A 112,442-nucleotide genomic window follows, 5' to 3' on the forward strand; every position below is an offset into this window, starting at 1 on the left:
CCTCGGCGAGCGCCCGACGCTTGCGCATGGCATCGCGCTCGCGTGCGTCGTCGCCGGCATCGTGCTCGCGAGCCTGCGCGTGAAACGCGTGCCGGCCGCCGCTTCCTGATCCGTCCCCGGCAGTGCCGGCGCGTCGCTGCAACCGCGCCGGCCGACGCGTTACAATAGCGCGCCTTTTCAAGATCATCCCCGATACCTGCGCACCGCGCCCGTACCCCGACATGTCCGCCCCGCATTCGCCCGGCCATCCTGGCCGTCGCCCGCTTCGCCCCCTTCCCGCGCTGATTTTCATGAGCCGCTGGCTCCAGGTGCCGCTTTACCTCGGCCTGATCGTCGCGCAGGCCGTCTATGTGTTCCTGTTCCTGAAGGAAGTCTGGCACCTGCTGTCGCATGCGGCGGGCCTCGACGAAATCAGCGTGATGCTCGCCGTGCTCGGCCTGATCGACGTGGTGATGATCTCGAACCTGCTGATCATGGTGATCGTCGGCGGGTATGAAACGTTCGTGTCGCGGCTCGGCATCGAGGGCCACCCCGACGAGCCCGAATGGCTCGACCACGTGAACGCGGGCGTGCTGAAGGTCAAGCTGTCGATGGCGCTGATCAGCATTTCGTCGATCCACCTGCTGAAGACCTTCATCAACCCCGACCAGCACACGACGCACGCGATCATGTGGCAGGTGCTCATCCACGTGTCGTTCCTCGTGTCGGCGCTCGTGATGGCGTGGGTCGACCGCCTGACGACGCATACGCACCCGGCCCATTTCCACGAGGCGCATGCGCCCGCGGCGTCCCGACCGGCGGCCTGAACCGTCGGCAAACCATTCCCACTGTCCCCACAGAGTCTCAGCCATGACCGTCATCAAACAGGAAGACCTGATCCAGAGCATCGCGGATTCGCTGCAGTACATCAGCTACTACCACCCGCTCGACTACATCCAGGCCCTCGGCCGCGCGTACGAGCTGGAAGAGAGCCCGGCGGCGAAGGACGCGATTGCGCAGATCCTCACGAACAGCCGCATGTGCGCGGAAGGTAAGCGCCCGATCTGCCAGGACACCGGCATCGTGACGATCTTCGTGAAGGTCGGCATGGACGTGCGCTGGGACGGCGCGACGATGGGCCTCACCGACATGATCAACGAAGGCGTGCGCCGCGGTTACACGCACCCGGACAACGTGCTGCGCGCGTCGATCGTCAATCCGCCGGAAGGTGCCCGCAAGAACACGAAGGACAACACGCCGGCCGTGATCCACTACGAGATCGTGCCGGGCGACAAGGTCGACGTGCAGGTCGCGGCCAAGGGCGGCGGCTCGGAAAACAAGTCGAAGTTCGTGATGCTGAACCCGTCCGACTCGATCGTCGACTGGGTGCTGAAGACGGTCCCGACGATGGGTGCCGGCTGGTGCCCGCCGGGCATGCTCGGGATCGGCATCGGCGGCACCGCCGAGAAGGCGATGCTGATGGCGAAGGAATCGCTGATGGAGCCGATCGACATCCAGGAAATCATCGCGCGCGGCCCGAAGGACTGGGTCGAGGAACTGCGCGTGGAACTGCACGAGAAGGTCAACGCGCTCGGCATCGGCGCGCAGGGCCTCGGCGGCCTCGCGACCGTGCTCGACGTGAAGATCATGGCGGCGCCGACGCACGCGGCCTCGAAGCCGGTCGCGCTGATCCCGAACTGCGCGGCCACGCGCCACGCGCACTTCGTGCTCGACGGTTCGGGCCCGGCCAAGCTTGAAGCGCCGTCGCTCGATGCCTGGCCGAAGGTGCAGTGGGAGCCGAACACGGAAACCAGCAAGCGCGTCGACCTGAACACGCTGACGCCGGAAGAAGTCGCGAGCTGGACGCCGGGCCAGACGCTGCTGCTGTCCGGCAAGATGCTCACCGGCCGCGACGCCGCGCACAAGCGCATCGCCGACATGCTCGCGAAGGGCGAGCAGCTGCCGGTCGATTTCACGAACCGCGTGATCTACTACGTCGGCCCGGTCGATCCGGTGCGCGACGAAGTGGTCGGTCCGGCCGGCCCGACGACGGCCACGCGCATGGACAAGTTCACCGAGACGATGCTCGCTCAGACGGGTCTGATCTCGATGGTCGGCAAGGCCGAGCGCGGCCCGGTCGCGATCGACGCGATCAAGAAGCACAAGGCAGCCTACCTGATGGCGGTCGGCGGGGCGGCCTACCTCGTGTCGAAGGCGATCCGCGGCGCGAAGGTGCTCGCATTCGAAGACCTCGGCATGGAAGCGATCTACGAGTTCGACGTGCAGGACATGCCTGTAACAGTTGCTGTCGATTCGTCGGGCACGTCGGTGCACCAGACCGGTCCGAAGGAGTGGCAAGCGAAGATCGGCAAGATCCCGGTCGCCACCGCTTAAGCGCGATCGAACGAAAGGCCGGACGGACGTCCGGCCTTTTTACTTCTCATTCTCATTATTGTGTTCGGCCGGTCGTTCGAGGCTGATTCTCATTACACGCGAAAGGCAGGCCCGACAAGGCTTCGAGGCTTGGCTTTTCTCGTTCGAGCGATTATCGTTCGGTTTCTGAAGCCCCACTGAACAAGGAATAGCCATGCAAGGCGACAAGAAAGTCATCGAATATCTGAACGCCCAACTGAAGAACGAACTCACGGCGATCAACCAGTACTTCCTGCATGCGCGCATGTACAAGCACTGGGGCCTCGAGAAGCTCGGCAAGCACGAATACGATGAGTCGATCGGCGAAATGAAACACGCCGACTGGCTGATCGAGCGCGTGTTCATGCTCGACGGCCTGCCGAACCTGCAGGACCTGCACAAGCTGCTCGTCGGCGAGGAAACCGAAGAGATCCTGAAGTGCGACCTGAAGCTCGAGCAGATCTCGCAGTCCACCTGCAAGGAAGCGATCGCCTACTGCGAATCGGTTCGCGACTACGTGTCGCGCGAGATCTTCGAAAAGATCCTCGACGACACCGAAGAGCACATCGACTGGCTCGAAACGCAGATCGACCTGATCGGCAAGGTCGGCCTGCAGAACTATCAGCAAACGATGATGGGTTCGGCCGAGTAATCGCACCGCCCGCCAGCCTGCCGCCCGCCCGACGATGACGAACCCGTCCGCCGCACCCGCGCCGCGCGCCACCGCCCCTGTCGGCATCTTCGACTCGGGGCTCGGCGGTCTGTCGGTGCTGCGCGCCGCGCGCGCGCACCTGCCCGGCGAATCGTTCGTCTACGTCGCCGACTCGCACCACGCGCCGTATGGCCCGCGCGACGAAGCATTCATCACGGAACGCACGCTGGCGATCGGCGAGTGGCTCGCCCGCGAAGGCGCGAAAGCGCTCGTCATCGCGTGCAACACGGCCACGGCACGGGCGATCGCGGCCATCCGCGAACGCCTGTCGATCCCGCTCGTCGGCGTCGAGCCGGGCATCAAGCCGGCCGCCGCGCTGTCCACGACCGGCGTCGCGGGCGTCCTCGCCACGCAATCGACGCTGAACAGCCCGCGCTTCCAGGCACTGCTCGACCGCTACGGCGCCGGCCGCCGCTTCATCTGCCAGCCCGGCCACGGGCTCGTCGAAGCGATCGAACGCGGCGACACGAACTCGCCCGCATTGCGCGCGCTGCTCGAGCGTTACATCCAGCCGATGCTCGACGACGGCGCCGATACGCTGGTCCTCGGCTGCACGCACTACCCGTTCTTCACAGACACGATTCGTAACCTTGTTGGCGAGCGCCTGACGATCGTCGATACGAGCGATGCCATCGCGCGCCAGCTCGCGCGGGTGCTCGACGAGCGCGGTCTGCGCGCGCCGGCCGGCACGCATGCCGCGCCGCCGCGCTTCTGCTCGACGAGCGACGGCCTGCAACTGCGCGCGCTCGCGTCGACGCTGCTCGGCCTCGATGCGCCGGTCGAATCCGTCACCATTTCGTCGCCGAACGCGCGCGCCTGCGCGACCGCCTGACGCGGGCCGGTGCGCCCGCTCCCGCGACGACTTCGCCTTCCCCCGCCGTTTCAAGGGTCCGATGACCTTAAAAAAAGCCGGACCCAGGCTTGTCAACCTCCGCAAAATTAATGATAATAATTCGCATTAACGTTAGCTATCGCAACTCATCATGATCGTCTGCGTGTGCAAGTCTGTTTCGGATCGCAAGATTCGCGCGTCCCTCGCCGAGGGCGTGAACTCTTTCGATGAACTCCAGTTCGAGCTCGGCGTGGCCACGTGCTGCGGCAAGTGCGAGGAGTCCGTACGCGACCTCATGGCCGAGCAAGGCGTCTGCGCGAGCCGTTGCGGTGTCGAGCATCATGCGCATCCGATTCCGGTCACGTTCTACGACCGCAAGGCCGCCTGAGCGGCGCCGGGCGTGCGCATGCGGCCCAGGCCGCATTTTTTGTCTTGACCGTCAGCAAGCCACCGTCTGCGCGAGCCAACGGCTTACCTGCCAAGGAGCCTGTGATGGAATTGCTGATCGGATTCGTAACCACCGTTTGCATCTCGCTGCTGATCTTCCGCAAGTGATGCCGATTCACCCGCCGCGCCCCGGGTGCGACGTCGTTCTTTCAAGCTAACATGCAGGCTTCGCATCTCGCTCCTGCCGGCGCCATGCCGGCTGCACCACGTATGAATCCCCGAGTGATCGTCGTCGCGGTCGGTGTGCTTGCCGCACACGCGATCATGCTGACGGCCGCGTGGCTCCATCGCAACGCACCGCCGCCGAAATCGGTCGAGGTCCAGACGATCACCGCGCAGCTCATCACGCCCGCGCCGATCGCGCAGCAGGTCGCGGCCGAGTCGATCCCGCAGCCGGCACCGCCGAAGCCCGTGCCGCGCGTAAAGCCGAAGGTCGAGCCGAAGCCGGTGCAAAAGGCGGCGAAGCCGACCCCGCAGCCGCTTGCGCCGTCGCCGGCCCCATCGCCCACACCCGCTCCCGCAGCCGATCCAACGCCGGCGCCGGCCGCGCCCGCTCCCGCGGCACCGGCCGCCACGCCGGGCCCGGCGCGCGAAACGATGCAGGTCAGCGCACCGAAGAACGTGCCGACGCTCCAATGCAACTTCGTGAAGCCCGACTATCCGTCGATGTCGCGCCGCCGCGGCGAATCGGGCACCGCCTATGTTCACTTCGTCGTCGGCGTGACCGGCAAGATCGAAAGCATCGATCTGCAGAAGAGCAGCGGCTATCCGCGCCTCGACGATGCCGCACTCGACGCGATGCGCTCGACCACCTGCCGCCCGTACGTCGAGAACGGCCAGGCGATCCGCGCCGCCCGCACACAGCCCTACAGCTTCGGGCTCACCGACTAACCTGCCTCATCCGGAAGATTCAAAGGAAACAAAAAATGCAAAGCTACGGTATCGCGCACGTCTGGGCGCAAGGTGATTTCGTCACGCGCGCCATCGCGATCACGCTGCTCGTGATGTCGGTCCTGTCGTGGATCGTGATCGTCATCAAGGGCTGGAACGTGATCCGCCTGAACCGCCTCACGAAGAATGCCGAACAGGCATTCTGGCATTCCGACAATTTCGACGACGGCATCAAGAAGCTCGGCCTCGCCGCATCGACGCCGAACGACAACCCGTTCCTCGCGCTCGCGCTGTCGGGCAAGGAAGCCGCCGACCACCACCATCAGACGCAACCGCACCTGCACGACCGCATGGACGTATCGGACTGGGTCACGCGCTGCCTGAAGGACACGATGGACGAAGGCATTTCGCGCATGCAGAGCGGCCTCGCGATCCTCGCATCGGTCGGCAGCACGGCGCCGTTCGTCGGCCTGTTCGGCACGGTCTGGGGCATCTATCACGCGCTGCTCGCGATCGGCGCCACCGGCCAGACGTCGATCGACCAGGTCGCGGGCCCGGTCGGCGAATCGCTGATCATGACGGCCTTCGGCCTGTTCGTCGCGATTCCCGCGGTGCTCGGCTACAACGCGCTGACCCGCGCGAACAAGGGCGTCGTCAGCAAGCTGCGCCGCTTCGCGCACGGCCTGCATGCGTACTTCGTGACGGGCGCAAGCCTCGCGTCGTCGTCGACGCGCGACGGCCTGCGTCTCGCATCGCGCGCCGCCAGCTGAGACGAGGTGAACCATGGCCATGAACACCGGTTTCAGCGACGATGACGACGATGCCGTGATGAGCGAGATCAACATGACGCCGCTCGTCGACGTCATGCTCGTCCTCCTGATCATTTTCCTCGTGACGATCCCGGCGATGCAGCACGCGGTGAAGATCGACCTGCCGCACGCCAGCAGCCAGCCCGTCGACGAAAAGCCGCAGACCGTCGACGTCGCGATCCAGGGCGACGGCACGATCCTGTGGGACGACCACACGGTCACGCGCGAACAGCTGCAGGCACGCATTGCGGAAGCTGCGAAGCGCACGCCGCAGCCGGAATTGCATCTGCGCGCGGACCGCAAGGTTGCCTACGAACACGTCGCGGAAGTGATGTCGGATGCGCAAGCTGGCGGCCTGACAAAACTCGGCTTCGTGACGGAGCCGGGCGCGAAAGCGAAGTAACGCACGCACGTTCCGCCGTCGCCAGTCGCCACTGCGCAGCTAGCCGGCCGTACCTAACCGGCCGTACCTAACCGGCCGTACCTAACCGGCCGTACCTAACCGGCCGTACCTAACCGGCCGTACCCAAAGTAAAAGGCCTTCATCGCCAGATGAAGGCCTTTTTTCATGCGCACGCGGGCGCCTTCGGGCGGCGGGCTCTTCGGCGGTATCGGTTACGCCTCGAGCAACGCAAATGCGACTCTGCCGTGGTCTGCACGGACTGCGCGTTCTGCCCTATCTGGCTCACAATATATGCGGCCACCTGATTTCGCTCAGAACTTCCTTCGCGAAATGGGATTTCAATATAGGCCCGCCCGCGCACGCATTCAAGGTTCCGGCGATTGAAACTTGCGATTGCAGCCGACGCTTCAATGACAAAACAAATTTGCGTCGTCGTGCGTGCCGTGTTCAGGTGGCCGAAACATCGGCTGCCGTTTCCTTCTTCGCACGCTCGGGGCAACCCGGCTCCTTGTATGCGCCATGGTCGAGCTTCTCGACCAGGTAATCGACGAACGCACGGACCGCGGGCGGCATCCCCTGACGCGACACGAACACCGCATACAGCTGCGGCACCGGCAGCGTCCAGCCCGGCATCACCGGCGACAGTTGCCCCGCGCGCAACGCGTTGCCGTACATCATCTCCGGCAGCGCCGCGATGCCGAGGCCGTCGAGCACGGCCTCGCGGATCGTCATCAGGTCGGCCGTCACGAGACGCGGATCATGCTCGTGCACGTGACGCGTTCCGTCCGGCGCGATCAGGTTGAATACGTGCCGGCCGTCGACGCTCGGCGTATCGAGCGTCTCGAAGCCGGTCAAGTCGTCCGGCGCCAGCGGCGGCGCGTTCTGGCTCAGCAGGCTCGGCGCGCCGACCAGCATCTGCTCGGTGCGCCACAGCGGCCGCACGACGATGTTCGCGTTCTGCGGCGGCTCCGAGCGCACGCGCAACGCGACGTCGATCGAATCCTCGAACAGGTCGATCACGCGATTCGTCACGCGCACATGCACCTTCACCTCGGGATAGCGGCGCAGGAATTCGGGCAGGATGCGCGACAGCATTGTCTGCGACAGCGTCACCGGCACGCTGACGCGCACCGAGCCGCGTGGCGACGCGCGCAACTGCTGCACCGCGTTCATCGCGGCCCGTGCTTCGGCGAGCATCGCCTGGCAATGCTGGTAGAACAGCTCCCCCGCCTCGGTCAGTGCGAGCTTGCGCGTCGAGCGCTGAAGCAGGCGCACGCCGAGCGCGGCCTCGAGCTCGGTCAGGCGCCGCGACAGACGCGATTTCGAGATGCCCAGCACGCGTTCGGCGGCCGAAAAGCCCCCATGTTCAACGACCTGCGAGAAGTACATCAGGTCGTTCAGGTTATGTGCATCGATATTCATCTCATCGTTCCAATTTCAGAACAATCCATTGCGAACCACCGCCAATCGAACGGGAAAACGCCCAATATAATAGCGCTATGTTTCAAAAATAACGCTATTCCGATGATTTCGAGGGCTTCCCATGACCACCGCTCGCTCGCTTGATCGCACCTACCCCGCGCTTCGCACCACCGAAGGCGGCGGTTTCGTGGTTCACCGCCCGTTCCCGACGCGGCTGCTGATGGATTTCGATCCGTTCCTGCTGCTCGATGAAATGGGCCCCGTCGACTACGCGCCCGGCGAAGCCGTGGGTGCGCCCGACCATCCGCATCGCGGCTTCGAGACCGTGACCTACGCGCTCGATGGACGCTTCCGCCATCGCGACTCGTCCGGCCATGCCGGCACGCTCGGCCCCGGCGACGTGCAGTGGATGACGGCCGGCGCCGGCGTCGTGCACAGCGAGATGCCCGACCCGGCGTTCGCTCGGGCAGGCGGACGCTCCCACGGCTTCCAGCTGTGGGTCAACCTGCCGCGCCGCGACAAGATGATCGCGCCGCGCTACCAGGAGATCCCGGCCGCCCGCATTCCGACCGCGACATCGCCGGACGGCCGCGCGCGCGCGCGCGTCATCGCGGGCGAAGCATTCGGCGTAAAAGCCGCGATCGAGACGCGCACGCCGATCCTCTACCAGCACTTCACGCTGGAGCCCGGTGCAACGGTCACGCAGCCCGTGCCGGCCGGTTATCGCGTGTTTGCCTATCCGATCGACGGAAGGGGCCTTTACGGGCCCGACAGGCAAGCTGTCGACGCACGGCACATGATCGTCTACGGCGACGATGGCGACACCGTCACGTTCGCTGCCGGCGACACGTCGCTCGACCTGCTGCTGATCGGCGGCGTGCCGCTCAACGAGCCGATCGTCCGTTACGGCCCGTTCGTGATGAATACCGAGGAAGAGATCCGGCAGGCTGTCGTCGACTATCAGACCGGTCGCATGGGTCGCATCGAAGCGTGAATCGGATCGGGTGGCAGGTGCCGCGAAGCCGATGGTTTTGCGTCACAATAACTTCTTGAACCATGTGGCCGCCCGCCACCAGAAGGAACCCGTCCCCTTGAACTTCGAACATCTGATCCAGATCAATTCCGACGATCCGGCCGTGCCAAGCCTCAACCGCGACCAGCTCTGGGAAGGTCTCGTCCTGCGTGCCGAACAGCCGCAACTGTTCGTGATCGGCCTCGACAGCTGCGTCATCCGCGAGCGGACAGACACGACGCTCGAACGCGAACTGCACTACGGCCACGCGACCGTGCGCGACCACGTGACGTTCACGCCGAACCAGCAGGTCCGCTACGACATCCGTGCGGCCGATGGCGAGATCGGTGGCTCGCTGACGATGACGATCGAGGAACGCGACGACCACGAGCTGTTCCTGCGTTTCGAGTACCGCACGACGCTGACGGTCACCGACGACAGCGAAGAAGCGCGACAGACGCACGGGATCGTCAAGGAGGCGTACCGCACGTCGGACATCGACACCGTTCGCCTGATCCGCGAATACGCGCAGGGTCGCAAGGACCCTGATCCGCTGCACTGAACCCGGCGGCGGCCCGCGGGCCGCCCTTTTGACTCAGGCTATCAGCCCAGACGAATCGATCGATAAAGAGTTTTTGTAAATGGGAATAGTTATCATTTAGAATTCATTCCATCGTATCGACAGTCACCGATCAAACCGAATGACCGACACCATGCGCCCGACCACGCTGACCCTGCGCCGCACCACGAGCACCGCAGCCAGCAGCCGCCAGAAGACGGCAGCGGTCACCACGCCGGCGAAACCCGCCGGCAACCGCGATGCAGGCACGCGGGTCGTCAACAGCGATGCGCTGCTGCAAGGCCAAAGCCACGTCAGCATCGCGCATAACGGAGAGACTTATCAGTTGCGGGCCACGCGGCTCGGCAAACTGATCCTGACGAAGTAACGACCGAGTATTGTGGGGACCACCTCCCTGAGAGGTGTTGGGCAGTAGCCAGCGTAACGGCTTGCACGCGAGATCTAGACCCCTTCGTGCAAACACACTCAAGCAGCCGTTGCAGCAAGCCAAGCCACTTTTTTGGTTCTCGCACAAGGAAGAAAAAAGCGACACGTCGATGGACGTGTCGCTTTTTTGTGTGGGCAGCCAATGTACGAAGCATGCCGCCCGCATGTATGTGGCTGGTCAGCCGAAGGAAGCGGCACGCGCCGCTTCAGAACCCCCAGAACATCAACCACCACGCGCTGTCGATGACGGCCAGGCCGACCGCGAACCACGCGAATGCCGCGAGCCGGCGCGGCCACGTCGCATAGCGCCCCGTCACCTGCCACGCGAGCCACGCACTCCATACGTTGGCGCCGACCAGAATCGCGATGCGCACATCGGTAGCCCAGCCGAGCGGCACATGCTCGGCGCGCAGCAACGACAGCGTCGTGGCCGACAGCCCGAGGAACACGCCCGCGCCCGCGATCGGGATCAGCGCCTGGGCGAGGTGATGCAGGCGCACGCGATCGAAACGGCCGAGCATCAATGTGGCGCCGGCCAGCAACACCAGCAGCGCCGTGCCGTACACGAGCCCCGTGCCGACGATGTAGCTGACGACCAGCCCGCCATCGAGCCAGGAGAACACGTCATTGCGATCCGGGTAGTGCGTGAGCAGGAACCACGGCGCATTGGTCTCGAGCGGCCACGTGATGTCCTGATCGATCAGCCAGCCCGCGAGCCATTGCTTGATCTGCACGAACCACGGGCTGACGGTCCAGTGGAACGCACCGATCGCCACGCCCAGCAAGCCGTACAGGATCAGCGCGGTGTCCCACGGATTGGCCCGCTCCGCACCGAGATTCACGACTTCGTCGGACGGCGAGCGCAGCGACAGCGAAATCGCGTCGCGGTGCCCGCTGCAGCGGCCGCACATATGGCAGTCCGCCGCGCCCTTCATGTTGCGCAACGGCACGAGCGGCGCGCAATTGATCGGAATCACGCGATGGCCGTGCTCGCCGTTCTTGTACGAACGGCGCCACGCATCCTCGTCGACCTTGTAGCGCATCGGCGCAAGCCGCGCGAGCAGCCCGAACACGCCGTTGACCGGGCACAGATACTTGCACCACACGCGCTTCTCGCGACCGTACAGCACGCCGATCACGATCGCGCCGACGGTCGAGCCGCCGAGCACGAACAGCACCGCGAGCGGGTACTGGTACACGCTGACCATCTGCCCGTAGATCGTCGTGATGCCGAACGCGACGAACGGCCAGCCGCCCCACCGGATCCAGCGCGGAATCGGGCTGCCGCGGCCGAACTTGCTCGCGTATTCGGTGAGCGCGCCCTCCGGGCACAGCACGCCGCACCACACGCGGCCGAGCATCACCATCGACAGCAGCACGAACGGCCACCAGATGCCCCAGAACGCGAACTGCGCGATGAGCGTGAGGTTGTTCCACAGATGCGCGGAATCGTCCGGCAGCGGCAGCACGGCCGGCACGATGATCAGGAACGCGTAGACGGCGACGACGATCCACTGGATACCCCGGATCAGCGCACCGTGGCGCTGCATCCACTGGCCGGCCTGCGCGAGCCAGCCCGGCTTGACGGCGGCGATAACGCTCATGCCGCGCGACCCGCTGCGACGGCCGGACGGCGGCTCGCACGCTTCATCAGCAGCCAGACGACCGCCCAGTAAACCGCATAGGCGACCAGGTTGGTCAGCGCCGGATGCGCGCGATAGCCGGTCAGCGTCGCGACGAGCGAACCGAACGTGCCCGAATCATCGAGGATCGCGGACGTGTCCCACACTTGCGAGATGCCGAGCGGCAGGATTTCCTTGTCGATCAGCTTGTCGACGCCGGTCTGGAACAGGCCCGCGCCGAGGAACAGCAGCATCACTTCGGTGACGCGGAAGAAATGCCGCCACGAGAAGTACTTGCCGCCGAGTTGCAGCAGATAGAACGTGAGGAACGCGAGGCCGAGACCGATCACGACCGCAAGCATCTGGCTGCCATCGACGTGGCCCGACTGGCCGAAACCGAGGCCGTACAGGAAGATCACCGTCTCGCTGCCTTCGCGCGCGATCGCGAGCGCGACCAGCACGGCGACGCCCCACCAGTTCGAATCGCGCGTGCTTTGCTGCAGCGATTGCTCCATGTCGCGCTTCAGCGTGCGGCCGTGCCGGCGCATCCACAGCACCATCTGCACGATCAGCACGCACGCGATCAGCACCATCGCCGTCTGGAAATAGTCCTGCGCGTCGCCGGACAACACTTCGGTGAACCCGACCAGCGCGGCGCCGAGGCCGACGGCCATCAGCAGGCCGACGCCGACGCCGGCCCAGAGGAAAGGCAGGCCGCGGCGCGCGTCGTCGTCGCCGTTTTTCAGCCATGCATAGAGAATGCCGACGACGAGCAGCGCTTCGACGCTCTCCCGCCAGACGATGAACAAGATCTGACCCATCGATACCTCCTGACGCGCGGGGCAAGGGACTGGCGCGCCCGCGCGCAGATAAAACGCGTTACTTCGCGACGATCACGCCCTGTGCCTGCTGGTGGAAATCGTCGAAAAACTTGTATTCGCCCGGCGACAGCGGGGCGACGACGACGAACGAGTCGGCGCCCGGCGCGAGCACCTTCTCCTTGCGCAACTGCACGCTCTCGAATTCGGCGGCACCCTTGCCGGTGTTCCTGATCTCGATTTTGAAACGCTGGCCGGCCGGCACTTCGATGCGGGCGGGGTTCAGCTTGCCGTCCGTCATCTCGAGCTTGAACGTCGGCAGATCGGCCGCATGGGCCGCGCCGGCAAGCCACAGCGCAGCGGCTGCGGCGACGATTTTCTGGGGAATTTTCATACTGGGTTCTCTACGCCGACGGCGCGCCGAAGCGCGCCGTTCGTGATGCCACCGATCAGTAACCGCCCTTCTTGCCGATACCGGCGAACGGGAAGTCGTACTCGAGCGTGATGGGCTTGAACCACGGGCCCACGCCCGTTTCCTTGTCGACGTGGCGACCGAACGCCATGTGACCGGACTGCATCGGCGGCTTGACGACCAGCGTCAGGTGGTACTTGCCTGGGCCGGCGAGCTTCACGTTGTCGCCGTAGTGCGGGCCGTCGCTCGCGACCATGCCCATCAGGTCGCCTTCGGCCTTCCACTTCGTGTCGCCCTGCTTCGTCAGCTTGTAGGTGACCTGCAGGTACGGCATCCAGTCGCCTTCCGCGAAACCGGTCGGGTTGTTCTTGACCGCATGGATGTCGGCCTCAAGGTGGATGTCGGAATCCGACGCCTTGCGCATCATGCCTTCCGGGTCCATCGTGATCGGCTGCAGATACACCGCGCCGATTTCCATGCCGCCCTGGATCTGCTGCTTGCCGATCGGATACTCGGCAGCCGAGGCCGACATCGCGGCCAGCGCCGCCGCTACCGCAACCGTCGTGCGGATGAACGAAGAACCCAACATGGACACTCCTTGTTATTTGTCTGACTATCTTGACGACATGCGGGCCGCCGCCGGGCCGCCCGCTGGAAACACTAACGCGACGAAGAACGTTAATGCGAACTATTCTCAATACATGGGGAGTTTAGCACCGAACCCGTTCCGGAACAAACGGAGAGCGCCGTAAACCCCTGATCCGACAAGGCTTACAGGCGCTTTACCAAAAGGATACGGTGACGTTTGGAAAGATTTACCGCCCGCCGCTGATGTGGTCGCCGACGTTCGCGCCGAACACGCGTTCGCGCAGCACGGCAAGCTGGTCGCGGGTCGCGGCGGCCTTCTCGAACTCGAGGTTCTTCGCGTAGTCGGCCATCTGCTTCTCGAGGCGCTTGATTTCCTTCGCGAGCTGCTTTTCCGACATGTCCTCGAATTTCGCGCGCTGCTGCGCCTCCTTCAGCTCCGCACGCGCGTCGTCGGCGTTGTAGACGCCGTCGATGATGTCCTTGATGCGCTTCACGACGCCGCGCGGCGTGATGCCCATCTTTTCGTTGTACGCGATCTGCTTCGCGCGGCGCCGCTCGGTTTCGCCGATCGCGCGCTTCATCGACTCGGTCATGTTGTCCGCGTAGAGGATCGCCTTGCCGTTCACGTTCCGCGCGGCGCGGCCGATCGTCTGGATCAGCGAGCGCTCGGCGCGCAGGAAGCCTTCCTTGTCCGCGTCGAGGATCGCGACGAGCGACACTTCGGGAATGTCGAGGCCCTCGCGCAGCAGGTTGATCCCGACCAGCACGTCGAACGTGCCGAGCCGCAGGTCGCGGATGATCTCGACGCGCTCGACCGTATCGATGTCGCTGTGCAGGTAACGCACCTTGACGCCATGGTCGGCCAGGAACTCGGTCAGCTGTTCGGCCATGCGCTTCGTCAGCGTCGTGATCAGCACGCGCTCGCCGGCCTTCACGCGCGCGTTGATCTCGGTCAGCACGTCGTCGACCTGCGAGCTCGCCGGCCGCACCTCGATTTCCGGATCGACGAGGCCCGTCGGTCGCACGACCTGCTCGGCGATCTGCCCCGTCACGCGCTTCTCGTAGTCGGCCGGCGTGGCCGACACGAACACGACCTGCCGCATCTTGCGCTCGAACTCGGGGAACTTCAGCGGCCGGTTGTCAAGCGCGGACGGCAGGCGAAACCCGTAATTGACGAGGTTTTCCTTGCGTGCGCGGTCGCCGTTGTACATGCCGTTCAGCTGGCCGATCAGCACGTGCGATTCGTCGAGCAGCATCAGCGCATCGGGCGGCAGGTAGTCGACGAGCGTCGGCGGCGGATCGCCGGGCGCCGCGCCCGAGAAATGCCGCGAATAGTTCTCGATGCCCTTGCAGAAGCCGAGCTCCTGCAGCATCTCGAGATCGAAGCGCGTGCGCTGCTCGAGGCGCTGCGCCTCGACGAGCTTGCCTTCGCGATGGAAGAACTCGAGCCGTTCGCGCAATTCGTCCTTGATCGTCTCGACCGCGCGCATCACGGTGTCGCGCGGCGTCACGTAGTGCGACGACGGATACACGGTGAAACGCGGAATCTTCTGCCGCACGCGCCCGGTCAGCGGGTCGAACAGGTGCAGCGTCTCGACCTCGTCGTCGAACAGCTCGACGCGCACGGCCATTTCCGCGTGTTCGGCGGGGAAGATGTCGATCGTGTCGCCGCGCACGCGGAACGTGCCGCGTTGGAAATCCTGCTCGTTGCGCGTGTATTGCATCGCGATCAGCCGCGCGATCACGTCGCGCTGGCCGAGCTTGTCGCCGGTTCGCAGCGTCAGGATCATCTGGTGGTATTCGGACGGATTGCCGATACCGTAGATCGCCGACACCGTCGCGACGATCACCACGTCGCGGCGCTCCATCAGGCTCTTCGTCGCCGACAGCCGCATCTGCTCGATGTGCTCGTTGATCGACGAATCCTTCTCGATGAACAGGTCGCGCTGCGGCACGTAGGCCTCAGGCTGGTAGTAGTCGTAGTACGAGACGAAATACTCGACCGCGTTGCGCGGGAAGAACTCCCGGAACTCCGCGTAAAGCTGGGCCGCGAGCGTCTTGTTCGGCGCGAACACGATCGCCGGGCGGCCGAGCCGCGCGATCGTGTTCGCCATCGTGAAGGTCTTGCCCGAACCGGTTACGCCGAGCAGCGTCTGGAAGGCAAGGCCGTCGCCGACGCCTTCGACGAGCGTGTCGATCGCGGTCGGCTGGTCGCCCGCGGGCGGATAGGGCTGGTAAAGCTGGAACGGCGACCCTTCGAAAGTGACGAATTTGGATTCGTCGAGCGCGTCGCCGACTTCGGCATGATGTTCGGACATGGAATGCGGCCGGAGCAAGGGCAAAGAAAGCATTCTAGCGCTTCGCGGCCGTGCGAACTGCTGTCGACTCCTGACGCGCGACGGCCGCCCGAAATCGCGATTCGTCGCCCTGATCGCGACGGAATGACCGCCCCCGCCAGCACGAATTCGCTACAATGTCAGGCTGCTGCGCTTCCCGGCGTCGCGCCGCAGGCGCGGTCCACTGCGCCCGCCCCGCCGGTTGAAAGCCTGACCCTCTTTTCACTACTGCCGAATCATCATGTCGCTCTTCTCCGCTGTCCAGCTTGCTCCCCGCGACCCGATCCTGGGCCTGAACGAAGCCTTCAACGCCGATGCGCGTCCGACCAAGGTCAACCTCGGCGTCGGCGTGTACACGAACGAAGACGGCAAGATTCCGCTGCTGCGCGCGGTTCGCGACGCGGAAAAGGCGCGTGTCGAGGCCGGCCTGCCGCGCGGTTACCTGCCGATCGACGGGATCGCCGCCTACGATGCAGCCGTGCAGAAGCTGCTGCTCGGCAACGACTCGCCGCTGATCGCGGCGGGCCGCGTGGTCACGGCCCAGGCACTGGGCGGCACCGGCGCGCTGAAGATCGGCGCCGATTTCCTGCGCACCCTGAACCCGAACGTGAAGGTCGCGATCAGCGATCCGAGCTGGGAAAACCATCGCGCGCTGTTCGAAGCGGCCGGCTTCGAGGTCGTCGCGTACCCGTACTACGACGCGGCCACCCACGGCGTGAACTTCGAAGGCATGCTGTCGGCGCTGAACGGCTATGCGGCCGGCACGGTCGTCGTGCTGCACGCGTGCTGCCACAACCCGACCGGCGTGGACCTGACCGAAGCGCAATGGCAACAGGTCGTCGACGTCGTGAAGGCGCGCAACCTCGTGCCGTTCCTCGACATGGCCTACCAGGGCTTCGGCGAGAACATCGAAGCCGATGCCGCTGCCGTGCGCCTGTTTGCCGCGGCCGACCTGAACGCGTTCGTGTCGTCGTCGTTCTCGAAGTCGTTCTCGCTGTACGGCGAGCGCGTCGGCGCGCTGTCGATCATCACGTCGAGCAAGGAAGAAGCCACACGCGTGCTGTCGCAACTGAAGCGCGTGATCCGCACGAACTACTCGAACCCGCCGACCCACGGCGGCGCAGTGGTCGCAGCGGTGCTCGCGTCGCCGGAACTGCACGCTTCGTGGGTGCAGGAACTCGGCGAAATGCGCGATCGCATCCGCGCGATGCGCAATGGTCTCGTCGAACGCCTGAAGGCGAGCGGCGTCGATCGTGACTTCAGCTTCATCAACGCGCAGCGCGGGATGTTCTCGTATTCGGGCCTGACCTCGGCACAAGTCGATCGCCTGCGCGACGAGTTCGGCATCTATGCGGTCGGCACGGGCCGGATTTGCGTCGCCGCGCTGAATATGCGGAACCTCGACGCGGTCGCCAATGCGGTCGCAGCGGTCCTGAAGTAAAGCCACGCCGGGAAGCGGCTGTCACCGGCCCCGCCCTGCCGACATGAAAAACGCGCTCCACGGAGCGCGTTTTTTTGTGCAGTCCAGCGTCCAGCGCGGCGGACGGCGATACCGCCCGCTCCCGCGTTACTGCATGAACCAGCCGTGGCTGACGACGAACGACTGGCCGGTGAGCGCGGCGCTCGGGAACGCCGACAGGAACAGCACCGTCTGCGCGACGTCCTGCACCGTCGTGAACACGCCGTCGACCGTGTTGCCGAGCATCACCTTCTTGATCACGTCCTCTTCGCTGATCCCGAGCTCCTTCGCCTGCTCCGGAATCTGCTTGTCGACCAGCGGCGTGCGCACGAAGCCCGGACACACGACGTGCGAGCGCACGTTGTGCTTCGCGCCTTCCTTCGCCAGCACGCGGGCCAGGCCGAGCAGGCCATGCTTGGCCGTCACGTACGCGGACTTCAGCGGCGACGCCTCGTGCGAGTGCACCGAGCCCATGTAGATCACGACGCCGCCGCGATCGTCCTTGTACATGTGCTTGAGCGCGGCCTTCGTCGTCAGGAACGCGCCGTCCACGTGGATCGCCTGCATCTTCTTCCAGTCGGCGAACGAGTAGTTCTCGATCGGGTTGACGATCTGGATGCCGGCGTTCGACACGAGGATGTCGACCGAGCCGAACGCGTCGGCCACCTTGTCGATGCCGCTGTTTACGGCGTCCTCGTTGGTCACGTCCATCGCGACGCCGATCGCCTTGCCGCCTGCCTTGACGATCTCGTCGGCGACCGCGTTCGCGCCGTCCTGGTTCAGGTCGGCGATCGCGACGGCCGCGCCTGCCTTGGCCAGTTCCAGCGCGATTTCCTTGCCGATGCCGCTCGCGGCGCCCGTGACGACTGCGGTCTTGCCGCTCAGATCTGCTGCCATGTCCGTCTCCTCCCGATATCGGATCGATAAAACACGCGCCCGTCGTATCCGCGCTCATCGCGAAATCGCATCGGCGTGCCAGCCGTCATTGTGCACGATCGGCCCCGCCGTTCGTGCGCAAAACGTCTAAGCTTAAGGTCGGTTCCGTTCAGCAGGAGAGTCTCATGCACTATCGACGGCTAGGCCGCTCCGGCCTGCAGATCAGCGCGCTTTCCCTCGGCTCGTGGGTGACGTACGGCAACCAGGTCGACCAGCGGGTCGCGCGCGAATGCCTTGCCGCGGCACGCGACGCGGGCGTCAATTTCTTCGACAACGCCGAGGTCTACGCCGGCGGCAAATCCGAGGAAATCATGGGCCACGCGCTCAAGTCGCTCGACTGGCCGCGCGTCAGCTATATCGTGTCCACGAAATTCTTCTGGGGGCTCGCGGAAGCCCCGAACCAGTATCACACGCTGAACCGGAAATATCTGCTGAACGCGATCGACGGCTCGCTGCGCCGGCTGCAGCTCGACTATGTCGACCTCGTCTATTGCCATCGCCCCGATCCGCATACGCCGATCGAGGAAACCGTCTGGGCGATGAGCGACATGATCGTGCGCGGCAAGGCGCTGTACTGGGGCACGTCGGAATGGAGCGCCGACGAGATCCGTGCAGCATGCGAGATCGCCGAGCGGCACCATCTGCACAAGCCGGTCGTCGAACAGCCGCAGTACAACCTGATCCATCGCAGCCGGGTCGAACAGGAATATGCGCGGCTCTACGACGATTACGGCCTCGGCCTGACGACCTGGAGCCCGCTGGCGTCGGGCCTGCTCACCGGCAAGTACCGCGACGGCGTGCCGCCCGGCAGCCGCGCGCAGTTGCAGGGCTACGACTGGATGCGCGAACGCCTGACCGATCGGGCAGCCAACGACATCGTCGAACGGATCGGCGAGATCGCGGCCGAGCTCGGCTGCAGCACCGGCCAATTGGCCATCGCTTGGGTACTCGCGAATCCGCGCGTGAGTTCGGTCATCACGGGCGCATCGCGGGTCGACCAGATCGGCGACAACATGCGCGCGCTCGACGTTGCCGCGAAGCTGACGCCGGATGTGAAGCAACGCATCGAGGCAGTGGTCGGCGACGCATACGAGTAAGGCGACGCGCGGCCACTCGCGTACAATACGCGGCCGCATCGGCGCCCGGCCTGACGGCCGCGCGCGATCGAGCGCTTTCATCGATTCATCTTTCGTTTCAGGCGGCCAGCCATGCTCAGTTATCGTCACGGTTTTCACGCAGGCAATCACGCGGACGTGCTCAAGCACGCCGTCGTCGTCCAGCTGCTGCGCTACCTGAACAAGAAGGACAAATCGTACTGGTATATCGATACGCACGCGGGCGCCGGCGTGTACTCGCTGCGCGACGGTTATGCAGCGAAGACGTCGGAATTCGATACCGGCATCGGCCGGCTGTGGAACGAAAAGAACCTGCCGGAGGCGTTGGGTGACTATGTGGACGAAGTCCGCGCGCTGAACGACGACGGCGAACTGCACTTCTATCCAGGCTCGCCGTACATCGCATGGCGGTCGATGCGCGAGCAGGATCGTATGCGCCTGTTCGAAATGCACACGACGGAAATCGATGTGCTGCGCCACAATTTCCGCGATGCGGGGCGACGCGCGATGATCTTCGCCGGCGACGGCTTCGAAGGTATCAAGGCGCTGCTGCCGCCGCCGCCGCGACGCGCACTCGTGCTGATCGATCCGTCCTACGAGGACAAGAAGGATTACACGCGCACGGTGGGCTGCGTGACCGAATGCCTGAAGCGTTTCGCGACCGGCTGCTATGCGATCTGGTATCCGCAGGTCACGCGGACGGAATCGCAGCGCTTTCCCGAGCAGTTGAAGCGCCTGCAGCCGAACAACTGGCTGCACCTGACGCTGACGGTGTCGAATCCGCCGAACGACGGACTTGGCCTCTACGGCAGCGGGATGTTCATCCTGAATCCCCCATATACGCTCGCCCAGAGCATGAACGAGGTCCTGCCTTACCTGGTCGAGAAGCTGGGACAGGATAGCGGCGCCCGCTGTCAAATCGAGCACCGCGGAAACTGACCGGGCGACGGGTCGTTACGGCTGCGGCCTGGGCGCGAGCCGCGGCTGGTTGGCCGGCTGCCCGCCCCACGCGGGAACACTGATATACGGCGCGACGAACAGCGGAACCGACGTGTTCGTCCCCTGTCCGGCTGGAGCCCGCATACCTGCCGGCTCGACGATCGGCTCCTGCGACAACGGCGCCGTCTGCAACACCAACCCGCCCTTGCCGTCCTGGATACCGCGCTGCGTATCGAGAACGAGCGGCCTGGACGACGTCGCGGCGCCCGCCGCGATGCCATGGACGAGCACGACTGCGCCCAGAATGAGACGCGCGCGGGCACTGCGACGCACTTCGACACGCAAACGCATGATCGTGTCCTTCAGGATGAAAAGGTCCATACCATAGCGCTGCACCGACGATTTCGCCAGATCCGGCGCACAAAAAAACAAAGCCCCGTCAATACGGGGCTTGCTTATCGTGCGGTGCTGCGCGGCACCTGACGGTGACTCCGATTACAGCGAGTAGCCGTTGGTTTCGAGCGAGCGAATGCGGCTCTCGAGCTGGACGATGTCCGACGACGTGGCGAGGTAAGCCTCACGGCGCTCACGTTCTGCGGATTCGAACCAGTTGCTCAGCTTTTCAACGATGTAGGCGATCATGACGTTCTCCAAGGAAGAGGGACCCCTGGTGAATCGAAATTCAGGGATTTCCCGTATAGGGTTATCCCGAATTATAGCGACGCCGCACCAATATGCTAGTGAAAAACTTGCATGGAAATCATTCCAAATCGGAATGAAGAAAAGCGTGGCGCATCCAACCCGTTGATTTTAAATGACATGCTGTGTGGGCGCGTTTGGGGGCTCGAGCACACGCACTAATTTGGTTCACTGACGGGGTCGGCCAAGCGCGCCAAAATCGGGCACTCCGGCCGCCCGTCACCATGGCAGTGCGCAGCCAGATCGGCCAGCGTGTCGCGCATGTCGCTCAGCTCCGCGATGCGTTTGTCGAGTTCGGCCACATGTTCAAGTGCGATCGATTTCACTTCGGCGCTGGCGCGTGAACGATCCTGCCAGAGCATCAGCAGCTTGCGAATGTCCTCGACGAGAAAGCCGAGTCGTCGTGCCTGACGGATGAACCGCAAGATATGGATTTCGTCCGCGCCGTAGATGCGGTAGCCGGCATCGGTACGCTTGCTCGGCGCAAGAAGCCCGACCTGCTCGTAGTACCGGATCATTTTTGCGCTGACTCCGGATTCGCGCGACGCGTCGCCGATATTCATTCCCCGCCCCTCTCCATCAAACCCTGGTTTCGAACACGACCGCCGACGGACGCCCTCGTCGACGACATATCGATCGTATCAAATCGAGGCGGTTCGTTCCGGGGAAGAGTTGGCAGCAGGAACGCAGATGATCCGACCTTGCACGCACGCCGTTGGGTTGCGAGGGATGGGGGCGCTTCGCCACATGCTTTTGGGGATGCCGAAATGCAAAAACCCCCGCCTTGTCGGGCGGGGGTTTTTGGCTTGAGGGAGCCTGACGATTACCTACTTTCACACGGGAATCCGCACTATCATCGGCGTAGAGTCGTTTCACGGTCCTGTTCGGGATGGGAAGGGGTGGGACCGACTCGCTATGGTCATCAGGCAAAGGGGGTTGTTGTGCTGGCTTCGCAGCACAACCAATCCTGGAAGAAGCAGTAATTGAGTTGGGTTGTGAGCTGTATCTCACACGTACGCGGTAGTTCAACCGTCGTACGTCGAGTGCCTCGCACTCGACGCTCGATGTCCGTAAGCGCTGAAGCGCTAACGGGCATCGAGACAGACTTGTTATAGGATCAAGCCTTACGGGCAATTAGTATCAGTTAGCTGAACGCATTACTGCGCTTACACACCTGACCTATCAACGTCCTGGTCTCGAACGACCCTTCAAGGGGATCTAGTCCCCAGGGATATCTCATCTTAAGGCGAGTTTCCCGCTTAGATGCTTTCAGCGGTTATCTCTTCCGAACATAGCTACCCGGCGATGCCACTGGCGTGACAACCGGTACACCAGAGGTTCGTCCACTCCGGTCCTCTCGTACTAGGAGCAGCCCCCTTCAAATATCCAACGCCCACGGCAGATAGGGACCAAACTGTCTCACGACGTTTTAAACCCAGCTCACGTACCTCTTTAAATGGCGAACAGCCATACCCTTGGGACCGGCTACAGCCCCAGGATGAGATGAGCCGACATCGAGGTGCCAAACACCGCCGTCGATATGAACTCTTGGGCGGTATCAGCCTGTTATCCCCAGAGTACCTTTTATCCGTTGAGCGATGGCCCTTCCATACAGAACCACCGGATCACTATGACCTGCTTTCGCACCTGCTCGACTTGTCGGTCTCGCAGTTAAGCACGCTTATGCCATTGCACTATCAGCACGATTTCCGACCGTACCTAGCGTACCTTCGTACTCCTCCGTTACGCTTTGGGAGGAGACCGCCCCAGTCAAACTGCCTACCATGCACTGTCCCCGACCCGGATCACGGGCCAAGGTTAGAACCTCAAACAAACCAGGGTGGTATTTCAAGGACGGCTCCACCGAAACTAGCGTTCCGGTTTCATAGCCTCCCACCTATCCTACACAGATCGGTTCAAAGTCCAATGCAAAGCTACAGTAAAGGTTCATGGGGTCTTTCCGTCTAGCCGCGGGTAGATTGCATCATCACAAACACTTCAACTTCGCTGAGTCTCGGGAGGAGACAGTGTGGCCATCGTTACGCCATTCGTGCAGGTCGGAACTTACCCGACAAGGAATTTCGCTACCTTAGGACCGTTATAGTTACGGCCGCCGTTTACCGGGACTTCAATCAAGAGCTTGCACCCCATCATTTAATCTTCCGGCACCGGGCAGGCGTCACACCCTATACGTCCACTTTCGTGTTTGCAGAGTGCTGTGTTTTTATTAAACAGTCGCAGCCACCAGTTTATTGCAACCCCTTCACCCTCCTGGCGCAGGCCAGTCAAGCTACAAGGGCGTACCTTATCCCGAAGTTACGGTACCAATTTGCCGAGTTCCTTCTCCCGAGTTCTCTCAAGCGCCTTAGAATACTCATCTCGCCCACCTGTGTCGGTTTGCGGTACGGTCATCGTTAGACTGAAGCTTAGAGGCTTTTCTTGGAACCACTTCCAATTGCTTCGCTCCCTAAGGAGCTCGCGCCACACCCTTGAATTGCGCGCCCGGATTTGCCTAAGCGCCTTCTCCAATGCAGCGACCGGGACTTCCAACACCCGGACAACCTTCCGCGATCCGTCCCCCCATCGCATCTAACAATGGTGCAGGAATATTGACCTGCTTCCCATCAGCTACGCATTTCTGCCTCGCCTTAGGGGCCGACTCACCCTACGCCGATGAACGTTGCGTAGGAAACCTTGGGCTTACGGCGAGGGGGCCTTTCACCCCCTTTATCGCTACTCATGTCAGCATTCGCACTTCCGATACCTCCAGCACCCTTTACAAGGCACCTTCGCAGGCTTACGGAACGCTCTCCTACCATGCGAGCAAGCTCGCATCCGCAGCTTCGGTATATAGCTTAGCCCCGTTACATCTTCCGCGCAGGACGACTCGATCAGTGAGCTATTACGCTTTCTTTAAAGGGTGGCTGCTTCTAAGCCAACCTCCTGACTGTTTTAGCCTTCCCACTTCGTTTCCCACTTAGCTATATTTGGGGACCTTAGCTGGCGGTCTGGGTTGTTTCCCTCTTGACACCGGACGTTAGCACCCGATGTCTGTCTCCCGTGATTGCACTCTTCGGTATTCGGAGTTTGCTATGGCGGGGTAATCTGCAATAGACCCCCCAACCATGACAGTGCTCTACCCCCGAAGGTGAGACACGAGGCACTACCTAAATAGTTTTCGGAGAGAACCAGCTATTTCCAGGTTTGTTTAGCCTTTCACCCCTATCCACAGCTCATCCCCTAACTTTTCAACGTTAGTGGGTTCGGACCTCCAGTACGTGTTACCGCACCTTCATCCTGGCCATGGATAGATCACCTGGTTTCGGGTCTACGCCCAGCAACTGAACGCCCTATTCGGACTCGCTTTCGCTACGCCTGCCCTATACGGTTAAGCTTGCTACTGAACGTAAGTCGCTGACCCATTATACAAAAGGTACGCCGTCACCCCTTGCGAGGCTCCGACTGTTTGTATGCATGCGGTTTCAGGATCTATTTCACTCCCCTCCCGGGGTTCTTTTCGCCTTTCCCTCACGGTACTGGTTCACTATCGGTCGATCACGAGTATTTAGCCTTGGAGGATGGTCCCCCCATCTTCAGACAGGATTTCACGTGTCCCGCCCTACTTGTCGCACACCTAGTTCTTTCATACTGTTTTCGCCTACAGGGCTATCACCTGCTATGGCCGCACTTTCCAGAGCGTTCGGCTAACAATACAAATAAAGAGTGCAAGGCTCATCCCATTTCGCTCGCCACTACTTTGGGAATCTCGGTTGATTTCTTTTCCTGCGGTTACTTAGATGTTTCAGTTCACCGCGTTCGCTTCACTGGACCTATGTATTCAGTCCAGGATGACCCAAAAGGGCCGGGTTTCCCCATTCGGACATCTACGGATCAAAGCTCGTTTGCCAGCTCCCCGTAGCTTTTCGCAGGCTACCGCGTCCTTCATCGCCTGTGATCGCCAAGGCATCCACCACATGCACTTGTTCGCTTGACCCTATAACGAGTCTGTCTCTCGACAGCCGCTACAGGTTGAGTTCTCGCGTTGTGCCGTATTCCAATTGAGTCGAACATAGAGTTCGAATCATCTTGAGATACATCGATACAATCACAACCCGGATAACTTCCACGTCCATCTCGAGACGCTTCCGCTATCCAAATTACTTACTTCTTCCAGATTGTTAAAGAACGACAGCCGATACATACTACGTATCACTCTGACTGGCTCAATCGCCAATGACAAAGACTCGAACAACGCTTCGTTCGAACGCTTGTCATTGAAGATTGGTGGAGGCAGACGGGATCGAACCGACGACCCCCTGCTTGCAAAGCAGGTGCTCTCCCAGCTGAGCTATGCCCCCATTGAGTACAGATGACCTCAGGTACTACAGCCTATCGGCATGGGCTGCTCGTAAGCGCTAAAGCGCTAACGATCACCGACACGTCAGACAATGGTGGGTCTGGTTGGATTCGAACCAACGACCCCCGCCTTATCAAGACGGTGCTCTAACCGACTGAGCTACAGACCCCTGAGTCTGTCTTTGATTTACAGCCGATAAGCGTGAGCGCTCAACTTCGCGAGATAGCTCTGGAAAGGAGGTGATCCAGCCGCACCTTCCGATACGGCTACCTTGTTACGACTTCACCCCAGTCATGAATCCTACCGTGGTGACCGTCCTCCTTGCGGTTAGACTAGCCACTTCTGGTAAAACCCACTCCCATGGTGTGACGGGCGGTGTGTACAAGACCCGGGAACGTATTCACCGCGGCATGCTGATCCGCGATTACTAGCGATTCCAGCTTCATGCACTCGAGTTGCAGAGTGCAATCCGGACTACGATCGGTTTTCTGGGATTAGCTCCCCCTCGCGGGTTGGCAACCCTCTGTTCCGACCATTGTATGACGTGTGAAGCCCTACCCATAAGGGCCATGAGGACTTGACGTCATCCCCACCTTCCTCCGGTTTGTCACCGGCAGTCTCCTTAGAGTGCTCTTGCGTAGCAACTAAGGACAAGGGTTGCGCTCGTTGCGGGACTTAACCCAACATCTCACGACACGAGCTGACGACAGCCATGCAGCACCTGTGCGCCGGTTCTCTTTCGAGCACTCCCGCCTCTCGGCAGGATTCCGACCATGTCAAGGGTAGGTAAGGTTTTTCGCGTTGCATCGAATTAATCCACATCATCCACCGCTTGTGCGGGTCCCCGTCAATTCCTTTGAGTTTTAATCTTGCGACCGTACTCCCCAGGCGGTCAACTTCACGCGTTAGCTACGTTACTAAGGAAATGAATCCCCAACAACTAGTTGACATCGTTTAGGGCGTGGACTACCAGGGTATCTAATCCTGTTTGCTCCCCACGCTTTCGTGCATGAGCGTCAGTATTGGCCCAGGGGGCTGCCTTCGCCATCGGTATTCCTCCACATCTCTACGCATTTCACTGCTACACGTGGAATTCTACCCCCCTCTGCCATACTCTAGCCTGCCAGTCACCAATGCAGTTCCCAGGTTGAGCCCGGGGATTTCACATCGGTCTTAGCAAACCGCCTGCGCACGCTTTACGCCCAGTAATTCCGATTAACGCTCGCACCCTACGTATTACCGCGGCTGCTGGCACGTAGTTAGCCGGTGCTTATTCTTCCGGTACCGTCATCCCCCGACTGTATTAGAGCCAAGGATTTCTTTCCGGACAAAAGTGCTTTACAACCCGAAGGCCTTCTTCACACACGCGGCATTGCTGGATCAGGCTTTCGCCCATTGTCCAAAATTCCCCACTGCTGCCTCCCGTAGGAGTCTGGGCCGTGTCTCAGTCCCAGTGTGGCTGGTCGTCCTCTCAGACCAGCTACTGATCGTCGCCTTGGTAGGCCTTTACCCCACCAACTAGCTAATCAGCCATCGGCCAACCCTATAGCGCGAGGCCCGAAGGTCCCCCGCTTTCATCCGTAGATCGTATGCGGTATTAATCCGGCTTTCGCCGGGCTATCCCCCACTACAGGACATGTTCCGATGTATTACTCACCCGTTCGCCACTCGCCACCAGGTGCAAGCACCCGTGCTGCCGTTCGACTTGCATGTGTAAGGCATGCCGCCAGCGTTCAATCTGAGCCAGGATCAAACTCTTCAGTTCAAACCTGTTACTGTTTTCGGTTCCGTAGAACCGGTCGCTCACTCAAAGCTGACAGGAATATGAATCACTTCATAAACCTGACTTACTTTAGTGTGAGACTCTTGATACTTTCGCTATCTGATCCGAGGATCAGCTCGCTTCCATCAAGCGCCCACACTTATCGGCTGTTAATTTTTAAAGAGCATTCTGCGAGGAACTTCGTGTTTCCCGGCAGCGCTGCGTTTTCAGCAGCAGAGAAGCGAGATTATGAACCGTGTTTCGCAGCTCGTCAACAACTTTCTGAACGACTTCGTTGCGACTGCGGGGCTCAACTTCCTGTACCGCCAAGGCTCGCTACGACCGAACCCCAACAGCACCGCCTCCCTTCCTTCCGCGCCGCGTTTCCGTTAGCGCGAAAGAGGCGTGATTCTATGCAGCTCAGGTCGTGAGCGCAAGGGGTTTCGCAGAAACTTTTTACACAGGCCGCAATTCGGCCGTCCGGCCATGCTTGGCCACGAGACCGCTTATGGTGCAAAGAACGGACTAGAATGTGAGGTTCTTCGCCTCTTTCTATATACGTCTTTAATATGCGCCAGCGAATCGCCAAACGCCTCCCCCCCGATGCCGACAAACTGGTCGGTCTGTCACTTGCGCTCTTCGCGTCGGGCAGCCGCATCGAGGATCGCTTCTGGGAAGCGAAGCTCGATACGCTGCTCGCCAAGATCGTCCGCAACGGCAATCAGACTACGCTCGACGCCGCGCTCGACCATCTTCAGCAGAATCATCCCGACGCCTACGGCGCGCTCGCCGACATGGCCGAGACGCACAGCGAGTCGATGGTGATCGAGCACGACGGCCAACCATACGATGCGCTGCTGGTCGCCGTCCCGGTCCTCGCCTGGACGCGCTACATGATTCCGTCGGGCCCGCTCAAGGGCGACGTTGCCGACGCGCTGCGAACGCATCTGCAAGCGCACGTGCTCGCGAACGGCACCCTCGTCGGCCTCGCACCGTTCCTCTACAGCATCGACCAGTTGCCGCGGCACCATGTCGAAACCTACCGGCTGGCCCAGCAGCTCGCCCACGCGGCAATCGGCCAGCACGCCCCGAAGCTGAGCTTCGGCGACCTGCCGGAAACTTCGCCGATCCTCGCCGATCCGCGCTTCCTGCTGGCGGTCGTCGCCGCGCCGGCCGGCGCGCCGCTGTTCCGCTGGCAAGAAGAAGAAAACGGCAGCCGGATCGAGCGCGGCCAGTGCCTCGAACAATGGACGGCCCAAGGCGGCCCGAACCTGTCGATCGCGCTGCCCGGCTGCGAGTTCGAATGCCTGCTTCCGGACGCGTACTACTCGGCTTGCCGCGATGCGGACGAACGCGTACGTCCGCATACCGTCCGAACGGCCATTCGTTATCTATTCGACACACTTGGTGCAGCGCCGCAAGAGCTGCGCGCGGTGGTCGCCGGCTTCGGCGAACGCCGTATCGACGAGTATCGCGTCGGCTTCACGCGACGTGCGAGCAACGACGTGATCTACGGTGTCGTGTGGCCGCTCTACGGCCGTGAAAACGGCGACATCTCGGTCGACAACGCGACGCTCGAAGGCGAAGCGCCGATCGAAGGACCGCTCGAGGAAATCGTGAGCCTGCTGAAGGAATGCGGCGTAACCGACGTCCGGCGGCACGCGGGCCGCTTCGAACCCGAATACTGCGACGACTGCGGCGTGCCGCTTTACGCCGATCCGCTCGGCGAAATTGTCCATGCGGAAATGCCGGAAGACGCGTCGCCCGCCCAGCCGCACTTCCACTGACCCGCACCGCAGGCCCAGACGGCCTGCCCGCCCCAAAGCCGCTTTCGGTTCCCTGCCGAAGCGGCTTTTTTCATATCCGATGCCCGGTCGCTCGAAATTTCGAACTTTTCCTAAGCCTTTCAGCCAAGCAGACATCGTGTAAGGTCTTTGTCATTATCGGGGCCAGCTTATCCCCGACGGCAGTCAATGACTCACTTCACGGAGGTTGAATATGCGGTTCTTGGTACTTAACTCAGACGCCGAACGGCGTGACGGACTGAAGACCCTGTTGCGGCAGATCGACCGGCACGCCAGCATCAACGATGCGCCTGACGGTTTCCAGGCACGCCGGCTGCTGCGCACCCAGCGTTTCGACCTCGTCGCGATCGACTGGCTGGACGTGGGCCGGATCAGCGAGCTTCAGGCACTCGGCAACGCGTGCTCGCCGACCCCGGTCGCCGTCCTGGTCGACGACATCTCGCCCGAAGCGATCCAGCGCTTCTTCAATTACGGCGTCGCAGGCGTGATCCCGCATTCCACGCGGCCGCACCTGATCGTGCGGGCGCTCGAGATCGTGCTGCTGGGCGGCCACTACATTCCGCCGATCGCCCTCAGCCTGCTGCCGTCCACGGCAACGGCGACGGCCCGCCACGACGCCCATTTCCAGACGCTCGCCGGCTCCCTGCCGCGGCGCCCGCCGAGCGGCCTCCTGTCGCCGCGGCAAGCGCAGATCATGCGGTTCGTCCACATGGGCAGCACGAACAAGATGATCGCGCGTACGCTCGGCATCAGCGAAGGCACCGTGAAGATCCACCTCGCGAGCATCTTCCAGCAGCTCGGCGCCGCAAACCGCGCCGCCGCGGTCGCGATCTACAACGGCTGGCTGTCGCCCCATCTCGAGGTGCTGCTGGCGAACCGGAACCGCGCCCGTAAACCGGTCATCGGGGAACACGGCCCGGCTCCGCTGCGTACACAACGGCATGACCGTCCGTACCCGTTACCCACCGCGAATACCGGCACGCAGGACCTGCCGCTCGCCGCCGAGCCACCGGCACGGTTCAGGCGCGGACGCTAGGCAAACAGTCTCGATATTGCGACGGTCGGGCATGTGCAGGCTCCCACCTTTGATGCTCAACGAGTAATATGGACGCATGGGTTTTCTTTTCACACCGCTTCCGCTCTGGGTTGGCATCGGTGGCTGGATCGCCGCCGTGGCCCTGCTCGCGCTCGCGATCTGGAATCGCCCCTTCGTACGCCTGCAAGACGCCACGCTTCAGCACGTGTGGCTCGCGCTCGTCACAGCGATCGCGGTCCTGTGGGCCTCGAACGCATGGCTCGAAGATGGCATCGTCATGCATCTGCTCGGCGCGACGTTGCTCGTCACGCTGTTCGACTGGACGCTCGCACTGGTCGCGATGGGCGCCGTCACGGCGATTGCCGCGGTCATCTTCGACGCGCCGTGGCAAGGCATCGGCCTGACCTATCTGATCTACGGTGCGCTGCCTGTCGGCGTGTCGGCGTTGCTGCAACGCGCCGCACTCGCGTGGCTGCCGCACAACCTCGCGTCGTTCATCACCGGGCAGGGCTTCCTGTCGCCCGCTATCGCGATCGTCGCGGTCGCCGCGGCGGCGGCCGGTGTCCAGCTCGCGCTCGCGGACGGCGTGCCCGTCGTGATTCCGGCCGGCTATCTGCTGAACACCGCGCTGCTCGCGCTCGGCGAGGCCTGGTTCACCGGCATGGCAACGGCCCTCATCGCCGTCTATCGCCCCGCGTGGGTCACGACCTTCGACGTCCGCCGCTACCGCCTCGGCGGCCCGCGCGCCTGAATTTCCTCCGCATCGGACGAGCGCACACGCGTATCGGCGGCCATTCCGCCGCGCGCGCCGAATACGTCACCTACTGCCGCACAACTTTTTTACGCTAAGATTGAACTCCTGTTCTTCATCGGGCATCTATACGTGCCCGACGTCTTCTTCGCTCCTCACCAATAACCAGATGGACAGCTCACCTGCCTCGCTCCGGATTTTCCGGGCGCTCGGCAAGCTGGCAGCCTGTATCGCGGGCCTGTCGCTTGCGCTTCCCGCACCGGTATTCGCCGACCTGCTCGACCAGCGTTCCGAACTGATCAACAAATTCGTCAACGAGATGCATGCCGATCCGCTCGCCGCCGATTGTGCGGCGCACGGCAGCTTCATCGCCAGCACGTCGACGGCGTTCGATCGCGTCGACTTCGCGCCGAACGCATTCGACGGCGGCAACGCGACGATCACCCCGTGGAACGACTCGTTCGACCAGGGCAAGCAGCGTGTGAAAGTCGACAACATCGTCACCGTCGACGGGCTCGGCATCCATAGCGACGGCAGCGACCCGACGCCGCTGAAATTCCGTTGCGGCTATGTCGGCCAGCAAATGCTCGCGTTCAGCTGGAACGATCCGGTTCCGCCGCTGAAGCCGCGCGTCGAGCGCTCGTCGTCTTCGACGAAGAAGTTCAAGGGCAAGTCGCACCGCGGCAAAGCCAAGGCGAAGGCATCGGGCCGCACCGGCAGCAAGAAGGCCGTCGCGACGAAGAAATCAGGCGGCCAGAAGAAAGCCGTGAAGAAAAAAACCGCGAAGAAGTCCTGATACGGCGGAGCGGCGACGACAGCATCAAAAAAGGCCGGTGCATCGCAAGATGCGCCGGCCTTTTTCATGCGACGACGGCTGCGCTTACGCGAACGTGTCGACGTGCACGAGGATCGCGGCCAGCATCGCCGCGCCGAGCGCCGCGCTACGCTCGCCGTTCCAGCCGACGCGCTCGTCGGGCAGGTTCGCATTGTCCTTGAACGGCATTTCGAGCGTCAGCGACAGGCAGCCGAACTGGTGGCCAATGTACTTGGACGCGAGCTTCAGCGCGTCTTCCTTGTACTTGCTCGCCGCGTAGCCATGCTCGGTCTGGAAGTCGGGGCTGGCGACCTTGAACGCGTCGATGAACGCGGTCTGCTCCTTGCGCTGCTGCTCGGTGAAGCTCGGCAGCATCTCCGAGCCGGCGACGAACACGTACGGCAAATCCTCGTCGCCGTGAATGTCGAAGAACATGTCGCAGCCGATCGCGTGGATCGCATCGCGCACGGCCAGCACTTCGGGGCTGCGCTCGGCATCGGGCGCCATCCACTCGCGGTTCAGGTTCGCACCGGCCGCATTGGTGCGCAGGTTACCGTGCACGCTGCCGTCCGGGTTCATGTTCGGGACGATGTGGAACGTCACGCGATCGTAGAGCTTGCGCGCAACCGGGTCGCCCGCCCAGTCGCCCCATCCGGCCAGCCGCTTGACCAGGCCTTCGACGAACCACTCGGCCATCGATTCGCCCGGATGCTGGCGCGCGATGATCCACACCTTCTTCTTCGGCGCGCCATCGGTTTCCGGCGTGCCGAGCGTCAGCAGCGACATCGGACGGCCTTCGACCGTGCGGCCGAGCTCGGCGACCCTCGCCTGCGGCAACTGCTGGACCGCGCCGAGAAACGCCGCGTGACGCTCTTCGGAGTACGGTTCGAAATACGCGTAGTAGATGCTATCGAATTCCGGCGTATGGTCGATGGTCATCGTCTTGCCGTCGAATGTCGTCGGCACCCGGAACCAGTCGACGCGGTCATAGCTCGCTACCGCGTGGTAGTTGCGCCAGCCCGACGGATACGCGCATTCGGCTGCGTTCTCGAACGTCATCACGCATCGCTCGCCGCGCGCCCCCGTCAAACGGTAGTAAAACCATTGCGCGAATTCCGAGCGATTGTCGCCACGCACGCGCAGCCGGATTGCGTCGGGGCTATCGCACGACACGACGTCGATTGCGCCCGCGTCGAAATTACTGGTGATCGAAACGGCCATCTGTCTATCTCCTTTGTCGACCAGCGTAAGCGCTTCAGCGCTTACGCTGGTCCCATGCAAAGCGGTCGACCGAATCGGGCAGCGTACCGCCTGTCCGGCCCCAATGCATGCGCCGGCCGTCTCGTGAACGGCCGGCTGGGTCACTCGCCGATGCGCCGGCGATATACGTAAGTCGAATCGTTCGACGCCGCCGCATCGAACGCATAGCCTTCGGTCGCGAATGCCTTCAGCGCCTTCGGGTCGGTGATACGGTTCTCGACGACAAAACGCGCCATCAGGCCACGCGCGCGTTTCGCATGGAAGCTGATGATCTTGTAGCGGCCGCCCTTCCAGTCCTCGAATACCGGCGTGATGACCGGCGCGGCCAGCAGCTTCGGCTTGACCGACTTGAAGTATTCGGTCGACGCGCAGTTGACGAGCACGCGCGCCGCGCCGCTGCGCGTCTCGAGCTGCTCGTTCAGCGCCCGCGTGATGCGGTCGCCCCAAAACGCATACAGATCCTTGCCGCGCGCGTTCGCGAAACGCGTGCCCATCTCGAGCCGGTACGGCTGCAGCAGGTCGAGCGGACGCAACAGCCCGTACAGGCCCGACAGCACGCGCACGTGCTGCTGCGCATAGTCGAGATCGGTCGGCGACAGCGATTTCGCGTCGAAACCCTCGTAGACGTCGCCGTTGAACGCCAGCACGGCCTGCTTCGCGTTGGCCGGCGTGAAGGTCGGCGACCAATCGGCGTAGCGCTGGAAGTTCAGGCGCGCGAGCGGGTCGGAGATATCCATCAGCGCCGCGATGTCCTGCGGCGACAGCTTGCGCAGGTCGGCGATCAGCTCCGACGCCTCGTCGACGAATGCAGGCTTCGTGTAAGACTGGACGTGCGCGGGCGTCTCGTAGTCGAGGGATTTGGCGGGAGAGAGAACGATTATCATAGAGGCTCGCTGGCACGCCGTGCCTTGCGGTCAGACGAAAACCACCGATTGTAACGAATGCCCCGCTCTCTCGCCCCGCATGCCGCCCACCGCGTCGTGCTCGACTCGAACGTCTGGATCGACATCCTCGTATTCGACGACCCCGCTACGCGCCCAATCCGTGCCGCGCTGGAGCGCGGCACGCTGGCCGCCGTAATCGACGGCCGCTGCCTGACCGAACTCGAATACGTGCTCGACTATCCGCAGTTCCAGTCGCGCGCGATCGACAAGGCTGCCGCGCTCGCGACGGTCACCCGGCTCGCGAGCCTCGTCGAACCGTCGCCCGTCGACGCCGACGCGCCGCCGCTGCCGAAGTGCAAGGACCGCGACGACCAGAAATTTCTCGAACTCGCCCGCGCCGCACAGGCCGACTGGCTCGTGTCGAAAGACCGCGCGCTGCTGAAGCTCGCGAAACGCACCGCACGCGACTTCGGCTTCCGGATCGCGCAACCCGCGCCGTTCGTGGAAGCCTGCGCGCTCGACGCCACGGCGACGCCGGCCTGACGCCTCACACCCGAATTCGACCGTCTCGATGAACGCTCCTTCAGATATGCCAACGACTCCCGTTTTCCCGTCGCGCCTGCCGAACGTCGGCACGACGATCTTCACGGTCATGAGCGCGCTTGCCACCGAAAAAGGCGCGGTGAACCTCGGCCAGGGCTTCCCGGATTTCGATTGCGATCCGCGCATCGTCGATGCGGTCGCCACCGCGATGCGCAACGGACACAACCAGTACCCGCCGATGGCCGGCGTCGCGCCGCTGCGCGACGCGATCGCCGACAAGATCGCGCAGGTGTACGGCCGACGCTACGATCCGGGCACCGAAATCACCGTGACGGCCGGCGCGACGCAGGCGCTGCTGACGGCGATCCTCTGCGCGGTGCATCCGGGCGACGAAGTGATCGTCGTCGAGCCGACCTACGACAGCTACCTGCCGTCGATCGAGCTTGCCGGCGGCAAACCCGTGTTCGTCACGCTGGACGCACCCGACTACACGATCCCGTTCGACCGTCTCGCGGCCGCGATCACGCCGAAAACGCGGATGATCCTGATCAACACGCCGCACAACCCGACGGGCACCGTGTGGCGCGAGGCCGACATGCGCAAGCTCGAGGACATCGTGCGCGGCACCAACGTGCTGATCCTGTCCGACGAGGTCTATGAACACATGGTCTACGACGGCGCGCGCCATGAGAGCGTCGCGCGCTACCCGGAGCTCGCCGCGCGCAGCTTCATCGTGTCGAGCTTCGGCAAGACCTATCACGTGACGGGCTGGAAGGTCGGTTACGTCGCGGCGCCGGCGGCGCTGACCGCGGAATTCCGCAAGGTCCACCAGTTCAACGTGTTCACGGTGAACACGCCGATGCAGATCGGGCTCGCCGACTACCTGCGCGACCCGGCGCCGTACCTGTCGCTCGCGGGCTTCTATCAGAAGAAGCGCGACTTCTTCCGGGCCGGCCTCGAGCGCACGCGCTTCAAGCTGCTGCCGTGCACGGGCACGTACTTCCAGTGCGTCGATTACTCGGCGATCAGCGACCTGCCCGAAGCGGAATTCTCGAAGTGGCTCACGTCGGAGATCGGCGTGGCGGCCATTCCGGTGTCGGCGTTCTATCATGAGCCGCACGAATCGGGCGTCGTGCGCTTCTGCTTCGCGAAGCAGGAAAGCACGCTCGCATCCGCGCTCGAACGGCTCGCCCGCCTGTAAGCCCGGCAGGGGCGGCCACGCGCCGCCCGTCAGACACGCTTACGAACGCACGACGTTCGCCGCTTCGACATACGCCTTGCGCTCGGCTGCCACGCGTTGCGCGGCCGGGCGTTCACCGACCGTCTTTGCGTGCGCCTTCCAGTCGATGCCTGCATCGAGCAGGAAGTCGCGCCCGAAGACGGCCTTCGTCGCCATCCCGACGACCGGCAGATGAACCCACGCGGCCATGTCCGCGAGGCCGAACGAGTCGCCGAGCACATGCGGCGAAAAGCGCGTCATCTGCTTGAATGCATCGATCGCGCGCGGCAGGCGCTTCTCGACGTGCGCTTTCATCCCGTCGCTCACCTTGCCGCCGAAAAACGCTTCCGTGTACACCTCGCGCGCCATCCATTCGAGATACAGCTCGAGCGTCTCGACAAGTTCGCGCACCTTCGCCGCAGCGAACGGGCTTGCGGGGAAAATGCCTTTCTCGGGATAGCGCGCCGCCAGGTATTCGATAATCGCCTGCGACTCGAACAGCGCGCCCTCTTCGGTCTTCAGGAACGGAATCTTGCCGAGCGGCGAATCGGCAAGCTGCGCCGGATCGCTGATCGGCAAACCGCACACCCGTTCCTCGAATGGAATGTCGTGCTCGAGCAGGACGAACTTCACCTTGTTGTAGTAGTTGGACAACGGAATACCGCACAGCTGTAGCATCGGGGTCTCCTTCCTTGCTGAAGCGCGGCCGCATCGACGCCGGCCGCATCGGGATTCATCGCGCTGAAAAGCACGTCCGTGCTAGTCTAAAGCAAGTTGTGTGTTCGTCACGACGACATTACCTCCGCTGCGGCGTCGGCTTCGCCCGTCCGCGCGACACACGCGGCGTCGCCGCCGCGCCATCCGATGGAGACACGCTCGCATGAGTGCTGAACTGCTGGCCTCGCGTCCGCCCGAGAGCGAATCGACGCTCGTCCTCACGCTGTCCAATCCCGGCGCGCGCAACGCGCTGCATCCCGACATGTACGCGGCCGGCATCGAAGCGCTCGCCACTGCCGAGCGCGATCCGGCGATTCGCGCCGTGGTGCTGACCGGCGCCGATCGCTTCTTCTGCGCAGGCGGCAACCTGAACCGGCTGCTCGAGAATCGCTCGAAGGATCCGTCCTTCCAGGCCGACAGCATCGATCAGCTCGCGGCATGGGTCACGGCGATCCGCGCGTCGACGAAGCCGGTGATCGCGGCCGTCGAAGGCGCCGCGGCCGGCGCGGGCTTCTCGCTCGCGCTCGCGTGCGACCTGATCGTCGCCGCACACGATGCGAAATTCGTGATGTCGTATGCGCGCGTGGGCCTGACGCCCGACGGCGGCGGCTCGTGGTTTCTCGCCCGCGCACTGCCGCGTGCGATCGCGGCCGAAATCCTCTTCGAAGGCAAGCCGGTTGCCGCCGAACGCCTGCATGCGCTCGGCGTCGTCAACCGGCTCACCGCGCCCGGCACGGCACTGAGCGACGCACTGGCATGGGCCGACGCGCTCGCCGGCATCTCGCCGAATGCGCTCACGCGCATCAAGTCGCTGCTCGACGACGCGACCGCGCAACCGCTGGACGCGCATCTCGGCACCGAGCGCGATCATTTCGTCGCGTCGCTGCATCATGCGGACGGGCTCGAAGGCATCACCGCCTTTCTCGAGAAGCGCCAGCCGCGCTACAAGCGCTGATCCGCCGCGTCGGCCTTCGAACCGACGCTACGCCGCGACGTCCATCCGATGCGCCGCGCGCAACACCCGCGGCGCTCTCCCGTGCGGCCGCGCATGCCCGTCGGCACGCGCGTTTCCGTCGCCAGCAGCCCGTGTCGATCCATGCTCTAATGACCGCCTGTCGCGGCGCCGCCGGCGCCGTTTTCGCGCATGCCACACAGGAGTTGACGATGATCGACGTCTACAGCTGGGCGACCCCGAACGGCCACAAGGTACACATCATGCTCGAGGAAACCGGCCTCGCGTATCGTGCGCATCCAGTCGATATCGGTGCCGGCGACCAGTTCAAGCCCGAATTCCTGAAGATCAGCCCGAACAACAAAATCCCCGCGATCGTCGATCCGGACGGCCCCGGCGGCCAGCCGATCTCGCTGTTCGAATCGGGCGCGATCCTGATCTACCTCGCGGAGAAGACCGGCAAGTTCCTGCCGACCGAGCCGGCCGCGCGCTATGCGACGCTCGAGTGGCTGATGTTCCAGATGGGCGGCGTCGGCCCGATGCTCGGGCAGGCGCACCACTTCCGGCTGTATGCGCCGGAGAAGATCGAGTATGCGGTCAACCGCTACACGAACGAAGCGAAGCGCCTGTACAACGTGATGGAAAAGCGGCTCGGCGAATCCGAGTATCTCGCAGGCGACACGTACACGATCGCGGACATTGCGACGTTCCCGTGGACGCGCTCGTGGCAAAACCAGGGCATCGTGCTCGATGAACTGCCGAACGTGAAGCGCTGGCACGAGGCGATCGCCGCGCGACCGGCCGTGCAGCGCGGCGTCGAGGTGCTCGCGTCGATGCGCAAGGCGCTGCAGGACGACAAGGCACGCGAGGTGCTGTTCGGCGCAACGCAATACGCGAAGCACTGACGAGCGTGTAACGAGCGGAGCGGCATCCGCGCATGCCGCTCCGTGCTTCAGAAGTAATGCAGCGTGACGAACTCCGCCGCGCATACCGGCAGCGGCGCGTCGGGGCGCTCGACCTGCATCGATACCGACCACGTTACCTGGATGCCGCCGCGCGCGGCGTCGGCGGTTTCCTTTACCGCGAACAGCGCACGCACGCGCGCCCCGACCGGCACCGGCTTCAGGAACCGCACGCGGTTCAGCCCATAGTTCACGCCCATCTTCTGCTCGAAGCGCATCGCGTCGGTCATCAACGCAGGAATCAGCGACAGCGTCAGGAACCCGTGCGCGATCGGCCCGCCGAACGGAGACTCGCGTCGCGCGCGTTCGGGGTCGACGTGAATCCATTGATGATCGCCGGTCGCGTCGGCAAAACCGTCGACGCGCGGCTGGTCGATCTCGATCCAGCCGCTCGCGAGCGGCTCCGCGCCGACCCGCGCCTGCAGCGCCTGCGCCGATGCGATCAGCGGCAAGGTCACGTCGGTCATGAGTTCGCGCCCCCCGGATGGCGCAGCCCGAAAATCACCTTGGTGTGCACGGAGATCACCGTCTCGCCGGCTTCGTTCACGCCGATCCATTCCGTCGACACGATGCCGCGATCGGGCTTGCTCTCCGACACGCGTTTGTCGTGCACCTTCTGGTACATCGTGATCGTGTCGCCGGCGCGCACCGGCTTCAGCCAGCGGATCGAATCGATGCCCGGCGAGCCCATGCTGGTCGAATCCGGCCCGAGCTTCTGGACCAGCAGGCTCATGAATACCGAGCACGTATGCCAGCCGCTCGCGACGAGCCCGCCGAAATGCGACGCCTTCCCCGCTTCCTCGTCGACATGGAACGGCTGCGGATCGTAGCGCTTCGCGAACGTCTTGATGTCGTCGGCCTCGAACGTGTAGCGGCCCACTTCGGTGGTACTGCCGACCACCAGGTCTTCGTAACTGATGCCCACTGATAAGTCTCCTTGTCTGGCGCGCTCGCGCGTCACCGTCATGCTACGTCGGTCTGCGCGAAATCGGGCAGCGCCGCGATGCGGGCGAGGTGATGATCGGTATCGCCGAGCGTCGTCTCGATGATCGACAGCCGCTTGAACAAATGCGCGGCGGCCACCTCGTTGGTCACGCCCATGCCGCCGTGCAGTTGGACCGCCTGCTGGCCGACGAAGCGCGCGGCCGCGCCGACGCGCGCCTTCGCGGCCGACACGGCCTTGCGCCGCGCATCGGCATCGCCGTTCGCGTAGCGGACCGCCGCGAGATAGGTCAGCGAACGCGCCTGCTCCGCATGGATCAGCATGTCGACCATCCGGTGCTGCAGCGCCTGAAAACGCGCGATCGGCACGCCGAACTGCTCGCGCGTCTTCGTGTATTCGACCGTCGCGCGATTCAGTTCGTCGAGCGCGCCGACCGCTTCCGCGCACAGCAGGAAGGTCGCGTAATCGGCGATCTGCTCGAGCGCCGCCGCGTCGCGCGCCCCACCCGTCAGCAATCGGGCCGGCGTTTCGTTGAACATGATCGTCGCGGCGCGCTGGCCGTCGATGGTCCGGTAGTCGACCACCTTCGCATTGGCCGCATCGCGTTCGACGACGAAGAGGCCGAGGCCGCCGCCGTCGACCCGCGCAGGCACGATCCACGCGTGCGCCTGGGCGCCGTGCTGAACGACCGACTTGGTACCGGTCAGCCGGTACGTGCCGCCCTGCCCGCGCGCGTGCGTGTCGAGCTCGTACAGGTCGTAGCGCGCGTGCGGTTCGTGGAACGCGACCGCCACGCGCTTGTGCCCCTGCGCGACCGCCTCCAGCAGCGCGGCATCGTCGCCCGCGCCGGAGCCGGCGATCCGCAACGCCTCGACGCCAACCGCCGTGGCCCAGTACGGCTCGATCACGAGCGCACGGCCGAGCTCCTGCATCACGACCAGCATGTCGACCGGGCCGCCGCCGAAACCGCCCTGTGCGTCCGGCACGGGCAACGCGGTCAAGCCCAGTTCGGTGAATGCGCTCCACTGCGCATCCGACACGCCGGTATCGCTACGCACGATCGCCTGGCGCGCGTCGAAGCCGTATTGCTCGCCAAGATACCGGCGCAGCGCGTCGGCGAACTGCTGCTGCTCATCGGTAAAGCTGAAATCCATGGTTGTCTCCGTTCCCTGATCACAGCCCCAGAATCATCTGCGCGATGATGTTCTTCTGGATCTCGTTCGACCCGCCGTAGATCGACGTCTTCCGGTAATTGAAGTAGTACGCGGCGAGCGGCGCCGCATCGTCGTCACCGGCGATGCTGTGTTCGCGCTCGCCATCGAGGAACGGCACGTCGAACGGTGCGGCCAGCGGACCGATCGCTTCGACCATCAGCTCGGTGAGCGCCTGCTGCACCTCGGTGCCCTTGATCTTCAGCATCGACGCCTCGGGGCCGGGCCCCTTGCCGCTCGTCTCGCGGCTGACGACGCGCAGCACCGTCACCTCCAGCGCCATCAACTCGACTTCGAGCGCCGCGACCTTCGCGGCGAACACGGGATCGGCGAGCAACGGCTTGCCGTTCTTGCGCTGGTTCGATGCGACGCGCTTCAGGAACGCGAGCTCCCGCTTCGACGCGCCGACGCGCGCGATGCCGGTGCGCTCGTGGCCCAGCAGGTATTTCGCGTAGGTCCAGCCGCGGTTCTCGTCGCCGACGAGGTTCTCGACCGGCACCTTCACGTCCTCGAAGAACACTTCGTTGACCTCGTGGTCCTCGTCGAGCATCACGATCGGGCGCACCGTGATGCCGGGCGTCTTCATGTCGATCAGCAGGAACGAGATGCCTTCCTGCTTCTTCGCGGCCGGATCGGTGCGCACGAGGCAGAACATCATGTCGGCATACTGGCCGAGCGTGGTCCAGGTCTTCTGGCCGTTGACGACGTAGTGATCGCCGTGGCGCTCGGCGCGCGTGCGCAGCGACGCGAGGTCGGACCCGGAACCCGGCTCCGAATAACCTTGGCACCACCAGTCCGAGCCGTCGAGAATACGCGGCAGATAGTGGCGCTTCTGCGCTTCGCTGCCGTATTTCATCAGGACCGGCGCGACCATCGACACCCCGAACGGCAGCACGGTGGGCGCACCGATCCGTGCGCACTCCTCGTCCCAGATGTGCCGCTGCGTCGCGTTCCAGCCCGGGCCGCCGTATTCGACCGGCCAGGCGGGCGCGGACCAGCCGCGCTGGCCCAGGATCCGGTGCCAGCGCGCGAAATCCTCGCGGTCGAGTCGTTTGTGATCGAGTACCTTGGCGCGCAGTGCGTGAGGCAGGTTGGCCTCGAGCCAGGCGCGGACGTCGGCGCGGAACGCGTCGTCGGCGGGGGAATAGTCCAGATCCATGCGCAGTGTCTCCTGTCCGCGGCCGTCCGGCCCGGCCAAGGACACACTGCGTACGTCATTGCAGCGGTTCTTTCAGCGCGGCAGGAATCGGCAGCGGCATCACGTCGATGCCTTCTTCGACCAAGGACTGCGCATCCTCCGGCGTCGTGACGCCGCGAATGCTGCGTGCGGGCGCCTCGTTGTAATGGATGCGCCGCGCTTCCTCGGCGAAGCGCTCGCCCACGTTCTCGGTCTTCTCCAGCACCTCGCGCAGCGCGCGCATCACCTGCGCCTGCAGCGCACGCGGATCGGCCGGCTGCGGCTGCGTCGCGCCCGACAGGTTCAGGCGCGGCGCGGACGGCATCCGGTTGATCTCCGTCGTTCCGCACACCGGGCATTCGACCAGCTTGCGGGACAACTGCGCTTCGAATTCATCGGCGGAAGCGAACCAGCCTTCGAACCGATGACCGTGCGGACACTGTAAATCGAGGACCTTCATGCTGAATCAGGGCGTGTGACGAGTGTAGCGCAAAAAGCGGTTTTGTGAACGGTCGTGCTAAATCCCGATCGCGCGGCACGAACGCACCGCGTCACCGGATTGTAACGCGGCGCCCCGCCCGCCGCTGACGCCGTGCTCAGGGCGTGACGACCGGCCCGAGCGGCCACGCGCCGGACAGCACCTTGTCGAGCCACATCGTGCCGATGATCGTCTTCACGTCGGAGATCTGGCCCGTGCGCACCCATTCCTGCAGGTCGGCCAGCGTCGCGGTGAAGGTTTCGAGGAATTCGCCTTCGTCGAGCTTGCGCTCGCCGGCCGTGAGCCCGCGCGCGAGGTACAGGTCGATGAATTCGGTCGAATAGGAAATGATCGGGTGAATACGGGCCAGGAACACGTATTCGCGCGCCGTGTAGCCGGTTTCCTCGCGCAGTTCGCGCGCCGCACACGCGAGCGCGCCTTCGTTCGGGTCGAGCTTGCCGGCCGGGAATTCGGCCATCACCTTGCCGATCGGATAGCGAAACTGGCTCTCCATCAGCACGCGGCCGTCGTCGAACAGCGGGATCACCATCACCGCGCCCGGGTGTTGCACGTATTCGCGCGTGGCATTCTTGCCGTCCGGCAGACGGACGGTGTCGCGCTTGAGCTTGAGGAACGCGCCTTCGAAGATCGCCTCGCTTTCGAGGCAGGTTTCGGTCAGTGCGGCGTCGTGATTGGGTAGTTCGGCCATCGGCGGCTCCTGAATGAGCACGACGGACGGCCGAAGCCGTCAGCGTCGTTTGACGAGATACTGGAACGTGAAGCCGGGAAACGCGAACACAACGAAGAGACTGAACGTGATCGCGTAAAACTGCCAGCCCTGTTCGAAGCGGTTGCCGGCGCGCGACTCGAGCCAGAAGCCGAGCGCGCCGACGACGAAGTACAGCACGATCAGCTCGCCGATCCGCACCCACGCGTTCTTCTTCGTCGCGCCGAACGGCACGACGGCGAAGAGGCGTTGATTCAGGAACGGCAGGTTGGCGCAGACGAGCGCCAACAGCACGATGAACCAGCCGGCTGCCGACATTACAGCGGCAGCGTGTGACGGATGGCCTGCAGGCAGGCGGTCAGCAGCGGGCTCGGGATCAGACCGAGCACGACGACGGCCAGGCCGTTCAGCACGAGGATCGTGCGCTTGCAGAAATCGCCCGAGATCGGCGTCGAATCCTGCGGGGCATCGAAGTACATCAGCTTCACGATGCGCAGGTAGTAGAACGCGCCGAACAGCGACGTGATCACGGCCAGCACGGCCAGCCACGTGAGGCCCGCGTTGACGGTCGCCTCGAGCACGGCGAGCTTCGCGTAGAAGCCGACGGTCGGCGGGATGCCGGCCAGCGAGAACATCATGACCATCATCACGAACGCGAACACCGGGCTGCGCTTGTTGAGGCCCTTGAAGTCGTCGATCGTTTCCGCTTCGAAATCGCGGCGCGCGAGCAGCATCACCACGCCGAACGAGCCGAGCGTCGTGATCAGGTAGACGATCGCGTAGAACATCGCCGAGCTGTACGCGTTCGCCGGTGCCGCCGCGTCGCCCTTCACGATGCCGGCGAGCAGGCCGAGCAGCACGAAGCCCATGTTCGAGATCGCCGAGTACGCGAGCATCCGCTTGATGTTGCGCTGGACGATACCGGTGATGTTGCCGACGATCAGCGACAGCGCGGCGAGGATCACGAGCGCGGTCTGCCAGTTCTGCGCGAGCGGCAGCAGGCCCATCACCAGGAAGCGCAGGCCCCATGCGAACGCGGCAACCTTCGGGCCGCCGCCGACAAACAGCGTCATCGCGGTCGGTGCGCCCTGGTAGACGTCCGGCACCCACATGTGGAACGGCACGGCGCCCAGCTTGAACGCGATACCGGCGACGATGAAGACCACGCCGAACATCAGCACGGCCGCGTCGGTGTTGCCGCCGACCGCCTTGTACACCTCGCCGAGCTCGAGCGAGCCGGTCGCGCCGTAGAGCATCGAGATGCCGTACAGCACGAAGCCCGACGCGAGCGCGCCCAGCACGTAGTACTTCATCGCGGCTTCGCTCGACTGGGCAGCATCGCGGCGCAGCGCGATGACCGCGTACAGCGACAGCGACATCAGTTCGAGGCCGAGGTACAGCGTCAGGAAGTTGTTGCCCGACACCATGACCAGCTGACCGAGCAGCGAGAACATGCCAAGCAGGAACACGTCGCCGCGGAACATGTCGCGGTCTTCGAGGTACTTGCGCGAATAGACGAGCGACACCGCGAAACCGAACGACACGACGGCCTTCATCGTGCTCGCGAACGAGTCGACGACGACCATCTTCGAGAAGAAGTAGTACTGCTGCGGGTCGAGCGCCTGGACCGAGAACCACACGCCGGCGACGACCGACGAGACGACCGCGATCAGATAGGTCAGGCGGCGGCCGGACGCACCGGTAAAGGTGTCGTTCAGCCAGGCGACGACGATGGCGGCCAGCACCAGCGCGTCAGGCAACAGGACATTCATAGGGGCGTTTTGCATGATCTTGAGTTCCTCCGCTCGCGATTACTGGGCCAGCGGCAGCTTCGACTGCGCGACGTGGGAGAGGAGGTTTTCGACGGAAACGTGCATCACGTCGGTGAAAGGCTTCGGATACAGGCCCATCAGCAGCGTGAACGCGGCAAGCACGGCCAGCATCAGGAATTCGCGACGGCCGATGTCCTTCAGCTTGGCGACGTGATCGTTCGCGACGGCCCCGAAGTACACGCGCTTGTACATCCACAGCGTGTAGGCCGCGCCGAGGATCAGCGTGAATGCCGCACCGAAGGCGATCCAGAAGTTGTACTGGACGGCCGCGAGAATCACCATGAACTCGCCGACGAAACCCGACGTACCCGGCAGGCCGCAGTTGGCCATCGAGAACAGCATCGCGAATGCCGCGAACTTCGGCATCACGTTCACGACGCCGCCGTAATCGGCGATCTGGCGCGAGTGCACGCGGTCGTACAGCACGCCGATGCACAGGAACATTGCGCCCGACACGAAGCCGTGCGAGATCATCTGGACGATCGCGCCTTCGACGCCGAGCTGGTTGAAGATGAAGAAGCCGAGCGTGACGAAGCCCATGTGCGCGATCGACGAATACGCAACCAGCTTCTTCATGTCGGCCTGCACCATCGCGACGAGGCCGATGTAGATCACCGCGATCAGCGACAGCGTGATCACGACCGGCGCCAGGAAGTGGCTCGCGTCAGGCGTGATCGGCAGCGAGAAACGCAGGAAACCGTATGCGCCGAGCTTCAGCATGATCGCGGCCAGCACGACCGAGCCGCCCGTCGGCGCTTCCACGTGCGCATCCGGCAGCCACGTGTGCACCGGCCACATCGGCACCTTCACCGCGAATGCGAGGAAGAACGCAATGAACAGCAGGATCTGCGGCGTCATCGCGATCTTCGCGTTCTGCCACGTCGCGAGGTCGAACGAATGCGTCTGCGTGTACAGGTAGATCAGCGCGACCAGCATCAGCAGCGAGCCGGCCAGCGTGTACAGGAAGAACTTGAACGCCGCGTACACGCGGTTCGGGCCGCCCCACACGCCGATGATGATGTACATCGGGATCAGGGTCGCCTCGAAGAACACGTAGAACAGCAGGCCGTCGGCCGCCGAGAACACGCCGATCATGATCCCGGACAGGATCAGGAACGCCGCGAGGTACTGCGCGACGTTCTCGGTGATCACTTCCCACGCGGCGATCACGACGATCACCGTGATCAGCGCGGTCAGCACGACGAACCACATCGAGATGCCGTCGACGCCGAGGTGATACGCAATGTCGAAGCGTTCGATCCAGGTCGACTTCTCGACGAACTGCAGCGCAGCCGTGCTCGAGTCGAAGCCCGTGATCAGCGGGATCGTGACCGCGAGGCCGAGCAGCGCGCCGATCAGCGCGACCCAGCGGGCCGTCCCCGGATTTTTGTCGTTACCCACCGCCAGCACGAGGAGGCCGAAAACGATCGGCAGCCAGATCGCGGTACTGAGAATCGGAAAAGCGTGCATTAGTGTTGTCTCCCCGCCTTATTTGCCGCCGAGCGTTACAAACAGGGTCAGGAGCCCCAGCATGCCGATGATCATGGCGAACGCGTAGTGATAGATGTAACCGGATTGGAGGAAGCGGATCACGCCGGCGAACCAGCCGATGAACCGGGCGCTGCCGTTGACGAGGCCGTCGATCACTACGACGTCGCCCTCCTTCCACAGGCCGCGGCCGATCGCCACCGAACCGCGGGCGAACACCACTTCGTTGATCTTGTCCATGTAGTACTTGTTGTCCAGCAGCGTGTAGATCGGGCCGAACGCGCGGCGGATCGACGCCGGCAGTTCCGGACGCTTCAGGTACAGGAACCACGCGACGACCACACCGGCGAGCGCCAGCCACACCGGCAGGCCCGACACCGAGTGCAGGCCCATGCCGACCCAGCCGTGGAACTCTTCGGCCATCTCGGCCAGCGCCGGATGGTTTTCGCCGATGAAGATCACCTTGTCGAATGCGACGCCGTGCTGGAAGAAATCGCCGAACAGCATCGGGCTGATCGCGATCGCGCCGATGATCACCGACGGGATCGCCAGCAGGACCAGCGGCACCCACACGACCCACGGGGTCTCGTGCGGCTCGTGCGCGTGGTCGTCATGACCGTGGTCGTGGCCATGGCCGTGATCGTCGTGGCCATGTGCGGCGGCCATGCCCATCGGCGATTCCGGATGCTTCGGATGGCGGAAGCGCTCTTCGCCGTGGAACACCAGGAAGTACATGCGGAACGAGTACAGCGCCGTGACGAACACGCTCGCGACGACCGCGAAGTATGCGAAGCCCGAACCCGGCAGGTGCGACAGCTTCACCGCGTCGATGATCGAGTCCTTCGAGTAGAAGCCCGAGAAGAACGGCGTGCCGATCAGCGCGAGCGAACCGACGAGCGACGTGATCCACGTGATCGGCATGTACTTGCGCAGGCCGCCCATGTTGCGCATGTCCTGGTCGTGGTGCATGCCCATGATGACCGAGCCGGCGCCGAGGAACAGCAGCGCCTTGAAGAACGCGTGCGTCATCAGGTGGAACACGGCGACCGGGTAGGCGGACACGCCGAGCGCGACGGTCATGTAGCCGAGCTGCGACAGCGTCGAATACGCGACCACGCGCTTGATGTCGTTCTGCACGATGCCGAGGAAGCCCATGAAGAGCGCCGTGATCGCGCCGATCACCGTGATGAACGACAGCGCGGTATCCGACAGCTCGAACAGCGGCGACATGCGCGACACCATGAAGATGCCGGCCGTGACCATCGTCGCCGCGTGAATCAGCGCCGAGATCGGGGTCGGGCCTTCCATCGAGTCCGGCAGCCACACGTGCAGCGGGAACTGCGCCGACTTACCCATCGCGCCGATGAACAGGCAGATACAGGCGACGGTCAGCAGGCCCCAGTCGGTGCCCGGGAAGTGCAGGCTCGCGAGTTCCGCGCGCTTCGCGAACACTTCGCCGTAGTTCATCGAGCCGGCGAACGCGAGCAGCAGGCCGATGCCGAGCAGGAAGCCGAAGTCGCCCACGCGGTTCACGAGGAACGCCTTCATGTTCGCGTAGATCGCGCTCTCACGCGTGAAGTAGAAGCCGATCAGCAGGTACGACACCAGACCCACCGCTTCCCAGCCGAAGAACAACTGCAGGAAGTTGTTGCTCATCACGAGCATCAGCATCGAGAACGTGAACAGCGAGATGTACGAGAAGAAGCGCTGGTAGCCGTCTTCTTCCGCCATGTAGCCGATCGTGTACACGTGCACCATCAGCGAGACGAAGGTCACGACGACCATCATCATCGCGGTCAGCGAATCGACGAGGAAGCCGACCTCGAGCTTCAGCGAGCCGACGTTCATCCATTCGTAGACGGTCGCGTTGAAGCTTGCGCCGCCCATCACGTCGAGGAAGACTTTCGCCGACAGGAGGAACGCGATCATGACGCCGAGGATCGTGATCCGGTGTGCGCCCTTGCGCCCGACTGCGTTCCCGAACAGCCCCGCAATCAGCGAGCCGGCCAGCGGAGCGAGCGGAATCGCCAGCAGCAGGTTTTCATTGAGTGTCGTTGACATAACAGCGTAGCCTGAAATTAACCTTTGAGCTGATCGAGATCCTCGACATTGATCGTGTCGAGCTTACGGAACAGGGTCACCAGAATCGCGAGGCCGATCGCGGCTTCCGCTGCGGCGACGGTCAGCACGAAGAACACGAAGATCTGGCCGTGCACGTCGCCGAGGTAATGCGAGAACGCGACGAAGTTGGTGTTCACCGCCAGCAGCATCAGTTCGATCGACATCAGGATGATGATGACGTTGCGGCGGTTCAGGAAAATCCCGACGATCGCGATCGCAAACAGGATCGCGCCGAGCACAAGGTAGTGAGCAAGAGTCAGCATGGTTTTCTTTTCCTCCGCTTAGCCGTTGGTGCCCGAGCCGGCTTCGCTCTGCGCCGTCTCCGGCTGCGGCTTGTCCGCTTCCATCTTCACGAGGCGCACGCGGTCGTTGCGGCGCACCTTGACCTGATCCGACACGCGCTGGCGCTTGCTGTCCTTGCCCTTGCGCTCAGTCAACCCGATCGCGGCGATGATCGCGACCAGCAGCACGAGGCCGGCGATTTCGAACGCGAAGATGTAGTCGGTGTAGATCACCTTGCCGATCAGGCGCGTATTCGACCAGTTGGCCATCTCGCCCGTCGCCATCGCATGCACGGTGTGCGTGTCGCCGTAGCCGCGCCACAGGATCAGCGCGGTTTCGATCACGATGATCGCGCCGACCACGGTCGCCATCGGTACGAAGCGCTTGAAGTCGCGGCGCAGGTAGTCGATGTTGATGTCCAGCATCATCACGACGAACAGGAACAGCACCATCACCGCGCCCACGTAGACCAGAACCAGCAGGATCGCGAGGAACTCCGCTTCCAGCAGCATCCAGATCGCGGCGGCGTTGAAGAACGCCAGCACAAGGAAAAGCGCAGACGCCACCGGGTTGCGCGAAGTGATCACCTTCAGCCCTGATACCACCAGGAGCAGCGCGAAGATGTAGAACAGTACGGTCGTGAATTCCATGATTACCGGTTCATCGTTAGGCCATAGTCAGGCGCGGCTTGCGGAAGGCCCGCACCCGTCGCGGCGGCTCGGCCCGTTCATCGTTCATGCCGGGCCGGCACTGCAAACACAATCAACGATACGGCGCGTCGGCAGCCTTCGCCGCTGCGATGTCCTTCTCGTAGCGGTCGCCCACCGCGAGCAGCATATCCTTCGTGAAATACAGGTCGCCGCGCTTTTCGCCGTGGTACTCGAGAATCTGCGTCTCGACGATCGAATCGACCGGGCAGCTCTCTTCGCAGAAACCGCAGAAGATGCACTTCGTCAGGTCGATGTCGTAGCGCGTGGTGCGGCGCGTGTTGTCCGCGCGCGTTTCCGATTCGATCGTGATCGCCAGCGCGGGGCACACGGCCTCGCACAGCTTGCACGCGATGCAGCGCTCTTCGCCGTTCTCGTAGCGGCGCAGTGCATGCAGTCCGCGGAAACGCGGCGAAATCGGGGTCTTCTCTTCCGGGAACTGCACGGTGAACTTGCGCTTGAACGTGTAGCGACCGGTCAGCGCGAGCCCCTTCAGCAGCTCGGTCAGGAAGAAGGTCTTAAAGAAGTGTTGGATAGCCGTCATGATTTCGTCCTTACTTCACCCAGATGTTCAGCGGCGACATCATCCAGAAGCCGACCACGACCACCCAGACCACCGTGACGGGCAGGAACACCTTCCAGCCCAGACGCATGATCTGGTCGTAACGGTAGCGCGGGAACGTCGCGCGCACCCAGATGAACACCGACAGCAACGCGAAGACCTTCAGCACCAGCCAGAAGATGCCCGGGATGAACGACAGGAATTCGAACGGTGCGTCCCAGCCGCCGAGGAACAGCGTCGCAGCCAGCGCCGAGATCACGATCATGTTGATGTACTCGGCGAGGAAGAACAGCGCGAACGCCATGCCCGAGTAATCGATCATGTGACCCGCGACGATCTCCGACTCCCCTTCCACCACGTCGAACGGGTGACGGTTCGTTTCGGCGATGCCCGAGATGAAGTAGACGACGAACGCCGGCAGCAGCGGCAGCCAGTTCCACGACAGGAAGTTCACGCCGTGGCCGGCGAAGAAGCCGTGCTGTTGCGAACCGACGATTTCCGACAGGTTCAGGCTGCCGGCCGTCATCAGCACGAGCACCAGCGCGAAGCCCATCGAGATTTCGTACGACACCATCTGCGCCGCGGCGCGCATTGCACCGAGGAACGCGTACTTCGAGTTCGACGCCCAGCCGGCGAGAATCACCGCGTACACGCCGATCGACGAGATCGCCATCGCGTACAGCAGGCCCGCGTTCACGTTCGCGAGCACGGCTTCGGCCTGGAACGGGATCACCGCCCACACCGCGAAGGCCGGCACGACGGTCATCACCGGCGCGATCAGGTACAGCCAGCGGCTAGCGGCGCTCGGCTGAATGACTTCCTTCAGCAGCAGCTTCAGCACGTCGGCGATCGGCTGCAGCAGGCCGCCGGGGCCGACGCGGTTCGGGCCGAGACGCACGTGCATCCAGCCGATCAGCTTGCGTTCCCACAGAATCAGGTACGCGACGCACAGCAGGATGACGACGGAGACGACGAGGATGCGCACGACTGCCCACACCGTCGGCCACGCGAAGCCGAGAAGCTCGGCCCCGCCCGCGTTGATCGTATCGAACAAGCTCATTTACGCCTTCTCCACCACCAGTTCACCGGACAGGCTGCCGAGCGCTGCGCCGGCAGGCGTCGCCGCCGACACGCGAACGACCGTCTCCGCAAGATTCGCGTCGCGCACGGCCGGCAACTGCACCGCACGCTCGCCCTGGCGCACGCGCACCGCGTCGCCTTCCTTCAAGCCCAGCTTGTCGAACAGCGCGGCCGGCAGGGCTGCGGCGTTCGCCGCCTTCGCGGCGGCCGTCAGGTGCAGCGCACCCGCGCGGCGCACGAGCGCGTCGGCGTGATAGATCGGCACATCGGCCAGGCGCTCGAAACCGCCGTTCGCGGCATTCGCCGCGGCACGGGCCGGCGCGACCGACGTCTGGTTCGACAGGCGGCCCGCGACGCCGGCGTCGCCGAGCGCGGCGAGACGCACTTCTTCCGCGGTCTCGTATTCGAAGTTCGGCAGGCCGAGCAGGCTGCCGAGCACGCGCAGCACCTTCCAGCCCGGACGCGTGTCGCCGAGCGGGCGCACGACGCCGTTGAAGCTCTGCACGGTGCCTTCGGCGTTGACGAACGTCCCGGCCGTTTCCGTGAACGGCGCGACCGGCAGCAGCACGTCGGCGTAGTCGAGGCCGTGCTTGAACGGCGACATCACGACGACCATTTCCGCCTGGTTCAGCGCGGCCAGCGCCTGTGCCGGATCGACGGTGTCGAATTCCGGTTCGACGTTCAGCAGCACGTACCCCTTGCGCGGCTGCGTGAACGCTTCGCGTGCGTTCAGGCCGCCTTCGCCCGGCAGTGCGCCGACGACGTGCGCGCCGACCGTGTTCGCCGCTTCCGTCAGGAAGCCGAACGTGGCGCCGGTGTTGTCGGCGATCCACTGCGCGACGGCGTGCAGTTGCGCGAATTGCGGATGACGGACCGCGACGTTGCCGAGCAGCACCGCGCGGCGTTCGCCGTTCGCGAGCGACTGCGCGACGGCTTGCGCGGCCGCCGATGCGGTGACGCCCGCGAGCGCGTCGGGCAACGCGACGCCGCGCAGTTGCGCGACGGCCGCGGCGATGCCGGCCAGCTCGTCGAGCCATGCGGACGGCGCGGCGACGATGCGTTGCGCGGTCGGGATCAGCGAATCGTCACCGGTCGCATGCAGGAAGTGCAGCTTCGCGCCGTTCTTCGCAGCCTGACGCAGGCGCGATGCGAACAGCGGGTGGTCGCGGCGCAGGAACGAACCGACGACGAACGCGGCGTCCACGTTCGACAGGTCGGCGATCGGCATGCCGAGCCACGGTGCGCCCTGGACCGGCGCCGAGAAATCCTGCTGACGCAGACGGAAGTCGACGTTCGGCGTCTTCAGTTCGTTGGCGAGCTGCTTCACGAGGAACAGCTCTTCCGCGGTGCTGTGCGCGCTCGCGAGCATCGCCAGCGCGTTCGCGCCGTGATCCGCGGCGATGCCCTTCAGGCCCTTCGCGACGTATTCGAGCGCGGTCTGCCAGTCGGTTTCGATCCACTGGCCGCCCTGCTTCAGCATCGGCTTCGTCAGGCGCGCTTCGCTGTTGAGGCCTTCATACGAGAAGCGGTCCTTGTCCGAGATCCAGCATTCGTTGATCGCTTCGTTCTCGAACGGCAGCACGCGCATCACGCGGTTGTTCTTCACTTGCACGACGAGGTTCGCGCCGACGGAATCGTGCGGGCTCACCGACTTGCGGCGCGACAGTTCCCACGTCCGGGCGCTGTAGCGGAACGGCTTGCTGGTCAGCGCGCCGACCGGGCACAGGTCGATCATGTTGCCCGACATTTCGGAGTCGACCGTCTTGCCGACGAACGTCGTGATTTCCGAATGCTCGCCGCGGCCCAGCATGCCGAACTCCATCACGCCGGCGATTTCCTGGCCGAAACGGACGCAGCGCGTGCAGTGGATGCAGCGCGACATTTCTTCCATCGAGATCAGCGGGCCCACGTTCTTGTGGAACACCACGCGCTTTTCTTCCGAGTAGCGCGACGACGACTTGCCGTAGCCGACCGCCAGATCCTGCAGCTGGCATTCGCCGCCCTGATCGCAGATCGGGCAATCGAGCGGGTGATTGATGAGGAGGAATTCCATCACCGACTGCTGCGCCTTCACAGCCTTGTCGGACTGCGTGCGGACGATCATGCCGGCCGACACGGGGGTCGCGCAGGCCGGCACGGCCTTCGGCATCTTCTCGACTTCGACGAGACACATCCGGCAGTTGGCCGCAACCGACAGTTTCTTGTGATAGCAGAAGTGAGGAATGTACGTGTCCGCCTTGTGCGCAGCCTGGATCACCATGCTGCCTTCGGGCACCTCGACCTTCTTGCCGTCTATTTCAAGTTCAACCATGATGGTGAATGGTCCTTAACCTATTTCCGCCCGTTCGCGCCTTCGCCCGACCGTGCGCTCAAATTCCGCAACCGGGTGTTTCGCTTCAGGCCGCCGCAGCCGAAGCCACATGCGGCGCGTGACCGCCGACCATGCAATGCTTGTGCTCGACGTGGTACGCGAATTCGTCCCAGTAGTGCTTGAGCATCCCGCGAACCGGCATCGCCGCCGCGTCGCCGAGCGCACAGATCGTGCGGCCCATGATGTTCTCGGCCACCGAGTTCAGCAGGTCCAGATCTTCCTGGCGCCCTTCGCCGTGCTCGATACGATTCACGACGCGATACAGCCAGCCGGTGCCTTCACGGCACGGCGTGCACTGGCCGCACGATTCCTCGTAGTAGAAGTACGACAGGCGCAGCAGCGAGCGCACCATGCAGCGCGTCTCGTCCATCACGATCACCGCGCCGGAACCGAGCATCGAGCCCGCCTTCGCGATCGAATCGTAGTCGAGATCCGTCTGCATCATGATGTCGCCCGGGATCACCGGCGCCGACGAACCGCCCGGAATCACGGCCTTGATCTTCTTGCCGCCGCGCATCCCGCCGGCGAGCTCCATCAGCGTCGCGAACGGCGTGCCGAGCGGCACTTCGTAGTTGCCCGGACGCTCGACGTCGCCCGACACCGAGAAAATCTTCGTGCCGCCGTTGTTCGGCTTGCCGATCTCGAGGTAATTCTGCGGCCCGATGGACAGCAGGAACGGCACCGCGGCGAACGTCTCGGTGTTGTTGATCGTGGTCGGCTTGCCGTACACGCCGAAGCTCGCCGGGAACGGCGGCTTGAAGCGCGGCTGGCCCTTCTTGCCTTCGAGCGACTCGAGCAGCGCCGTTTCCTCGCCGCAGATGTACGCGCCGTAACCGTGGTGCGCGTGCAGCTGGAACGAGAATTCCGAGCCCATGATGTTGTCGCCGAGGAACCCGGCCGCGCGCGCTTCATCCAGCGCGGCTTCGAAGCGTCGATACACTTCGAAGATCTCGCCGTGGATGTAGTTGTAGCCGACGGTGATGCCCATCGCGTATGCGCCGATGGCCATGCCTTCGATCAGCGCGTGCGGGTTCCAGCGCAGGATGTCGCGATCCTTGAACGTGCCCGGCTCGCCTTCGTCCGAGTTGCAGACGAGGTACTTCTGCCCCGGGAACTGACGCGGCATGAAGCTCCACTTCAGGCCGGTCGGGAAGCCCGCACCGCCGCGGCCGCGCAGGCCCGACGCCTTCACGTCGGCGATCACCTGCTCGGGCGGAATCTTTTCTTCGAGAATGCGGCGCAACTGCTTGTAGCCGCCGCGCGCAACGTAGTCTTCGAGGTGCCAGTTCTCGCCGTTCAGACCAGCGAGGATCAGCGGTTTGATGTGACGGTCGTGGAGGGACGTCATTTCGAGAGCTCCTCAAGCAGCTGGTCGATCTTCTCGCGGCTCATGAAGCTGCACATTCTGTGATTGTTCACCAGCAGCACCGGCGCATCGCCGCACGAGCCCATGCATTCGCCTTCCTTCAGCGTGAACCTGCCGTCGGGCGTGGTCTCGCCGAAGCCGATGCCCAGCTTCTGTTTCAGGTAGTCGGCAGTCGCTTCCGCGCCGCCGTGCGGGCCGAGCTGGCACGGCAGGTTCGTGCAGAGCGTGATCTTGTGCTTGCCGACCGGTTTGAGCTCGTACATCGTGTAGAACGTCGCGACTTCCTGCACGGCGACCGCCGGCATGCCGAGATAGTCCGCGACGAACTGCATCAGTTCGGGCGACAGCCAGCCATGCTCTTCTTGAGCCACGGCCAACGCCGACATCACGGCGGACTGTTTCTGATCGGCGGGATACTTCGTCAACGCTCGATCGATTTCCTTCAGGCCTTCAGCTGAGATCATTTTCAGACACGACTCTTTCAATTCCTACCGAACGAACAACCTGCCGCACACTGGGGTGCATGGACGGCAGACCTGGCGCTCACTCTGTTGACAGCTTGCGAAGCCGCGCCGGTTCGGCGCATACCGCTTGTGACTTCGCGTGCGACTGACTGCTCGCCGCCCGCGCGCGGGCGGCGCAACCATTAGCGATCGATTTCGCCGAACACGATGTCCTGCGTACCGATGATCGTGACGGCGTCGGCGATCATGTGACCGCGCGCCATTTCGTCGAGCGACGCCAGGTGCGCGAAACCCGGCGCGCGAATCTTGAGGCGATACGGCTTGTTGGCGCCATCCGACACGAGATAGATGCCGAACTCACCCTTCGGATGCTCGACCGCCGCGTACGCTTCGCCTTCCGGCACATGGAAACCTTCGGTGAAGAGCTTGAAGTGGTGAATCAAGTCTTCCATGTTGGTCTTCATGCCGACGCGCGACGGCGGGGCAACCTTGTGATTGTCCGTCATCACCGGGCCCGGATTCTTGCGGAGCCACTCAATACACTGTTTCGCGATGCGGATCGACTGGCGCATTTCTTCGACGCGCACCAGATAGCGGTCGTAGCAATCGCCGTTCACGCCGACCGGCACGTCGAAATCCATCCGGTCGTACACTTCGTAGGGCTGCTTCTTGCGCAGGTCCCACGCGATGCCCGAGCCGCGCAGCATCGGGCCCGTCAGGCCCATCTGCAGCGCACGTTCCGGGCTCACCACGCCGATCCCGACCAGACGCTGTTTCCAGATCCGGTTGTCGGTCAGCAGCGTTTCGTATTCGTCGACGCACTTCGGGAAGCGCGTGAAGAAATCGTCGATGAAGTCGAGCACCGAGCCGCTGCGCGCTTCGTTCATCTTCGCGAGCGCCTTCTCGTTGCGAATCTTCGACGCCTTGTATTGCGGCATTGCGTCAGGCAGATCGCGATAGACGCCGCCCGGACGATAGTAGGCCGCGTGCATCCGGGCGCCGGACACCGCTTCGTACACGTCCATCAGGTCTTCGCGTTCGCGGAACGCGTACAGGAATACGGCCATCGCGCCGACGTCGAGCGCATGCGCGCCGATCCACATCAGGTGGTTCAGCACGCGCGTGATTTCGTCGAACAGCACGCGGATGTACTGCGCGCGCTCCGGCACGTCGATGCCGAGCAGCTTTTCGATCGCGAGCACGTAGCCGTGCTCGTTGACCATCATCGACACGTAGTCGAGACGGTCCATGTACGGCACGGACTGGATGAAGGTCTTGGATTCCGCGAGCTTTTCGGTCGCGCGGTGCAGCAGGCCGATGTGCGGATCGGCACGCTGGATGACTTCGCCGTCGAGCTCGAGCACGAGGCGCAGCACGCCGTGCGCTGCCGGGTGCTGCGGGCCGAAGTTGAGCGTGTAGTTCTTGATTTCTGCCATGACGCCCCCTTAATGTTTCAGACCGCCATAGCGATCCTCGCGGATCACGCGCGGCGTGATTTCGCGCGGCTCGATCGTCACCGGCTGGTACACGACCCGCTTCTCTTCCGGGTCGTAACGCATTTCGACGTAGCCCGACACCGGGAAGTCCTTGCGGAACGGGTGACCGATGAAGCCGTAGTCGGTGAGGATGCGGCGCAGGTCGGGGTGGCCTTCGAACACGATGCCGTACAGGTCGAACGCTTCGCGCTCGTACCAGTTCGCCGAGGTCCAGATGTCGACCAGCGACGCCACGATCGGCAGATCGTCGTCCGGCGCGAACGCGCGCAGGCGCAGACGCCAGTTGTTCGTGACCGACAGCAGGTGCGACACGGCCGCGAAGCGCGGGCCGTCGTAGGCGCCGTCGCCGAAGGTCTGGTAGTCGACGCCGCAGAGGTCGATCAGTTGCTCGAAACGGAGCTTCGGATCGTCGCGCAGCGTCTTTGCGACTTCGAGGTAATCGCTCGCCTTCACGACGAGCGTCAGTTCACCGATCGCTTCGGTGAGGCTCACCACGCGCGCGCCGAGCGCGGCTTCGAGGTTTGCCTTCAGGGTCTCGATTTTGCTTGCCATATTGAGGGGACGCTCGGGGCTTTATTGACGGGCGATGGTATTGGTGCGGCGGATCTTCGCCTGAAGCTGGATCACGCCGTAGACCAGCGCCTCGGCCGTGGGCGGACAGCCCGGCACGTAGACGTCGACCGGCACGATCCGGTCGCAGCCGCGGACCACCGAGTACGAGTAGTGGTAGTAACCACCGCCGTTCGCGCACGACCCCATCGAGATCACCCAGCGCGGCTCGGCCATCTGGTCGTACACGCGGCGCAGCGCGGGCGCCATCTTGTTGCACAGCGTGCCGGCGACGATCATCACGTCCGACTGACGCGGGCTCGGACGGAACACGACACCGAACCGGTCCAGATCGTAACGGGCGGCGCCCGCATGCATCATCTCGACGGCGCAACACGCGAGCCCGAACGTCATCGGCCACAGCGAGCCGGTACGCGTCCAGTTGATCAGCTTGTCAGCCGTCGTGGTGACAAACCCTTCCTTCAAGACCCCTTCGATACTCATTTGCTTTCCACTCCAGACGAGCGACCGAGCGTGGCCGCCCATGCAAACCGGCGATTAACCCATCACTCCCAGTCGAGGCCGCCTTTCTTCCAGATATAGGCAAAGCCCAGCAGGAATTCGAGCAGAAAAATCATCATTGCGATGAAACCCGGCCAGCCGATGTCCCGGAGCGCGACGCCCCACGGGAACAGGAATGCGGTTTCGAGATCGAAGATGATGAACAGGATGGCGACGAGGTAATACCGAACGTCGAACTTCATCCGGGCGTCTTCAAAGGCTTCGAAGCCGCACTCGTACGGTGCGTTCTTCTCGACGTCCGGCTTGTTGGGACCAAGGAGCTTGCCGATGCTGACCAGCGCTATACCTAAACCAGTGCCCACGAGGAGGAACAACAAGACGGGGTAATAGGCTGCGAGGTTCAAGGCAATCCTCTATCGGTTGGTTCTGAGCGTCCGGAGAATACCACTTCCGGCGGAAGGAATCATTTCGGAGTACAGGCGATCGCAAGACAACCGCAAGCCCACCCCAGAAATGAAAAATGCCAGCCACTAGAAGCGGCTGGCATTGAGTAACTTTGGTGCCGACGGCGAGACTCGAACTCGCACAGCTTTCGCCACTACCCCCTCAAGATAGCGTGTCTACCAATTTCACCACGTCGGCACTGCATGCAACTCGGGTTGTGCTGCTTGTTCCCGCGAATCGCTTCAAGAATTAAATTCTAACCCGAGTTCCGGATTTGTTCAACGCACAACCGCAAAAAAATTAACTTTTTATTTCGGCACATCCTGGCCCGGCGCGCTTGCGGCCGAAGCGGCTGCGGCGGACGCCGCGACAGCCGGCGCCGATGCCGGCGCGGTCGCTGCCGTGCCGAGCACGCCTGCCGACGGCGTCGACTTGTACGAACCGAGGTACGTCAGCGCGAGCGTCGCGACGAAGAAGATCGCCGCGAGAATGCCCGTCGTGCGCGACAGGAAGTTCGCCGAGCCCGTCGCACCAAACAGGCTGCCCGACGCGCCGCTGCCGAACGCGGCGCCCATGTCGGCACCCTTGCCATGCTGCAGCAGCACGAGCCCGATCACGCCGAGCGCAGACAGCACCTGCACCACAATAATCAACGTCTTGAATAACAGCATCACACCCACCCGATTGGATCGGGCGACCGGACCGACCGGCCGCCGTCATGGTTCAATTCGATCTCGGACCGCTCAACGCGCGGCCCGGCAGATCGCCAGGAAATCTTCCGCCTTCAGCGACGCGCCGCCGATCAGGCCACCGTCGATGTCCGGCTGAGCAAACAGCTCTTCCGCGTTGTCCGGCTTCACGCTGCCGCCGTACAGCACGGACACGTCCGCCGCACCCTTCGCCGCGAGACGCGTACGCAGGAACGCGTGCACGTCCTGCGCCTGCGCCGACGTCGCGCTCTTGCCCGTACCGATCGCCCAGACCGGCTCGTACGCGACGACGATGCGGACAGCTTCGTCAGCCGTCAGCACGGCCAGCACCGCGTCGAGCTGCGCACCGACGACCTGCTCGGTCGCACCCGATTCGCGCTCGTCGAGCGTCTCGCCGACGCACACGACCGGCGTGAGGCCTGCCGCGAGCGCGCGTTGCGCTTTCGCGGCGACCGTCTCGCTGCTTTCGCCGTGATACGCGCGACGCTCCGAATGGCCGACGATCGCATACTGCGCGCCGAACTCCGCCACCATCGCGGCCGCCACCTCGCCGGTGAACGCGCCTTGCTCGTGCGCGGACACGTCCTGCGCGCCGAACGCGACACGGCCACCGCCGAGCTGCGCCTGAACCTGCGCGAGATACGGGAACGGCACGCACACGCCGATCGACGTTTCAGCCGCCACCGCGCCCGCACCCTGCACCACTTCGTTCAGCAGCGCCTGGTTGCCGGCCAGCCGGCCGTGCATCTTCCAGTTGCCGATCACTCGCTTTGTTCGTTGTTTCGACATCGTGTCTGTCTCGTCACTATCTTGTCATTAACGTGCCGGAACCCGGCCGTCAGGTTGGATCTGGCGAAGCAAACCCGCGATTTTACTGCGCGCGGCTTGAACCGGTCAAACCGCGTATGTCAAGCCCGCTGCGCGGGCCGTCACGCGTTCGTACCCCAATCGAGCACGATCTTGCCGATGTGCTCGCCGCTTTCCATCAGCGCATGCGCTTGCGCGGCCTCGCCGGCCGGCAGCACACGATAGATCACGGGCTTGATGCGACCGTCGGCCAGCAGCGGCCACACGCGCGCCTTCAACTGCGCGGCGATGCGCGCCTTGAACTCGACCGGGCGCGGGCGCAGCGTCGAGCCCGTCACCGTCAGCCGGCGGCGCAGGATCTCGTTCAGGTTGACCTCGGCCTTCGCGCCGCCGAGCAGCGCGATCAGCACGAGACGGCCGCCGTCCGCGAGCGCGGACAGCTCGCGCGGCACGTACGAGCCCGCCACCATGTCGAGGATCACGTCAACGCCGCGATCGTGCGTCAGCGACTTCACGACTTCGACGAAGTCTTCGGTCTTGTAGTCGATCGCGCGCTCGGCGCCGAGCGCCTCGCACGCGCGGCACTTGTCGGCGGTGCCGGCCGTCGCGAACACGCGAAAGCCGAGCGCATGCGCGATCTGGATCGCCGTCACGCCGATGCCGCTCGAGCCGCCCTGCACGAGCAGCGTCTCCTGCTCGCCGCCCTCGCCCGCGCCGAGCTGCGCACGGTCGAACACGTTGCTCCACACGGTGAAAAACGTTTCGGGCAGCGAGGCGGCCTCGACATCGGTGAGGCCGTCCGGCACCGGCAGGCACTGCGGCAGCGGCGCGACCGCATATTCGGCATAGCCGCCGCCCGCGAGCAGCGCGCACACGCGATCGCCGAGCTTCAGGCCGAACGGGTTCAGCGCCGCATCGGACACGTCGCCGCCGACGATCTCGCCCGCGACCTCGAGGCCAGGCAGATCCGACGCACCCGGCGGCGGCGCATAGGCGCCCTTGCGCTGGAACACGTCGGGCCGGTTCACGCCGGAAGCCGCCACCTTGATCAGCACTTCGCCGCGCTTCGGTTCGGGGCGCGGACGCTCCGCGAGCTTCAGCACGTCGGGGGCGCCGAATTCGGTGATTTCGATGGCTTTCATGGTGAGAATCGCTCCAGGATCGGAATCGGATGGCACGCCCGTGCGCACGGCGCGGGCGCCTCGCCGGCGCTGCTGCGCCGCACAACGATGCTACAGAAAAAACGGCCGGCACGCTTTCGCACTGCCGGCCGTTGGTCCGCCTGTCCGCTTACTGCTGCGGCGGCGTATCCGACTGCGCTGCCGCCGCTGCTTCATTCAGCAGCGCCTTGGCCGACAGACGCACGCGACCCTTCTCGTCCGTCTGGATCACCTTGACCTTCACCTGCTGACCTTCCTTCAGGTAGTCGTTGATGTCCTTCACACGCTCGTTGACGATTTCCGAGATGTGCAGCAGACCGTCCTTGCCCGGCAGCAGGTTCACGATCGCACCGAAATCGAGCAGCTTGAGCACCGTGCCTTCGTACACCTGGCCGACTTCGATTTCAGCCGTGATCTGCTCGATGCGCTTCTTCGCTTCGGCCATGCCTTCGCTGCTCGTGCTCGCGATCGTCACGACGCCGTCGTCCGAGATGTCGATGGTCGTGCCCGTTTCCTCGGTCAGCGCGCGGATCACCGAACCGCCCTTGCCGATCACGTCGCGGATCTTTTCCGGGTTGATCTTGACCGTGATCATGCGCGGCGCGAATTCCGACAGTTGCGTGTTCGCACCCGACACCGCCGACGTCATCTTGCCGAGGATGTGCATGCGGCCTTCCTTCGCCTGCGCGAGCGCGACCTGCATGATTTCCTTCGTGATGCCCTGGATCTTGATGTCCATCTGCAGTGCCGTCACGCCTTGCTCGGTGCCGGCCACCTTGAAGTCCATGTCGCCGAGGTGATCTTCGTCGCCGAGGATGTCGGTCAGCACCGCGAACTTGTTGCCTTCGAGGATCAGGCCCATCGCGATACCCGCGACGTGCGCCTTCATCGGCACGCCGGCGTCCATCAGCGCGAGGCAGCCGCCGCACACCGATGCCATCGACGACGAACCGTTCGATTCGGTGATTTCCGACACGACGCGGATCGAGTAGCCGAATTCGTCGGCGCTCGGCAGGCACTTGACCAGCGCGCGCTTGGCCAGACGGCCGTGGCCGATTTCGCGACGCTTCGGCGAGCCGACGCGGCCCGTTTCGCCGGTCGCGAACGGGGGCATGTTGTAGTGGAGCATGAAGCGCTCGCGGTATTCGCCTTCGAGCGCGTCGATGATCTGCTCGTCACCCTTCGTGCCGAGCGTCGCGACGACCAGCGCCTGCGTTTCGCCGCGCGTGAACAGCGCCGAGCCGTGGGTACGCGGCAGCACGCCGGTGCGAATCTCGATCGGGCGCACGGTGCGCGTGTCGCGGCCGTCGATGCGCGGCTCGCCGTTCAGGATCTGCGAACGGACGATCTTCGCCTCGATGTCGAACAGCACGTTGCCGACCGTGGCCTTGTCGGCCGCGACCGTACCGGCCGCCAGCGCGTCTTCCTCGAGCTTCGCCGACGTCGCCGCGTAGACTTCCTTCAGCTTCGCCGAACGCGCCTGCTTGTCGCGCAACTGGTAAGCGGCGAGCAGATCGTTCTGCGCCAGCTCGGTCACGCGGGCGATCAGCGCCTCGTTCTTCGGCGCCGGCTGCCAGTCCCACTCGGGCTTGCCGCCGTCGCGCACCAGCTCGTGGATCGCGTCGATCGCGATCTGCATCTGCTCGTGGCCGAACACCACGGCGCCCAGCATCACTTCTTCCGACAGTTGATCGGCTTCCGACTCGACCATCAGCACGGCGCGCTCCGTACCCGCGACGACGAGGTCGAGGCTCGATGCCTTGAGCTGGTCACGCGTCGGGTTCAGCACGTATGCGTTGTCGATGTATGCGACACGCGCGGCACCGACCGGGCCGTTGAACGGCAGGCCCGACACGGCGAGCGCGGCCGATGCGCCGATCAGCGCGGGGATGTCCGCCGGGATTTCCGGGTTCACGGACAGCACGTGGATCACGACCTGGACTTCGTTGTAGAAGCCTTCCGGGAACAGCGGGCGCAGCGGACGGTCGATCAGGCGCGACGTCAGCGTCTCGTGCTCCGACGGACGGCCTTCGCGGCGGAAGAAGCCGCCCGGAATCTTGCCGGCCGAGTAGGTCTTCTCGAGGTAGTCGACGGTCAGCGGGAAGAAATCCTGGCCCGGCTTCGCCGACTTCGCGCCGACGACGGTTGCCAGCACGACCGTGTCTTCGACGTCGACGATCACGGCGCCGCTCGCCTGGCGGGCGACTTCACCGGTTTCGAGGCGCACCTTGTGCTGGCCCCATTGGAATTCCTTCACGACCTTGTTGAACATGGACATGGTTGCTCCTTTGTATTCATGCATTTCATTCGCCGCGCCGGCCATCCCGCGCGGCGGCGTCCCGACCGAATCACCCGGAGCAAGGTGTGTTTTTTATGCCATTCCAGCGCGGCGCTCAAGCAGCGACGCGCTGGAATGACACAAATCCTGCCCCGGTATCGGTCGTGGCGGCGGCCCCGTACGAACGTGCGGGAGCGCCTGCGGTGCGTGTGACGCTACGCACCGCGCAAAAACAAAATGCCTGTATCAGCGGACTGACACAGGCATCTTGCTGGCGGCAATCGCCTCGATTACTTACGCAGACCCAGCTTCTCGATCAGTGCGCGGTAACGGTCGGCATCCTTGCCCTTGAGGTAGTCGAGCAGCTTGCGGCGGCGGCTCACCATGCGCAGCAGACCGCGGCGGCTGTGGTGATCCTTCGCGTGGGTCTTGAAGTGACCCGTCAGTTCGACGATACGTGCGGTCAGCAGTGCGACCTGGACTTCGGGCGACCCCGTGTCGTTGGTACCGCGGGCGAACTGAGCAACGACTTCCGACTTCTTGATATCTGCAACAGACATGTGATTTCCTTTCTAACTGAACAGGCGGACACGGAAGAATGGCCGTGCCGTGACTTACAACCGGCGCGCATTGTAGCACAACTCGGTGCCGTTCTTGGCGCTTCCCGTCACGGGCGCGTCATCGAGCACGTCGACGGCATCTCCGTGCGTTGCGCCGGCACCGCGAGCGCCGTCCGGAAGCCGTAGCCCGATGCCTCGTTGTCGAAGCGCACGCCCGGCGTGCCGGCCTTGTCCATTTCCATCACGTAAAGAGGCTGGATCAGCTGGTGATCCTGCGCGCGCATCCGCGACGCGTGGAAGCCGTCGTCGAACGACAGCCCCTCGAGCGCACGCGCGACCGCGACTGGGTCGGCCGAACCCGCACGGGTCATCGCGGCGGCCAGCATCTGGATCATCTGGCTCATCCGCCGCACCGGGTAGTCGTCCTGGGCGGCCGGAAAACGGGTCCGGAACGCGCGGTAAAACGCGTCGGACGCGGCGCCGCCCGCGTTCGGGTGCCAGTCGGCTACCGCCACGACGCGGCCGACACCCGCGTCACCCAGGGCCGCCGGCGCGCCGAGGCTGTTGCCGTAGAACGTATAGAACTTGGCGTTGAGCCCCTGTTCGCGCGCCGCCTTCACGAGCAGCGTGAGGTCGTTGCCCCAGTTGCCGGTCACGACGGCGTCCGCGCCGCTCGCGCGGATCTTCGCGATGTACGGCGAGAAATCCTTGATCCGGCCGATCGGGTGGAATTCGTCGCCGGCGATCGTCACGTCCGGGCGCCGCGCGGCCAGCGCCTGCCGAGCGAGGGTGCTGACGTCGTGACCGAAGCTGTAGTCCTGGTTCAGCAGATAGACCCTGCGCAGCGCGCGATCGCGCGCCATCACGTCCGCGAGCGCCGCCATCCGCATGCCGGCATGCGCATCGAAGCGGAAATGCCAGAAACTGCAGCGCGCGCCGGTCAGCGCCGGATCGTCGGCCGAGTAGTTCAGCAACAGCATCCGGTTGTCCGGATCGCGTGCGTTCAGCTTGTCGAGCGCCGCGACGAGCGCGGCCGCGACGGCCGAGCTGTTGCCCTGCGCGACGAAGCCGACATGGCGGTCGGCGGCCGCGCGCAACTGCACGAGCGCCTCCTCAGGGCTGCCCTTGCTGTCGAGCACGACGAGCTCGAGCGGGTGCGCGCCGTCGCGCAGCTTCACGCCGCCCGCCGCATTGACCTGCTCGACGCCGAAGCGCAGGTTGCGCTCGACCGCCGCGCCCGCGTTCGCGAACGGGCCGGACATCCCTTCGATCAGTGCGATCCGCACCGGCTCGCCGCCGGCAAACGCGGACGACACCAGCATCCACCCCGCGCTCCACGCGAGCGCGCATCGCTTCCATCCGTGCATCGCCAACCTGCCCTTCAATCTGCCCGAGAAGCGCGGATCATAGGCCGCCGCGCCCGCGGCCCGCAAGCGCGACGGCGCGCGATCCGCACCGATTTTTTCCGCCCGATGCACGATCGCGCGCCGTCCGTGATAAAACGGGACCTGTTTCCGTGTTCTGGAGAATCCGATGCGCTCTCGCATTCCCGCGCGCCTGCCGGTGCTGGTCGCCTGCGCCGCCGCGCTGCTGGCCGGTTGCGCGCAACCGTGGCAGCAATACCAGGCCGGCCAGGACGAGTCGGCGATCGTCGCGCGCATGGGCCCGCCGCGCGAGATCTATGACCTCCCGGGCGGCGGCAAGCGCCTGATGTGGCCGACCCAGCCAATGGGCGAGATCACGGTCGCGGCCGACGTCGACGCGGCCCACCGGATCGTCAACGTGCGCCAGGTGCTGCAGCCGAGCGAGTTCTATCGCGCGGAGATCGGCAAGTGGACGAAGACCGACGTCCTCGTCAATTTCGGACGCCCGGTCGAGACCTCCTACTTTCCGCTGATGAAGCGCGAGGTGTGGACGTACCGGTATCTCGAGGACAACGTCTGGTACATGATGTACAGCTTCTACTTCGATCCGCAGGGCATCCTGCGCACCACGCAGAAAACGCCGGACCCGCTGCACGATCCCGATCGCCGCACGCTGTTCTGACCGATTGCGCATTGACGCGCAATTGTCGCAATGGCCATTCACGAATGATTGCGTGAATGGCCATTTCATTTTTTCCGTCGTGTTATTTAATTTCAGGAATAAGACGGAAAACTTTTCCGATCGTTAATATTTCGAAGGCAATACGCTGAACGGCCCGTCATGCGGGCGCCTGCGCATAAACAGGCATGCCCGGCGCATGTCATGCGTCTCGCTGGTGCATGCAATGCACTACGCCTAATCAATTTGAAACAATTTGTTTCAACCCACCCGGAGTGCTAGGGCATACCCCTAATATCAGTCGAAATCGAACCTTTCAACTTAGAAAGAATGTCGGTACGCCATTTCGATCGATATTTATTCGCCTTGTTCATAAAGGAGTCCTCATGAACCGCCCCAAGAGCATGCTGGTTGCCAACATTGCCTGGGCCCGCGAGACGCGCGAACACACGCCCGGCTTCTTCGACACGCTCGCGCGCGGCCAGAACCCGCGCGTGCTGTGGATCGGCTGCGCCGACAGCCGCGTGCCGGCCGAAACCATCACGCACTGCGCGCCCGGCGAGCTGTTCGTCCATCGCAACATCGCGAACCTGTTCCAGCCGGACGACGACAATTCCGCCAGCGTGCTCGAGTACGCGGTGCGGGTGCTGAAGGTCGACCACGTGATCGTGTGCGGTCACTACGGGTGTGGCGGCGTGCGCGCATCGCTGCTGCCGCCGCCCGCCGACCTGCCGCACGTCGCGCGCCGCATCGCGCCGCTCTGCGCGCTCGCGCGGCGCCATCGCGACACGCTCGACGGGCTCGACGACCTGGCCGCCGCCGATCGCCTCGCCGAGCTGAACGTGCTCGAACAGGTGCGGCTGCTGCGCGCGTCGCCGATCGTGCGCGGCCGCGAACGACCGCCGCTCGTGCACGGCTGGATCTTTTCGCTCGCCGACGGCCGCCTGAAGGAGCTCGATTCCGGCTATGCAGCACCGCCGGCCGAAGCCGAGCCCGAGCCCGAGCCGGAGCCTGTTGCCGCCGCCGCCGCGCTCGGTTGACCCGCGCCCTGCCCTCCACGCCAACGAAACCGCCCCAACCATGAAACTGAACGAGCGCCTGTCCACCCTGCCGCGCGACATCGTCGCCGGTATCGTCGTTTTCCTCGTCGCGTTGCCGCTCTGTCTCGGCATCGCCAATGCCTCCGGCGTCGAACCGTTCGCCGGGCTCGTGTCCGGCATCGTCGGCGGCATCGTCGTCGCGCTGCTGAGCGGCTCGTCGCTGTCCGTCAGCGGGCCGGCCGCCGGCCTCGTCGTGATCGTCGTCGAAGGCATCGCGCAGCTCGGCAGCTTCTCCGCGTTCCTGCTCGCGGTGTTGCTGTCCGGCGTGCTGCAGTTCGGCTTCGGCATGCTGCGCGCCGGCCGCTTCGCCGCCTACGTGCCGTCGCCCGTCATCAAGGGCATGCTCGCCGCGATCGGCCTGCTGCTGATCGTGAAGCAGATTCCGTTCGCATTCGGCATCGGCGGCGCGGCTTCGCAATCGTTTGCGAACTGGCTGACGCTGCCGACCGCATGGGCCGCCACGGCCATCGCGGTTGCGTCGCTGGCGCTGCTGATCGCGTGGGACACGCCGGCACTCAAGCGCTTCGCATGGGTGCGTTCGGTCCCCGCCCCGCTCGCGGTCGTCGTGCTCGGCATCGGCGCGACGCTCGTGCTCGGCATGGTCGCACCGGCAGCCGCACCGGGCGCCGCGCATCGCGTCACGCTGCCCGAATTCGACTCGTTCGCGACGCTCGCGGCATCGCTCAAGCATGCGGAGCTCGGCCCGAACTTCGCGCACCTGGTCAATCCGGACGTCTGGCGGGTTGCGATCACGCTGGCGGTCGTCGCGAGCCTCGAGACGCTGCTGTGCCTCGAAGCGGTCGAACAGATCGATCCGAAGCGGCGACCGACCCAACCCGATCGCGAACTGAAGGCCCAGGGCGTCGGCAATCTGGTCGCGGGCGCGGTCGGCGGCCTGCCGATCACGTCGGTGATCGTGCGCAGTTCGGCCAACGTCAACGCAGGCGCGCAAAGCCGGATGTCCGCGATCGTGCACGGGATCCTGCTGCTCGCGAGCGTGTTCGCGCTCACCGGCCTGATCAATCTGATCCCGCTCGCGAGCCTGGCCGCGATCCTGATCCACACCGGTCTGAAGCTCGCGAAACCGGCGCTGTTCCGCTCGGTGATGAAGCAAGGCCCGGCCGCGTTCGCGCCGTTCGCCGCGACGATCGTCGGCGTGCTCGCAGTCGACCTGCTGTTCGGCATCGCGCTCGGCCTCGCGTGCAGCGTGCTGGCCGTCGCCGTCGCGAACCTGAAGAGCCCCGTCACGCTCGCGCAGCATGACGACCACTTCCTGCTGTCGTTCCGCAAGGACGTGTCGTTTCTGGGCAAGGTACAGGTCAAGCACCACCTGCGCCACATTCCGGACCGGGCGGCGGTGATCATCGACGCGACGCGCGCCGACTACATCGATCACGACGTGCTCGAACTGCTCGATGCGTTCGTCGCCGATGCGCCGCGGCGCGGGATCGCGGTCGAGTTCCGCCGGCGCCAGCCGGCGCCACGCGCGGCTGCGCGCCGCTGGCTGTTCCGCGCGCCGGCCGCCGAATGAGCGGCCAATGAAAAAACGCCTCGGGCGGCGCAGGGCCGCACGGGGCGTTTCGGGGCTGCCTGATGAGCGCGGCGGCGCGCGCAGCTTACGAACGCTGCGGGTTGACCTTGTCGTCCTTCGAGTGCAGCTTGTTCAGCGCGGAAATGTACGCTTTCGCGGACGCGGCGACGATATCCGGATCGGTACCGACGCCGTTGACGATCCGCCCGCTCTTCGACAACCGGACCGTCACTTCGCCCTGCGCCTGCGTGCCGGTCGTGATCGCGTTCACCGAGTACAGCAGCAGCTCGGACCCGCTGCCGACTTCGCCCTCGATCGCATTGAACGTCGCGTCGACCGGGCCGTTGCCGCGCGCCTCGCCGGTCACTTCCTTGCCTTCGACCGCGAACACGATTTTCGCCTGCGGCTGCTCGCCCGTTTCCGAACGCTGCGACAGCGACACGAACTTGAAGTGCTCCTGCTCGTGCGCGAGCGCCGATTCCTCGGACACGATCGCGATGATGTCCTCGTCGAAGATCTCCGCCTTGCGGTCGGCCAGATCCTTGAAGCGCATGAACGCGGCATTCAATTCGGCTTCGCTGTCGAGCGATACGCCGAGTTCCTGCAGGCGCTGCTTGAACGCGTTGCGGCCCGACAGCTTGCCGAGCACGATCTTGTTCGCGGTCCAGCCCACGTCTTCCGCACGCATGATCTCGTAGGTGTCGCGCGCCTTCAGCACGCCGTCCTGGTGAATGCCCGACGCGTGCGCGAACGCGTTCGCGCCGACCACTGCCTTGTTCGGCTGCACGACGAAACCGGTGATCTGCGACACGAGCTTCGACGTCGGCACGATTTGCGTCGTGTCGATGCCGACGTCGAGGCCGAAGTAGTCCTTGCGGGTCTTCACGGCCATCACGATTTCTTCGAGCGACGTGTTGCCCGCGCGCTCGCCGAGGCCGTTGATCGTGCACTCGATCTGGCGCGCACCGCCGATCTTCACGCCGGCGAGCGAGTTCGCGACCGCCATCCCGAGGTCGTTGTGGCAATGCACCGAGAAGATCGCCTTGTCCGAGTTCGGAATGCGTTCGCGCAGCGTCTTCACGAGGTTGCCGTACAGCTCCGGCACGCCGTAGCCGACCGTATCGGCGATGTTGATCGTCGTCGCGCCTTCGGCGATCACGGCTTCCAGCACGCGGCACAGGAAATCGAGATCCGAGCGGCTGCCGTCTTCCGGCGAGAACTCGACGTTGTCGGTGAACTTGCGCGCGAAACGCACCGCGAGACGCGCCTGCTCGAACACCTGGTCCGGCGTCATCCGCAGCTTCTTCTCCATGTGCAGCGGCGACGTCGCGATGAACGTGTGGATCCGCGCGCTGTTGGCCGGCTTCAATGCGTCCGCCGCGCGCTGGATGTCCTTGTCGTTGGCCCGCGCCAGCGAGCAGATCGTGCTGTCCTTCACGAGACCGGCGATCGTGTGGATCGCGTCGAAATCGCCGTTGGAGCTGGCGGCGAAGCCGGCCTCGATCACGTCGACCTTCATCCGCTCGAGGTGCTTCGCAATGCGGATTTTCTCTTCCTTCGTCATCGACGCACCGGGCGATTGCTCGCCGTCACGCAACGTCGTATCGAAAATGATCAGCTTGTCTGTCATGGGGGGCTCCAGGGCTCTTTTATACGGAAGTCAAACGTAATGAGATCGCGCCACCGCTGGCGACGCTCAACAACAGACGAGGCTTGAGACGGGGGGCGAGAACGGTCAGCGCGGCAGGCGCGCCAAAGCTAGCGCGCGTAGCGGCGCACCGGCTAGAAGGAGGGAGAGGCGGGGAAATGCAGTCATGCCGAAGACTATAGCGACATTCCGCTGGCCGCGCAATCGGACGGCGCCCGGGAACCGACGCAGTCCGGCCAGCAAAAAGGGACAAATGAAAACGGCGGCCCCGAGGCCGCCGTTTCCGGGCAGATCGCAGATCGCGCGCGGATTCAGTGATCGCGCTGCGACGAGCGCGCCGGGTTCGCCCGCCCGCGAATGGCCTGGTAGGCCCAGAACACATAGCCGGACAGCCCGTACAGCACGAACAGGCAGAACAGCATCAGCGGCGGATCGGACGACACGAGCACGAACGCGACGACGACGAGCAGGATCGCCGCGAACGGCACGCGGTGCCGCACGTCGAGCGCCTTGCCGCTGTAGAACGGTGCGTTCGACACCATCGTCACGCCCGCGTAGATCGTCAGCGCGAATGCGACCCACGGCAGCCAGCCAAGCTTCATCGGCACGCGGTTGTCGGTCGCGAGCCACACGAAGCCCGCGATCAGCGCGGCGGCGGCCGGGCTCGGCAGCCCCTGGAAGAAACGCTTGTCGACGCTGCCGATGTTCGTGTTGAAGCGCGCGAGGCGCAGCGCGGCGCCCGAGCAATAGACGAACGCGGCGAGCCAGCCCCAGCGGCCGAGATCCTTCAGCACCCATTCGTACATCACGAGCGCCGGCGCGACGCCGAACGACACCATGTCCGACAGGCTGTCGAACTGCTCGCCGAACGCGCTCTGCGTATGCGTCATGCGCGCAACGCGCCCGTCCATCCCGTCGAGCACCATCGCGACGAAAATCGCGATCGCGGCGATCTCGAAGCGGACGTTCATCGCCTGCACGACCGCGAAGAAGCCGCAGAACAGCGCGGCGGTCGTGAATGCGTTCGGCAGCAGATAGATGCCGCGCGTCTTCAGGAACCGCTGGCGCGCGGCGCGGCGGCTTTCGAGCGGCGCCGCATCGGGCGCCATCACCTTGTTGCGGCGGAACGGGCGTGGCGTCTGGCCGGAGCCGTTACGCGGCCGACGCGGTTTGAATGCGGCCATCGTGCGCCCCGCCGCTTACTGTTCGAGCTCGGCGAGGATCGTCGACGACGCGTAGACCTTCTCGCCGATCGACACCTTCGCGCGGCTGCCGAGCGGCAGGTACACGTCGACGCGCGAACCGAAGCGGATGAAACCGTAGCGCTGGCCGCGCGACAGCGGCTCGCCGGCGCGCACGTAGCAGAGGATCCGGCGGGCGATCAGGCCCGCGATCTGCACGGACGTGACGGTCTTGCCGCTCGCCGTCTGGATCACGACCGCATTGCGCTCGTTCTCGGTCGACGCCTTGTCGATCGCCGCGTTCAGGAACGCACCCGGGAAGTACTCGACCTTGCTGATCGCGCCATCGACCGGCGAACGCTGCGAATGGACGTTGAAGACATTCATGAACACGCTGATCTTCAGCGCTTCGCGGTTCGCGTACGGATCCTGCGCGGTCTCGACCGCGACGATGCGGCCGTCCGCCGGGCACAGCACCGCGTTCGGCTGCGCCGGGATCGGGCGCTGCGGATCGCGGAAGAACTGGACGACGAAGACGAGCAGCAGCCAGAACGGCCACGCGAAGCCGAAGCCCCCGACGGCGTGGATCAACAGCGCGATGACGGCTGCAATCGCGATGAACGGCCAGCCTTCGCGCGCGATGATCGGATGAGGATAGTTCATGGGTTCGTTCGGTGTTCGGTGAATTGCAAAGCCCGTAGGATAGCAAAAGCCGCCCGGGGCACTGCTGCCTTCGGACGGCTTTTTGATACCGACCCTCCACTCGAAGGGCCGGAACAGCACGTTTTGCTTCTATCGGTGCTTAGTTCTTCGTCTGGTCGACGAGCTTGTTCTTCGCGATCCACGGCATCATCGCGCGCAGCTTCGCGCCGACCTGCTCGATCTGGTGCTCGGCCGTCAGGCGGCGGCGCGATTGCAGCGTCGGCGCGCCCGCCTTGTTCTCGAGAATGAAGCTCTTCGCGTACTCGCCCGTCTGGATGTCGGTCAGGCACTGCTTCATCGCCTTCTTCGTCTCTTCCGTGACGACGCGCGGGCCGGTCACGTATTCGCCGTACTCGGCGTTGTTCGAGATCGAGTAGTTCATGTTCGCGATGCCGCCTTCGTAGATCAGGTCGACGATCAGCTTCAGTTCGTGCAGGCACTCGAAGTACGCCATTTCCGGCGCGTAGCCGGCTTCGACCAGCGTCTCGAAACCGGCCTTGATCAGCTCGACGGTACCGCCGCACAGCACGGCCTGCTCGCCGAACAGGTCGGTTTCGGTTTCTTCACGGAAGTTCGTCTCGATGATGCCGGCACGGCCGCCGCCGTTCGCCGCCGCGTACGACAGCGCGATGTCGCGCGCCGCGCCCGACTTGTTCTGCGCAACCGCGATCAGGTGCGGCACGCCGCCACCTTGCGAGTACGTGCCGCGCACGGTGTGGCCCGGTGCCTTCGGCGCGATCATGATCACGTCGAGGTCGGCGCGCGGGATCACCTGGCCATAGTGGACGTTGAAGCCGTGCGCGAACGCGAGCGCCGCGCCCTGCTTGATGTTCGCGTGCACTTCCTTCGCGTACACGTCGGCGATCTGCTCGTCCGGCAGCAGCATCATGACGACGTCCGCGCCCTTCACTGCTTCGGCGACTTCCTTGACCGACAGGCCGGCGTTTTCGGCCTTGCTCCACGACGCGCCGTCCTTGCGCAGGCCGACCGTCACGTTCACGCCGCTTTCCTTCAGGTTCAGCGCGTGCGCATGGCCTTGCGAGCCGTAGCCGATGATCGTGACTTGCTTGCCCTTGATGAGGGAGAGGTCGGCGTCTTTGTCGTAGAAAACGTTCATGATGGTTCCTTCGCTAATTCAAAAAATTCAATGATTCGTTCGGATGGAGTACTGCGGGCCGGGACATGACGGCGCACCCGGCGTGCCATTTCTGGCTATGTCGGCATCACACCTTCAGGATGCGCTCGCCGCGTCCGATGCCGGAGCTGCCGGTGCGCACGGTCTCGAGGATCGCGCTGGCGTCCAGCCCCTGGATGAATGCGTCGAGCTTGTCGCTCGCGCCCGTCAATTCGATCGTGTAGGTCTTTTCGGTCACGTCGATGATGCGGCCGCGGAAAATGTCCGACATCCGCTTCATTTCTTCGCGCTCCTTGCCCACTGCACGTACCTTGATCAGCATCAGCTCGCGTTCGATGTGTGCACCGTCGGTCAGGTCCACCACTTTCACCACCTCGATCAGGCGGTTCAGATGCTTCGTGATCTGTTCGATCACGTCGTCGGAGCCAATGGAAACGATGGTGAGCCGCGACAGCGATTGGTCTTCGGTCGGCGCCACCGTCAAGGTTTCGATGTTGTAGCCGCGTGCGGAAAACAGGCCGACCACGCGCGACAGCGCGCCCGGTTCGTTCTCCAGCAGGACGGAAATGATGTGTCTCATGTTCGCTTCTTCCAGAATGTGTCCGTGTCGATTCACCCGCGCCGCGCGCCGCCGCGTGCCGCACCGCCCTTCGTGAAGGCGGCCGCATCGGGCCGGGCGCGCGTCGCGCCGTTACAGATCTTCCGATCCGAGCAGCATCTCGGTGATGCCCTTGCCGGCCTGTACCATCGGCCAGACGTTTTCGGTCGGATCGGTCTGGAAGTCGAGAAACACGGTGCGGTCCTTCAGGCGCAGCGCTTCCTTCAGCGCCGGCTCCACATCCGAAGTCTTTTCGATCCGCATGCCGACGTGGCCGTACGCTTCGGCAAGCTTCACGAAATCGGGCAGCGCATCCATGTACGAATGCGAATAGCGCTTGCTGTATTCGATCTGCTGCCACTGGCGGACCATGCCGAGGTAGCGGTTGTTCAGCGAAATGATCTTCACGGGCGTGTCGTACTGCAGGCAGGTCGACAGTTCCTGGATGCACATCTGGATCGAGCCTTCGCCCGTGATGCACAGCACGTCGTCGTCCGGATGGGCCATCTTGACGCCCATCGCCGCCGGCAGGCCGAAGCCCATCGTGCCGAGGCCGCCGGAGTTGATCCAGCGACGCGGCTTGTTGAAACGGTAGAACTGCGCGGCCCACATCTGGTGCTGGCCGACGTCCGAGCACACGAACGCGTTGCCGTCCGTCAGCTCCCACGCCTTCTCGACCACGTACTGCGGCTTGATGATCTCGCTTTCGCGGTCGTATTTCAGGCAGTCTTTCGCGCGCCAGCCCTCGATGTCCTTCCACCATTGCGCGAGCGCCTCGGTGTCGGGGCCATGCTCGGCCGTCTGCAGTTGCTCGATCAGCTCCTTCAGCACTTCCTTCACGTCGCCGACGATCGGGATGTCGACCTTCACGCGCTTCGAGATCGACGACGGGTCGATGTCGATGTGAATGATCTTGCGCGGGCGCGACGCGAAGTGCGCCGGGTCGCCGATCACGCGGTCGTCGAAGCGGGCGCCGATCGCGATCAGCACGTCGCAGTGCTGCATCGCCATGTTCGCTTCGTAGGTGCCGTGCATGCCGAGCATGCCGAGGAATTTCTTGTCCGACGCGCGATAGCCGCCGAGGCCCATCAGCGTGTTCGTGACCGGGTAGCCGAGCAGGTCCGCGAACTGGTTCAGCTCGCGCGACGCGTCGGCGAGGATGATGCCGCCACCCGTGTAGATGTATGGGCGCTTGGCCGTCAGCAGCAGCGACACGGCCTTGCGGATCTGGCCCGAATGGCCCTTCGTGACCGGATTGTACGAACGCAGCGACACGCTCTTCACCGGCTCGTACTGGCACGGCGTCTTCGAGATGTCCTTCGGGATGTCGATCAGCACCGGGCCAGGACGGCCGGTGCGGGCGATATAGAACGCCTTCTTGACGGTTTCCGCGAGGTCGCGCACGTCCTTCACGAGGAAGTTGTGCTTCACGCACGGACGCGTGATGCCGACGGTGTCGCATTCCTGGAACGCATCCTGACCGATCGCGGCAGTCGGCACCTGGCCGCTGATCACGACCATCGGGATCGAATCCATGTACGCCGTTGCGATGCCGGTCACCGCGTTGGTGACACCGGGGCCGGACGTCACGAGACAGACGCCGACATTGCCGGTGGAGCGCGCATACGCATCGGCTGCGTGCACGGCCGCCTGTTCATGGCGCACCAGCACGTGCTGAATCTTGTCCTGCTTGTACAGCTCGTCGTAGATGTAGAGAACCGAGCCGCCGGGGTAGCCCCAGATGAATTCGACGTTTTCGTCGGCCAGTGCCTTCATGAGCACGGTACCGCCGATGGAGTCGCTATCGGGAGGGGAAAGGGGTTCCGACGTGGAGAATTCCGCGCTGGGCATGTTCATTTTGACCTTTCGAATTTTCGGCAAAAAATTGATCGGGTGCTCTCTGCCGGGCTTGTGGCTCGGGTTCAAGCGGCGCGTCCAGTTTGAAGGGCGGGCTTCTTGGGCCAGCCTCAAATGAGACCATCACTTCATGTTGCGAATCGCCGACAATAGCGGGTCGCAGCTGGGCCGTCAAGCAAAATATCCCGCAGCGCATCATGCGCGCCGCCCGGCGCCCGGCCGCCGCGGTTCGCGCGCAACGTGCGGCGGCCGACCCGGTGCCAAGGCGCATGAAAATTTGATAGCATCCGCGGGTTTTACGAAATTTTTCGACCTTTTTCACCACGCAGCGGGCCGCAGCGCATACCTTCACGGAATGGCATCAGACAAGGAACTCGCCGACTTTCTGGCGGGCGTCGAAAGGCGCGCGTTCAAGCAGGCTGCGTACGCCGTACGTGACGACGATGCATCGCTCGACATCGTGCAGGACGCGATGATCAAGCTCGCGGAAAAGTACGGCGACCGGCCGTCCGCCGAGCTGCCGCTGCTTTTTCAGCGGATCCTGCAGAACGCGATCCACGACTGGTTCCGCCGGCAGAAGGTCCGCAACACGTGGGTGACGCTCTTCTCGTCGCTGAACAACACCGACGACGACGACTTCGACCCGCTTGAAACGCTCGAATCCGCGGACGACAACGCGGGCGTCGAGAGCAGCGAGCACCGCCTCGAAAGAGAGCAGGTTCTGGCCCTGATCGACGAAGAAATCCAGAAGCTTCCGACGCGTCAACGGGAAGCGTTCCTGATGCGTTATTGGGAAGATATGGATGTCGCCGAGACTGCCGCCGCAATGGGGTGCTCCGAGGGCAGCGTCAAGACGCACTGCTCGCGAGCCACTCATACCCTGGCGCAAGCGCTCAAGGCCAAAGGAATCACGCTATGAGCTCCGCAAACCGAGAACACGAATTCGCGCTGAAGGTGCGCCGCGCGCTGGACGAGCGCGCGGCCGCGCTGCCGGCCGCGACCACCGACCGGCTGGCCGTCGCCCGCCGGGCCGCGCTCGCGCGCAAGAAGCCCGAAGCCGCGAGCGCGCCGGTGTTCGTGCCGGCCTTCGCCGGCGCGGCCGGCGCCTACGGCCCGACGCCCGCGAACCGCCCGCCCGCCGGCCGCCCGTACGCGTCGTTTGCCCGCCGCCTGCTGCGTGCGTGGCCGCTCGCGTTGCTGCTCGCGGGGCTCGTCGGCATCGCGTACTGGGAAGACATGCAGCGCACCGCCGAACTCGCCGACATCGACGCGGCGATGCTCAGCGACGACCTGCCGCTCAATGCGTATCTCGATCACGGGTTCAACGCGTATCTTTCGCGCGCTCACTAACAGACAATAACGAGGGGATCGCACGGGTGAGTCAGAAGCGCGGCCTGGCCGTATTTTTCGGATGCGTGATCGCGATCGCCGTTTCCTACGTCGCCACCTATCCCCGATTCCACCCGGCCCCCACGACGGCGCCCGTCGCGACCACCAGCCCCGCCGCGCCCGCGTCGACCGCGACCGGGCTGACCACCGAACTCCCGCCGCTGCCCCTTCCGCTGCCGCTGCCGGCCGCCGCCGGCCCGCTGTCGTGGGCACGCCTCACGCCGGCGCAGCATGCGGCCCTCGCGCCGTTCGCCGACCAGTGGGACGGCTTCAGCGACGCCCGCAAGCGTAAATGGCTGAAGATCGCATCGCGTTTCGCGAAGTTGTCGCCGGATGACCAGAAACGCCTGCAGGACCGGATGACCGAATGGGCGAAGATGACGCCCGAGCAGCGCCGCGTCGCGCGCGAGAACTACCAGAGCGCGAAGGAGCTGTCCGCACAGGCGCGCGAGCGCGCGTGGAAGGCCTACCAGCAACTCCCCGAGGAGCAGAAGGAACGGCTTGCCGCCGCCGAGCGCCGCCGCAGGCCGAGCGTCGTCAGCGCGCCGCCGACCGTCGCCGACCGTGACGTCCGCCGCCTCGTCAACTCGCACGAACACCCGGCGAGCGGCGCGGCGCCGCCCCGGCGCCCGCGTCGGCCGGCGTCGTCGTGCAGCCGGTGCCCGCGTCGTCCACGTCCGGCACCGCATCGGCACCGGCCGCGGCCCTGCCGGTGTCGCCCGCCGACGCGCCTTCGCTGTTCAAGGGCTCCTGAGCGCCGTGGCGACCGCCCGCGCTCCCGAGACCCCGGCTGCCGCGCCGTCCGTGCGGCGGCGCCTCGCCGCGCTGCTCTACGAAGGCGTGCTGCTGTTCGGCGTCGTGTTCTTCGCCGGGCTCGCGTTCAGCCTCGCGACGCAGCAACGCAACGGCCTCGTTCATCACAACCTGCTTGCCGCGTGGATCGCGCTCGTCGTCGGCGCGTATTTCGTGTGGTTCTGGACGCACGGCGGCCAAACGCTGCCGATGAAAACCTGGCGGCTGCGGCTCGAGTCGTCGAGCGGCCGGCCGCTGAGCGCCGGCCACGCGCTCGTCCGCTACGCGCTCGGCTGGCTGTGGTTCCTGCCGCCGCTCGCGCTGCACCCGCTCCTCGGCCTGTCGGTGCCCGTCACGCTCGCGCTCGCCGCCGCATGGATCGTCGTGTGGGCCGGCGCCGCCCGGTTGCACGCCGGCCGCCAGTTCCCGCACGACCGGCTCGCGCGTACGCGCGTCGTCGCGATACCGCGCTGACGCGCCGCATTCACCAGATGAAAGCCGCTCGCCCCACCCGTCTCCATCGAGGACGGCCCTGCCGGACACACGCCGACCGTTCAGTGCGGCAGCTTACGCAACGCCCGCTCATTTACTGCTAAACACCCTTCGACGGTCGTAATAAGAACGTCTCGTGACTGTCACGGTACAGTCACGCCCGCATGGCGGAATGCCGGTAATGTCAACCGGCGCGAGTCATGCATGGGCCAGAAAACGTCCGCGACTTCATTGTTTCGTCATCCCATCGGCGCCCGCGCCGCCACTGCGTTCCTGTCCGGCTCGGGCGCAACCGACGGCGTGGTGTCGCACAAGCCGCCCGTCGCGCCCACCACGCAGCACGACGACCCCGAGCCGTCCGCCCATCGCTACCGCACCATCTGGCTGTCCGACATCCACCTCGGCTCGAGCGGCTGTCAGGCGCCCTACCTGCTGGATTTCCTGCGTCACAACGACTCGGAATACCTGTACCTCGTCGGCGACATCATCGACGGCTGGCAACTGAAGAAAGGCTGGTACTGGCCGCAGGCGCACAACGACGTCGTGCAGAAGATCCTGCGCAAGGCGCGCAAGGGCACGCAGGTCGTCTACATCCCCGGCAACCACGACGAAGGCGCGCGGCAGTTCTGCGATCTCGCGTTCGGCGACATCCAGGTGCGCGGCGAGGCATTCCACACGACGCTCGCGGGCAAACGTTTGTGGATCGTGCACGGCGACCTGTTCGACGGCGTGATCCAGCATGCGAAATGGCTCGCGTACCTCGGCGACACGCTCTACACGCTGATCCTCGTGCTGAACCGCTGGTTCAACCGGATCCGCAGCCGGCTCGGCTTCCAGTACTGGTCGCTGTCGCAGTACCTGAAGCACCAGGTCAAGAACGCGGTCAACTTCATCTCGCAGTTCGAGACCGTGATGACCGACGAGGCGCGCCGCCGCGGCTGCGACGGCGTCGTGTGCGGCCACATCCACAAGGCCGAGATCCGCGACATCGACGGGGTGCTGTACTGCAACGACGGCGACTGGGTCGAAAGCCTGTCCGCGCTCGTCGAAACGATGGAAGGCGAACTGAAGATCGTCTACTGGACGGTGATGCGCACCGCACCGTCCGAGACCGCGTCGCGCAAGGCCAAGGCCGCTGCCTGACACAACCCTACTTACAGGACATGCCGCGATGAAGATCATGATCGTCACCGACGCGTGGGAACCGCAGGTCAACGGCGTCGTACGCACGCTGAAGAGCACGTCGCGCGAACTCACGGCGCTCGGCCACCGCGTCGAACTGCTGACGCCGCTGGAATTCCGCACGGTGCCCTGCCCGACCTATCCCGAGATCCGCCTGTCGATCCTGCCGTATCGCAAGCTGCGCGCGCGGATCGATGCGTTCGCACCCGACGCGCTGCACATCGCGACCGAAGGCCCGCTCGGCCTCGCCGCGCGGCGCTATGCGCGCGCCCGCAAGCTGCCGTACACGACCGCGTACCACACGCGCTTCCCGGAATACGTGCAGGCGCGCTTCGGCATTCCGCTGGCGGCGACCTACAAGTTCCTGCACTGGTTCCACGGCCCGTCGCGCGCGGTGATGGCGCCGACGCCGGTCGTCAAGCAGGACCTCGAGAAATTCGGCTTCACGAACGTCGTGCTGTGGACCCGCGGCGTCGACCTCGACACCTTCCGGCCGATGGAGTCGAAGGTGCTCAACACCGCGCGGCCGATCTTCCTGTACGTGGGCCGCGTCGCGATCGAGAAGAACGTCGAGGCGTTCCTGCGCCTCGACCTGCCCGGCTCGAAGTGGGTCGCGGGCGAAGGCCCCGCGCTCGCGGAACTGAAGTCGCGCTATCCGGAGGCGAACTATCTCGGCGTGCTGTCACAGACCGAGCTCGCGAAGGTGTATGCTGCGGCCGACGTGTTCGTATTCCCGAGTCGCACCGACACGTTCGGCCTCGTGCTGCTCGAAGCGCTCGCCTGCGGCACGCCGGTGGCCGCGTATCCCGTGACGGGCCCGATCGACGTGCTCAGCGGAGGCGATGCCGGCGCGATGCACGAGGACCTGCAGGAAGCCTGCCTCGAGGCGCTGAAGATCGAACGCACGACTGCGCGCGCGTGGGCGGAACGCTTCTCGTGGCGCGCCGCATCCGAGCAGTTCGCGTCGCATCTGAAGCCGCTGCCGAAGACCGCGTACTCGCCAGCCGAAGGTGCAGCCGTTTGAAACGAGACCTGAACGACAAGATCCCGCCCCCCGCCGCGACGCCGTCACGGCACCGCCCGTTCGACGAGGAAGAGCCGCATGCCGACGCGGACGTGCACCCGCACGAGCCGCTCGGCCCCGACGACCGGCTCGCGCCGCTGCCGCCGAACCCGTACAAGCGCCATCGCGGCATCACGCGTGCCTGGTTCGCGCTCAAGCATTCGCTGAACGGCTTTCGCGTCGCGATCCGCGAGGAAAGCGCGTTTCGCCAGGAACTCACGCTCGCCGCGCTGATGCTGCCGATCGGCGCATTCGCGCCGGTGCCGGCCGCATCGCGCGCGCTGCTGATCGGCTCGGTGCTGCTGGTGCTGATCGTCGAGCTGCTGAACTCGAGCGTCGAAGCCGCGATCGACCGCATCTCGCTCGAGCGCCACGAACTGTCGAAGCGCGCGAAGGACCTCGGCAGCGCGGCCGTCACGGTCGCGCTGTTCGCGTGCGTGACGACGTGGGGCTTCGTGCTCGGGCCGGTGGTCGCACGCTGGCTCGGTTTCTAGGCCACCGCCGGGCGCCTTTCGCCACGCCCGCATGCGGCGCCGCACCATGCGCGGCGCGGCGCCGCGATCACGAAATGCCCCGACGTGGCGAAACCCCGGTTTATAATCGGCCGCTAGACATAGAACAGCAACCCGCGCCGGACGAATCACGCAGCATCGATTGCAGCGCCCGCCAGTCCGGCACACACAGGGCCGGACGACATGGAAGCGAAACCTCCCCGCCGCACCCGCGAACGGATTCTCGAGTTGTCGTTGAAACTCTTCAACGAGATCGGCGAGCCGAACGTCACCACCACGACGATCGCCGAGGAAATGGAAATCAGTCCAGGCAACCTGTACTACCATTTCCGCAACAAGGACGACATCATCAACAGCATCTTCGCGCAGTTCGAGCAGCAGATCGAACGGCGGCTGCGCTTCCCCGAAGATCACCGTCCGACGATCGACGAAACCTGGTCGTACTTGCAGTACATGGCCGATTTCATGTGGACCTACCGGTTCCTGTATCGCGACCTCAACGACCTGCTCGCCCGCAACCGCACGCTCGAGACGCACTTCAAGCAGATCATCAGCCACAAGGTGCGCTTCGCGCACGACATGTGCGAGCTGCTCGTCTCCGATGCCGAGATGGTCGCGACGCCCGCCGAGATCGAGGTCATCGCGACCAACATGGCGGTGATCTCGACGTACTGGTTGTCGTACCAATACGTGATGCATCCGCGCAAATACAACGACCAGGACGCGATCCGCGAAGAGCTGCACCAGGTGAGCATGCACGTGATCTCGATCATGGCCCCGTACCTGCGCGGCCGTTCGCGCCAGCTGTTCGACGATCTCGTGTCCGGCAAGCTGCCCAAGCGCCAGTTCACCGATTACCTGCCGCCGCGCGACGGGTCGCCGCGCCCGGCGGGCGGCCCCGTCGCCACCGGCCAGGCCCCCGCCAAGGACGCGAAGCAATGAAGGCAGTCTGCGTTTACTGCGGCTCGTCGTCCGGCGTGCGACCCGTCTATGCCGATGCCGCGCGCGCGTTCGGCCGTGCGCTCGTCGAGGCAGGCCTCACGCTCGTGTACGGCGGCGGCCGCGTCGGCCTGATGGGCGTGATCGCCGACGAAGTGATGGCGGCCGGCGGCCGGGCGGTCGGCGTGATTCCCGAGTTGCTCGTCGACAAGGAAGTCGGCCATACGGGGCTGTCGGAACTGCACGTCGTGCCCGACATGCACCATCGCAAGAAAATGATGGCCGACCTCTCCGACGCGTTCGTCGCGATGCCCGGCGGTGCCGGCACGCTCGAAGAGCTCTTCGAGGTCTATACGTGGGCGCAGCTCGGCTATCACCGCAAGCCCGTCGCGCTCTACAACATCGATTCGTTCTACGATCCGCTGATCGCGCTGCTGCGCCATACGGTCGACGAAGGCTTCATGCGGCCGGCCTATTTCGACGCACTGTGCGTCGAGTCGGAACCCGTCGCGCTGATCGAGCGGCTGCGCCGCTACCAGCCGCCCACCCGCGACAAGTGGGCGCCCGACGCCGCGAAGTAACCGTCACCGGAAACCGCACGCGATGACCGCACCGTCCGACCGCAAGGCTGTCCTCATCACCGGCGCGAGCCGCGGCATCGGCCGCGCGACCGCCGTGCTCGCGGCCGAACGCGGCTGGGACGTCGGCATCAACTACGCGCGCGACGCGGCCGCGGCCGAACTGACCGCGCAGGCCGTGCGCGACGCGGGCGGCCGCGCGTGCATCGTCGCGGGCGACGTCGCGAACGAGGCGAACGTCGTCGCGATGTTCGACACCGTTGCGGCCGAGTTCGGGCGCCTCGACGCGCTCGTCAACAATGCCGGCATCGTCGCGCCGTCGATGCCGCTCGCCGACATGCCGGTCGACCGGCTGCGACGGATGTTCGATACCAACGTGCTCGGCGCCTACCTGTGTGCGCGCGAAGCGGCGCGCCGGCTGTCCACCGACCGCGGCGGGCGCGGCGGCGCGATCGTCAACGTGTCGTCGATCGCGTCTCGGCTCGGCTCGCCGAACGAGTACGTCGACTACGCGGGCTCGAAAGGCGCGGTCGATTCGCTGACGATCGGCCTCGCCAGGGAGCTCGGCCCGCACGGCGTGCGCGTCAACGCGGTGCGCCCGGGCCTGATCGAGACCGACATTCATGCAAGCGGGGGCCAGCCGGGCCGTGCGGCGCGTCTCGGCGCGCAAACGCCGCTCGGCCGCGCGGGCGAAGCGCAGGAGATCGCCGAGGCGATCGTCTGGCTGCTCGGCGATGCGGCGTCCTACACGACGGGCGCCCTGCTCGACGTCGGCGGCGGCCGCTAAGCTGACGCGCGGCGCAACAATACGGCGGTCGAAATCGCCCCGTGGTCACGGCGCCACAAATCTCCACAATTCCGTGACACTTCCAGTAAACATCCGTAACAATTCCGTGCTCTACTAGCGACCATTCAGACAGGTGTCTCAAACACGCTGTCCGTTACCCCGGATGTAGCCCCTTATCGGTCCAGCCCATGTCGCCGGACCGGCTCGACTCGACCCGAGATCTTTTCCATGCCTGGAACCGCAGCGCCCAGCCGGCGACGCACGTCCGTGCCCGCCCCGGCCGCGCACACCCGCTCGACCGCCGATACCGACGTCAGCGCGACGCTGGACGTCGCCGGCACGCCCGTCGCGGCCTCGACCGCCGCCATCAGCCCCCTGCGCGACCGCTCGCTACTGCTCGGCTGGCGCGCATGGCTGTTCGTCGCCGCGCTGGTGTGCGCGTACACGCTGCCCGGCGTGCTCGGGCACGATCCGTGGAAACAGGACGAAACCTATACGTTCGGCATCATCCAGCACATGCTCGAGACCGGCGATTTCGTCGTGCCTACCAATGCCGGCCTGCCGTTCATGGAAAAGCCGCCGCTTTACGCGTGGGTCGCGACCAGCCTCGCGTGGCTGCTGCAGCGCGCGATGCCGCTGCACGACGCGGCGCGCCTCGCGAGCGCCCTGTTCGCCGCGCTCGCGTTCGGCTTCATCGCGCGCGCGGCCCGCGTGGCCAGCCGCGCGGACAGTTGGTTCGACCTGCGCGTGCTCGGCCCGGTCGTGCTGAGCGCGGGCACGCTCGTCGTGATCAAGCACGTGCATGACATGATGACGGACGTCGCGCTGTTTGCCGGCACCGCCATCGCGTTCTGCGGGCTGCTGGAACTCGTGATGGAGCACGTCGCGCGTGCGCAGCCGATGCGTCACGGGCTGCCGGCGCACCCGGCCGGCCGCTGGGCCGCGCCGATCTTCGGCGCGGGCGTCGGCATCGCGCTGATGGCGAAGGGGCTGTTCGTGCCGCTCGTGTTCGCGGCCACGCTCGTCTGCACGCTGGTGCTCTACCCGGCCTGCCGCACCCGCTCGTTCGCACGCGCGCTCGGCGTCGCCGCGCTCGTGTTCGCGCCGTTCGCGCTGATCTGGCCGACCGCGCTGTTCCTGCGCTCGGAAACGCTGTTCATGACGTGGTTCTGGGACAACAACGTCGGCCGCTTCTTCGGCTTCTCCGTTCCCGAACTGGGCGCCGAAAACGACAAGCCGTTCTTCATCCTGCGCGCGTTCCTGCTCGTCGGCTTCCCGGTCGCGCCGCTCGCGATCGTCGCGCTCGCCCGCGGCGCATGGCGCGACTGGCGTACGCCGCGCATCGCGCTGCCCGTGCTGTTCGCCGGCATCGGACTGGTGGTACTGCAGGTGTCCGCGACGTCGCGCCAGCTCTACATCCTGCCGTTCTTCGCACCGCTCGCGCTGGTCGCCGCGCAGGCGATCGACCGCCTGCCGCGCCGGCTGCATCTCGCGTGGGATTACCTGAGCCGCATCCTGTTCGGCATGGTGGTCGTGCTCGCGTGGGCGATCTGGGCGGTGATGGCCGATCCGGCCGCGTCGCGCGCCGATCTCGCACTGCTCGGCCGCTGGCTGCCGCTCGACTGGACGATGCCGATCCAGCCCGCGCTCGTGACCGGCGCGCTCGCGCTGACGGTCGGCTGGCTGACGCTGCTGCCGAAACTACGCACGACGGGCCTGTGGCGCGGCGCGCTGTCGTGGGGCGCCGGCACGCTGGTCGCGTGGGGGCTCATCTATACGCTGCTGCTGCCGTGGCTCGACGTCGCGAAGAGCTACCGGTCGGTGTTCGACGACCTGAACGCGCATCTCGCGCTCGAATGGAACGACGGCGACTGCATGGCGAGCCTGCACGGGCTCGGCGAATCGGAAGCGCCAATGCTGTATTACTTCTCCGGCATCCAGCACACGCCGATCGACGACGCGAAGACGACGCGCTGCACGTGGATGATCGTGCAGGGCGTGCGGGCCGTCGATCCGGCGCCCGGCGACGAATGGAAGCTGTTCTGGACCGGCGCCCGCCCGGGCGACAACGAGGAGCTGCTGCGCGTCTACGTGCGCACGCCCGAACAGCACCCGCAGTAACACAGGGCGGCGCGATGCGCTGCCCTGCCCGCCTTCGCTTTCTTCTTCGGCACGGGCCGCGATCGTCCATTCGAGCGCTGCGCAGCCTGCGCTGCAATACCGGCAACCCGCAAGCGTCGTGGGGTTCGCCGCCCCGCTCCTTCGTCTCGCCAACGAACGGATCGTCAGAACGACGAGCCCGGCTCCCGCAGAAACGCCGCTTCCTCGTCGGTCGACGCGCGACCGAGAATCGCGTTCCGGTGCGGAAAGCGGCCAAAGCGCTCGACGACCGCCGCATGCAGCAACGCGTAGCGGTGATAGCGCTCGCACCCGGCCTCGTCGCGGATGCCCGCGCACAGGCGCACGGCCTCGCGCTGGCTCTCGACCGACTCGTCGTGCTCGAACGGCAGATACGCGAACGCGCGGTGATGCCCGCTCGGCAACCGCGCGTCCCAGCCGGCCGCGACGACGCGGCGGGCCAGCCCGAGCGCCTTCGGATCGGCGGCAAACGCGCGCGGCGTGCCGCGATGGATGTTGCGCGAGAACTGGTCGAGCACGACGATCAACGCCAGCGCGCCCGACGGCGAAGCGGCCCAGTGATCGCACGCGCCGTCGCATGCAGCATCGAGCAGCGCGCCGTAACGCGTGCGCAGCACGTCGTCGAACGCCGCGCCGCCGTTGAACCAGACCTTGCGGTTCTGCCCGAACTCGGCCGAGCCCGGCTCGCCGAACCAGAAATCGAGAATGTCCCGTGCCTGCGGATCGAGCGCCGCCGCGCCCGCTTTCCCGGTATCGATCGTCATGCAAACTCCAGTACGAGGCGCCGTGTGCGCGCACTCTTCTTTTCCAGTTTCGCGACCCGCAGCCCGCCGATTTCGGACGTGTTGCGCACGTGCGTGCCGCCGCACGGCTGCAGGTCGACGTTCTCGATGCGCAGCAGCCGCACGCGGCCGAGGCCCATCGGCGGCTTCACGCTCATCGTGCGGACGAGTTCGGGCCGCTCGGCCATCTCGTCGTCGGTGATCCATTCGGTCGTGACCGGATGCGCGCCGGCGACGAAACCCGCGAGGCGCCGCTCGACGTCGTCGCGATCGATCGCGTCGGACGTCGCGAAATCGAGCCGCACGTAGTCGGCCGTCACGCTGCAGCCGTCGACCGCGTACGGCAGCACCGCGCACATCAGGTGCGCGGCCGTATGCAGGCGCATATGCCGGTGGCGGCGCTGCCAGTCGATCGCCGCGACCACGCGCGTGCCGGGGGCCAGCGTCGCGACGCGCGCGTCCTGGCCCGGCGCGGGCACGTGCACGGCGTCGTCGGGCGTCGCGCCGTCGAACTTCGCCTTGCGCGTATCGGCCATCGCGATCGTGCTGCCGTCGGGCAGCGTCAGCGTGCCGGTGTCGCCGGCCTGGCCGCCGCCGAGCGGATAGAACACGGTGCGGTCGAGCCGGATGCCGTCGTCGCCGACGGCCTCGACGATCGCGTCGCATTGCATCAGGTACGCGTCTTCGCGAAACAGCGCCTGTGTCGTCATCGGGATGAGCCTCGTGTCGATGGAGGAAACGGCCAGTGTCGCGCCGGCCCGCACGTGCGCCCAGACGCAGATCGTCCCGCGCGCGGGCAGCGGCGTACCGGTCGATCAACCGGGCCGGTTGCGCATCCAGTCGGCCGTGTCGTAGAACGAATGCATGAGCCGCTCGCGCAGCGGCTCCGGCAGCCCGACATCCTCCATCGCCCACGCCATGCAGCGCAGCCACTGGTCGCGCTCGACCGACGCGATCGGGAACGGCAAATGCCGCGCGCGCAGCCGCGGATGGCCGAACCGGCTGATGTAGTGGTCGGGGCCGCCGAGCCAGCCGCACAGGAACCAGAACAGCTTGTCGCGCGAACCGTCGAGCGACGGCGGATGCAGCGCGCGAATCTGCGCGAACTCGGGCTCGAGGTCCATCAGGTCGTAGAAGCGGTCCACCATTTCGCGCACGCGGGCTTCGCCGCCCACGAGCTCGAACGCCGTCGGCTGCGACGGCGCATCGTCATTCACATCGGTCATTACGGATAGTCGGAAAACGGGATCTTCGGGGCCGCGGGCGACGCTCACGCGTCGCGCAGCGACTGCAGCGCGGGGCGCCGCAACACATTATGCAGGCTGAGCCAGCCGGCCGCACCGGCGCAGACGACGCCGGCCGCGATGCCGGCCGGCACGAGCCATGGATCGACGGCGAGCTGGAAGTCGAACACGCGCGACGCGAGCACCCAGCCGACCGCGATCGCGCCCGCCGACGCGAGCACGCCGGCCAGCGCGCCGACCACGACGAATTCCGCGCGCTGCACCGCGTTGACCTGCGCGCGCGACGCACCGAGCGCGCGCAGCAGCGCGGCCTCGCGCACGCGCTCGTCGCGCGAGCCGGCAAGCGCCGTGTACAGCACGAGCACGCCGGCCGCGAGCGTGAACGCGAACAGGAACTGCACGGCGCCGACCACCTGCAGCATCATCCGCTGCAACTGCGCGAGGATCGGCGCGACGTCGATCGCGGTCAGGTTCGGGTAGCGCGCGATCAGCGGATCGAGCAGCGCGGCGTTCGATGCGGGCAGATGGAAGCTCGTCAGGTAGACGGCCGGGAAATCCTTCAGCACCGGCGGCGGCATCAGCACGAAGAAGTTGACGCGGAACGAGCCCCAGTCGAGCTTGCGCACGCTCGTGATCGGCGCGTCGACCGTCAGCCCCGTCACGTCGAAGCGCAGCGTGTCGCCCGGTTTCACGTTCAGCGTCTTCGCGAGGCCGGCTTCGATCGAGATCTGCGGCGTGGCCGCGGCGCCGAACCAGTCGCCTTCGACGATCCGGTTGTCGGACGGCAGGTCGGTCGTATACGACAGGTTGAATTCGCGATCGACGAGCCGGCGCGCCTCTTCCGACGGGTACGCGTCCGGATTCACCGGCTTGCCGTTGATCGCGACGAGGCGGCCGCGCACCATCGGCGCGGGCACCGCGTCGCGCACGCCGTGTGCGGCCAGATAGGCGGCGACGTCGGCGCGCTGGTCGGGCTGGATGTCGATCAGGAACTGGTTCGGCGCATCGGGCGGCGTCGACTGCCGCCAGCCCGCCACGAGGTCGTTGCGCGTGATCGCGATCAGCAGCAGGCACATCAGGCCGAGCGCGAGCGCGGTGATCTGCAGCGCGCTGGCCGTGCCGCGCCGGTGCAGCGACGCCAGCGCGTAACGCCAGCCGACGCCCGCGGCCACGCGCGCATTGCGCACCGCGCGCGCGGCGGCGAACAGCACGAGCCGGGCAATCAGCGCGAACCCGACCAGCGCGCCGGCAAAGCCGCCCGCGACGATCAGGCCGAGCTTCAGGTTCCCGGCGGCCACGATCAGCAGCCCCGCGAACAGCACGACGCCGACCGCATACGCGGCCCACGCGGTGCGCGACGCGTCGCCCCACTCGCGCCGCAGCACACGCACCGGCGGCACGCGCGTGAGCGGCACGAGCGGCGGCAGCGCGAAACCGAGCAGCAGCACGAGCGCGGCGCCCATGCCGATCAGCGCCGGCCACAACGTGGGCGGCGGCAGCACGACGTCGATCAGGCTGCCGAGCGCGGCCAGCAGCGCCCAGTGGCCACCGTAGCCGAGCACTGCGCCCGCGGCGCCCGACACGATGCCGACGCCCGCGAATTCGAGCGCGAACAACGCGCCGAGCGTGCGGCGGCTCACGCCTAGGCAGCGCATCGTCGCGCAGCCGTCGAGATGACGCCGCATGTAGCGCTGCGCGGCCATCGCGATCGCGACCGCCGCGAGCAGCGCGGTCAGCAACGCGACGAGCGTCAGGAAGTGGCGCGCGCGATCCAGCGTCTGCCGCACCTGCGGCTGCCCCTCCTGCAACGACTCGAGCCCGACGCCGCGCAGTTTCCCGCCGTCGACGCGCGCGTGCGCATAGGTTTCGAAGCGTGCGACGGCCGCTGCGTCGCCGGCGACCAGCAGCCGGTACGTGACGCGGCTGCCGTAGCCCGTGAGCCCCGTCGCGGCGAGCTCGTCCGCGCGCATCATCAGCCGCGGCGAAAAATTGACGAACGAAAAGCCGCGATCGAGTTCGCGGGTGATCGCCGCGGCGACCGTGAACGTGCGCAGCCCGACGCGCACCGTATCGCCCGCCTTCAGGTGCAGCGCGTCGAGCAGCGACGGGTCGGCCCATACGGTGCCCGGCGCGGGGATCGCGGACGCCTTCTGCGCAGTGGTCGCACCGGCCGGCAGGATCTCGACCGCGCCGCGCAGCGGATAGCCGGGCGACACGGCCTTCACGGCCGCGAGGCGCGACGGCGCGGCGTCGGCCGCCTGCCCGCCCGCGGCGGCCGCGATCATGCTCGGAAAAATGGCGGTCGTCGCGGTACGCAGGCCGAGCGCGCGCGCCTGGCGGTCGAACGACGGATCGACGGGGCGATCGGCGCGCACGACGAAATCGGCGCCGAGCATCTGGCGCGCGTCGCGCTCGAGGCCCTGGCGCAGCCGATCGGCGAGAAAGCCGACGCTCGTCAGCGCCGCGACCGCGAGCACCAGCGCGAGGACCAGCAGCGTCAATTCGCCCGCGCGCCAGTCGCGCGCGGTCATCCGGGCAGCCTGGTGAATCAGGTCGCGCAGGCCGAAGCGGCCGGCATGCGTGCGCCCGTCATGGCCGGAGTATCCGGCCGGCGGCTGCGCCGCGTGTTGCGGCCCCTTCAATCGCGCTTCCCTCCGATCGAGTTGAGCCGCGACACCATGTGGTTAGCCATCCCGCGAAAGCCACCCGACACGCCGCGCCACAGGCGCGGCAGCGCCCACGCCGACGCCGTGATGAACGCGGCAAGCAGCACGAGGAACGCGAGCGGAACGAAGAACGCGAGGACGAGCCCGCCGACCACGAGACCGTCCTCGGTCGACGACGCAATCCAGTTCGAAATCGGTTCGGGAGACAGGTTGATCAGCGCGCGCGTGCCGGCCTTCGCCACATGCGCGGCGCCGGCGAGCGAGCCGCCGGCGAGCCCCGCGACCGCCAGCATGGTCGGATCGGCATGGCCGAGCGCACCGGCCGCGAGCACGGCGCCGGCCGGAATGCGGATGAAGGTATGCACGGCATCCCACAGCGAGTCGAACGCGGGGATCTTGTCGGCCAGGAATTCGGTGACGGCGAGCACGGCCGCGGCGCCGATGACCCACGGCGACATCAGCACGGCCAGCGTGTCGGGCAGATGGAGCCAGCCGAAGCGTGCCAGCACGCCGGCGATCAGCACCGTCAGGTACAGGCGCAGGCCGCTCGCCCACGCGAGTCCCGCGCCGAGCGAAATGGCTTCGATCATGGCCCTCTCCTTGCACTTTCCGTGCGTTTTGCCGATTGATCGGATCGGGTCGGACAGACCGGCCGCGCGGCGCGTGGCGACCGGCACCGCGTGCCGCGCGCAGCACGACGGGATTCAGGCCCGAATACGTTCCATTATAGACAGGCTGGACGGGCGACCGGCGCAATTCCGCGGCGCGGGGCGGCGCGCGGGCGCGTGCGCGCCGCGGAGTCCGTCGTCAGGCGGCCGACGACAATTTCAGGCCGACCAGCCCCGCGACGATCAGCGCCGCACTGGCGACGCGGGCGACGGTCAGCGCCTCGCCCAGCATCACGATGCCGAACACGAACGCGCCGACCGCGCCGATGCCCGTCCACACCGCGTACGCGGTGCCGAGCGGCAACTGGCGCATCGCGACCGCGAGCAGCCCGAAGCTGGCCAGCGCCGTCATGATCGTGAACACCGACGGACCGAGCTTCGTGAAGCCGTCCGACGATTTCAAGCCGGCCGCCCAGGCCACTTCCAGCAAACCGGCGATCAACAACCATACCCACGCCATCTCGACGTACTCCGTATCGGATGGGGCCGTCCCCGTTGAAGCGAATGACCCGGGGTCGTCCCCGGGCGGCGCCGAGTATAACAAGTAGCTTACGGACCTGCCGGCGGCCTGGCAGGCCGTCGCCGATGCGGGGTGCGATCGTCAGGACGCGGTCAGTTCGCCACGCGCTTCGGCGCGCCGCCGCCGACGCAGCGGTCGTCGCGGTAAAGCGCCCACTCCTCGCACACGCGGCCGTCCTTGAACACGCACATGCCGACCTGCCCGCTCGACAGGTTGCGGATTACGTGGCGACCGCCGAGCTTCTCGCAGTTGACCGACGCGGGATTGGCCAGCGCCGCCTGCGCGGGCGGGTGCTGCCCGGGCGGCAGCGGCTGGGCGAACGCGCCGGGCGCAGCGAGCGCCAGCGCACAGATGACGACCAGACGGACGGACATTGCACGCACCTCGATTTCGTTCGCGGAACGGTCAGGATAGCGGGGATTGCGCAGCCGGTGTGCAAGGCCGACGCCCATCGCGAGGCTGTCGCGCCGGCGCAACCCTGCCGGGGCGCGACGCCGCGGCCGCATGCTTGGCCGCGCCCCGTGCGTCACACGGCGCCGACGAGCCGATAGCCGACGCCCGTCTCGGTGACGATGTGCTCGGGCTGCGCGGGATCGGCCTCGAGCTTCTGGCGCAGATGCGCCATGTAGATGCGCAGGTAATGATGGCTCTCGACGTGCGACGGCCCCCACACGTCGCGCAGCAGCTGGCGGTGCGTGAGCACGCGCCCCGCGTGACGCACGAGCGTCGCGAGCAGCCGGTATTCGAGCGGCGTCAGGTGCACGATCGCGTCGTCGCGCCACACCTGGCGCAGCGCGAGATCGACGGTCACGCCGCCGAAGGTCACCTTCGGCGACTCGTTCGCGCCGCCCTGGTTGCGCCGGCGCAGTTGCGCGCGAATTCGCGCACGCAGTTCGGACACGCCGAACGGCTTGGTCAGGTAGTCGTCGGCGCCCGCGTCGAGCGCGGCCACCTTCTCCTCTTCCTGCGTGCGCGCGGACAGCACGATCACCGGCACCTCGGACCAGCCGCGCAGTTCGCGGATCACGTCGAGGCCGTCGGTGTCGGGCAGGCCGAGATCGACGATCACGAGGTCGGGCTTGCGCGTCGCCGCGTCGATCAGCCCCTGCTTGCCCGTCTCGGCTTCGAACACCGCGATGTCCTCCTCCTCGAGCGCGGCGCGCACGAAGCGGCGGATCTGCTTTTCGTCCTCGATCAGGACGACGGTCAGGCTGGGTTCACTCATGGTCGGGCAATGACTCGGATGGGGGCGATGCGTCCGGCAGGTCGGATTCGTCGTCGGGCACGGCGGGTGCCGCCGGCGGCGTGTCGACCGGCAGCGTGAACCAGAAGCGCGCGCCCGTCACGCGGCCGTCGGGCGCGGTGCGGTTGAGCGCGCCGATTTTACCGCCGTGCGCCTCGACGATCGCGCGGCAGATCGCGAGACCGAGCCCGATGCCCGGCGTCGCCGATTCCTTCTCGCCGCGCGTGAACTTGTCGAAGATCCGCGTTTCCATGCCAACCGGCAGGCCCGGGCCGTGATCGTCGACGTGCACGCACACGAAAGGATGGCCGTCGTCGGTCACGCGCTCCGCGCCGATGTCGAGCGACGTATCGGGCGGCGTGTACTTCGCCGCGTTCTCGAACAGGTTGGTGAACAACCGCTCCATCAGCACCGCGTCCATCTGCAGCAGCGGCAGGTCGGCCGGCAGCGCGACGTGCGCGGGATGGCGCGCGAGCACGCGCCGGCACGCGGCGAGCGCGGCGCCGACGGTTTCCTCGAGCAGCGACCACTGGCGCTTGAGCTGCAGGCTGCCGGCCTGCAGCCGCGCCATGTCGAGCAGGTTCGTGACGATGCCCGTCATGCGCAGCGCCTCGTCGTGAATCGCGTCGACGAGTTCGCCCTCGCGCTGCGCGAGCCGCCCGGCCGCCGCGGCGTCGCCGGCCTGCGCGGCCGCGCGCCCGTTCGCGAGCATCGACGAAAAACCGACGATCGTCGTGAGCGGCGTGCGCAGGTCGTGCGAGATCGCCGACAGCAGCGAGTTGCGCAACCGCTCGGATTCCATGTTGACGAGCGCGTCGCGCGCGATCTCGACGTAGTGCACGCGCTCCAGCGCGAGCGCGATCTGCGCGGCGAATGCGTCGAGCATCCGCTGCTGCTCGGGGACCTCGAGTTCGCGCGGCTCGCGCGACACGACCGCGAGCACGCCGCGCGTGCGCATCGGCGCCTTCAGCGGCAGGTACAGCGCGGCCGTCGCCGGCAACGTATCGGTGCCGCGCCCGGCCGGCTTCTGCTGGTCGTACACCCACTGGCCGACGTCGCTGTCGAGCTCCGCGCCCGTCAGCGTGACGACCGCGTCGGGCTCCTCGATCTTCTGCCGCACCTGGTCCGCGCTGTCGGGCAGCAGGAACGCGACGCGCGCGCGGAACACCTCGCCCACGTGACGGCTGCCGATCTCGACGATCTGCTCGGTCGTCAGCGCCGCGCCGAGCTCGCGCGCCATCGCGTAGATCGCGCCGGTGCGGCGCTCGCGGCGCTGCGCGACGCTCGCCTGACGCGTGAGCGTCGACGTCAGGTGGCTGATCACGAGCGACGTCAGCAGCATCCCGAAAAAGGTCAGCAGGTATTGCGTGTCGCTGACCGAGAACGACATGCGCGGCGGCACGAAGAAGAAATCGAACGCGGCCACCGACAGGAACGACTGCAGCACGCCCGGGCCGCGGCCGAGCCGCACCGCCGAGAACACCACGCCGAGCAGGTACAGCATCACGAGGTTCGTGAGGTCGAGCCGCCCGGACACGACGCTCGCGACGACGGTGATCGCCGCGCAGATCGCGGCCGCATACGCGTAGTGGCGCGGCGGCGAACGGTGCGTGCCGAACTGCGCGAACGCGTCGCGCCAGTCGCGCGCCCGCGCGTCGAGCGGCGCGGCGCGCGTCTCGTCGCTCGCGGACGCACGGATCAGCATCAGGTCGACGTCGCCCGCGCGTTCCGCCAGCTGCTCGCCGAACGGCCGTGCGAAGCGGCGCGCGAGCCCGACCTTCGGCGAGCCGCCCGCGACGAGCTTCGATACGTTGCGCACCTTCGCATAGCCGATCAACGCGGCGACCGCGTCGGGCCCGGCGAGCGTGACCGTCTCCGCGCCGAGCTCGGCCGCGAGCTTCAGTGCGTCGAGCGTGCGCTGCCGCCGCGCGTCGGGCAGCCGCTGCAGGCGCGGCGTCTCGACGTACACGGCGATCCAGTCGGCCTTCAGGCTCGCGGCAAGGCGCGCCGCCGCGCGCACGAGCGTCGGCGCTTCGGCGCCCGGGCCGACGCACACGAGCAGCCGCTCGCGCGCCTGCCAGATGCGCTGGATCGAACGGTCTGCGCGGTACTCGCGCATCTGCGCGTCGACGCGATCGGCCGTGCGCCGCAGCGCGAGCTCGCGCAGCGCGATCAGGTTGCCCTTGCGGAAGAAGTTGCGCACCGCGCGCTCGGCCTGCTGCGCGAGATAGACCTTGCCGTCGCGCATCCGCTCGAGCAATTCCTCGGCCGGCAGGTCGACGAGCGTGACTTCGTCGGCCGCGTCGAACACGCGATCGGGAACGGTCTCCCACACGCGAATGCCGGTGATCGCACCGACCACGTCGTTCAGGCTTTCGAGATGCTGGACGTTGACGGTCGTATACACGTCGATGCCCGCATCGAGCAGCTCGTAGACGTCCTGCCAGCGCTTCAGGTGCCGTGCGCCCTGCACGTTCGAATGCGCGAGCTCGTCGACGAGGATCAGTTGCGGCGCACGCGCGAGCGCGCCGTCGAGATCGAATTCGGCGAGCGTGCGGCCGCGATAGTCGATGCGGGCGGGCGGCAGCACGTCGAGGCCGTCGAGCAGCGCGGCGGTTTCACTGCGGCCGTGAGTCTCGACGATGCCGACGACGACGTCGACGCCTTCCTGCACGCGCTGGCGCGCGGCCTGCAGCATCGCGTAGGTCTTGCCGACGCCGGCGGACGCGCCGAAGAAGATCTTGAGCTGGCCGCGCCGCTGCTTTTCTTCATCGCGCTGCAGCTTGTCGAGGAGTTGGTCGGGATCGGGGCGGTTCATGCGTCAGAAGGGCGACGCGCCGGATGGCGCGCGAGATACAGCCATTGTGGTTCCAAATCGCCGCAAAAGGCAAAGACGGCGCGCGCGCCGTCGAAACGAAGTCGGGCCCGGCGCGCAGCCAGCCGCGCCGGGGAGCCCGCACGCCCGCACGCTCAGTGCGCGGCCTGCGCCGCGTCGAGCGCGAGATTCAGCTTCAGCACGTTCACGCGCGGCTCGCCGAGCACGCCGAACTGGCGGCCCGCCGTGTTCGCGGCGACGAGTTGCGCGACCGCGTCCGGCGCCAGGTTGCGCGCCTTCGCGACGCGCTCGACCTGGTACGCGGCCGCGGCCGGCGTGATCTCCGGATCGAGGCCGCTCGCCGACGCCGTCACGAGGTCGACCGGCACCGGCTTCGACAGGTCGGTGCCCGCGTCGCGCAGCGCGGCGATGCGCGCCTTCACCTGGTCGGCGAGCGACGGGTTCAGCGGGCCGAAGTTCGAGCCGCCGGAGCCGGCCGCGTTGTACGGCATCGGCGCGGTGGCCGACAGCCGGCCCCAGAAATACTTCGGCGCGTCGAACGACTGGCCGATCAGCGCGGAGCCGACGACCTTGCCGTTCTGCTCGATCAGGCTGCCGTTGGCCTGCGACGGGAACACGGCCTGACCGAACACGGTCATCACCGCCGGGTAAGCGAGCCCCGTCACGGCGGTCAGGATGACGAACAGCACGACGAGCGGGCGAATCAACGATTTCATGATGGTTCCTTCAAGGACGGCCGGCTCAGGCCCAGCCGAGCGCGGCGAGCGTCATGTCGATCAGCTTGATGAACGGGAACGGCAGCAGCACGCCGCCGAGGCCGTAGACCAGCAGGTTGCGGCGCAGCAGCGACGCGGCGCCGAGCGGCCGATAGGTCACGCCCTTCAGCGCGAGCGGGATCAACGCGACGATGATCAGCGCGTTGAAGATCACCGCGGACAGGATCGCGGACGCCGGCGACGTCAGATGCATGATGTCGAGCACGCGCAATTGCGGGTACGTCGTCACGAACGCGGCCGGGATGATCGCGAAGTATTTCGCGATGTCGTTCGCGATCGAGAACGTCGTGAGCGAACCGCGCGTCATCAGCATCTGCTTGCCGATCTCGACGATCTCGATCAGCTTCGTCGGGTTCGAGTCGAGGTCGACCATGTTGCCGGCTTCCTTCGCCGCCTGCGTGCCGGTGTTCATCGCGACCGCCACGTCGGCCTGCGCGAGCGCCGGCGCGTCGTTGGTGCCGTCGCCCGTCATCGCGACGAGACGCCCGGCCGCCTGGTGCTCGCGGATCGTCGCGAGCTTGGTTTCCGGCGTCGCTTCCGCGAGGAAATCGTCGACGCCCGCTTCCGCCGCGATCGCCGCGGCCGTCAGCCGGTTGTCGCCCGTCACCATCACGGTCTTGATGCCCATCTTGCGCAGCTCCGCGAAGCGCTCCTTGATGCCGCCCTTCACGATGTCCTTCAGCTCGATCACGCCGAGCACGCGCGCCGCGCCGTCCTGCAGGTCGGCCACGACGAGCGGCGTGCTGCCGCGGCGCGCGACGTCGTCGACCGCGCGGCGCACTTCTTCGGGGAAGCGGCTGCCGTGGGTTTCGACGTAGCGGCGGATCGCGTCGGCCGCGCCCTTGCGGATCTCGCGGCCGGGCAGATCGACGCCGCTCATCCGTGTCTGCGCGGAAAAGCCGAGGAACGTCGCATGCAGTTGCGCCATGTCGCGCTGGCGAATGTTGAAGCGCTCCTTCGCGAGCACGACGATGCTGCGCCCTTCCGGCGTTTCGTCGGCGAGCGACGACAGTTGCGCGGCATCGGCCAGCGCTTCCTCGGTCACGCCCGGCGCCGGCACGAACGTCGACGCCTGACGGTTGCCGAGCGTGATCGTGCCGGTCTTGTCGAGCAGCAGCACGTCGACGTCGCCGGCCGCTTCGACCGCGCGGCCCGACGTCGCGATCACGTTCGCCTGCATCATCCGGCTCATCCCGGCCACGCCGATCGCGGACAGCAGCCCGCCGATCGTCGTCGGAATCAGGCACACGAGCAGCGCGACGAGCGCGGTGATCGTCACCACGTGGCCGGCCTTCATCGCTTCGACCGAGAACATCGAGAACGGCAGCAGCGTCGCGGTCGCGAGCAGCATCACGATCGTCAGCGCGACGAGCAGGATCGTCAGCGCGACCTCGTTCGGCGTCTTCTTGCGCTTCGCGCCTTCGACCATCGCGATCATCCGGTCGAGGAACGCCTCGCCGGGGTTCGCTGTGACCTTGACGACGATCCAGTCGGACAGCACGCGCGTGCCGCCCGTCACCGACGAGAAGTCGCCGCCCGATTCGCGGATCACCGGCGCGGATTCGCCGGTGATCGCCGATTCGTCGACCGATGCGACGCCGTCGACGACTTCACCGTCGGCCGGGATCACGTCGCCGGTCTCGACCAGCACGACGTCGCCTTTGCGCAGGTCGGACGCGGTCGTGATGCGGATCGGCGACTTCGGATGCGGCTCGTTGAGCTTCTTCGCCATCACGTCCTTCTTCGCGCTGCGCAGCGACGCGGCCTGCGCCTTCGAGCGCCCTTCGGCGAGCGCTTCGGCGAAGTTCGCGAACAGCACCGTGAACCACAGCCACAGCGCGATCGCGAGAATGAAGCCCGCGGGCGCCTCGGCCTGGCCCGAGAGCGCCGCGATCCACAGGATCGTGGTCAGGATGCTGCCGACGTACACGCAGAACATCACCGGATTGCGGAACTGCGTGCGCGGCGTGAGTTTCTTGAACGAATCCACGATCGCCGGGCGCAGCAGCGCCGGATCGAACATGGACCGTGTTGCGGAATGTTGAGTCATTGCGATCTCTTCAAGCTCTTCAGTCTTTTCAGTGTGTCGCGATGCGGGCGCGCATCAAGCGCCCAGCCACATCATCAGGTGCTCGACACCCGGGCCGAGCGCGAGCGCCGGCACGTAGGTCAGCGCGCCCACCAGCAGCACGGTGCCGAGCAGCAGCACGACGAACAGCGGGCCGTGCGTCGGCAGCGTGCCGCTCGTCACCGCGATGCGCTTCTTCGCGGCGAGGGAACCGGCGATCGCCAGCACCGGCACGATCGTGCCGAAGCGGCCGAACCACATCGCGATCGCGGTCATCCAGTTGTAGAACGGCGTGCCGACCGTCAGGCCCGCGAACGCGCTGCCGTTGTTGTTCGCGGCCGAACTGAACGCATAGAGGATTTCCGAGAAGCCGTGCGGGCCCGGGTTCGAGATGCCGGCCTTGCCCGCGTCCGCCAACACCGCGATCGACGTGCCGACCAGCACGAGCAGCGGCGTGAGCAGCACGACGATCGACACCATCTTCATCTCGTACGACTCGATCTTCTTGCCGACGTATTCCGGCGTGCGGCCGATCATCAGGCCGGCGACGAACACCGCGAGCAGCGCGAACACGAGCATCCCGTAGAGGCCGGAGCCGACGCCGCCGAAGACCACCTCGCCGAGCTGCATCAGCAGCATCGGCACGAGGCCGCCGACCGGCGTCAGCGAATCGTGCATCGCGTCCACCGCGCCGCACGACGCGGCCGTCGTCGCGACCGTGAAGATGCCGGTCTGTGCGATCCCGAAGCGGGTTTCCTTGCCTTCCATGTTGCCGCCCGGCTGCAGCGCGCCGGCCGACTGGTCGACGTGCAGCGCGGCGAGCGTCGGGTTGCCGGCCTGCTCGGCGCTCACCTCGACGCCGGTCGCGACCGCGAACGCGACCGTCATCGCCGCGAGCACCGCGATGCCCTGCCGGCGGTCGCCGATCATCCGGCCGAACACGAGACACAGCGCGGCCGGGATGATCAGGATCGAGAAGATCTGCAGAAAGTTCGCGAACGGCGTCGGATTTTCGAACGGGTGCGCGGAGTTCGCGTTGAAGAAGCCGCCGCCGTTGGTGCCGAGCATCTTGATCGCTTCCTGGGAGGCGACCGGCCCCATCGCGAGCGTCTGCTTCGTCAGCGGAGTCGGCACCGTGACCGCGTTGCCCTTGTCGTCCTTCACCGGGCTGCCCTGCGCGTCGAGCTTCGGCGCCGCGTAGGTGCTCGCCTGCAGCACGGGCACGTCCTGGTACGCCTTCATGTTCTGCAGCACGCCCTGGCTCATCAGCAGCGCGGCGACGAGCGCCGCCATCGGCACGAGCACGTACAGCGTCACGCGCGTGAGGTCGACCCAGAAGTTCCCGATCGTCTGCGCGGTGTGACGCGCGAAGCCGCGGATCAGCGCGATCACGACGACGATGCCGGTCGCTGCCGACAGGAAGTTCTGCACGGTCAGGCCGAGCATCTGCGACAGATAGCTGACGGTCTGCTCGGGCGTGTAGTCCTGCCAGTTCGTGTTCGCGACGAAGCTGACGGCCGTGTTGAACGCGCCGTCGGGCGTCATCGCGCCGAACTGCTGCGGGTTGCCGGGCAGGAAGCCCTGCAGGCGCAACAGCCCGTAGAGGAACAGCACGCCGAGCGCGTTGAACGCGATCGTCGCGATCGCATACTGCTTCCAGTTCATCTCGGTGCCGGCGTCGACGCCGGCGACGCGGTACAGCGCGCGTTCGAGCGGGCCGAACACGCGCACGACGCGCGAACTGCCATCCATCACCGCGCTCAGGTAGCGCGCGACCGGCACGGCCGCCGCGAGCAGCACGACGATGAACAGCAGCGTCTGCAACAGGTTGTTCGCGTTCATTCGATGTCCTCCGCGCGCAGCAGCGCAAAGACGAGATACGCGAACAGCAGGGCCGTCGAGGCGCCCGCCAGCCAAAGCATCCAGGTCATGCGCGCCCCCCGCGACCGTATTGCACGAGCTTGTCGCAACCGGCAAGCAAACCGAGGATCAGCGCGGTGAAGAGCACCAGTGCGCCGATGAAAACCCCATCCATTTTTTGTTCTCCGTCGTCGAAATCGGACGACTAGAACCTTATGGGAACGCACGTAAAGGGCGGGTCAAAGGTGTCGGGGCGGGTGTAAAAAACGCGTAAACGCGTGCGGCGGGACTGGCGCAAAACGAGGCGGGACGAGCGGCGCTGCAGCGCCGCCCGCAACAGGCGCGTGCCGGCGTCGCGCCGGCACGGGGGACGGTCAGGGAACGAGAATCGTCGAGCCGGTGGTCTTGCGTGCTTCGAGGTCGGCATGCGCGCGGCCGACTTCCGCGAGCGGGTAGCGCTGGTTGATGCTCGTCTTCACCTTGCCCGACAGAATCACGTCGAACAATTCGGTGGCCGCGGCGTCGAGATCGGCGCGCTTCGCGATGTACGAGAACAGCGTCGGGCGCGTGAAGAACAGCGAGCCGCGCGACGAGAATTCCTTCGAGTCGATCGGCGGCAGCGGGCCCGACGCGTTGCCGAAGCTGACGAAGTAGCCGAGCGGCGCGAGGCTGTCGAGCGAGCCGACGTAGGTGTCCTTGCCGATCGAATCGTAGACGACCGGCACGCCCGCGCCGTTCGTGATTGCCTTCACGCGCTGCGTGAAGTTCTCGCGCGTGTAGACGATCGGGTGATCGCAGCCGTGCGCCTTCGCGAGTTCGGCCTTCTCGTCGGAGCCGACCGTGCCGATCACGGTCGCGCCGAGCGCCTTCGCCCACTGGCACACAAGCAGCCCGACGCCGCCGGCCGCCGCGTGGATCAGGATCGTGTCGCCGGCCTTCACCGGGTACGTGCGGCGCAGCAGGTAATGCGCGGTCAGGCCTTGCAGCATCACCGACGCCGCGTCGTCGTCGCTGATCCCGTCCGGCAGCTTCACGACGCGCTCGGCCGGCATCACGCGCTCCTGCGCATACGCGCCGGGCGGCTGGCCGACATACGCGACGCGGTCGCCGGCCTTGAACGCGGTCACGCCGTCGCCGACGGCCGTCACCTCGCCCGCCGCCTCCATCCCGAGACCGCCGGGCAGCGGCTGCGGATACAGGCCCGTGCGGAAATACACGTCGATGTAGTTGAGCCCGACCGCGTGTTGCCGGATGCGGACTTCGCCGGCCTTCGGCGCGCCGACGTCGACATCGACCCACTTCATCACGTCCGGGCCGCCCGGCTGGTCGTATCGGATTGCTTTCGGCATCGTTTTGCTCCTCTTCTGTCTGGAATCTGGAAATCCGGTTCGGCGAATGCATCGACATTGCCGCTGCGGCGATGCGCGTGAACACGGGTCATAGCGGAGGATTCTCGCGCGTCGTGCGCGGTCGCGCAGCGCGTCGTCGCAATCCCTTCACCTCGGTAGGGTTTTCGCAGGAAATGGATGGCATGGGCCGCGCATGAGGAAAACGGCGCGGTATGAGACCGGTCGCTGCCGCTCGTTTCCTTCGCTTGCGCAGTCAATGATGTTCGGCACACTTTGTAACGTTGACGTCACGTCGCTCGCGCCGCGATGGCCGAACCGGGCCGTTGGTCATTTCTCGCCTCGCGCCCCGTGCGCAAAGGATCTCCCGCGCGGTGTCGACGCGCTTTTCCCGAACCGACGAAGGTCGACGTCGATCGGCCCGACAACCGGTTCTGGCCATGGTCATTTACGAGACGACGGCCGTGCTAATTTGCCTGCTGCCCAATTCGCCCAGTCCACCCCATGAAGCTCGCTCTTGTCTGGAATGTGATCGCTTTCGCGTCGCTATCCGCAAGTATCGGCAGCGCAACCGCGGCCCCGATACCGCGTGCGGACGGCACCCGTTTGCTCGACGGCCTGAGCCGTTCCGACAACACGCCGTATGCTGGCGCCGAGCGCCACGCTATGGCCGGGTATCTGGCAGGCGTGGCCGATGCGACCGAAGGCCAGGACTGGTGCGACAACGGGCGTGTCAAACCGGGGGAAATCGATTCGGAAGTGCTCCACGATCTCGGGAAATGGCCGAGAGATGCGCTGAGGGCAAATGCGGCAGTCCTGGTCACATACGTCTTGCGACAAAAATACCCGTGCCATTAGCCGCGCCCGAAATACCGGACATTGCCTCTCACCGGAACGAACGGGTAGCTGGGCCGACTGATCACAACGTCTCGGAAGGTTGCGCTCTTAACGTTGAACACATGCTAACCATCGACACAGATGACTTTAGACTTCAAATGGAGCCCGTTGCTGCGCGACGCGACGAACCGGGAGGGCCGTATCTTGAATGGATCGATGTACGGATCCAATTGACGGTACCGAGTATCCAGGCGGAAGGGCAATGGAGTGTCATGCCCGACGAGTTGCGACAATTTCGGCAACAGATTCAATCCATTCAAACGCAGCTTCAAGCCGGGCAACGAGCGGAGCTAACAGGCGTTGAGCCGGGGTTTGAGCTGATATTGCGAACACTTGATCGACGCGCAATCGTGGGCGACTGGCGCTTTCAGCCGCCCCCTCCCGAGGGAGCATGCATCACGGGGTATTGCGGGCTGGATCAGTCCTTCTTGCCCGAACTGCTACAAGGAATCGAATCCCTTCTATCGTTCAGGGGAACGCGCAAATCACCGTAATCGAGGCCCTCGCGCGCGGATGCACGTGCCTTGGTCGACGCCGTAGTCAGCCAGCCGACGGCTTCGCCGAACGCGCAAGCGCGCTCGCCAGCTCGATTGTGTGCCAGGCCATCACGCCAAGAAGCGGTGCCGTCATGAGTGGCGCGCTGAAGCCTTCGAACCCGGCCGTTGCGTGGCAATGCACCGGCCCGCTCGCTCGACAGCGAAGCATTCGGCACGATCCGTCCGACACTCCGCGGCCGATCGCATACGACAACTTCTTGAACGAAGCCCCCGACCGCTAAAGCGCGGCGCTCTTCAACAGCTGCCTAGCAAACGTCCTGCATGTTCCGCGCCAGATCGTCGAGCAGCATCCGCGCGGTCGCGGCGTTGGTCGCGACCGGCACGTCGTGCACGTCGCACGCGCGCACCAGCGCGGTGATGTCGGGGTCGTGCGGCTGCGCGGTCATCGGATCGCGCAGGAATATGACAATGTCGACGCGGCCGTCGGCCAGTTCCGCGCCGATCTGCAGGTCGCCGCCAAGCGGCCCCGACAGCTTGCGCTCGACCTCGAGCCCGTGCGCGGCGGCGATCCGGCCGCCCGTCGTGCCGGTCGCCACCAGCCGGCATTGCGCGAGCGTCTCGCGATACTGGCCCGCGAGCGCGACGATCTCGTCCTTCTTCGCGTCGTGCGCAATCAATGCGATGCGGGGTTTGCTCATCTCCAGTTCCTTCGTCGTTCGGTTGTTGTCGTCGTGAATCGAAAAGCGCGGGTCAGAACGTACCCGGATACGCGCCGCCGTCGAGCAGCCAGTTCTGCCCGGTGATGTAGCCGGCATGCACGCTGCACAGGAACGCGCAGGCCGCGCCGAATTCCGCGCGCGTGCCCAGGCGCCCGGCCGGGATGTCCTTGGTGCGCCGCGCACGCATCTCGTCGACCGTCACGCCCTGCGCCTTCGCCGACGCGGCGAGCGTCGTCGCGATCCGGTCGGTGTCGAACAACCCGGGCAGCAGGTTGTTGATCGTCACGCCCTGCCCCGCGACCTTGCGCGACAGCCCCGCGACGAAGCCAGTCAGCCCCGAGCGAGCGCCGTTCGACAGCGCGAGCACGTCGATCGGCGCCTTCACGGCCGAACTCGTGATGTTGACGATCCGGCCGAAGCCGCGGCCGATCATCCCGTCGACGGTCGCGCGGATCAGCTCGATCGGCGTCAGCATGTTCGCCTCGAGCGCGCGGATCCAGTCGTCGTGCGAGAAATCGCGGAAGTCGCCGGGCGGCGGGCCGCCGGCATTCGTCACGAGAATGTCCGGCTGCGGGCACGCGGCGAGCGCGGCCGCGCGGCCGTCCGGCGTCGTGATGTCGCACGCGACCGCCGTGACCGACACGTTCGCGCCGGCACGGATCTCTTCCGCGGTTTCCTCCAGCGTGTCGCGCGTGCGCGCGACGATCACGAGGTTCACGCCCTCGGCGGCCAGCGCTTCCGCGCAGCCGCGCCCGAGACCCTTGCTGGCCGCGCACACGAGCGCGGTCTTTCCTTCGATGCCGAGATCCATCGTCGCTTCCCTGGTGGCGCGCGTGCCGGCGGCCCCGCACGGCCGCCGGCGGGCGGGCGAGCGGGCGTGCGCGGCACGCGGATTGTCGTGAGACGTCGATAATATCCGGATCGCGCGGCGCGCCTTGGTAAAATTGCGGCCATGAGCGACGGCCGGCCTCGCGCCCGCCGCCGCCCCCGATCCCCTTTTGCCGCCAAGGCACCCCGTCATGAAACAGGACAGCCGTTTCCCGAACCTCTTCATCACCGATCACCCGCTGATCCAGCACAAGCTCACGCACATGCGCGACAAGGACACGTCCACGCGCACGTTCCGCGAACTGCTGCGCGAGATCACGCTGCTGATGGGCTATGAGATCACCCGCAACCTGCCGATCACGACCAAGCGGGTCGAAACCCCGCTGGTGGCGGTCGACGCGCCGGTGATCGCCGGCAAGAAGCTCGCGATCGTGCCCGTGCTGCGCGCGGGCATCGGGATGTCGGACGGCCTGCTCGACCTGGTGCCGTCCGCGCGCGTCGGTCACATCGGTGTGTACCGCGCCGAAGACCACCGCCCGGTCGAATATCTGGTGCGCCTGCCGGACCTGGAAGACCGCATCTTCATCCTGTGCGACCCGATGGTCGCGACCGGCTATTCGGCCGTGCATGCGGTCGACGTGCTCAAGCGCCGCAACGTGCCGGCCGCGAACATCATGTTCGTCGCGCTGGTCGCCGCGCCCGAAGGCGTGCAGGTGTTCCAGGACGCGCACCCGGACGTGAAGCTGTTCGTCGCGTCGCTCGACTCGCACCTGAACGAGCACGCGTACATCGTGCCGGGCCTGGGCGACGCCGGCGACCGCCTGTTCGGCACCAAGAACTGACGGAACCGAGCGGCCGGCGCCACCGTGCCGCGCGGCCCGGCGCGCCGCGACGGCCGCCCTGGCCGTTCGGCCATGCGCGGCGGCCCCGAACCGGCGGTCGCCGCGTGATAAAATCACGATCCACTCGACACGCGCGGCCCCGCGGCTTCATGCCCGCCGACACGGCCGCCGATTCAACGACACATTGCAACAATCGCCCGCGCTGCGCGCCCGGGCACGGAGAAAGGTATGGCTGGTCATTCGAAATGGGCCAACATCAAGCATAAGAAGGCTGCGGCCGACGCGAAGCGCGGCAAGATCTGGACCCGCCTGATCAAGGAAATCCAGGTGGCGGCGCGCCTCGGCGGCGGCGACGTCAACTCGAACCCGCGCCTGCGTCTCGCGGTCGACAAGGCAGCCGACGCGAACATGCCGAAGGACAACGTCAAGCGCGCGATCGATCGCGGCGTCGGCGGCGCGGACGGCGCGAACTACGAAGAAATCCGTTACGAAGGCTACGGCATCAGCGGCGCGGCGATCATCGTCGACACGCTGACCGACAACCGCACCCGCACGGTCGCGGAAGTCCGCCACGCGTTCTCGAAGTTCGGCGGCAACATGGGCACCGACGGCTCGGTCGCGTTCATGTTCGATCACGTCGGCCAGTTCCTGTTCGCGCCCGGCACGTCGGAAGACGCGCTGATGGAAGCCGCGCTCGAAGCCGGCGCGAACGACGTGAACACGAACGACGACGGCTCGATCGAAGTGCTGTGCGACTGGCAGGCATTCTCGGCGGTGAAGGACGCGCTCGAAGCCGCGGGCTTCAAGGCCGAACTCGCCGAAGTGACGATGAAGCCGCAGAACGAAGTCGAATTCACCGGCGACGACGCGGCGAAGATGCAGAAGCTGCTGGACGCGCTCGAGAACCTCGACGACGTGCAGGACGTGTATACGAACGCCGTCATCGTCGAGGAATGAGATGCCGGCCGCCGTGCGCAGCGTTGCGGCGGCGGCCCGACCGATTTCGCGGCCGGCGCGCCTGAGCGTGCCGGCCGCCCTGTTTTCTAGTCTGCGGGGAATCCCATGAAACTACTCGTCGTCGGTTCCGGCGGCCGCGAACATGCGCTGGCGTGGAAGCTCGCGCAGTCGCCGCGCGTCCAGATGGTCTACGTCGCGCCGGGCAATGGCGGCACGGCGCAGGACGAGCGTCTGAAGAACGTCGACATCACGGCGCTCGACGAACTCGCCGATTTCGCGGAACGCGAAGGCGTCGCGTTCACGCTCGTCGGGCCGGAAGCACCGCTCGCGGCCGGCATCGTCAACCTGTTCCGCGCACGCGGCCTGAAGGTGTTCGGCCCGACCCGCGAAGCCGCGCAACTCGAAAGCTCGAAGGATTTCGCGAAGGCGTTCATGAAGCGCCACAACATTCCGACGGCCGACTACGAAACCTTCGCCGACGCGGCCGCCGCCCACGCGTACATCGACGCGAAGGGTGCGCCGATCGTCGTGAAGGCCGACGGCCTCGCGGCCGGCAAGGGCGTCGTCGTCGCGATGACGCTCGAAGAGGCCCATGCGGCCGTCGACATGATGCTGTCGGGCAACAAGCTCGGCGATGCCGGCGCGCGCGTCGTGATCGAGGAATTCCTCGATGGCGAGGAAGCGAGCTTCATCGTGATGGTCGACGGCAAGCACGCGCTGGCGCTGGCGTCCAGCCAGGACCACAAGCGCCTGCTCGACGAAGATCGCGGCCCGAACACCGGCGGCATGGGTGCATATTCGCCCGCGCCGATCGTCACGCCGCAGATGCACGCCCGCGTGATGCGCGAAATCATCATGCCGACCGTGCGCGGGATGGAGAAGGACGGCATCCGCTTCACGGGCTTCCTGTACGCGGGCCTGATGATCGACAAGGATGGCAATCCGCGCACGCTCGAGTTCAACTGCCGGATGGGCGACCCGGAAACGCAGCCGATCATGGCGCGCCTGAAGAGCGATTTCTCGAAGGTCGTCGAGCAGGCGATCGCGGGCACCCTCGACACGGTCGAGCTCGACTGGGATCGCCGCACCGCGCTCGGCGTCGTGCTGGCCGCGCACGGTTACCCGGACGCGCCGCGCAAGGGCGACCGCATCAACGGCATCCCGGCCGAGACCGAACAGGCCGTGACGTTCCATGCGGGCACGACGCTCAATGACGGCGACAAGCTCGTGACGTCCGGCGGCCGCGTGCTGTGCGTGGTCGGCCTCGCCGATTCGGTGCGCGAAGCGCAGCAGCATGCGTACGACACGATCAACCAGATCAATTTCGAAGGCATGCAGTACCGCCGCGACATCGGCTTTCGCGCGCTCAACCGCAAGAGCGCGTGACGTCGCCATCGCCGCCCCGCGCCCGCGCGGCGGCGACCCGTCTGCCGGGGTTCGATAGAATGCCCGGCAGATGCTTTTTTTATGGCCCCCGCTCCGGGTGGGGGCAGCCAGTCCAGACATGACCGATTCGACCTACGACGTGGCGCGTGTGCGCACGTACCTCCAGGGCCTGCAGACACGCATCGCCGACGCGCTCGGCGCGCTCGACGGCACGCCGCTCGCGACCGACACGTGGCAGCGCGGGCCGGCCGAACGCCTGCGCGGCGGCGGCTGCACGCGGATTCTCGAAGGCGGCCGCGTGTTCGAACGCGCGGGAATCGGCTTTTCCGACGTCGCGGGCGACGCGCTGCCGCCGTCGGCCAGCGCGGCGCGTCCGCAGCTCGCGGGCCGCGGCTTCGAGGCGCTCGGCGTGTCGCTCGTGCTGCACCCGCGCAATCCGTACTGCCCGACCGTGCACATGAACGTGCGGATGCTGATCGCGACGAAACCGGGCGAAGACCCCGTGTTCTGGTTCGGCGGCGGCATGGATCTGACACCGGTTTACGGCTTCGAGGACGACGCGCGGCATTTCCACCAGACCTGCAAGGATGCGCTCGACCCGTTCGGCGCCGAGCTCTACCCGCGCTTCAAGCAATGGTGCGACGAATATTTCTTCCTGAAGCACCGCAACGAAACGCGCGGCATCGGCGGGATCTTCTTCGACGATTTCTCGGAACCCGGTTTCGAACGCTCGTTTGACATGATGCAAAGCGTCGGCGATGCGTTCCTGCACGCTTACCTGCCGATCGTCGAGCGCCGCGCCGAACTGCCGTACGGCGAGCGCGAACGCGACTTCCAGGCCTACCGCCGCGGCCGCTACGTCGAATTCAACCTCGTGTTCGACCGCGGCACGCTGTTCGGCCTGCAAAGCGGCGGCCGGACCGAGTCGATCCTGATGTCGATGCCGCCGGTCGCGAACTGGCGCTACAACTGGCAACCCGAGCCGGGTTCGCCGGAAGCGCGCCTTTACAGCGACTTCCTCGTGCCGCGCGACTGGGTCTGAGCCCGCGCGTGCCGCTGCCCCAACGAAAGGACGCGTTTCTGGACACCACCGCCCGCCCCGCCCCGCTGCCGCGTCGTATCGGCTTGCTGGGCGGCACCTTCGACCCGATCCACGACGGTCATCTCGCGCTCGCGCGCCGGTTCGCCGCGCTGCTCGACCTGACCGAACTCGTGCTGCTGCCCGCCGGACAGCCGTACCAGAAGCGCGACGTGTCGGCCGCCGAGCACCGGCTCGCGATGACGCGCGCGGCCGCGGATTCGCTCGTGCTGCCGGGCGTGACCGTGACCGTCGCCACCGACGAGATCGAGCACACCGGCCCGACCTACACGGTCGAGACGCTCGCGCGCTGGCGCGAGCGGATCGGCCCGGATGCGTCGCTGTCGCTGCTGATCGGCGCCGACCAGCTCGTGCGCCTCGATACGTGGCGCGACTGGCGCACGCTGTTCGACTACGCGCACATCGGCGTGTCGACGCGCCCGGGCTTCGAGCTCGGCGCAGCGCCGCCGGACGTCGCGCGGGAGATCGCCGCGCGGCAGGCCTGCGCCGACGTGCTCAAGGCCACGCCGGCAGGCAACCTGCTGATCGATACGACCCTTTCGTTCGACATCGCCGCGACCGACATCCGCGCGCACCTGCGCGCATGCATCGCACGCCATGCGCAAATGCCCGACGCGTCGGCCGAACATGTGCCGGCCGCCGTATGGGCCTATATTCTTCAACATCGCCTCTACCATTCCTGAATCCATGGATATTCGCAAACTGCAGCGCGTGATCGTCGACGCCCTCGAAGACGTCAAGGCGCAAGACATCAAGGTGTTCAACACCAGCCACCTGACCGAACTGTTCGACCGCGTGGTCGTCGCGTCGGGCACCTCCAACCGACAGACCAAGGCGCTCGCGTCGAACGTGCGCGACAAGGTCAAGGAAGCCGGCGGCGACGTCGTCAGCTCCGAAGGCGAGGACACCGGCGAATGGGTGCTGGTCGACTGCGGCGACGCGGTCGTGCACATCCTGCAACCGGCGCTGCGCCAGTACTACAACCTCGAGGAAATCTGGGGCGACAAGCCCGTGCGGATGAAGCTCGGCGGCGGCAAGGGCAACGGCTTCGCGACGGCCAGCGAAGACGAGGACGACGAGGAAGAAGCCGCGCCCGCACGCCCGGCGCGCAAGACGGCGGCCCGCCGCCGCTGAGTCGCAGCGAGTCGTCCCGATGAAGCTTTTCATCCTCGCGGTCGGCCACAAGATGCCGGGCTGGATCGCATCCGGCTTCGACGAATACACGAAGCGGATGCCGCCCGAACTGCGCATCGAGCTGCGCGAAATCAAGCCTGAACTGCGTTCGGGCGGCCGCAGCGCCGAAAGCGTGATGGCCGCCGAACGGCAGAAGATCGAGGCCGCACTGCCGAAGGGCGCGCGCCTCGTCGCGCTCGACGAGCGCGGCCGCGACTGGACCACAATGCAGCTCGCGCAGGCGCTGCCCGGCTGGCAGCAGGACGGCCGCGACGTCGCGTTCGTGATCGGCGGCGCTGACGGGCTCGATCCGGACCTGAAAGCGCGCGCCGACGTGCTGCTGCGCATTTCGAGCATGACGCTGCCGCACGGTATGGTGCGCGTGCTGCTCGCCGAACAGCTTTACCGGGCGTGGAGCATCACGCAGAATCACCCCTACCACCGCGCATGACGTGTCGTCCTCGAGACGCGCGCCACGCGCGCCTAACGAGATAACGACACCATGCCGTCCAGCACGTCCCCCGCGCTTTTCCCGATCCTTTACCTCGCCTCGCAAAGCCCGCGCCGCCAGGAGCTGCTGCTGCAGATCGGCGTACGCTTCGAGCTGCTGCTGCCGCGCCCCGACGAGGACGCCGAGGCGCTCGAGGCCGAGCTGCCCGGCGAAGCCGCCGACGCGTACGTGCGGCGCGTGACCGTCGCGAAGGCCGAGGCCGCGCGTGCGCGCCTCATCGCGAGCGGCAAGCCGCCCGCGCCGGTGCTCGTTGCGGACACTACGGTGACCATCGATGGCGCGATCCTCGGCAAGCCGGCCGACGCCGACGATGCGCTCGCGATGCTCACCCGCCTCGCGGGCCGCGCACACGAAGTCCTGACCGCCGTCGCCGTGATCGGCGCCGACGGCGAACTGCTGCCGCCCGCGCTGTCGCGCTCGTCGGTACGCTTTTCAAACGCATCGCGCGATGCGTTCGCGCGCTACGTCGACACCGGCGAGCCGTTCGGCAAGGCCGGCGCGTACGCGATCCAGGGCCGCGCGGCCGAATTCATCGAGCGAATCGACGGATCCCATTCAGGTATCATGGGTCTGCCCCTTTTTGAGACTGCCGCGCTGCTGCGTACCGCACGCGTCGCCTTCTGAACCGCACCATGAACGAAGAAATCCTGATCAACCTCACGCCGCAGGAAACGCGCGTCGCACTCGTCCAGCAAGGTGCGGTGCAGGAGCTTCACGTCGAGCGGACGCTGTCGCGCGGACGGGTCGGCAACATCTATCTCGGCAAGGTCGTACGCGTGCTGCCCGGCATGCAGTCGGCGTTCATCGACATCGGCCTCGAGCGCGCGGCGTTCCTGCACGTCGCCGACATCTGGCATCCGCGCCTCGCGGGCGAGCCGCAGTCGGGCGCACCGCACCAGCCGATCGAGAAGATCGTGTTCGAAGGCCAGACGCTGATGGTGCAGGTGATCAAGGATCCGATCGGCACGAAAGGCGCGCGGCTGTCGACGCAGGTCAGCATCGCGGGCCGCACGCTCGTCTACCTGCCGCAGGAGCCGCATATCGGCATCTCGCAGAAGATCGAGAGCGAGGCCGAGCGCGAGGCCGTGCGCGCGCGCCTGACCGCCGTGATCCCGCCGGACGAGAAAGGCGGCTACATCGTGCGCACGATCGCCGAGGATGCGACCTCCGACGAACTGGCCGGCGACGTCGCGTACCTGCGCAAGACCTGGGCGACGATCGTCGCGCAGGCGCAGCGGCTGCCGGCGACGAGCCTGCTGTACCAGGATCTCGATCTCGCGCAGCGCGTGCTGCGCGATTTCGCGAACGACGACACGACGCGCATCCAGGTCGATTCGCGCGAGACCTACCAGCGCCTGTCGGAATTCGCGGGCGAGTTCACGCCGGCCGTGAGTCCGAAGCTGCATCACTACACGGGCGAGCGGCCGCTGTTCGACCTGTACAACATCGAGACGGAGATCCAGCGCGCGCTGTCGCGCCGCGTCGACCTGAAGTCGGGCGGTTACCTGATGATCGACCAGACCGAGGCGATGACGACGATCGACGTGAACACGGGCGGCTATGTCGGCGCGCGCAACTTCGACGACACGATCTTCAAGACCAACCTCGAGGCGGCGCACACGATCGCGCGGCAGCTGCGGCTGCGCAACCTCGGCGGGATCATCATCATCGACTTCATCGACATGGAGAACGCCGAGCATCGCGACGCGGTGCTGTCCGAGCTGAAGAAGGCGCTGTCGCGCGACCGCACGCGCGTGACGGTCAACAGCTTCTCGCAGCTCGGACTCGTCGAGATGACGCGCAAGCGCACGCGCGAATCGCTCGCGCACGTGCTGTGCGAACCGTGCCCGACCTGCCAGGGCAAGGGCCAGGTGAAGACGTCGCGCACCGTGTGCTACGACATCCTGCGCGAGATTCTGCGCGAATCGCGCCAATTCAACCCGCGCGAGTTTCGCGTGATCGCCGCGCAGCAGGTGATCGACCTGTTCCTCGACGAAGAATCGCAGCATCTGGCAATGCTGATCGACTTCATCGGCAAACCGGTGTCGCTGCAGGTCGAGTCGAATCTGAGCCAGGAGCAGTACGACATCGTGCTGATGTAACGGTGGGCTCGTGCAAGGTTGTGCGAAGCGTGCCCGGCGCAGCGCGGATTTCGCGCAACCTCGACCTGCATGCATCGCCGAATGGCTATTCGTCGTCGGGCGCTTCCCGGGCGAAGCGCTCGATCGCTTCGGTATCCCATCGGCCGAGACGCATCGCTTCTTCCAGCATGGCGAGCGTAAGTGGCACGCGCGGCGGCTTACGGTAACGCTCCGAAAACAGCGCGAGAAACGTCGTCACCATGTCTTGGCCCTCAGGACCGAAATAGCGGTCGTAAGGAAACTCGGAGGCCTGCACACCGAATGTTTCTGCCCATTTGTCGATGAACTCGACTGCGTCGACTCCCGTCACGCGCAGATCCTCTTCGAGGCGCGACGATGGTTCGATCCTCAACTGACCGCCGAACAGCGGTCGACCAAGCTCTTCGCGTGCAAATGAGGCCAGCTTTTCCCACGTATCGGTCGGCACGATCAGAACACCCTGGCTTCTGGTTTGGCGACGGCGTTACAC

111 protein-coding genes, 3 tRNA genes, 3 rRNA genes and 1 pseudogene (2 of these 118 running past the window's edge) are annotated in these 112,442 nt (G+C 65.5%); 48 read left to right on the top strand and 70 right to left on the bottom strand.

Annotated features, from left to right (window positions below; genetic code table 11):
• The 9 genes from JYG37_RS13395 to JYG37_RS13435 all read left to right on the top strand — a co-directional run.
• Window positions 1–109, top strand: partial view of a DMT family transporter gene (locus JYG37_RS13395; protein ID WP_124631988.1) — the 3' portion only. It extends 800 nt beyond the left edge of the window; the window shows 109 of its 909 coding nt (coding positions 801–909); its start codon lies off the left edge, out of view; its stop codon occupies window positions 107–109.
• Window positions 110–221: 112 nt separating this feature from the next.
• The gene (locus JYG37_RS13400) at window positions 222–806 is read left to right on the top strand and encodes a TIGR00645 family protein (RefSeq protein WP_050018193.1); all 585 of its coding nucleotides are present in this window, start codon (window positions 222–224) and stop codon (window positions 804–806) included.
• 43 nt (window positions 807–849) lie between these two features.
• Entirely contained in the window at window positions 850–2,373 is a 1,524-nt protein-coding gene (locus tag JYG37_RS13405) for a fumarate hydratase (protein ID WP_050018192.1), read from the top strand.
• Window positions 2,374–2,566: 193 nt separating this feature from the next.
• Window positions 2,567–3,043, top strand: a complete 477-nt coding sequence (gene bfr, locus JYG37_RS13410; RefSeq protein ID WP_043188739.1) for a bacterioferritin — start codon at window positions 2,567–2,569, stop codon at window positions 3,041–3,043.
• A gap of 34 nt (window positions 3,044–3,077) precedes the next feature.
• Window positions 3,078–3,935: a glutamate racemase gene (gene murI / locus JYG37_RS13415; protein ID WP_050018191.1), complete on the top strand. Its 858-nt coding sequence runs from the start codon at window positions 3,078–3,080 to the stop codon at window positions 3,933–3,935.
• Between the two features lie 151 nt (window positions 3,936–4,086).
• On the top strand, window positions 4,087–4,323 hold the full coding sequence (locus JYG37_RS13420; protein WP_006482749.1) for a (2Fe-2S)-binding protein: 237 nt from the start codon (window positions 4,087–4,089) through the stop codon (window positions 4,321–4,323).
• Window positions 4,324–4,541: 218 nt separating this feature from the next.
• Window positions 4,542–5,273 (top strand): energy transducer TonB, encoded by a 732-nt coding sequence (locus tag JYG37_RS13425; protein WP_124557682.1) that lies wholly within the window; start codon window positions 4,542–4,544, stop codon window positions 5,271–5,273.
• Between the two features lie 35 nt (window positions 5,274–5,308).
• Window positions 5,309–6,043: a MotA/TolQ/ExbB proton channel family protein gene (locus JYG37_RS13430; RefSeq protein WP_006483875.1), complete on the top strand. Its 735-nt coding sequence runs from the start codon at window positions 5,309–5,311 to the stop codon at window positions 6,041–6,043.
• A gap of 13 nt (window positions 6,044–6,056) precedes the next feature.
• Complete coding sequence (locus tag JYG37_RS13435) at window positions 6,057–6,485, top strand: ExbD/TolR family protein (RefSeq protein ID WP_006478310.1); 429 nt, start codon at window positions 6,057–6,059, stop codon at window positions 6,483–6,485.
• A gap of 447 nt (window positions 6,486–6,932) precedes the next feature.
• Here JYG37_RS13435 and JYG37_RS13440 read toward each other — a convergent pair whose 3' ends face one another.
• Entirely contained in the window at window positions 6,933–7,907 is a 975-nt protein-coding gene (locus JYG37_RS13440; protein WP_050018189.1) for a LysR substrate-binding domain-containing protein, read from the bottom strand.
• Between the two features lie 121 nt (window positions 7,908–8,028).
• On the opposite strand from JYG37_RS13440, the gene JYG37_RS13445 reads away from it, so the two are divergent.
• The 3 genes from JYG37_RS13445 to hemP all read left to right on the top strand — a co-directional run bounded on the left by JYG37_RS13445 (window position 8,029) and on the right by hemP (window position 9,866).
• Entirely contained in the window at window positions 8,029–8,901 is an 873-nt protein-coding gene (locus JYG37_RS13445) for a pirin family protein (RefSeq protein WP_176017095.1), read from the top strand.
• A gap of 97 nt (window positions 8,902–8,998) precedes the next feature.
• Complete coding sequence (locus JYG37_RS13450; RefSeq protein WP_050018187.1) at window positions 8,999–9,481, top strand: SRPBCC family protein; 483 nt, start codon at window positions 8,999–9,001, stop codon at window positions 9,479–9,481.
• A 139-nt stretch (window positions 9,482–9,620) separates the two neighbouring features.
• A complete protein-coding gene (gene hemP, locus JYG37_RS13455; RefSeq protein WP_050018186.1) occupies window positions 9,621–9,866 on the top strand; it encodes a hemin uptake protein HemP in 246 nt (81 codons plus the stop codon).
• 265 nt (window positions 9,867–10,131) lie between these two features.
• Here hemP and JYG37_RS13460 read toward each other — a convergent pair whose 3' ends face one another.
• From JYG37_RS13460 to uvrB, 5 genes are all read right to left on the bottom strand, one after another.
• A complete protein-coding gene (locus JYG37_RS13460) occupies window positions 10,132–11,529 on the bottom strand; it encodes a 4Fe-4S binding protein (protein ID WP_176017094.1) in 1,398 nt (465 codons plus the stop codon).
• Window positions 11,526–12,368 carry an FTR1 family iron permease gene (locus JYG37_RS13465; protein ID WP_027784952.1) on the bottom strand — a complete coding sequence of 281 codons (843 nt, stop codon included), beginning with the start codon at window positions 12,366–12,368 and terminating at the stop codon, window positions 11,526–11,528. Before JYG37_RS13465 ends, JYG37_RS13460 begins: the two co-directional genes overlap by 4 nt.
• Window positions 12,369–12,426: 58 nt before the next feature.
• Window positions 12,427–12,759 carry a cupredoxin domain-containing protein gene (locus JYG37_RS13470; protein WP_006478303.1) on the bottom strand — a complete coding sequence of 111 codons (333 nt, stop codon included), beginning with the start codon at window positions 12,757–12,759 and terminating at the stop codon, window positions 12,427–12,429.
• Between the two features lie 55 nt (window positions 12,760–12,814).
• Window positions 12,815–13,366, bottom strand: a complete 552-nt coding sequence (locus tag JYG37_RS13475) for an iron transporter (RefSeq protein WP_050018184.1) — start codon at window positions 13,364–13,366, stop codon at window positions 12,815–12,817.
• A 226-nt stretch (window positions 13,367–13,592) separates the two neighbouring features.
• Window positions 13,593–15,683 carry an excinuclease ABC subunit UvrB gene (gene uvrB / locus JYG37_RS13480; RefSeq protein WP_050018183.1) on the bottom strand — a complete coding sequence of 697 codons (2,091 nt, stop codon included), beginning with the start codon at window positions 15,681–15,683 and terminating at the stop codon, window positions 13,593–13,595.
• A gap of 259 nt (window positions 15,684–15,942) precedes the next feature.
• Here uvrB and JYG37_RS13485 point away from each other — a divergent pair, with 259 nt between their 5' ends.
• Entirely contained in the window at window positions 15,943–17,142 is a 1,200-nt protein-coding gene (locus JYG37_RS13485) for an amino acid aminotransferase (protein ID WP_050018182.1), read from the top strand.
• A gap of 126 nt (window positions 17,143–17,268) precedes the next feature.
• On the opposite strand, the gene JYG37_RS13490 is transcribed toward JYG37_RS13485, so the two are convergent.
• Entirely contained in the window at window positions 17,269–18,057 is a 789-nt protein-coding gene (locus JYG37_RS13490) for a 3-hydroxybutyrate dehydrogenase (protein ID WP_089488615.1), read from the bottom strand.
• Between the two features lie 164 nt (window positions 18,058–18,221).
• Here JYG37_RS13490 and JYG37_RS13495 point away from each other — a divergent pair, with 164 nt between their 5' ends.
• Window positions 18,222–19,193, top strand: coding sequence for a potassium channel beta subunit family protein (locus tag JYG37_RS13495; RefSeq protein ID WP_213345499.1), 972 nt, complete (start codon window positions 18,222–18,224; stop codon window positions 19,191–19,193).
• Window positions 19,194–19,304: 111 nt separating this feature from the next.
• Window positions 19,305–20,150, top strand: coding sequence for a 23S rRNA (adenine(2030)-N(6))-methyltransferase RlmJ (locus JYG37_RS13500; RefSeq protein ID WP_213345501.1), 846 nt, complete (start codon window positions 19,305–19,307; stop codon window positions 20,148–20,150).
• Window positions 20,151–20,165: 15 nt separating this feature from the next.
• On the opposite strand, the gene JYG37_RS13505 is transcribed toward JYG37_RS13500, so the two are convergent.
• The 8 genes from JYG37_RS13505 to JYG37_RS13540 form a co-directional block, all read right to left on the bottom strand.
• Window positions 20,166–20,501: a hypothetical protein gene (locus JYG37_RS13505; RefSeq protein ID WP_050018294.1), complete on the bottom strand. Its 336-nt coding sequence runs from the start codon at window positions 20,499–20,501 to the stop codon at window positions 20,166–20,168.
• A 144-nt stretch (window positions 20,502–20,645) separates the two neighbouring features.
• Window positions 20,646–20,792, bottom strand: a complete 147-nt coding sequence (locus tag JYG37_RS13510; protein WP_006478295.1) for a DUF3563 family protein — start codon at window positions 20,790–20,792, stop codon at window positions 20,646–20,648.
• Between the two features lie 215 nt (window positions 20,793–21,007).
• The gene (cueR, locus tag JYG37_RS13515) at window positions 21,008–21,412 is read right to left on the bottom strand and encodes a Cu(I)-responsive transcriptional regulator (protein ID WP_050018291.1); all 405 of its coding nucleotides are present in this window, start codon (window positions 21,410–21,412) and stop codon (window positions 21,008–21,010) included.
• 251 nt (window positions 21,413–21,663) lie between these two features.
• Window positions 21,664–21,776: ribosomal RNA gene (rrf, locus tag JYG37_RS13520) — 5S ribosomal RNA — on the bottom strand.
• Between the two features lie 186 nt (window positions 21,777–21,962).
• Window positions 21,963–24,843 (bottom strand): 23S ribosomal RNA (locus tag JYG37_RS13525).
• A 288-nt stretch (window positions 24,844–25,131) separates the two neighbouring features.
• Window positions 25,132–25,207 (bottom strand) — tRNA-Ala (locus JYG37_RS13530).
• A gap of 91 nt (window positions 25,208–25,298) precedes the next feature.
• Window positions 25,299–25,375 (bottom strand) — tRNA-Ile (locus JYG37_RS13535).
• Between the two features lie 63 nt (window positions 25,376–25,438).
• Window positions 25,439–26,971: ribosomal RNA gene (locus JYG37_RS13540) — 16S ribosomal RNA — on the bottom strand.
• Together the 16S, 23S and 5S rRNA genes with 2 tRNA genes alongside form the textbook arrangement of a ribosomal RNA operon.
• A gap of 566 nt (window positions 26,972–27,537) precedes the next feature.
• Between JYG37_RS13540 and JYG37_RS13545 the strand changes: the two genes are divergently transcribed.
• From JYG37_RS13545 to JYG37_RS13560, 4 genes are all read left to right on the top strand, one after another.
• Entirely contained in the window at window positions 27,538–28,755 is a 1,218-nt protein-coding gene (locus tag JYG37_RS13545) for a DUF2863 family protein (RefSeq protein ID WP_089488673.1), read from the top strand.
• Between the two features lie 211 nt (window positions 28,756–28,966).
• Window positions 28,967–29,809 carry a response regulator transcription factor gene (locus tag JYG37_RS13550; protein ID WP_050016506.1) on the top strand — a complete coding sequence of 281 codons (843 nt, stop codon included), beginning with the start codon at window positions 28,967–28,969 and terminating at the stop codon, window positions 29,807–29,809.
• 76 nt (window positions 29,810–29,885) lie between these two features.
• Window positions 29,886–30,560 (top strand): energy-coupling factor ABC transporter permease, encoded by a 675-nt coding sequence (locus JYG37_RS13555; RefSeq protein ID WP_050016504.1) that lies wholly within the window; start codon window positions 29,886–29,888, stop codon window positions 30,558–30,560.
• A gap of 169 nt (window positions 30,561–30,729) precedes the next feature.
• Complete coding sequence (locus tag JYG37_RS13560; protein ID WP_089488674.1) at window positions 30,730–31,356, top strand: BspC domain-containing protein; 627 nt, start codon at window positions 30,730–30,732, stop codon at window positions 31,354–31,356.
• A gap of 84 nt (window positions 31,357–31,440) precedes the next feature.
• On the opposite strand, the gene JYG37_RS13565 is transcribed toward JYG37_RS13560, so the two are convergent.
• Together JYG37_RS13565 and yaaA are read right to left on the bottom strand one after the other, a co-directional pair.
• Window positions 31,441–32,595 (bottom strand): M14 family metallopeptidase, encoded by a 1,155-nt coding sequence (locus JYG37_RS13565; RefSeq protein ID WP_124554874.1) that lies wholly within the window; start codon window positions 32,593–32,595, stop codon window positions 31,441–31,443.
• 140 nt (window positions 32,596–32,735) lie between these two features.
• The gene (gene yaaA, locus JYG37_RS13570; protein WP_213345502.1) at window positions 32,736–33,518 is read right to left on the bottom strand and encodes a peroxide stress protein YaaA; all 783 of its coding nucleotides are present in this window, start codon (window positions 33,516–33,518) and stop codon (window positions 32,736–32,738) included.
• A 57-nt stretch (window positions 33,519–33,575) separates the two neighbouring features.
• On the opposite strand from yaaA, the gene JYG37_RS13575 reads away from it, so the two are divergent.
• Complete coding sequence (locus tag JYG37_RS13575; RefSeq protein ID WP_124651453.1) at window positions 33,576–34,061, top strand: putative toxin-antitoxin system toxin component, PIN family; 486 nt, start codon at window positions 33,576–33,578, stop codon at window positions 34,059–34,061.
• A gap of 28 nt (window positions 34,062–34,089) precedes the next feature.
• The gene (locus JYG37_RS13580) at window positions 34,090–35,262 is read left to right on the top strand and encodes a pyridoxal phosphate-dependent aminotransferase (RefSeq protein ID WP_213345503.1); all 1,173 of its coding nucleotides are present in this window, start codon (window positions 34,090–34,092) and stop codon (window positions 35,260–35,262) included.
• 39 nt (window positions 35,263–35,301) lie between these two features.
• On the opposite strand, the gene JYG37_RS13585 is transcribed toward JYG37_RS13580, so the two are convergent.
• Window positions 35,302–35,958 carry a glutathione S-transferase family protein gene (locus JYG37_RS13585; protein WP_124631404.1) on the bottom strand — a complete coding sequence of 219 codons (657 nt, stop codon included), beginning with the start codon at window positions 35,956–35,958 and terminating at the stop codon, window positions 35,302–35,304.
• A 202-nt stretch (window positions 35,959–36,160) separates the two neighbouring features.
• On the opposite strand from JYG37_RS13585, the gene JYG37_RS13590 reads away from it, so the two are divergent.
• Both JYG37_RS13590 and JYG37_RS13595 read left to right on the top strand, forming a co-directional pair.
• A complete protein-coding gene (locus JYG37_RS13590) occupies window positions 36,161–36,952 on the top strand; it encodes an oxepin-CoA hydrolase, alternative type (RefSeq protein WP_124554871.1) in 792 nt (263 codons plus the stop codon).
• Window positions 36,953–37,161: 209 nt separating this feature from the next.
• Window positions 37,162–37,854, top strand: coding sequence for a glutathione binding-like protein (locus JYG37_RS13595; RefSeq protein ID WP_050016513.1), 693 nt, complete (start codon window positions 37,162–37,164; stop codon window positions 37,852–37,854).
• A gap of 47 nt (window positions 37,855–37,901) precedes the next feature.
• Here JYG37_RS13595 and JYG37_RS13600 read toward each other — a convergent pair whose 3' ends face one another.
• The 28 genes from JYG37_RS13600 to JYG37_RS13735 form a co-directional block, all read right to left on the bottom strand.
• The gene (locus tag JYG37_RS13600; RefSeq protein WP_089488680.1) at window positions 37,902–38,378 is read right to left on the bottom strand and encodes a MaoC family dehydratase; all 477 of its coding nucleotides are present in this window, start codon (window positions 38,376–38,378) and stop codon (window positions 37,902–37,904) included.
• The gene (locus tag JYG37_RS13605) at window positions 38,375–38,836 is read right to left on the bottom strand and encodes a MaoC family dehydratase (protein WP_050016488.1); all 462 of its coding nucleotides are present in this window, start codon (window positions 38,834–38,836) and stop codon (window positions 38,375–38,377) included. The genes JYG37_RS13600 and JYG37_RS13605 overlap by 4 nt, the downstream gene beginning before the upstream one ends.
• A gap of 38 nt (window positions 38,837–38,874) precedes the next feature.
• A complete protein-coding gene (locus JYG37_RS13610; RefSeq protein ID WP_124631403.1) occupies window positions 38,875–40,008 on the bottom strand; it encodes an acyl-CoA dehydrogenase family protein in 1,134 nt (377 codons plus the stop codon).
• A gap of 19 nt (window positions 40,009–40,027) precedes the next feature.
• Window positions 40,028–41,224: an acyl-CoA dehydrogenase family protein gene (locus JYG37_RS13615; protein ID WP_124631402.1), complete on the bottom strand. Its 1,197-nt coding sequence runs from the start codon at window positions 41,222–41,224 to the stop codon at window positions 40,028–40,030.
• A 55-nt stretch (window positions 41,225–41,279) separates the two neighbouring features.
• The gene (locus JYG37_RS13620; RefSeq protein ID WP_050016483.1) at window positions 41,280–41,702 is read right to left on the bottom strand and encodes a DUF1178 family protein; all 423 of its coding nucleotides are present in this window, start codon (window positions 41,700–41,702) and stop codon (window positions 41,280–41,282) included.
• Window positions 41,703–41,838: 136 nt separating this feature from the next.
• Window positions 41,839–42,429 carry an NUDIX domain-containing protein gene (locus JYG37_RS13625; protein WP_050016481.1) on the bottom strand — a complete coding sequence of 197 codons (591 nt, stop codon included), beginning with the start codon at window positions 42,427–42,429 and terminating at the stop codon, window positions 41,839–41,841.
• Window positions 42,430–42,468: 39 nt separating this feature from the next.
• The gene (locus JYG37_RS13630) at window positions 42,469–42,765 is read right to left on the bottom strand and encodes a DUF2818 family protein (protein WP_006478276.1); all 297 of its coding nucleotides are present in this window, start codon (window positions 42,763–42,765) and stop codon (window positions 42,469–42,471) included.
• Window positions 42,765–44,219, bottom strand: coding sequence for an NADH-quinone oxidoreductase subunit NuoN (gene nuoN, locus JYG37_RS13635; RefSeq protein WP_175886159.1), 1,455 nt, complete (start codon window positions 44,217–44,219; stop codon window positions 42,765–42,767). Before nuoN ends, JYG37_RS13630 begins: the two co-directional genes overlap by 1 nt.
• A 39-nt stretch (window positions 44,220–44,258) precedes the next feature.
• Window positions 44,259–45,749, bottom strand: coding sequence for an NADH-quinone oxidoreductase subunit M (locus JYG37_RS13640; protein ID WP_124679319.1), 1,491 nt, complete (start codon window positions 45,747–45,749; stop codon window positions 44,259–44,261).
• Window positions 45,750–45,767: 18 nt separating this feature from the next.
• Window positions 45,768–47,828, bottom strand: a complete 2,061-nt coding sequence (nuoL, locus tag JYG37_RS13645; RefSeq protein WP_050016476.1) for an NADH-quinone oxidoreductase subunit L — start codon at window positions 47,826–47,828, stop codon at window positions 45,768–45,770.
• Window positions 47,829–47,845: 17 nt separating this feature from the next.
• Window positions 47,846–48,151, bottom strand: a complete 306-nt coding sequence (nuoK, locus tag JYG37_RS13650) for an NADH-quinone oxidoreductase subunit NuoK (RefSeq protein WP_006478272.1) — start codon at window positions 48,149–48,151, stop codon at window positions 47,846–47,848.
• 18 nt (window positions 48,152–48,169) lie between these two features.
• Entirely contained in the window at window positions 48,170–48,820 is a 651-nt protein-coding gene (locus tag JYG37_RS13655; RefSeq protein WP_011545812.1) for an NADH-quinone oxidoreductase subunit J, read from the bottom strand.
• Window positions 48,821–48,932: 112 nt separating this feature from the next.
• The gene (gene nuoI, locus JYG37_RS13660; protein ID WP_006484869.1) at window positions 48,933–49,421 is read right to left on the bottom strand and encodes an NADH-quinone oxidoreductase subunit NuoI; all 489 of its coding nucleotides are present in this window, start codon (window positions 49,419–49,421) and stop codon (window positions 48,933–48,935) included.
• Between the two features lie 10 nt (window positions 49,422–49,431).
• Window positions 49,432–50,499, bottom strand: a complete 1,068-nt coding sequence (gene nuoH, locus JYG37_RS13665; protein ID WP_050016474.1) for an NADH-quinone oxidoreductase subunit NuoH — start codon at window positions 50,497–50,499, stop codon at window positions 49,432–49,434.
• Window positions 50,500–52,830 carry an NADH-quinone oxidoreductase subunit NuoG gene (gene nuoG, locus JYG37_RS13670; RefSeq protein WP_124554867.1) on the bottom strand — a complete coding sequence of 777 codons (2,331 nt, stop codon included), beginning with the start codon at window positions 52,828–52,830 and terminating at the stop codon, window positions 50,500–50,502.
• An 85-nt stretch (window positions 52,831–52,915) separates the two neighbouring features.
• Window positions 52,916–54,238 (bottom strand): NADH-quinone oxidoreductase subunit NuoF, encoded by a 1,323-nt coding sequence (nuoF, locus tag JYG37_RS13675; protein ID WP_017331620.1) that lies wholly within the window; start codon window positions 54,236–54,238, stop codon window positions 52,916–52,918.
• Window positions 54,235–54,720: an NADH-quinone oxidoreductase subunit NuoE gene (gene nuoE, locus JYG37_RS13680; RefSeq protein WP_050016470.1), complete on the bottom strand. Its 486-nt coding sequence runs from the start codon at window positions 54,718–54,720 to the stop codon at window positions 54,235–54,237. The genes nuoF and nuoE overlap by 4 nt, the downstream gene beginning before the upstream one ends.
• A 182-nt stretch (window positions 54,721–54,902) precedes the next feature.
• On the bottom strand, window positions 54,903–56,156 hold the full coding sequence (locus tag JYG37_RS13685) for an NADH-quinone oxidoreductase subunit D (protein ID WP_034184888.1): 1,254 nt from the start codon (window positions 56,154–56,156) through the stop codon (window positions 54,903–54,905).
• A 9-nt stretch (window positions 56,157–56,165) separates the two neighbouring features.
• A complete protein-coding gene (locus JYG37_RS13690) occupies window positions 56,166–56,768 on the bottom strand; it encodes an NADH-quinone oxidoreductase subunit C (protein WP_006478264.1) in 603 nt (200 codons plus the stop codon).
• A 21-nt stretch (window positions 56,769–56,789) separates the two neighbouring features.
• Entirely contained in the window at window positions 56,790–57,269 is a 480-nt protein-coding gene (locus tag JYG37_RS13695) for a NuoB/complex I 20 kDa subunit family protein (RefSeq protein ID WP_006398799.1), read from the bottom strand.
• A 62-nt stretch (window positions 57,270–57,331) separates the two neighbouring features.
• The gene (locus JYG37_RS13700; protein ID WP_006398798.1) at window positions 57,332–57,691 is read right to left on the bottom strand and encodes an NADH-quinone oxidoreductase subunit A; all 360 of its coding nucleotides are present in this window, start codon (window positions 57,689–57,691) and stop codon (window positions 57,332–57,334) included.
• A 153-nt stretch (window positions 57,692–57,844) separates the two neighbouring features.
• Window positions 57,845–57,929 (bottom strand) — tRNA-Leu (locus JYG37_RS13705).
• 110 nt (window positions 57,930–58,039) lie between these two features.
• The gene (gene secG / locus JYG37_RS13710; protein ID WP_050016466.1) at window positions 58,040–58,402 is read right to left on the bottom strand and encodes a preprotein translocase subunit SecG; all 363 of its coding nucleotides are present in this window, start codon (window positions 58,400–58,402) and stop codon (window positions 58,040–58,042) included.
• Between the two features lie 72 nt (window positions 58,403–58,474).
• A complete protein-coding gene (gene tpiA, locus JYG37_RS13715; protein WP_050016464.1) occupies window positions 58,475–59,230 on the bottom strand; it encodes a triose-phosphate isomerase in 756 nt (251 codons plus the stop codon).
• 140 nt (window positions 59,231–59,370) lie between these two features.
• Complete coding sequence (locus JYG37_RS13720) at window positions 59,371–60,390, bottom strand: NAD(P)H-quinone oxidoreductase (protein ID WP_050016461.1); 1,020 nt, start codon at window positions 60,388–60,390, stop codon at window positions 59,371–59,373.
• Between the two features lie 148 nt (window positions 60,391–60,538).
• A complete protein-coding gene (gene pnp, locus JYG37_RS13725) occupies window positions 60,539–62,686 on the bottom strand; it encodes a polyribonucleotide nucleotidyltransferase (protein WP_050016459.1) in 2,148 nt (715 codons plus the stop codon).
• Between the two features lie 290 nt (window positions 62,687–62,976).
• On the bottom strand, window positions 62,977–63,246 hold the full coding sequence (rpsO, locus tag JYG37_RS13730) for a 30S ribosomal protein S15 (protein WP_006398792.1): 270 nt from the start codon (window positions 63,244–63,246) through the stop codon (window positions 62,977–62,979).
• Between the two features lie 107 nt (window positions 63,247–63,353).
• Window positions 63,354–64,613, bottom strand: a complete 1,260-nt coding sequence (locus JYG37_RS13735; protein WP_089488683.1) for a branched-chain amino acid ABC transporter substrate-binding protein — start codon at window positions 64,611–64,613, stop codon at window positions 63,354–63,356.
• Window positions 64,614–64,779: 166 nt separating this feature from the next.
• Here JYG37_RS13735 and JYG37_RS13740 point away from each other — a divergent pair, with 166 nt between their 5' ends.
• The 3 genes from JYG37_RS13740 (at window position 64,780) to JYG37_RS13750 (ending at window position 67,920) form a co-directional block, all read left to right on the top strand.
• A complete protein-coding gene (locus tag JYG37_RS13740; RefSeq protein ID WP_050016457.1) occupies window positions 64,780–65,292 on the top strand; it encodes a hypothetical protein in 513 nt (170 codons plus the stop codon).
• Window positions 65,293–65,675: 383 nt separating this feature from the next.
• Window positions 65,676–66,329 (top strand): carbonic anhydrase, encoded by a 654-nt coding sequence (locus JYG37_RS13745; protein WP_050016456.1) that lies wholly within the window; start codon window positions 65,676–65,678, stop codon window positions 66,327–66,329.
• Window positions 66,330–66,369: 40 nt separating this feature from the next.
• A complete protein-coding gene (locus JYG37_RS13750) occupies window positions 66,370–67,920 on the top strand; it encodes a SulP family inorganic anion transporter (protein ID WP_050016455.1) in 1,551 nt (516 codons plus the stop codon).
• Between the two features lie 85 nt (window positions 67,921–68,005).
• On the opposite strand, the gene JYG37_RS13755 is transcribed toward JYG37_RS13750, so the two are convergent.
• The 6 genes from JYG37_RS13755 to JYG37_RS13780 all read right to left on the bottom strand — a co-directional run bounded on the left by JYG37_RS13755 (window position 68,006) and on the right by JYG37_RS13780 (window position 75,041).
• Window positions 68,006–69,550: a 2-isopropylmalate synthase gene (locus tag JYG37_RS13755; protein WP_050016453.1), complete on the bottom strand. Its 1,545-nt coding sequence runs from the start codon at window positions 69,548–69,550 to the stop codon at window positions 68,006–68,008.
• Between the two features lie 329 nt (window positions 69,551–69,879).
• On the bottom strand, window positions 69,880–70,752 hold the full coding sequence (gene pssA, locus JYG37_RS13760; RefSeq protein WP_050016452.1) for a CDP-diacylglycerol--serine O-phosphatidyltransferase: 873 nt from the start codon (window positions 70,750–70,752) through the stop codon (window positions 69,880–69,882).
• Window positions 70,753–70,767: 15 nt separating this feature from the next.
• On the bottom strand, window positions 70,768–71,412 hold the full coding sequence (locus tag JYG37_RS13765; protein WP_006491035.1) for a phosphatidylserine decarboxylase: 645 nt from the start codon (window positions 71,410–71,412) through the stop codon (window positions 70,768–70,770).
• 139 nt (window positions 71,413–71,551) lie between these two features.
• Window positions 71,552–72,568, bottom strand: coding sequence for a ketol-acid reductoisomerase (ilvC, locus tag JYG37_RS13770; protein ID WP_034190794.1), 1,017 nt, complete (start codon window positions 72,566–72,568; stop codon window positions 71,552–71,554).
• A gap of 106 nt (window positions 72,569–72,674) precedes the next feature.
• A complete protein-coding gene (gene ilvN / locus JYG37_RS13775; protein ID WP_006750445.1) occupies window positions 72,675–73,166 on the bottom strand; it encodes an acetolactate synthase small subunit in 492 nt (163 codons plus the stop codon).
• Window positions 73,167–73,277: 111 nt separating this feature from the next.
• Window positions 73,278–75,041: an acetolactate synthase 3 catalytic subunit gene (locus JYG37_RS13780; protein WP_027786860.1), complete on the bottom strand. Its 1,764-nt coding sequence runs from the start codon at window positions 75,039–75,041 to the stop codon at window positions 73,278–73,280.
• A 355-nt stretch (window positions 75,042–75,396) separates the two neighbouring features.
• On the opposite strand from JYG37_RS13780, the gene JYG37_RS13785 reads away from it, so the two are divergent.
• From JYG37_RS13785 to JYG37_RS13835, 11 genes and pseudogenes are all read left to right on the top strand, one after another.
• Entirely contained in the window at window positions 75,397–75,960 is a 564-nt protein-coding gene (locus JYG37_RS13785) for an RNA polymerase sigma factor (protein ID WP_006491033.1), read from the top strand.
• Entirely contained in the window at window positions 75,957–76,391 is a 435-nt protein-coding gene (locus JYG37_RS13790) for a DUF3619 family protein (RefSeq protein WP_089488685.1), read from the top strand. Before JYG37_RS13785 ends, JYG37_RS13790 begins: the two co-directional genes overlap by 4 nt.
• Window positions 76,392–76,417: 26 nt before the next feature.
• A pseudogene (locus tag JYG37_RS13795) lies at window positions 76,418–77,184 on the top strand (DUF3106 domain-containing protein).
• Window positions 77,185–77,189: 5 nt separating this feature from the next.
• Window positions 77,190–77,696 carry an RDD family protein gene (locus JYG37_RS13800; protein WP_050016442.1) on the top strand — a complete coding sequence of 169 codons (507 nt, stop codon included), beginning with the start codon at window positions 77,190–77,192 and terminating at the stop codon, window positions 77,694–77,696.
• Between the two features lie 222 nt (window positions 77,697–77,918).
• Window positions 77,919–78,857, top strand: a complete 939-nt coding sequence (locus tag JYG37_RS13805) for a UDP-2,3-diacylglucosamine diphosphatase (RefSeq protein WP_050016440.1) — start codon at window positions 77,919–77,921, stop codon at window positions 78,855–78,857.
• Window positions 78,858–78,885: 28 nt separating this feature from the next.
• Window positions 78,886–79,920: a glycosyltransferase family 4 protein gene (locus JYG37_RS13810; protein ID WP_050016438.1), complete on the top strand. Its 1,035-nt coding sequence runs from the start codon at window positions 78,886–78,888 to the stop codon at window positions 79,918–79,920.
• Window positions 79,917–80,453, top strand: coding sequence for a diacylglycerol kinase (locus JYG37_RS13815; RefSeq protein WP_011694335.1), 537 nt, complete (start codon window positions 79,917–79,919; stop codon window positions 80,451–80,453). Before JYG37_RS13810 ends, JYG37_RS13815 begins: the two co-directional genes overlap by 4 nt.
• A 201-nt stretch (window positions 80,454–80,654) precedes the next feature.
• On the top strand, window positions 80,655–81,413 hold the full coding sequence (locus tag JYG37_RS13820) for a TetR/AcrR family transcriptional regulator (protein ID WP_050016436.1): 759 nt from the start codon (window positions 80,655–80,657) through the stop codon (window positions 81,411–81,413).
• On the top strand, window positions 81,410–81,991 hold the full coding sequence (locus JYG37_RS13825; protein WP_050016434.1) for an LOG family protein: 582 nt from the start codon (window positions 81,410–81,412) through the stop codon (window positions 81,989–81,991). The genes JYG37_RS13820 and JYG37_RS13825 overlap by 4 nt, the downstream gene beginning before the upstream one ends.
• Window positions 81,992–82,013: 22 nt before the next feature.
• Complete coding sequence (locus JYG37_RS13830; RefSeq protein WP_050016433.1) at window positions 82,014–82,775, top strand: SDR family oxidoreductase; 762 nt, start codon at window positions 82,014–82,016, stop codon at window positions 82,773–82,775.
• Between the two features lie 228 nt (window positions 82,776–83,003).
• Window positions 83,004–84,896: an ArnT family glycosyltransferase gene (locus JYG37_RS13835; protein WP_050016431.1), complete on the top strand. Its 1,893-nt coding sequence runs from the start codon at window positions 83,004–83,006 to the stop codon at window positions 84,894–84,896.
• Window positions 84,897–85,060: 164 nt separating this feature from the next.
• On the opposite strand, the gene JYG37_RS13840 is transcribed toward JYG37_RS13835, so the two are convergent.
• The 14 genes from JYG37_RS13840 to JYG37_RS13905 form a co-directional block, all read right to left on the bottom strand.
• Complete coding sequence (locus JYG37_RS13840; protein ID WP_176015620.1) at window positions 85,061–85,678, bottom strand: DUF924 family protein; 618 nt, start codon at window positions 85,676–85,678, stop codon at window positions 85,061–85,063.
• A complete protein-coding gene (locus tag JYG37_RS13845; protein ID WP_213345504.1) occupies window positions 85,675–86,406 on the bottom strand; it encodes an alanyl-tRNA editing protein in 732 nt (243 codons plus the stop codon). Before JYG37_RS13845 ends, JYG37_RS13840 begins: the two co-directional genes overlap by 4 nt.
• A gap of 105 nt (window positions 86,407–86,511) precedes the next feature.
• On the bottom strand, window positions 86,512–86,922 hold the full coding sequence (locus JYG37_RS13850; protein ID WP_006488211.1) for a group II truncated hemoglobin: 411 nt from the start codon (window positions 86,920–86,922) through the stop codon (window positions 86,512–86,514).
• Window positions 86,923–86,966: 44 nt separating this feature from the next.
• Window positions 86,967–89,582 carry an ABC transporter permease gene (locus tag JYG37_RS13855; protein ID WP_124631398.1) on the bottom strand — a complete coding sequence of 872 codons (2,616 nt, stop codon included), beginning with the start codon at window positions 89,580–89,582 and terminating at the stop codon, window positions 86,967–86,969.
• A complete protein-coding gene (locus tag JYG37_RS13860) occupies window positions 89,579–90,196 on the bottom strand; it encodes a DUF4126 domain-containing protein (RefSeq protein ID WP_050016423.1) in 618 nt (205 codons plus the stop codon). Before JYG37_RS13860 ends, JYG37_RS13855 begins: the two co-directional genes overlap by 4 nt.
• A 217-nt stretch (window positions 90,197–90,413) precedes the next feature.
• On the bottom strand, window positions 90,414–90,734 hold the full coding sequence (gene sugE, locus JYG37_RS13865) for a quaternary ammonium compound efflux SMR transporter SugE (protein ID WP_204383334.1): 321 nt from the start codon (window positions 90,732–90,734) through the stop codon (window positions 90,414–90,416).
• A gap of 152 nt (window positions 90,735–90,886) precedes the next feature.
• Window positions 90,887–91,168: a putative hemolysin gene (locus JYG37_RS13870; RefSeq protein WP_050016419.1), complete on the bottom strand. Its 282-nt coding sequence runs from the start codon at window positions 91,166–91,168 to the stop codon at window positions 90,887–90,889.
• Between the two features lie 152 nt (window positions 91,169–91,320).
• Entirely contained in the window at window positions 91,321–92,019 is a 699-nt protein-coding gene (gene kdpE / locus JYG37_RS13875) for a two-component system response regulator KdpE (protein ID WP_050016417.1), read from the bottom strand.
• A complete protein-coding gene (locus tag JYG37_RS13880) occupies window positions 92,012–94,855 on the bottom strand; it encodes a DUF4118 domain-containing protein (RefSeq protein ID WP_089488689.1) in 2,844 nt (947 codons plus the stop codon). Before JYG37_RS13880 ends, kdpE begins: the two co-directional genes overlap by 8 nt.
• Before the next feature lie 152 nt (window positions 94,856–95,007).
• The gene (gene kdpC, locus JYG37_RS13885; RefSeq protein WP_050016414.1) at window positions 95,008–95,589 is read right to left on the bottom strand and encodes a potassium-transporting ATPase subunit KdpC; all 582 of its coding nucleotides are present in this window, start codon (window positions 95,587–95,589) and stop codon (window positions 95,008–95,010) included.
• A gap of 25 nt (window positions 95,590–95,614) precedes the next feature.
• Window positions 95,615–97,699 (bottom strand): potassium-transporting ATPase subunit KdpB, encoded by a 2,085-nt coding sequence (kdpB, locus tag JYG37_RS13890; protein ID WP_050016412.1) that lies wholly within the window; start codon window positions 97,697–97,699, stop codon window positions 95,615–95,617.
• A gap of 54 nt (window positions 97,700–97,753) precedes the next feature.
• Window positions 97,754–99,559, bottom strand: a complete 1,806-nt coding sequence (gene kdpA / locus JYG37_RS13895; RefSeq protein ID WP_124554850.1) for a potassium-transporting ATPase subunit KdpA — start codon at window positions 99,557–99,559, stop codon at window positions 97,754–97,756.
• Window positions 99,556–99,648, bottom strand: a complete 93-nt coding sequence (gene kdpF, locus JYG37_RS13900; protein ID WP_006752209.1) for a K(+)-transporting ATPase subunit F — start codon at window positions 99,646–99,648, stop codon at window positions 99,556–99,558. Before kdpF ends, kdpA begins: the two co-directional genes overlap by 4 nt.
• A gap of 303 nt (window positions 99,649–99,951) precedes the next feature.
• Entirely contained in the window at window positions 99,952–100,926 is a 975-nt protein-coding gene (locus JYG37_RS13905) for a quinone oxidoreductase family protein (protein WP_089488691.1), read from the bottom strand.
• A gap of 501 nt (window positions 100,927–101,427) precedes the next feature.
• On the opposite strand from JYG37_RS13905, the gene JYG37_RS13910 reads away from it, so the two are divergent.
• Window positions 101,428–101,781, top strand: a complete 354-nt coding sequence (locus JYG37_RS13910; protein WP_060733606.1) for a Rap1a/Tai family immunity protein — start codon at window positions 101,428–101,430, stop codon at window positions 101,779–101,781.
• A 101-nt stretch (window positions 101,782–101,882) separates the two neighbouring features.
• The gene (locus tag JYG37_RS35125) at window positions 101,883–102,314 is read left to right on the top strand and encodes a WapI family immunity protein (protein ID WP_502774544.1); all 432 of its coding nucleotides are present in this window, start codon (window positions 101,883–101,885) and stop codon (window positions 102,312–102,314) included.
• Window positions 102,315–102,622: 308 nt separating this feature from the next.
• Here the strand turns inward: JYG37_RS35125 and JYG37_RS13915 are convergent, their stop codons facing one another.
• Window positions 102,623–103,015, bottom strand: a complete 393-nt coding sequence (locus JYG37_RS13915; protein ID WP_176015623.1) for a methylglyoxal synthase — start codon at window positions 103,013–103,015, stop codon at window positions 102,623–102,625.
• Window positions 103,016–103,067: 52 nt separating this feature from the next.
• On the bottom strand, window positions 103,068–103,847 hold the full coding sequence (locus JYG37_RS13920; protein WP_124594795.1) for an SDR family oxidoreductase: 780 nt from the start codon (window positions 103,845–103,847) through the stop codon (window positions 103,068–103,070).
• Between the two features lie 208 nt (window positions 103,848–104,055).
• Here JYG37_RS13920 and upp point away from each other — a divergent pair, with 208 nt between their 5' ends.
• The 9 genes from upp (at window position 104,056) to rng (ending at window position 111,934) form a co-directional block, all read left to right on the top strand.
• The gene (gene upp / locus JYG37_RS13925; RefSeq protein WP_006478229.1) at window positions 104,056–104,706 is read left to right on the top strand and encodes a uracil phosphoribosyltransferase; all 651 of its coding nucleotides are present in this window, start codon (window positions 104,056–104,058) and stop codon (window positions 104,704–104,706) included.
• 228 nt (window positions 104,707–104,934) lie between these two features.
• Window positions 104,935–105,663, top strand: a complete 729-nt coding sequence (locus JYG37_RS13930) for a YebC/PmpR family DNA-binding transcriptional regulator (RefSeq protein WP_006478227.1) — start codon at window positions 104,935–104,937, stop codon at window positions 105,661–105,663.
• Between the two features lie 105 nt (window positions 105,664–105,768).
• A complete protein-coding gene (gene purD, locus JYG37_RS13935) occupies window positions 105,769–107,049 on the top strand; it encodes a phosphoribosylamine--glycine ligase (RefSeq protein WP_050016400.1) in 1,281 nt (426 codons plus the stop codon).
• A gap of 118 nt (window positions 107,050–107,167) precedes the next feature.
• A complete protein-coding gene (gene hemF, locus JYG37_RS13940) occupies window positions 107,168–108,091 on the top strand; it encodes an oxygen-dependent coproporphyrinogen oxidase (RefSeq protein WP_050016398.1) in 924 nt (307 codons plus the stop codon).
• An 8-nt stretch (window positions 108,092–108,099) separates the two neighbouring features.
• Window positions 108,100–108,831, top strand: a complete 732-nt coding sequence (locus tag JYG37_RS13945; RefSeq protein ID WP_089488693.1) for a nicotinate-nucleotide adenylyltransferase — start codon at window positions 108,100–108,102, stop codon at window positions 108,829–108,831.
• Window positions 108,832–108,835: 4 nt separating this feature from the next.
• The gene (rsfS, locus tag JYG37_RS13950) at window positions 108,836–109,282 is read left to right on the top strand and encodes a ribosome silencing factor (RefSeq protein ID WP_050016394.1); all 447 of its coding nucleotides are present in this window, start codon (window positions 108,836–108,838) and stop codon (window positions 109,280–109,282) included.
• 19 nt (window positions 109,283–109,301) lie between these two features.
• Window positions 109,302–109,772: a 23S rRNA (pseudouridine(1915)-N(3))-methyltransferase RlmH gene (gene rlmH / locus JYG37_RS13955; protein WP_006478222.1), complete on the top strand. Its 471-nt coding sequence runs from the start codon at window positions 109,302–109,304 to the stop codon at window positions 109,770–109,772.
• Window positions 109,773–109,823: 51 nt separating this feature from the next.
• Window positions 109,824–110,456: a Maf family protein gene (locus tag JYG37_RS13960; protein ID WP_050016392.1), complete on the top strand. Its 633-nt coding sequence runs from the start codon at window positions 109,824–109,826 to the stop codon at window positions 110,454–110,456.
• Window positions 110,457–110,464: 8 nt separating this feature from the next.
• Window positions 110,465–111,934, top strand: a complete 1,470-nt coding sequence (gene rng, locus JYG37_RS13965) for a ribonuclease G (protein WP_050016390.1) — start codon at window positions 110,465–110,467, stop codon at window positions 111,932–111,934.
• Between the two features lie 85 nt (window positions 111,935–112,019).
• Here the strand turns inward: rng and JYG37_RS13970 are convergent, their stop codons facing one another.
• Complete coding sequence (locus JYG37_RS13970; RefSeq protein WP_050016388.1) at window positions 112,020–112,400, bottom strand: DUF1493 family protein; 381 nt, start codon at window positions 112,398–112,400, stop codon at window positions 112,020–112,022.
• 2 nt (window positions 112,401–112,402) lie between these two features.
• Window positions 112,403–112,442, bottom strand: the 3' end of a protein-coding gene (locus JYG37_RS13975) for a hypothetical protein (RefSeq protein WP_050016386.1). The gene runs 140 nt beyond the window's last position; the window shows 40 of its 180 coding nt (coding positions 141–180); its start codon lies beyond the right edge, outside the window; its stop codon occupies window positions 112,403–112,405.

This window comes from Burkholderia sp. LAS2, from assembly GCF_018417615.1.
Lineage (GTDB): Bacteria > Pseudomonadota > Gammaproteobacteria > Burkholderiales > Burkholderiaceae > Burkholderia > Burkholderia sola.

Coding starts and splice junctions, on each gene's coding strand:
- JYG37_RS13400 (WP_050018193.1), top strand. CDS start 222: ATGTCCGCCCCGCATTCGCCCGGCCATCCTGGCCGTCGCCCGCTTCGC.
- JYG37_RS13405 (WP_050018192.1), top strand. CDS start 850: ATGACCGTCATCAAACAGGAAGACCTGATCCAGAGCATCGCGGATTCG.
- bfr (WP_043188739.1), top strand. CDS start 2,567: ATGCAAGGCGACAAGAAAGTCATCGAATATCTGAACGCCCAACTGAAG.
- murI (WP_050018191.1), top strand. CDS start 3,078: ATGACGAACCCGTCCGCCGCACCCGCGCCGCGCGCCACCGCCCCTGTC.
- JYG37_RS13420 (WP_006482749.1), top strand. CDS start 4,087: ATGATCGTCTGCGTGTGCAAGTCTGTTTCGGATCGCAAGATTCGCGCG.
- JYG37_RS13425 (WP_124557682.1), top strand. CDS start 4,542: ATGCAGGCTTCGCATCTCGCTCCTGCCGGCGCCATGCCGGCTGCACCA.
- JYG37_RS13430 (WP_006483875.1), top strand. CDS start 5,309: ATGCAAAGCTACGGTATCGCGCACGTCTGGGCGCAAGGTGATTTCGTC.
- JYG37_RS13435 (WP_006478310.1), top strand. CDS start 6,057: ATGGCCATGAACACCGGTTTCAGCGACGATGACGACGATGCCGTGATG.
- JYG37_RS13440 (WP_050018189.1), bottom strand. CDS start 7,907: ATGAATATCGATGCACATAACCTGAACGACCTGATGTACTTCTCGCAG.
- JYG37_RS13445 (WP_176017095.1), top strand. CDS start 8,029: ATGACCACCGCTCGCTCGCTTGATCGCACCTACCCCGCGCTTCGCACC.
- hemP (WP_050018186.1), top strand. CDS start 9,621: ATGACCGACACCATGCGCCCGACCACGCTGACCCTGCGCCGCACCACG.
- JYG37_RS13460 (WP_176017094.1), bottom strand. CDS start 11,529: ATGAGCGTTATCGCCGCCGTCAAGCCGGGCTGGCTCGCGCAGGCCGGC.
- JYG37_RS13465 (WP_027784952.1), bottom strand. CDS start 12,368: ATGGGTCAGATCTTGTTCATCGTCTGGCGGGAGAGCGTCGAAGCGCTG.
- JYG37_RS13470 (WP_006478303.1), bottom strand. CDS start 12,759: ATGAAAATTCCCCAGAAAATCGTCGCCGCAGCCGCTGCGCTGTGGCTT.
- JYG37_RS13475 (WP_050018184.1), bottom strand. CDS start 13,366: ATGTTGGGTTCTTCGTTCATCCGCACGACGGTTGCGGTAGCGGCGGCG.
- uvrB (WP_050018183.1), bottom strand. CDS start 15,683: ATGTCCGAACATCATGCCGAAGTCGGCGACGCGCTCGACGAATCCAAA.
- JYG37_RS13485 (WP_050018182.1), top strand. CDS start 15,943: ATGTCGCTCTTCTCCGCTGTCCAGCTTGCTCCCCGCGACCCGATCCTG.
- JYG37_RS13490 (WP_089488615.1), bottom strand. CDS start 18,057: ATGGCAGCAGATCTGAGCGGCAAGACCGCAGTCGTCACGGGCGCCGCG.
- JYG37_RS13495 (WP_213345499.1), top strand. CDS start 18,222: ATGCACTATCGACGGCTAGGCCGCTCCGGCCTGCAGATCAGCGCGCTT.
- JYG37_RS13500 (WP_213345501.1), top strand. CDS start 19,305: ATGCTCAGTTATCGTCACGGTTTTCACGCAGGCAATCACGCGGACGTG.
- JYG37_RS13505 (WP_050018294.1), bottom strand. CDS start 20,501: ATGCGTTTGCGTGTCGAAGTGCGTCGCAGTGCCCGCGCGCGTCTCATT.
- JYG37_RS13510 (WP_006478295.1), bottom strand. CDS start 20,792: ATGATCGCCTACATCGTTGAAAAGCTGAGCAACTGGTTCGAATCCGCA.
- cueR (WP_050018291.1), bottom strand. CDS start 21,412: ATGAATATCGGCGACGCGTCGCGCGAATCCGGAGTCAGCGCAAAAATG.
- JYG37_RS13545 (WP_089488673.1), top strand. CDS start 27,538: ATGCGCCAGCGAATCGCCAAACGCCTCCCCCCCGATGCCGACAAACTG.
- JYG37_RS13550 (WP_050016506.1), top strand. CDS start 28,967: ATGCGGTTCTTGGTACTTAACTCAGACGCCGAACGGCGTGACGGACTG.
- JYG37_RS13555 (WP_050016504.1), top strand. CDS start 29,886: ATGGGTTTTCTTTTCACACCGCTTCCGCTCTGGGTTGGCATCGGTGGC.
- JYG37_RS13560 (WP_089488674.1), top strand. CDS start 30,730: ATGGACAGCTCACCTGCCTCGCTCCGGATTTTCCGGGCGCTCGGCAAG.
- JYG37_RS13565 (WP_124554874.1), bottom strand. CDS start 32,595: ATGGCCGTTTCGATCACCAGTAATTTCGACGCGGGCGCAATCGACGTC.
- yaaA (WP_213345502.1), bottom strand. CDS start 33,518: ATGATAATCGTTCTCTCTCCCGCCAAATCCCTCGACTACGAGACGCCC.
- JYG37_RS13575 (WP_124651453.1), top strand. CDS start 33,576: ATGCCCCGCTCTCTCGCCCCGCATGCCGCCCACCGCGTCGTGCTCGAC.
- JYG37_RS13580 (WP_213345503.1), top strand. CDS start 34,090: ATGAACGCTCCTTCAGATATGCCAACGACTCCCGTTTTCCCGTCGCGC.
- JYG37_RS13585 (WP_124631404.1), bottom strand. CDS start 35,958: ATGCTACAGCTGTGCGGTATTCCGTTGTCCAACTACTACAACAAGGTG.
- JYG37_RS13590 (WP_124554871.1), top strand. CDS start 36,161: ATGAGTGCTGAACTGCTGGCCTCGCGTCCGCCCGAGAGCGAATCGACG.
- JYG37_RS13595 (WP_050016513.1), top strand. CDS start 37,162: ATGATCGACGTCTACAGCTGGGCGACCCCGAACGGCCACAAGGTACAC.
- JYG37_RS13600 (WP_089488680.1), bottom strand. CDS start 38,378: ATGACCGACGTGACCTTGCCGCTGATCGCATCGGCGCAGGCGCTGCAG.
- JYG37_RS13610 (WP_124631403.1), bottom strand. CDS start 40,008: ATGGATTTCAGCTTTACCGATGAGCAGCAGCAGTTCGCCGACGCGCTG.
- JYG37_RS13615 (WP_124631402.1), bottom strand. CDS start 41,224: ATGGATCTGGACTATTCCCCCGCCGACGACGCGTTCCGCGCCGACGTC.
- JYG37_RS13620 (WP_050016483.1), bottom strand. CDS start 41,702: ATGAAGGTCCTCGATTTACAGTGTCCGCACGGTCATCGGTTCGAAGGC.
- JYG37_RS13625 (WP_050016481.1), bottom strand. CDS start 42,429: ATGGCCGAACTACCCAATCACGACGCCGCACTGACCGAAACCTGCCTC.
- JYG37_RS13630 (WP_006478276.1), bottom strand. CDS start 42,765: ATGTCGGCAGCCGGCTGGTTCATCGTGCTGTTGGCGCTCGTCTGCGCC.
- nuoN (WP_175886159.1), bottom strand. CDS start 44,219: ATGAATGTCCTGTTGCCTGACGCGCTGGTGCTGGCCGCCATCGTCGTC.
- JYG37_RS13640 (WP_124679319.1), bottom strand. CDS start 45,749: ATGCACGCTTTTCCGATTCTCAGTACCGCGATCTGGCTGCCGATCGTT.
- nuoL (WP_050016476.1), bottom strand. CDS start 47,828: ATGTCAACGACACTCAATGAAAACCTGCTGCTGGCGATTCCGCTCGCT.
- nuoK (WP_006478272.1), bottom strand. CDS start 48,151: ATGCTGACTCTTGCTCACTACCTTGTGCTCGGCGCGATCCTGTTTGCG.
- JYG37_RS13655 (WP_011545812.1), bottom strand. CDS start 48,820: ATGGAATTCACGACCGTACTGTTCTACATCTTCGCGCTGCTCCTGGTG.
- nuoI (WP_006484869.1), bottom strand. CDS start 49,421: ATGACGGCTATCCAACACTTCTTTAAGACCTTCTTCCTGACCGAGCTG.
- nuoH (WP_050016474.1), bottom strand. CDS start 50,499: ATGAGCTTGTTCGATACGATCAACGCGGGCGGGGCCGAGCTTCTCGGC.
- nuoG (WP_124554867.1), bottom strand. CDS start 52,830: ATGGTTGAACTTGAAATAGACGGCAAGAAGGTCGAGGTGCCCGAAGGC.
- nuoF (WP_017331620.1), bottom strand. CDS start 54,238: ATGACGTCCCTCCACGACCGTCACATCAAACCGCTGATCCTCGCTGGT.
- nuoE (WP_050016470.1), bottom strand. CDS start 54,720: ATGATCTCAGCTGAAGGCCTGAAGGAAATCGATCGAGCGTTGACGAAG.
- JYG37_RS13685 (WP_034184888.1), bottom strand. CDS start 56,156: ATGGCAGAAATCAAGAACTACACGCTCAACTTCGGCCCGCAGCACCCG.
- JYG37_RS13690 (WP_006478264.1), bottom strand. CDS start 56,768: ATGGCAAGCAAAATCGAGACCCTGAAGGCAAACCTCGAAGCCGCGCTC.
- JYG37_RS13695 (WP_006398799.1), bottom strand. CDS start 57,269: ATGAGTATCGAAGGGGTCTTGAAGGAAGGGTTTGTCACCACGACGGCT.
- secG (WP_050016466.1), bottom strand. CDS start 58,402: ATGCTGTTATTCAAGACGTTGATTATTGTGGTGCAGGTGCTGTCTGCG.
- tpiA (WP_050016464.1), bottom strand. CDS start 59,230: ATGTCGAAACAACGAACAAAGCGAGTGATCGGCAACTGGAAGATGCAC.
- JYG37_RS13720 (WP_050016461.1), bottom strand. CDS start 60,390: ATGAAAGCCATCGAAATCACCGAATTCGGCGCCCCCGACGTGCTGAAG.
- pnp (WP_050016459.1), bottom strand. CDS start 62,686: ATGTCCATGTTCAACAAGGTCGTGAAGGAATTCCAATGGGGCCAGCAC.
- rpsO (WP_006398792.1), bottom strand. CDS start 63,246: ATGTCTGTTGCAGATATCAAGAAGTCGGAAGTCGTTGCTCAGTTCGCC.
- JYG37_RS13735 (WP_089488683.1), bottom strand. CDS start 64,613: ATGCACGGATGGAAGCGATGCGCGCTCGCGTGGAGCGCGGGGTGGATG.
- JYG37_RS13740 (WP_050016457.1), top strand. CDS start 64,780: ATGCGCTCTCGCATTCCCGCGCGCCTGCCGGTGCTGGTCGCCTGCGCC.
- JYG37_RS13745 (WP_050016456.1), top strand. CDS start 65,676: ATGAACCGCCCCAAGAGCATGCTGGTTGCCAACATTGCCTGGGCCCGC.
- JYG37_RS13750 (WP_050016455.1), top strand. CDS start 66,370: ATGAAACTGAACGAGCGCCTGTCCACCCTGCCGCGCGACATCGTCGCC.
- JYG37_RS13755 (WP_050016453.1), bottom strand. CDS start 69,550: ATGACAGACAAGCTGATCATTTTCGATACGACGTTGCGTGACGGCGAG.
- pssA (WP_050016452.1), bottom strand. CDS start 70,752: ATGGCCGCATTCAAACCGCGTCGGCCGCGTAACGGCTCCGGCCAGACG.
- JYG37_RS13765 (WP_006491035.1), bottom strand. CDS start 71,412: ATGAACTATCCTCATCCGATCATCGCGCGCGAAGGCTGGCCGTTCATC.
- ilvC (WP_034190794.1), bottom strand. CDS start 72,568: ATGAACGTTTTCTACGACAAAGACGCCGACCTCTCCCTCATCAAGGGC.
- ilvN (WP_006750445.1), bottom strand. CDS start 73,166: ATGAGACACATCATTTCCGTCCTGCTGGAGAACGAACCGGGCGCGCTG.
- JYG37_RS13780 (WP_027786860.1), bottom strand. CDS start 75,041: ATGAACATGCCCAGCGCGGAATTCTCCACGTCGGAACCCCTTTCCCCT.
- JYG37_RS13785 (WP_006491033.1), top strand. CDS start 75,397: ATGGCATCAGACAAGGAACTCGCCGACTTTCTGGCGGGCGTCGAAAGG.
- JYG37_RS13790 (WP_089488685.1), top strand. CDS start 75,957: ATGAGCTCCGCAAACCGAGAACACGAATTCGCGCTGAAGGTGCGCCGC.
- JYG37_RS13805 (WP_050016440.1), top strand. CDS start 77,919: ATGGGCCAGAAAACGTCCGCGACTTCATTGTTTCGTCATCCCATCGGC.
- JYG37_RS13810 (WP_050016438.1), top strand. CDS start 78,886: ATGAAGATCATGATCGTCACCGACGCGTGGGAACCGCAGGTCAACGGC.
- JYG37_RS13820 (WP_050016436.1), top strand. CDS start 80,655: ATGGAAGCGAAACCTCCCCGCCGCACCCGCGAACGGATTCTCGAGTTG.
- JYG37_RS13825 (WP_050016434.1), top strand. CDS start 81,410: ATGAAGGCAGTCTGCGTTTACTGCGGCTCGTCGTCCGGCGTGCGACCC.
- JYG37_RS13830 (WP_050016433.1), top strand. CDS start 82,014: ATGACCGCACCGTCCGACCGCAAGGCTGTCCTCATCACCGGCGCGAGC.
- JYG37_RS13835 (WP_050016431.1), top strand. CDS start 83,004: ATGCCTGGAACCGCAGCGCCCAGCCGGCGACGCACGTCCGTGCCCGCC.
- JYG37_RS13840 (WP_176015620.1), bottom strand. CDS start 85,678: ATGACGATCGATACCGGGAAAGCGGGCGCGGCGGCGCTCGATCCGCAG.
- JYG37_RS13845 (WP_213345504.1), bottom strand. CDS start 86,406: ATGACGACACAGGCGCTGTTTCGCGAAGACGCGTACCTGATGCAATGC.
- JYG37_RS13850 (WP_006488211.1), bottom strand. CDS start 86,922: ATGACCGATGTGAATGACGATGCGCCGTCGCAGCCGACGGCGTTCGAG.
- JYG37_RS13860 (WP_050016423.1), bottom strand. CDS start 90,196: ATGATCGAAGCCATTTCGCTCGGCGCGGGACTCGCGTGGGCGAGCGGC.
- sugE (WP_204383334.1), bottom strand. CDS start 90,734: ATGGCGTGGGTATGGTTGTTGATCGCCGGTTTGCTGGAAGTGGCCTGG.
- JYG37_RS13870 (WP_050016419.1), bottom strand. CDS start 91,168: ATGTCCGTCCGTCTGGTCGTCATCTGTGCGCTGGCGCTCGCTGCGCCC.
- kdpE (WP_050016417.1), bottom strand. CDS start 92,019: ATGAGTGAACCCAGCCTGACCGTCGTCCTGATCGAGGACGAAAAGCAG.
- JYG37_RS13880 (WP_089488689.1), bottom strand. CDS start 94,855: ATGAACCGCCCCGATCCCGACCAACTCCTCGACAAGCTGCAGCGCGAT.
- kdpC (WP_050016414.1), bottom strand. CDS start 95,589: ATGAAATCGTTGATTCGCCCGCTCGTCGTGCTGTTCGTCATCCTGACC.
- kdpB (WP_050016412.1), bottom strand. CDS start 97,699: ATGACTCAACATTCCGCAACACGGTCCATGTTCGATCCGGCGCTGCTG.
- kdpA (WP_124554850.1), bottom strand. CDS start 99,559: ATGAACGCGAACAACCTGTTGCAGACGCTGCTGTTCATCGTCGTGCTG.
- kdpF (WP_006752209.1), bottom strand. CDS start 99,648: ATGACCTGGATGCTTTGGCTGGCGGGCGCCTCGACGGCCCTGCTGTTC.
- JYG37_RS13905 (WP_089488691.1), bottom strand. CDS start 100,926: ATGCCGAAAGCAATCCGATACGACCAGCCGGGCGGCCCGGACGTGATG.
- JYG37_RS13910 (WP_060733606.1), top strand. CDS start 101,428: ATGAAGCTCGCTCTTGTCTGGAATGTGATCGCTTTCGCGTCGCTATCC.
- JYG37_RS35125 (WP_502774544.1), top strand. CDS start 101,883: ATGCTAACCATCGACACAGATGACTTTAGACTTCAAATGGAGCCCGTT.
- JYG37_RS13915 (WP_176015623.1), bottom strand. CDS start 103,015: ATGAGCAAACCCCGCATCGCATTGATTGCGCACGACGCGAAGAAGGAC.
- JYG37_RS13920 (WP_124594795.1), bottom strand. CDS start 103,847: ATGGATCTCGGCATCGAAGGAAAGACCGCGCTCGTGTGCGCGGCCAGC.
- upp (WP_006478229.1), top strand. CDS start 104,056: ATGAAACAGGACAGCCGTTTCCCGAACCTCTTCATCACCGATCACCCG.
- JYG37_RS13930 (WP_006478227.1), top strand. CDS start 104,935: ATGGCTGGTCATTCGAAATGGGCCAACATCAAGCATAAGAAGGCTGCG.
- purD (WP_050016400.1), top strand. CDS start 105,769: ATGAAACTACTCGTCGTCGGTTCCGGCGGCCGCGAACATGCGCTGGCG.
- hemF (WP_050016398.1), top strand. CDS start 107,168: ATGACCGATTCGACCTACGACGTGGCGCGTGTGCGCACGTACCTCCAG.
- rsfS (WP_050016394.1), top strand. CDS start 108,836: ATGGATATTCGCAAACTGCAGCGCGTGATCGTCGACGCCCTCGAAGAC.
- rlmH (WP_006478222.1), top strand. CDS start 109,302: ATGAAGCTTTTCATCCTCGCGGTCGGCCACAAGATGCCGGGCTGGATC.
- JYG37_RS13960 (WP_050016392.1), top strand. CDS start 109,824: ATGCCGTCCAGCACGTCCCCCGCGCTTTTCCCGATCCTTTACCTCGCC.
- rng (WP_050016390.1), top strand. CDS start 110,465: ATGAACGAAGAAATCCTGATCAACCTCACGCCGCAGGAAACGCGCGTC.